The sequence below is a fragment of the Vibrio sp. 10N.239.312.C11 genome (assembly GCF_041466065.1).
GTDB lineage: Bacteria > Pseudomonadota > Gammaproteobacteria > Enterobacterales > Vibrionaceae > Vibrio > Vibrio tasmaniensis_A.
On record NZ_JBFSRZ010000018.1, the window covers coordinates 1 to 85379 of the forward strand.

Below are 85379 nucleotides of genomic sequence, written 5' to 3' on the forward strand. Positions count from 1 at the left end.
AGATACGAGATACGAGATACGAGATACGAGATACGAGATACGAGATACGAGATATAACGATAGTTGGGGAATTTAAAAAGGTTTGTGGGTTAAAACAAAAGGAAGAAAAAAAATATCGTGGTATAGCCGGGGGGACTATACCACGGGTGCCAATGACACCTTCGCTTGCTGCCGGAGTGATATGGCTAGCCACATCACCTCTGGAATAAAATTAAAGAGAAAGAGTTTCTCTTCGATGGAGTAACTATACGGGTAGCGACTTGTTTTGCTTATAAAATTAACGACAGATGACTGTGAGAAAACCGACATTATTATAAGTTGTTGATTATTAGTGTTTTACTGTTTTTTGGTTGACGCGTACTAGTGAGGTAGTCCCCACTAATTGTTGAAAGTAACGTTTTTGACGTAAACGTTTTTAACGAAATTTACGAGAGTGTATTTTCGAAAACATTGATTTCACACAATAGAATTGTGGGTATGTGCGTGTATTATGTCGGTAATAACAATCTTTCTCATTATCAATCTCGAACTGGGTACTTATGAAACTCTCACAACTAGAGCAAGGAAAAGCGGCTTCTATTGTTGCACTTACAGGTTTAACACCAGACGTTAGAAAAAAACTAATGGTTATGGGCATGTTGCCAAAAACCGAGGTGACACTTATCCGTCGTGCACCTATGGGTGATCCGCTTCAAGTTGAAGTGAGAGGTGTTTCTATAGCCATTCGTGAAAGCATTGCAGAACAAATCGAGGTTATCTAAATGGATTATCAAGTTCTTACTGTTGGTAACCCTAATAGTGGTAAAACAACATTATTTAACGCATTAACTGGCGCAAAACAGCACGTTGGTAACTGGGTTGGTGTGACCGTAGAAAAGAAAACCGGTTTATATTCGCACGCTGGTGATCAATTCCAGTTAACGGATTTACCAGGCATTTATGCACTAGACAGTGGTAATGATGCAAACAGTATCGATGAGTCTATTGCATCACGCGCCGTGCTTACTCACCCCGCGGACGTGATCATCAATGTTGTTGATGCTAGCTGTTTGGAAAGAAGCTTATACATGACATTACAATTGCGAGAGTTGGGTCGCCCAATGATCGTTGTATTGAACAAAATGGATGTATTAAAGCGTGAGCGTCAGGTGATTAATCTTAAGGCTCTAGAAAAAGAGCTAGGTTGCCCGGTTCTAAGCTTGTCAGCAAACGATAAAGGACAAGTGGTTCGTTTTAAAGAGCGTTTGCATAAGCTTCTGGTTCAAGGTGTGAGTCTTGATCCTATCTCGATTGATTACGATGCCGCGTTAGAAGCTCTTATTCCTTCTGTTGAGTCACAATTTGATGATGCTGACGTATCTCACCGAGCGCTAGCGATTCGTGCTTTAGAAAATGATTACTTGGTATTGAATGGTTTGGCCCCACAAACTCGCACTCAAATTGATAGTGTGCGTCTTGGTGCCGATTTCGATATTGATCTTGCTGTTGCTGACGCTAAATACACTTTCTTACATGAACTTTGTAAACGAGTTCGTCGCAGCGAAGGCAAACTGAGCCGTAATTTCACAGAGAAAGCCGATCAATTCATTTTGAATAAATGGGTCGGGATTCCTTTCTTCTTCGTCATCATGTACCTAATGTTTATGTTCTCTATCAATATTGGTAGCGCGTTTATCGACTTCTTCGATATTGGTGTTGGCGCAATATTAGTTGATGGCGGACATCACTTATTAGATGGTCACTTACCGATTTGGCTAGTCACCGTTCTTGCTGATGGTATTGGTGGTGGTATCCAAACGGTTGCGACCTTTATTCCGGTGATTGCCGCGCTTTACTTATTCTTAGCGGTACTAGAAAGTTCAGGCTACATGGCCCGCGCTGCATTTGTACTGGATAAAGTGATGCAGAAGATTGGCTTACCGGGCAAAGCATTTGTACCACTTGTTCTGGGTTTTGGCTGTAACGTACCTTCTATCATGGCAACTCGTACTCTTGACCAAGAGCGCGAACGTAAACTCGCCGCATCAATGGCACCCTTTATGTCATGTGGTGCTCGTCTACCTGTATACGCACTGTTTGCTGCTGCATTCTTTCCTGGTGCTGGACAAAACGTTGTGTTCGCTCTGTACATCATGGGTATTCTGGCTTCTGTATTTACGGGCTTGTTCCTTAAAAATACTATCTATCCTGGTAGCAGCGATAGCTTGGTTATGGAAATGCCGGATTACGAATTGCCGACCGTGCAAAACGTGATGCTGAAAACTTGGCAGAAGCTGAAACGTTTCGTGCTTGGCGCAGGTAAAACCATTGTAATGGTTGTGGCAATTCTGAGTTTCTTGAATTCATTAGGTATGGACGGCAGTTTTGGTAACGAAGACAGTGAAAGTTCTGTGCTATCTAAAGCGGCTCAAGTTGTAACTCCAGTGTTCCAACCGATTGGTATTACTGAAGAGAACTGGCCTGCAACGGTTGGTATCATTACCGGTATTTTTGCGAAAGAAGCCGTGGTTGGTACGCTAAATAGCTTATACACCACACCTTCTGATGAAGAAGCGGCTGAGTTTGATCTAGCGGCAAGTTTAGAAGAAGCCGTAATGACCATTCCTGAAAACCTTGCTGGTTTGAGCTATTCCGATCCATTAGGCATTGAAGTTGGTGACTTGTCTGACTCTAGTTCTGTGGCTGCTGATCAAGAGGTTGATACTTCGATCTTTGGTAACTTGAAAGATAAGTTTGTATCAGGCCACGCTGCGTTTGCTTACTTAATCCTAATCTTGCTTTACACACCTTGTGTGGCAGCGATGGGTGCTTATGTTCGTGAATTTGGTCAGACGTTTGCCCGCTTCATCGCAGTTTGGACAATGGCACTTGGTTACTTCGGTGCGACCTTCTATTACCAAGCAGCAAACTTCGCTGTACACCCAGTAAGTAGTGCTGTGTGGATGGTGGCAATTGCTGGTGGTTTTGTGGTGACGTATCGCATCTTCAAGAAAATCGGCAGTAAGCAAAAAGCACTTGAGGTGCAAGTAGTATGATTTTAACTGAACTTCATCGATACATTGATAACGAAGGTGTTGCTGCTCGTAGTGAGCTTGCATCTAAGTTTGGGGTAAGTGAAGACGGTATCGATGCGATGCTGGGAGTGTGGGTCAAGAAAGGCAAGATATCTCGCTTGGTCGACACCAATAAGCATGGTCACACAACACGTATTCGCTACACCATCAGCAAACAAGATGGTTTGTCACTGAATGTGATGATGTAGTTCAGGTCTTCATACTCTCGTTGAAAGCGACGATATTAGACAATAAAAAAGCCGCTCACCTATTTTAGGTGAGCGGTTTTTTGTTATGTGTCTTTTCTGAACTGTCTTGTTTTAAAGCTCAATGAGACTAACTCAAATTACGCTTTCTTGAAGATAGAACTCAGCGACAAAACGTTCTGGATACGAGTATGGATTGCAGCTTGTTCTTCTTCCGTACGCTGCTCACCTTTGGTATTTCCCCATACCGGGCCTGGCCATGCGATGTCATCTTTGAAACGTGCAATATGGTGAATGTGCAGTTGTGGCACCATGTTACCTAGCGCGCCTAGGTTTAATTTGTCTGGTTGGAATGTCGCTTCTAATGCTTGGCTTACCGCTTGAGACTCAAGTAAGAACTGCTGTTGTTCTTTCATTGGTAGATGGTGCAACTCTTTTAGGTTGGCGCGTTTGGGTACCAAGATAACCCAAGGCACTGCACCGTCTTTGCTTAGCAGCGCCAAGCTTAGTGGAAATTCGCCGATAAGCGTGGTGTCTTTTGCTAACTGTGGGTGAAGTTCAAAGCTCATTATTATTATCCATTTCGATTTCTTGAAGTCATACCAATCACAGTAAGTAAATGATCAGAAATAGCGCAGGAAAAAGGTTTGAGAACAAGGCAGATTCTTTTGATAAGTAGTTACTCTACAATCAAAAATTCTAACGCAGTTATCGAGCGTTTTAACCAGCTAGGATGATTAGTTATTTACTACGATTGGTATCAGTATACGTTAGATAAAACAAAAGGTTGATGCTCTCACATCAACCTTTGTATTTATTCATTGTAACCCGAAGGGAATTACATGCGCTCTAGAGTTTCAATACCTAGAAGCGACAGACCTTGCTTGATAGTCTTAGCTGTCAGTGCAGCAAGCTTCAGGCGGCTCTGTTTAACGGTTTCATCTTCAGCCACAAGGATAGGGCACGCTTCGTAGAAGCTAGAGAATTGACCAGCAAGTTCGAACAGGTAGCTACACATGATGTGCGGTTGACCTTCACGAGCAACAGACTGTACCGCTTCTTCAAATTGTAGAAGTTTCGCGATAAGGGCTTTCTCTTTCTCTTCAGTGATTTTGATTTCACCTTCAAGAGAGTCCATAGAAATGCCTGCTTTAGCAAAGATTGAAGCGACACGAGTGTATGCGTACTGCATGTACGGTGCTGTGTTGCCTTCAAATGCCAGCATGTTTTCCCAGTCGAACACGTAATCAGTGGTACGGTGCTTAGAAAGGTCTGCGTATTTAACAGCCGCCATTGCAACTGTGTTCGCGATGGTTTTCTTCTCGTCTTCTGCTAGCTCAGGGTTTTTAGATTCAATCAGCTGAGTTGCACGTACTTCTGCTTCGTCCAGAAGGTCAGCAAGACGCACTGTACCGCCAGCACGAGTTTTAAATGGCTTGCCATCTTTACCTAGCATCATGCCGAACGCGTGGTGCTCAAGAGATACAGACTCAGGAACATAACCCGCTTTACGAACGATAGTCCAAGCTTGCATTAGATGTTGGTGCTGACGAGAGTCGATGAAGTAAAGTACGCGGTCTGCGCCCAGTTCTTCAAAACGGTATTTAGCACATGCAATATCGGTGGTGGTGTACAGGAAGCCACCGTCACGTTTTTGCACGATAACGCCCATAGGGTCGCCATCTTTGTTTTTGTATTCGTCTAGGAATACAACTTGTGCGCCGTCAGACTCTTTTGCTAGACCTTGTGTTTGTAGGTCAGAAACGATGTTTGAAAGCATATGGTTGTACATACTTTCACCCATCACATCATCACGTGTCAGTGATACGTTCAGGCGATCGTAGTTACGTTGGTTTTGAACCATGGTTACGTCAACCAGCTTTTTCCACATTTCAGCACAGTATGCGTCGCCACCTTGCAGTTTCACTACGTAGCCACGAGCTTTCACAGCGAATTCTTCGTCTTCGTCGTAAAGCTTTTTAGATTCACGGTAGAACTGCTCAAGATCTGACAGTTCCATTGAAACTTCACCAGTTTCAGCTTGGATGCGCTCAAGGTTTGCGATAAGCATACCGAATTGAGTACCCCAGTCACCAATGTGGTTAGCACGGATAACTTTGTGACCTAAGAACTCAAGTGTACGAACAACAGCATCACCGATGATCGTTGAACGTAAGTGGCCTACGTGCATTTCTTTTGCAACGTTTGGAGCTGAGTAGTCAGCAACAATCGTTTGTGCTTCTGCGGCTGAAACACCAAGGCGAGAGTCAGCAAGCGCTGCGTCTGCTTGTTGTGCCAGGAACGTTTCATCTAGGAAGATGTTTAGGAAACCTGGACCTGCGATTTCAACTTTAGAAGCGATACCGTCTAGGTTTAGAACGTCCAATACTTTTTGAGCAAATTCTCGAGGGTTAGTGCCTAGTCGTTTAGCAACACCCATAATGCCGTTTGCTTGGTAGTCACCAAATTGTGGTTTTGCAGATTGACGGACAGCCGCAGGAGAGCCTGCAGGTGCGCCAGCGGCTTCTAGAGCCTGAGATACTTTGTCATTAATCAGTGCTTGGATATTCACACGCGTTTCCTTCAATTCAAGGATGAATAAGAGTAGCCGTTATTTCGTGGGCATTAAATTTGGCTAATTATGCTTCTAGTTAACGATTTAATGCTGAAATGAACAACAGACTCTGTTTAAGTTCACAAAAATGGCGTTAATCATACCAATTTTGTGGGCTTTCTTATAGGTCGAATTGATAGAAAATTAACATTTCCTGAGGGGTTTTTGACAATCAACTTTGACCAAGCCAAGTTTGTCTATTTAGGAAAGTAAGACACGGTACTTTTTGAGTGTTTTTTGTCAAAGCAGCGCTTGTTGCTGGAAGTAAAACTGATACCATGCTGCCATTATTTGGAGAACATAGACAATGACGATGAGCCTGAAGCAAGCTGAACTAGAACCACAACAAATGATTGCACGCCTTGATACGTTTATGACGAAAATTGAGAACCTCGGAAATGTGCTGGGTTTGGATTTAAGCTTTGCTCAAGCGGATCATATTGCATTAAGAATCAATGAAACTGAGCTTGCGAAATTAGCACATCAAGCATGGTCTGAATACGGCTCTACGATTTCAGAAGCGATGATCAATGGTCGTCCCATTGTGGTGTTGGCTTTCGATAAACCATTGCAAAGCCTTGGTTGGAAGATTGAATGTTTAGAGCTTCCATACCCAGCTGAAGGCAAGGTTTACCCGAGCCAAGATTGGGAGCATGTAGAATTTGTGATTCCGTCTCACGCTCAAACGGCTGATGAGTACTTAGCGGATCTTAAAGAGACTTATCCACAGTTCGCTGCTAAGTTTGAAAATTTGGCAGATCAAGGCATTAAGATAAAACTCTCTAGCCCGAAAGGTGAGGGGGAACGTTTGAATAATCCAACGGTTGCATTCAAGCATCAAGGGATTTGCATTAAGCTGCATCCACACTCTTTGAAGAAGATTGTTGAGTCAGAACAGGCCTAATTTGATTCGAGAGTGGCTGGGAATAGATTCCTGATCTCGCCTAGGCTCGTCGGAATGACGGGGTGTTTGCCAGGTCTATCTTTAGTGCTGACAGTCTGAGTGTTCGAGGGCGCATGTTAGAGCCTATAGTTATAAGATTCATCACCGAGTTCGTCATTCCCGTAGTCGGAAATCTCATAAAGCTATTCAGATCATCAGATACAAAAAACGCGCAATGGATTAACCCTATTGCGTGTTTTTTATTGGGTTTTAACTGGAAGTCTTACCGGAAATCGAACCTCCGACCTACAAAATCACGGTCTTGTTGCCGTAAACAAACACATGATCGTTGATCACTTTGTTTAAAGCCTTGCTCAACACGTTCTTCTCTACGTCACGACCCGCTTGTGCCATGTCTTTTGCGCTGAAGTTGTGATCCACTGGGATAACATCTTGCTTGATGATTGGACCTTCATCGAGATCGTTTGTCACAAAGTGCGCCGTTGCACCAATGATCTTCACACCGCGCTCGTAAGCTTGCTGGTATGGCTTAGCACCAATGAATGCTGGCAAGAAACTGTGGTGAATGTTGATGATTTTGTGGTTGTACTTCTCAACAAACCCCGGCGTCAGCACTCGCATGTATTTAGCAAGCACTAGATAGTCCGCCTCATACTGGTCAATGACTTCAAGCATCTTCTTCTCATGTTCTTCACGGTTTAATCCTTCGTGAGAAACATGGTGGTAAGGGATATCAAAACGCTCGGTTAGGCTTTGTAGTGTATCGTAGTTACCAACTACTGCCGCAATATCAACATCTAAACTGCCATCGAAGTTCTTCATCAGAATATCGCCAAGGCAGTGTGCTTCTTTAGTTACCAGAATCACAACACGCTTACGAGATGAATCAACCAGCTTACGTTTTGTGTTTTCTGGCAGGGCTTGGTCTAAATCGGCGAGTAAGGTTTCGTCATTGAAGTAGCCCTCTAGCTCGGTGCGCATAAAGAAGTGGCCACTTGTGTTATCAACGAACTCATTATTGTGAATAATATTGAGTTGGTGCTTATAACAAATGTTGGTGATCTTTGAGATGAGGCCAGGGGCGTCAGTACAATGTGTTAATAAAGTTTTTCTTTCCATTTGCATCTTACTTCCATGAATGTTGCACTTATTATATGAAATCGGGATTCTTCAAAATTTAACGCAGGCCGTCGAACGGTGAACTGAGCCGCAGTATCACCGTTATAATTAATCTATTATCAAGTTGGTTTCAACAAATTCTGCTGCTCATTTATCGCATCGATAAATTGTTTTATATAGAAATATCAGTTTTTCGATAGAAAAAAAGGCAGAAGCTTCATTTTTCAAGTTTTGACCGTAGTACGCATTTGAACTTCAACCGAGGCATTGACGCTTTGGCCAAAAATAGAGGTGATACTTATGGATAAAGAGTTACTAGCAAAAAAACTGTACTGCAAACGAGTGAATTCATTAGCGGGAAGTACAGAGTTAGATGGTAATGTTCTAGATGAAATGTGGGAAAGTAAAACCTCACCAACCGATGCAGTGAAAGCCATGCAGCATTGCGATAATCATTTTGAAGGCGCCCCTTGGTTGTCGCGTTATCTCAGCCGAAAATAATAACGATTCTTTGATTTTTATTTCTTCAATTCTTACCTTCTAGGTAGCTTAACCCAAACCAAACACCTCCGGTGCGAAGTCATTCTTGATTCGCGCCGGCTCACTAAACCTGCCATAATTCGCCTTCTATTTTTCTAAACTTCGTACTCTATGATATCTAAAACGTTTTCTGCTGATGGTGCTTTGGGTAAAGCGATCCCTGGGTTCCAACCTCGACAAGCTCAGCTAGACATGGCTGAAGCGGTTTCACAGGCTATTGAACAACAGAGCCAATTGGTCGTTGAAGCGGGAACGGGAACAGGTAAGACGTTTGCTTATCTAGTGCCAGCACTGCTGAGTGGTAAGAAAACGATCATCAGTACGGGGTCTAAAAACCTTCAAGAACAGCTGTTTCACCGAGATTTACCATTGATGGTCGATGCGCTTGGTTTTTATGGTCAGGTTGCGTTACTCAAAGGCCGTTCAAACTATTTGTGCTTGGACAGGCTCAGTCGTCAAATGATCGAGAGCCATGGCACTCACACCGATCCAACGCTGTTAGCTCAGTTGGTGAAAGTGCGCAGTTGGTCGTCAGCGACTCAAACTGGCGATTTAGGTGACTGTGATGATATTGCTGAAGATAGCCCGGTCATTCCAACCATTACCTCGACTAACGACAACTGCTTAGGCAAAGAGTGCCCAAGCTACACCGATTGCTTTGTGCTGAAGGCGCGTAAAAAAGCGATGGATTCTGATGTTGTTGTAGTGAACCACCACTTGTTTCTCGCGGATTTAGCGATCAAAGAAACCGGGTTTGGTGAGCTGATACCTGAAGCCGATGTGTTTATCTTCGATGAAGCGCACCAACTTCCCGATATCGCTAGCCAATACTTCGGACAATCGGTTTCCAGCCGACAGATCCAAGAGCTAGCCAAGGACATTGAAATTGCTTACCGAACTGAAGCCAAAGACATGCGCCAACTGCAGAAAGTAGGGGATAGGCTCGTTCAATCGTCAGCCGATCTACGCATTGTGCTTGGCGATACGGGCTTTCGCGGTAACTGGCGTGAAGCATTGAAGTCAGAGTCGATTGCGAGAGAGTTAGTTCGCTTACAAGATGCGTTGCAATTGGCCGTTGATGTATTGAAATTAGCATTGGGTCGAAGCCAGTTGTTAGACACGGCTTTCGAGCGTGCAACCATGATTAAGTCGCGTATCGAACGTGTATGTGACGTGTCGATTACTGGTTATTCGTATTGGTATGACACCACGCCACGACACTTTGCTTTGCACATCACGCCACTCTCAGTCGCCGACAAATTCCATGAGCAGATTGAGCTAAAACCGGGTGCTTGGGTGTTTACCTCTGCAACTTTGGCCGTGTCGGACGATTTCGACCATTTCACCTCACGGCTTGGGTTAAAACCGTCAGCACAGTTTTCACTACCGAGCCCGTTTGATTACCCAAATCAGGCGCGTTTGTGTGTGCCTCGCTATCTACCAGAACCGAATAGCCCGGGCTTAGCGGACAAGCTAGTAAGAATGCTGACCCCTGTGATTGAGCAAAACCAAGGTCGCTGTTTCTTTTTGTGTACTTCACATAGCATGATGAAAGAGTTGGGGGAGCGATTCCGTGAAACGCTCTCGGTTCCAGTTCTGCTGCAAGGTGAGACAAGTAAGCAAAAAACCTTAGCCGAATTCATGGAATTAGGTAACGCATTGCTGGTGGCTACTGGCGCTTTCTGGGAGGGGATAGATGTTAGGGGCGACGCATTAAGCTGTGTTATCATCGATAAATTGCCCTTTACAGCCCCTGATGACCCTTTACTTAAGGCTCGAATCGAGGACTGTAAGTTAAAAGGGGGTGATCCTTTTGCACAGGTACAGTTGCCAGACGCCGTGATTACCTTGAAACAAGGTGTCGGCCGATTAATACGTGATAAACGTGACAATGGCGCTTTAATTATTTGCGATAACCGCTTGGTGACCCGCGATTACGGTGGTGTGTTTTTGGCGAGTTTACCGCCTATCCCACGTACCCGTGACTTAGGGATCATTAAAGAATTCTTAGCTAAAGACCATTCAACCGCTGCTGAGTAATTAGCATTGTTGATCTTAGCCATTATTTTTAGATTAGATAACGAATATTTGAGACACAAATGAGCGCGAAAATTCTTGCAGTAGATACCGCAACTGAAAACTGTTCAGTTGCACTAGTAATTGGTGACCAGGTGTTCGCACGTAGCGAAGAGGCACCTCGAGACCATACGAAAAAAATTCTACCTATGGTTGATGAAGTACTGAAAGAAGCGAATGTTGCTTTAACCGATATCGACGCGATCGCGTTTGGCCAAGGCCCGGGCAGTTTCACGGGTGTACGTATTGGCATTGGTATTGCTCAAGGCTTAGCTTTTGGTGCTGATTTGCCGATGATCGGTGTGTCTACACTGGCAGCGATGGCGCAAGGCAGCTACCGTAAATTTGGCGAAACTCATGTTGCAACAGCAATTGATGCTCGCATGAGTGAAGTTTACTGGGCTCGTTACAGCCGTGAAGATAATGGTCGTTGGACTGCGGTCGATGCGGAATGTGTGACGCCTCCAGGTGAGTTGGCTGAACAGCTTGAAGCGGACTCCAACACATGGGCGAAAGTAGGCACAGGTTGGGAAGCATATGCAGAGCACATGGGCACACTAGCGATCAACACCAAAGTGTGTGAAGTGCTATTCCCAGAAGCTCAAGACATGGCGTTCCTTGCTCAATTTGCTTATGCTGAAGGCAAAGCGGTTGCAGCTGAAGAGTCTGAGCCGGTTTACCTACGTGATAAAGTGACTTGGAAAAAACTGCCTGGTCGCGAGTAAATACGTATTATTTTGGCTCTGCAGTTTATTTTGTAGAGCCGTTATTAAAATCAGGTAATAAATTCTTTAAGCATGGTTTCAATCAACGGCTTACCTCCTTCTTCGATAGGCAATACATCTAAAACCAATCGAACCAACAAAAAGAATGAGGTAAAAAAAGGCGATGCAAAGACCTCTGTTGGTCAGCCAACAAAGGTCGCGAATGCTGTCTCGCATTCTATTCGCCAGGTCAAAGAGTCTGAGATTCACAAGGCTCAGGTTCAATATGATCTTCCAGAAGGGCGCGGACGACGTGCGATGGAGGAGTATATGGATGTGATGAATCAAGCTAAAAAAGAGGAACTTGCGAAGCTAATTGGGGTCGATATTTATATCTAGCTTTGTGTTTTCATTTATCCTGCTCTAAGGAGCTGCATTATGTATTCTCTCATATCTAAATCTCGCTTATTTTTCCTTGTCGCTTTCTCTACGATGGTGATGGGGTGCTCCTCTTTACCTAAAGAACTTAATGCAAACTCAGAACAGGTGGTAACTGACTACCAAGAGTGGGTAAACACACTACCGGATGCCGGTGATGTTCGTTTGGGTGGCGTGATTGCTAAAGTCACTAATCTGAAAGATAAAACGCGTGTTGAAGTGGTGAACTTACCTATCTCTAGTAGTGGTAAGCCTGATATTGATGCCGAACCAAAAGGACGTTTTGTTGGTTACATTGACGGCTATGTTGAACCATTGAGCTTTGCTGAGGGTCGTTTAGTTACTTTAGTTGGTACATCAAATAGCACTGAAGACGGTATGGTTGGTGAATACCCTTACACTTTCCCAGTCATGAATGTCTACAATCAACGTTTATGGCAGATCACTGAAAGAGTGGTCATTAATGACTTTGCGCCAACTTACTACTCTTGCCGCAGTTTACATTGTCGCAGCTTTCAAACCATGCCTAAGTCAGGGCGTGTGATTCAAGATGTGCAATAGTCGAACCTTAACTCGACATACCCAATGACAGGGACACCATACTATCAATGATTGAACAGTCATATTCCCTTGCGAGCGGGACACTTGCAACACAACAGATTGGCAACCCACAAACGACCGTAACGACGGTCGTTTTTATTCATGGCTGGCTAGACAATTCCGCAAGTTTTACTCAGGTCATGCAGCAAGTCTCTAAGCTTTCTCCAGATACTCACTTGGTTGCGATCGATCTTTTTGGGCACGGTTTCTCGTCGCATAAGTCGGGGAGTTACTACCCATTTCACGACTATATTGATGATTTACACCAGCTAGTGACCAAATTATCGCCAAACAGACTGGTGCTGGTAGGACATTCACTTGGTGCATTGATAGCAAGTTGCTATAGTGCCGCCTTTCCTGAAAATGTGTCAGGATTAATTCAAATTGAAGGTCACGGACCTCTTTCTGAAGCTCCCCACGAAACAGTCTCTCGCTTGAGGGATGGGGTACTTAGTCGTCTTCGACAGCGAAGAAAGCCTTCACGTCCTCTGGCAAGTCTTGAGGATGCTATTAAGCTGAGAGCTCACGCCAACCAAATTAATGCTGAATTAATCGCTCCTATTGTTGAGCGAGGTATTGTCGAGTTTGAGAACTCTTGGCAATGGCGATGCGACCCTAATCTAAAATGTGACTCGTTATATCGAATGTCACAGGCGCACGCTGAAGCGATTATGGCGGCTATTGAATGCTCTCAATTAATAATCCTAGGGAATGATGGATTCCGACATTTGCAGCATAATCGCTACAAATCAGCGCATAGTCCTCTGAATATAGAGACGATTCCTGGCGGACATCATTGTCATTTAGAGAGCCCAGAGCTAGTTTCAGAGCTAATTCTTGGTGTAGTTAACAAAATTTAAACAAGTGTTTGAGCCTTTTAGTGCTCATGCACTAAAGCTGTGCTGTAATACCGCAATGATAAAAAGCGGCGAAGCAGTCGTCAGCTGATAAACGAGGAGTAACATCGTGGATAAACCTTGGCTTTCACGTTATCCAAGTGACGTACCAGAAACGATCAACCCAGATCAGTACCAATCTCTCATTGAAATGTTTGAACAGTCGGTACAGAAGTTCGCCGACCAACCTGCATTCGAGAACATGGGATCGATTATGACATTCCGTAAGCTTGAAGAGCGCAGTCGTGCTTTTGCTGCTTACTTGCAGAATGATCTAAAACTGAAGAAAGGCGATCGTGTCGCGCTGATGATGCCAAACTTGCTGCAATACCCAATTGCACTGTTTGGTGTACTGCGTGCAGGTATGATTGCTGTGAACGTCAACCCACTGTACACGCCTCGCGAACTTGAACACCAACTGAATGACTCTGGTGCAAAGGCGATTGTTATCGTTTCTAACTTTGCGAGCACACTGGAGAAAGTCGTTGATAAAACTCCGGTTAAACACGTTGTACTCACTAGCCTTGGGCAAATGTTGCCACGAGCGAAAGGTACGATTGTCGACTTCGTAGTGAAATACGTGAAAGGGATGGTGCCTAAGTACGATCTACCGGGTGCCATTTCATTCAGAAAGGCACTTTACAAAGGCCGTCGTCTTCAATATGTGAAGCCGTTTATGGCGGGTGATGACATCGCATTCCTACAGTACACAGGTGGTACAACGGGTGTAGCGAAGGGCGCAATTCTAACGCACCGCAATATGATTGCGAACGTACTTCAAGCGAAAGGGGCATACAGCCCTGTGCTACAAGAAGGCCGTGAATTGGTGGTAACGGCATTGCCGCTTTACCATGTATTTGCATTGACAGTGAACTGCTTACTGTTTGTTGAGATGGGTGGTCGTAACCTTTTGATTACTAACCCTCGTGACATTCCTGGCTTTATTAAAGAATTACAAAAAGTTCCGTTTACCGCGATTACTGGCGTAAACACCTTGTTCAATGCGCTAGTGAATAACGAAGATTTCCACGAGTTGGATTTCAGTAACATGCGTCTGTCTGTTGGCGGAGGTATGGCGGTTCAGCGCGCTGTTGCTGAGCAATGGAAGAAAGCGACAGGTGTCCACCTACTTGAAGGCTATGGTTTAACTGAATGTGCTCCTTTGGTCACAGGTAACCCATACGATCTGAAAGACTACACCGGTGCAATCGGCCTACCAGTACCATCAACAGAAGTTCGTATTGTTGATGATGAAGGTAAAGTGGTTGGCAATGACCAAGTGGGTGAATTGCAGGTTCGTGGTCCTCAAGTGATGCAAGGCTACTGGCAACGTCCAGAAGCGACCAAAGAAGTGATCGACCAAGACGGTTGGCTATCGACAGGTGACATCGTTAAGTTTGATGACGAAGGCTTGTTGTACATCGTAGACCGTAAGAAAGACATGATTCTTGTGTCTGGCTTCAACGTTTACCCGAACGAGATTGAAGATGTTGTGGCTCTGCATGGCAAAGTGTTAGAAGTTGCGGCTATTGGTCAACCTCATGAAGTGTCAGGTGAGTTAGTTAAGATTTACGTTGTGAAACGTGACCCTAGCCTAACCAAAGAAGACATTATCGCGCACTGTCGTGAACACCTAACAGGTTACAAGATCCCTAAATTGATTGAGTTCCGTGAAGAACTACCAAAAACCAATGTAGGCAAAATCTTGCGCCGAGTGCTTCGTGAAGAAAACGACGCAGAGCTTGCCAAACGCGAAAGCGAGTAATGGTCGGGTTTGCGAGAAATTAGCCCTCGAAACCATTCAGGCGCTTAATCTAAGCGAGCGCTGAAAAATGGTGTTAGAATGCCGACAGTTAATGTCGGCATTTTTGTATTCGGCGATCAAAGTAAAATCAGTGAGAGTTTTTGTGGATTATCAAATCATTACCCAAGTGAAAGACCTTGAGCGAGTTTGCCAACAAGCACGTGAAGCCGATGTTGTTATGCTTGATACAGAGTTCGTTCGTACAAGAACCTATTACCCTCAATTAGGCTTAATTCAGTTATTTGATGGTGAAACGCTGTCACTGATTGATCCTATTGCTCTTGATGAAATGACACCGTTTGTTGGGCTATTGAAAGACACGTCAGTACTGAAAGTATTACATGCGTGTGGCGAAGATCTAGAAGTGTTCCAGAATGCATTTGGTTGTACGCCAACGCCAATGGTTGATACGCAGATCATGGCAGCCTTCTTAGGACATGGTCTTTCAACTGGCTTTGCAGCTCTCGTTTCAGAGTTTGTAGGCGTTGACCTAGATAAGAGTGAATCTCGCACCGACTGGCTAGCGCGTCCTCTTTCTCAAAAGCAACTCGACTACGCAGCAGCAGACGTTCACTACTTGATGCCAATGTACAACAAGCTTCTAGAAAAAGTGATGGAAGCGGGCTGGTGGGAAGCGGCGCAGCAAGAGTCTGATTTACAAGTGGCTAAGCGCATCCGTAAAGCAAACCCAGACAACGCTTACCTTGATATTAAAGGCGCGTGGCAGCTAAAACCTCAACAGCTAGCTATTTTAAGACCGCTAGCAACTTGGCGTTTAAAAGAAGCGATTAAGCGTGACTTAGCGCTGAACTTTGTCTTTAAAGAACAAGACCTATGGGCCGTAGCTCGTTTCGCGATGAAAGATCCGAAGCATATGGAGCAGGAAGGTTTTGATTACCGTTCTGTACGTCGCCATGGTGCGAAGATTAGCTCAATCGTGAAATTGGCTGAGCATACACCGGAAGAAGAGTACCCAGCGCCAGTAGAACGTCTAATGGACTACCCAGGTTACAAGCAACTCTTCAAAGTGCTGAAAGATGAAGTGAAAATAGCATCGCAACACAGTGGTTTAGCGACTGAGTTTTTAGCGTCGAAGAAGCAACTTAACCAAGTGTTAAGCTGGATTTGGAAGTACGATCGTAATCCTGAAAAGCTGCCAGATGTTATGCAAGGTTGGCGTTTAGGTGTGGTTGGCGAGAAGCTAAATAAAGCGATCAAATAACCAACGACTGCAATGACATTTCGATGATTCAAAGAAAAGCGACCTAATTAAGGTCGCTTTTTTATTTGGTAAAATTTAGCTAGCTACTCGGCACTTAAGCCATTCTTTGCGTCGGCTTCCAGCGTGCTAGTTCCGGATCAAGCTTGATACCTTGTGAGGTCAGCAGGTTAACACGAGCTAAGTAAGCTGCACCGTGCATCAGATGCTTAGCAAGATCAACGGCATTACGCTGCTGGTAATCATCTAGATAGCTGTCTTTTGCCCATGCGTTGAATGCGCCAAGTGCAGGACCTGCCCATACTTGGTAATCCATCTCACGGCCTTGTTCACCTGTGTTTGACCAACGACTTGAAAGACCTAAGTACCAACGGAAAATCAACGCCATTTTACGTTTCGGGTTACCTTCAGCACGCTCGATCTGTTTAGGATCGCGCTCGTTAAAGTGCGCCACAGTCCCCGCCCAAATGTCATCCAGTGTTGAACGGAATACTTGCTTCTCAAGCTTCAGACGCTCTTCTACTGGAATCGCTTCAATTGAGTCGTAGCGAGTGTAAAGTTCATACAACTTGTTCGCACGCATTGGGAATAAAGTGCCGCGCTTAACCACTTGCAGTTTCACGCCCATTTCGAACATGTCTGCTGCCGGAGCCATAGTCACGTCAGCCATTTCAGTTGTCGAAAGCAGCTTACGTGTGTGTTCGCTCGCGCCAGCCTCAACACACGCTTGGTTGATTGAACCGGTAACAATGTAAGCAGCACCCATGTTAAACGTCGCTAGAGCCGCGTCAGGCGTGCCTACGCCACCACCACAACCGACACGTAGCGGAGTTTTGAATTGGTACTGTGCTTGGGTTTGTTCTTTCAGTGCAAGAATCGTTGGCAGCAGGGTAACCAGTGGACGGTTATCGGTATGACCACCAGAATCGGCTTCTGCGGTAATGTCATCAGCCATAGGAACCAGCTGTGCCAGTTCCATCTGTTCTGCTGTGATTCGACCTTCATCAACCAAAGCTTGCAGCATTTTAACTGGAGCTGGTTGCATGAACTTACTTGCAACTTCAGTACGGCTTACCTTAGCAATAACCTTGTTGCCAATCTGAATCTCACCTTGTGCATCGCGGCTAAGGCCCGCGGCACGGTAGTGAACGATCTGCGGTGTTAGGCCTAAGAAGGCAGAAGCCTCAACCGTTTTCACTTTGTGTTTCAAAAATAGCTCTACACTGCCGCGCTCTAGAGCGGGTTCGCTTGGGCTGTGAATCAGGTTAAACGCATAAGGACCGTTTGGCAGTGCTGCTTGAATACGGTTGATCGCTTGCTCAACGCGAGACGGGATTAAGCCCGCCGCGCCAAATGAACAAAGAATGCCAGCTTGGCCAAGCGCAATCACTAACTCTTCAGATGAAATGCCGTTTGCCATTGCGCCCGCATAGTAAGCGTATTTCACGCCGTGACAGCGACGAAAATCTTCGTCGCCTAGGCTTTGTGTACCAAGTGCAGGAGCAAAGGCGCTAACAGGTTGGCTGTTCGCTGAGCTTGCTGAATCGCCCGATGCAATCTCTGCTTGTTGGCTAACACCTAACCCTTTTTCTGGGTGGTTCACGACGTAACAAGCAAGGCTTAAGTCTTTCAATATTGTCGACATTGCTGCGTTATCAAAGCGAGTTGTGCTCTCTTCGATCTGCCAAGGCCACGGAGATAGCTTTTCGTTATTGATTGTAGTTTGAGTTGTCATACTAAATTCTTTCCTAGTTCTCTGTCAGGCTTATGCTTCTTCGATACAAATCGCGATGTCTTTTACTTCGTAAATACGTAGACCATCTTTGCTCAGGTTTGCGTCGCCAACGATGATGCGTTTGCCGTCTTCGTCTTTGATTGCAGTGATGTGTACATCCAGTGACATCTGTTTGTTCAGAGGGTTAATCTGACCACGGTATTTCCATTTCACTTCAGATTGGATTTGACCAAACTTAGGATTGCGGAAGCCAGCACCAAGATCTTTATTTAGCGCATAGGTTTGCATCAGTTCGATGATCGCTTCGACACCTAGAGAACCTGGCATTACCGGATCTTGATGGAAGTGGAACTGGAAGAACCAATCGCTTGGGTCAATCGTACGCTCAGCGTATAGGTAACCCAGACCGTCTTTACCACCATCGCTAGTGATCTGCACCGTATCGATAAAGTTCAAACGACCGCCAGCCAGTTGGTAGTGCTCTTGCACTTCACCAGTAGCAGAAACAGGTGCATTGAAGTAACGAGTCGTTTTGTCTAGTAGGTTGATGTTTACATCCGGCGTGCGGTTGTTATCAACGTGCCAAGGGTGAGTCACTTTACCGTTGTCCAAACCCAGTTGATCTTTCAGTGCTGCGCCTTTGAAGTAACCAAATACCGCTGTACCTTGGTAGAAAGGCACGCCGTCAGTGCTTAGTTCGAAGCTGAAGCTCTGTACGATGTTGGTGCCCATCATTACGGTTGAAAGCAGACGAGAATCGTTGGTGATCGTTTTGCCACGCAAGTCGACGTTACGCAGCATTTTGCCGCTGCCATCTAGGTTACGGAAAAACAGTTCTTCACCTGGGAAGCCCAGTGTTGTGCCCATGTAGCCTGAGATAAAGCCGTTTGGTTGCAGTGAAATCTCCATCAATACCGAGTAAGGCATTAGGGTCTGGTGGCTGTTTTCATCAAAGTACCATGCATTCTCTGGCACTTCGTATTCTGCGATACATGATGAAGGCTTCTTGAAGTCGCCACGCTTACCGTCGATCTCAACAACACGAGTAGTTAGCTGTAGGTCGCCACACGGAGTACGTGGTGGAATCATTCCACGGTAGATAGAGAAATCAGGACCGAAACATTTCTCGATATCGCCAGTCGCGAATTCGAACATGTGATAAGGCGTGAATGGAACCGTATCGGGTGTGCGGTTCGGGTAATCAGGAGTTACCGGAGCTTCAACGTGTTGAAGAGGAACTACACCTTTGTTAGGCGCCGTTTCTAGGTCTTCAATTTGAGCCATGAGTGGCGCATTTGCTGAAGCTTGTTGGTTCACTGCTGGCGTATGGCCCAAGCTTTTATGGTCCAAGCTTTCGATAACAGGGGTCGCGACAGCTGTTTCTAAAGAAGGCAGGTAACGAGTACATTCGTCGTCTTCTTTGATCATCACACCCAAGTTTTGGAAATCAACGATCACTTTGCCGTTGAGCAAAATATCGATGTTAGCTTTTGCGTATGGGCGAGGGCTTAGACCAATCTCAGTCACTTCCATGCGGTACGTCAGCTCTGCCGATTGTGGTAGCACCTGTCCACGACAACGTACTTGTTGAGGCGCATTTTCAAGCGGTTGGAAACGACCATTTTGAACAAGCGTGTGCATGCCAAGGTGCATCATGAAGAACTGAAGCAGTTGACCACAACCTTCTGCCATCAAAGAGCCAGCCATTACTGAGTCATCTTTGAAGTGACAAGGAAAGTACCAGTGCTCAGGCTCTAGCTGTTTATGGCCTTCAATCAGACCAAGTCCCCATGTGCCGCCTTGCGGTTCAACACGGCTGACCTTTTCGATCATCATGAACTTCTCTGAGCTGAAGCATAGAGAAGGCTGGTGGCGATCAGATTGGTGAGTCGGGCCAAAACATTCTGCGATGTTTGCAGTCAGTAGGTGGCGCAGTTCTTGGTGGTTGAACTGGGTTTTAGGGCAGTGCAACATTGGGTCGAAGCGTTGCTTAGTTGCAAGCTTACGAGCCTTGATTTCATCTTCAGTGTGAATCACACCTTTGCCGTCTGCTAGCTCTTCATCAGTGAAGAAGCCCGCACAGCCGTTATCCATTTTCAGGATCATCTTGTCGCCAACGAAACATTCGTACGAGAAGAAGAACAGTAGCGTGTCGCCATTGCGAGCAAAGTTGTTGATTGAGATATCGTAACGCAGCGTATCGCCACCACGAGGCAAGTCACCAAGGAAGGTCAACGTACAATCAAGCAGGCGATAAACACGCTCGCCTTTGTTTTCGAAATCAATGCCTAGGTAGCTGATCAGCATTAGGTCACACTGACCAGACTCTACCGCTACAGCCCAAGGAATCTGACCATCGACAAGATACGGCGCATCAACGGGGATGTCGTATTCTGTGGTCATGGTGCTTGGCTTGTACTCGTTGACTGTCGCGTTGAGCTTAGTCACACGAGATACCAATAGGTAATCGGTGGTTGGTAAACGAACGCGGCGCGAGTAGCTATCGATGATCGCGTAGTCAGGGCCAAATACATTGGCGATATCGCCTTCTGCGTATTCAACCAGATCATCGTAATCCCAGATACATGGTTTACGGATAGGTTTTACTGGTGCTGGCGTCGCAAGTACATTGACTGGTGTTGACTGAACCTGAGTCGGTTGAGCTTGAACAGGCTGAGCTGACGTTTGTTGACCACTCGTTTGTTGAGAAAGGGCATTGTTCTCTAAACTTGAGCTATCTAAACCAGATGTGACTGCGTTTAGCTGTGCTTTTAATAGCGCATCAGCCATTTGCATGCCTTGGGCTCGAGTGTGCAGGAATGCTTTGTGTACTTGCTGAGCTGCTTGCTGATTTTGAGCAAAAGCTTGGTTGTATGGTGTTACAGACGGCTGTGATGCTGCATCCGTATTAGCGTCGATATTCGATACGCCATTTTTAGCGGATAGGACATGAGTCATATTGCTGTGGTTACCTGTTAGCTGACTGTGGCGCGTTGGCGCCAGAGTAGGGGATACTGATGTAGGAGTTTTGATGACTGGCTCTATCGCGTTTTGCGCTAATGCATTCTTCTCTAACTCTTTTTGTGCAAGGGCTGCTTGAATGCTTGCTGTCGTTGGAACCGACGCCACTCTTGCTGCTTGTTTACCAGAAGCTTTCTGTTGAATCGTTGCCAAGTTGGTCACTGGGGTTTGGGCAATATGTTGATAGATATCACGACCACCAAGAGTCACTTGCTTAACTAATTGACGTTTAGCATCGCTCGCCAGTTCATTGCTTAAACGAACGGAAAGTGATTGAGATTCAACACTCGATTGGCTTAGTAGCAGCTGTGAACATTGTCCTTCGCTGATGTTGGCAACAATCGCGCTCTTAGAACTGACATTCGGATTCAGAGGTGCAAGGTTCAGGTTGAGCAGACCGTGTAGCAGGCTTGCCATACCAGAAGCAGCAGAGCAATGACCCACACGTTGACTTGCTTGAGTAGTCTTTGTGTTCCCTAAACTTAGAGACGAAAACTGATGAGATGAAGATTCTGGTGCATGGTTAAGCTCAAGCAGAGAAACATCGTTCGAGCTGATACCGACTTGAGTCAGTAACTCATCAACAACGGCGTTGTTATTCTCGCTTGAACCAAAAGCCAATGCGTTGATGCTGCCGTAAGCCGCATCTTGGTTGCTCGCTACTTGGTTTTCTTCAACAAGAACAATCGCACCTGCACCTTCACCGACATTCCAACTGCCATCTTGCAGCTGTCCGAATTTTGGAGCTAGCGTCACTGGGCTTACGCTGTTCTTCAGAATCACATGTTCTGCACTGCCGCTTAGGTCGACGGCTGCAATCACAACGGCATCCATCGATTCTTGTGACATCAAGTTTTGTGCAACATCAATACAACGAGCAACCGACTGTTCAGCAGCTGAAATCGTAAAGGCAGGGCCATTAAAGTCCCACAATGAAGAGATACGCGAAGCCATGATGTTACCGATGAAACTGGTGTATTGGTTCAGCTTGGCTGCGTCCATCACACTGTCCATCGCGATGGTTTCTAGCGCTTGGTATTCGTCTTGTGTTAGCTCAATACCCATGTTGGCAAAGCTGTCAGCCAATTGGCTATGCAGGTTTACCCGTCCACGGAATTGGTGCATCTCAAGCTCAGTTTCCATCGCGACTAAAACCGCAACCTTTTGGCCAGCAACAAGCTTGGCATCTTTGATGGCTTCGTCTGCAACTTTCATCAGTAGCAACTGCTGAGAGATCAAACGGTCATCTTCATTTGGCGGTACTTTGAAGCGAAGGAAATCGAGATCGAATTGATCGATGTACGCGCCATTTGGAATACCGTGTAAACCGAACTGATTCAGTAGCTCTGGGTGTTGGTCTAAGCCTTTCCAGCGTTTCTTAGGCAAAGCAATGAAAGCATCGTTGTTGGTCTCAATCGCAGTGCTTAATGCATTGATGCTTTGCAGAGAACCGAAGTGAGACGCTAGGCCAGTAATGCTTAAATTAGGCGTTTGTAGGCTTGGAGAAACCGATTCTTGAATCTGATTTGCATGACTTTTGTCTGAATACGCTTCAAGTAGTAAGTGAGCGTTACAACCACCAAAACCAAATACGGACACACCCGCGCAGCGCTCTGAGTTACCCTCTTTACTTGGCCAAGGTTGCACTTGTGTTGGTAGCGTCTGTGAGCCAAATAAACCTTCTGGCGACGATAGTGGCTTGTCCAAGTTAATACTTGGCGGAAGCACGCCTTCTTTCATCGCGAAGATCATCTTCATGATTCCTGGCATACCTGCTGCCGTCAGTAAGTGACCGAGGTTTGACTTCGCAGAGCCAATCAATGGCGGGTTAGAGCCATTCAATTTCTCAGTAAAGAAACGCTCCATTGAGGTTAACTCAACCTTGTCACCTAATGGTGTGCCAGTTGCGTGACACTCAATCACTTCGATGCTGTCTGGGGTTAGGTTTGATGCCTCGTAAGCACGCTCAAAGGCTTGTACTTGTCCTTTGCTATTTGGACTTAATACAAACTGACCGCGACCATCATTCGACAAGCCAATGCCGCTGACAATTGCGTAGATGTTGTCGCCATCACGCTCTGCATCAGCTAAGCGTTTTAGTACTAACACACCAGCGCCTTCGCCAGCAAACAAGCCTTTACTGTTGCTATCAAACGGAACCGAAACACCGTGGTCTGGGTAAGCGTGAAAAATAGAAAAACCCATGTTGATGAAGAATGGGTCAGCACCGGATACCGCGCCTGCCAACATCATGTCGGCTTTGCCTGTATTCAAGTAATCACACGCTAACTTCAATGAATACACTGAACTTGCACATGCCGCATCTAGGCTAAGTTGCACGTTGCCTAAACCCAATGCATCTGCCACTAACTTAGAGGCGTTATGTGCAGCTGCACCATTGATAGGATTGAGGTCTTGCGCGGTTTCATTGGTTGGTAGCAGTGAAAATTGGTCATTAGCCAATTTATCTTTAAGTGCTTTTTCGACCACCGAGTGATACATCGGCAGAAACAAATCGTTTGAACGTGTCGTTGGGAACGAAAGGGCACCCATGATCACGCCTGTGCGCTCTAAAACATCGGCATTTAAATCAACGCCTGCGTCGTCTAAAGCCTTGCGACTGGTGTCCAAAGCCCAAAGGAAACTCTGGTCGACGCCTTTGAATGACTCGGCTGTTAAACGGTAGCCATTGCTATCGAAATTGAAGTTTTCGATGTAGCCGCCTTTATCACAGTAAAAGCGGTCTGACTCACCTTGCACACCCTGATAGCTTTCAGGTTTAGCACCTAACTTTTCAGCGCTTAATGTGGTTCGAGAATCTTTTTTATCCAGCAAGTTTTGCCAAAAGTCTTTTGGCGTATCAGCTTCTGGGTATTGGTTAGCAATACCGACAATCGCGATCTTATTGCACTTCACTTGCTGTTTGTTCTGAGCCTGATTCGATTGAGAACTCATACTAGCTCTCCTTGATGATTCACTGCGCTGCCTTGAGACACATCACTTAATTGCTTCGTGGTGATCTGTTGTTCTAGCCCTTGAATAAGAGGCTCGACAGACAGTGGAATTTGATGAGTAATGAGCTGACCAATGCATTTGATGAGCGTGACAACATCGTCACCGCCTTTGGCATTGGAAGCGATTGTGTAGTATTGGTCGGCTACGTCGTCGCTACGATTGATCTTGTCGATCAATGTGCTGGTTTGACGATCGGCACCTACTTCGACAAACAGACGCGCACCTTGTTGACGCGCACTCTGGATCAACGCGGTGAAATCTAACGTTGAACAGAAGGTGTCGGCAATCGAAAGGGCGATACTATCGCTGTCGATATTGATTGGTGCGCCAGTCGGTAGACCTGCTGCGCTGATAAAGCGGATATGCTTTGGCAACTCGTCGAACAGTGGTTGCGTGTAAAACTCACGCACTTGGCTATGTTGGCTCAATGCTGGTGTGGTGTGCATTGCAGTAACACGATTCGCGGCAATGCCACGTTTACCCAGTTTTTTGAGCAATGCACGACATGTGCTTTCACAACCTGCCAGTACACAAGTGTCACCTTGGATGATAGCGAGATAAGCGCGCGGGAACTCTGGTAACAGAGCCTCAATCGCTTGTGCATCACTGCGAACCACAAAGCTATTCCATTGGATGCTTTCGTCGCTGTTTAGCTGCCAATCTTGACGCACCGCTGTCAGTTCACCAGAAATAGCCGTGGTGAAAATAGGGCTAGTTTGAGTCATCTCAATCAGCGCATGTGGGTTCTTCCAAACATTTAAGCTAGCCCACATGGAAGCTTCACCCTTGGAGTAACCCAAGGCGAAATCTGGCTGCACTTTGAATTCATCACATAGCAGTTGTGTTAACAGATAACTACTGCCGACACCTGCAATTGCCAATTCACTGAGCGACATTTCTTGCGCATCGTCAGCATAGGTTTTTTCAGCCTGTAGCATCTCTTTCAAGTTACCTTCGCGCTCTAAGCGGGCAAATAACTGTGGGAAATGGTGGTGAAATTCGCGCAACATACCGGGATAAACCGTGCCAACACCAGGGTAAACAAATGCAACACCACCTTTGCTTTGAGGCTTCGGTGAGAAACAACTGCCCGCAGGCGTTTTGTAGTGGCTATTGTCAGCCATTACTTTTGGCAACGCATTTTCTACCGCTGTGATCTCTTGCAATGCAGCATCAATTGAAGCCGCCTGAATCACGATGTTCGCGCCAAGGTCAACATTGTGTTGAACGCTTTGGAAGTGACTTAGGTTTGAATGCATCAAGGTGGCGATAGCAAGTTTGCTGTCTGCCGATTCATTAACGCATTTAAGCTCTGCTCTTAGTGAGGCTAGCTGAGAAACCAATTCGGCTTGTTCGTTGCCTGAAACCACAAACATCAAACGCTCGCTCGATAGCAAGGGCTTTGGTTCTTGCAAACCGGTCGCTTGAGTCAATATCAGGCTGGTGGCTTTTTGGCTATCTTCACTGAAAGTTAACGCAGCAACACGTGCTTTGTTCGGCTCAGTGAACCAATAGTGGCTCGGTAATGGATAGCTCGGCAATGAACGGCTCGATATCGCATTAACCATATTCAACAATTCATCAAACTGCTGCGAAGCAGAGAGTCCAGAATATTGTTGTTGATGGCTTAAATCTGTCGCGGGGCGGCGTGCAATATCCAGAGCAAGCTGAGCGCTATCTTCGATAGTTGCATCTGCAAAACTCGCGAGATAAGCGTGTGGGTGAATCTTGTTTTGAGCAGCGGTCAGTGCACTCAACATCACCAATGATGGAGCGAGAGAATCCAAACAAAGCTTAACAGCACTACCTTGATTGACTGCCTCAATCGCTTGAGTAAGCGCTTGATTAAAACTGCCATCAACCACAACAGTCATCATCTCAGGAAGCGAAGGTGATAAGTCGGCAGAAAGCTCAGCTGCGTTTGCTGGCTGAGCTAAAAGAGCGATGCGCAATGGCATCGCTTTATTAGTAGGAACAGTCACTATGACAATTGCTCCTTTTCTGCGTTTTTAGTCGCCTCTTTCTTTGATACTGCTGAGCTAGACTTCGGCAAAAATGCGTCGTTTAAGCTCTTGCTGATGGTGACTTTTGCACCTTTCATTACCGCACTTAAACGACCATCTTGGTGGTAAAGCGAGATATCAGCTTGCAGCGAACGAGCCGTGCTTTTTATCACGCTCAGCTCTAGCAAACCTTGGTCACCATTGCGCATCGGTGCGTAGCAAACAAACTCACCGATTGCAGACGGTAAACTTGCCGCGCCGTATTTCAATCGAGCCCATACCAACATGGCTTGCAACAGATAATCTTCGGCAAATGGCTGGCTATCGCCAAAGCCTTGCTTAGGAATAAATGCTCCACAGTCGCTGTTTTCAATCTGAGGCAACTGGCATTGAGCCAATAAACCTAAGTCGTCAAAGCGTTCGACTGAGGTAATACCTTGCAGTCTTGGTCCGTGAAACAGAGTGCCATCACTGTATAGAGCTTGTGCCGTTGTTACAGGTGCTGAAGTGTTGGCCTCAAAGCGTTTTACTGACGCTTGTTGAACATCTTCAGACACTTGCACAGAGGCAACTTGCAACTGAGCTTGATACTGTGGTCGCCCTTGGCAACTGATCACTGCTTTTAGCTGCTCTTTTGATTTAGCATCAGAAGAAAGAACCAGTTTTAGCTCTTGCACTTCATCAGTATCAAAAATCACACCCTTAAGCAGTTTGTAGTTGTGAACGCTAACGTTCACCCCTAACAGTTGCTCTGCCACTTCACGCATCCATTGGATAGCACACACTGTCGGTAACACTGGGTTACCGGCAATGCAGTGATCTTGAATGAAAGGCAAAGCCTTAGGATCAAGACGACGTGTCACAGTGATGCTTGTATTCAGCGGACTCTTTGCAAGATGCACAGACTCCGCATTAAGCTTTTTTACAGCAGCTTCCTTGTTGTCAGAACCTTGCATGCTCGTACCAACCAGCAGTTGAATGCCAGTTTCGTTCAGTAGTTGAGAACTAAACAGCTCTGCACCTGCCTGAAGAGGAATTACGTACACGCCGCGCTCTGTGAACATACGTTTCAGTGCTGCGTTGACCATGCCACCGTCCCACGGTCCCCAGTTGAAGCTCATCACTTTCGCTTGAGGGTTACGCGCAGATAGTTGTAGAGCCGCTTTGTTTAGGATCTCGTTAGACATCGAGTAATCACTTTGGCCAGTGTTTCCGTAGAAACCCGCCGCCGAAGAGAACATCGCAATCAGTTTTAGCTTGCTGCTATCAAGACCACCAAGAACCGCTTCTAGCCCGCCCACTTTCGTGCCGTAAACCATGTTCAGCTCATCAAGTGTTTTGTCTTGAATGTGTTTGTCAGCCAGTACACCTGCACCGTGGATAAGACCCGTGATGCCGTCGAAGTTCGCCAGTGTTTTCGCTACAGACTCATGGTTCGACACATCTAGGCTTAGGTACTCAGCGCTCGCGCCAATCTCGTTGAAAGCGGCAAGTGCTGCGTTGATTTCAAGGCTGCTCAATACAGGTTTCAGCAAAGCATCAACTTTCTTCGGCGTTGGTTTGTCACCTGTTGCTTGTAGGTGAGCGATAGCCGCTGGTTTTAGCTCTTTCTCTTGCTTGCCTTGTGCCCACTGAGGTAGCTCAGCTGAAGTAATATGCTTACTACGACCTGCAAGAATGAAGTGAGACTTACATTGCTTAGCAAGCGTCAGTGCACATTCAAACGTCACGCCTTTAGCGCCACCCGTTACCAGAACTTTGTCGCTCTTGGTTAGTTGAGCACCTGTGTTTTTGGTTTGAGCAGCACCTGGTGTTGCCGCAATCAATGTTGCACGACCCGATTCACCGTTTTCTGCATGGCTAAGGCCGATTTCAACCGTGTTGGTATCGATATCGAACAGTTCACCTGTGATAGCTTCAGCTAAGTGACGAGCATCAATAGAAGCGTCAGCATCCAATGCGCGGCAGAACACGTTTGACCATTTATGGCTCAGTGTCTTAGTGAGACCAGACAACGCGGCTTGGTTGAGTTCTGCATTCGCTAATTGCTTAGTATCTAGGTAACCAAAGCCACCATCGATACGGCTTAGCGTGAAGAACACACTACGACCAGAAACGGTATTCAGCTGACCATTTAGGTGCTTCGCGAATAAGAACGCTGTGGTTAGTGAAGCTCTTGAGTCTGCATTCAAGTTAACCGCTTGCTCGTTGCTTTGTTTAGCATCAACGATAGCTTGTAAATGAATGAAGCCAGCAATCACTTTGTTCGACGTTTTAAGGTCTGCTTCGATGTCGTTAATCACAGCTGTCACACCAGCATCATCAACGCTGTTGAGTGTGTAGCTTGCGATTTCACTGTTTAAAGGTGACGCGGCAGAAAGAGCACTACGCACTACAGCAACTTGAATGCCGTTAGCGGTCAACTTCTCTGCTAGAACACCAGCGTTGTGACCATCATCTGTAATCACGACACAAGCGTCTTTTGAGAAACAATCGACGAGTTTATCTGCCGCTGGTAGCTTTTTTAGCGCTACCTCATTGTGTGGAGGAAGTTCCGCTGTCGCTGTTTCTGCGATAGGCGTTACTGATTCAGCTTTTGGAGTCGCTACGGGTGCAGCCGCGGATAGCTTGCTTTGCATGTAGGTAACGATTTCACCAAGCGTACGACACTCAGCTAGGTCTTCAGGGTTTAGTTCTGGCAGCGTTGGTAACTGGTCTTGAACTGTACCTAGGATCTCAACGCGTTTGATAGAGTCGATACCAAGGTCTGCTTCCATGTCCATCGCTAGGTCGAGCATTTCTGCTGGGTAACCTGTTTTGTCGGCAACCACTTCCATCATTGTTGATTGAACATGAGCAGGATTTAGGTCATTGCTCGTGCTTTCTACAGTTGCTGCAGCGACTTCTGTACTAGGAGTCGCAGTAGCGCCTAGCTTGCTGTTCATGTAGTCAACGATTTCGCCAAGAGTACGACACTCAGCTAGATCTTCAGGGTTCAGCTCTGGCAATGTTGGTAGCTGGTCTTGAACTGTTCCAAGGATCTCAACACGTTTGATTGAGTCGATGCCAAGGTCTGCTTCCATGTCCATTGCTAGATCAAGCATTTCTGTTGGGTAGCCCGTTTTATCAGCCACTACGCTCAGCATTGTGCTTTGAACTTGCTCCGCGTTTAAACCATTTGATACTGCTTGCGTTGGTGCAGATACTTGAGCTGCTACTGGAGCAGAAGCCGGAAGCTTGCTGTTCATGTAGTCAACAATTTCACCTAGAGTGCGACACTCAGCGAGATCTTCAGGGTTTAGCTCTGGAAGAGTCGGTAGCTCGTCCTGAACCGTACCTAGAATTTCAACACGCTTGATTGAATCGATACCAAGGTCAGCTTCCATGTCCATTGCTAGATGTTGCCGGAGCAACCATTGGTGCCTGTGAAGACACTGGAGCAGAAGCTGGAAGCTTGCTGTTCATGTAGTCAACGATTTCGCCAAGAGTACGACACTCAGCCAAGTCTTCAGGGTTTAGCTCTGGAAGAGTAGGCAGTTCATCTTGAACCGTACCAAGAATCTCAACACGCTTGATTGAATCGATACCAAGGTCAGCTTCCATATCCATTTCTAGATCAAGCATTTCCGTTGGGTAACCTGTCTTCTCAGCAACCACTTCTAGCATGGTTTGTTGAACGACTTTCGCATCAAGACCGTTAGCGGCTTGAACAGGAGCGGCTGCGCTTGGCTGTGCTGCCACAGGCGCTGATGCTGGCATCTTGCTGTTCATGTAGGTAACGATTTCACCAAGAGTACGACACTCAGCTAAATCTTCAGGGTTCAGCTCAGGTAGGTTCGGCATTTCGTCTTGAACGGTACCAAGAATCTCTACGCGTTTGATTGAGTCGATACCAAGGTCTGCTTCCATGTCCATTTCTAGATCAAGCATTTCCGTTGGGTAACCCGTTTTCTCAGCGACCACTTCTAGCATCACTTTTTCAGCATCTGCTGATTGCACTGCTACTGGTGCAGCCAGAGGAGCTGGTTGTGCTTTAACTGGCACAGGCTGAGCTGCAACAGGCGCTGCCGCTTGAGCCGCTACTTGTGGTGCAGGAGCTGCTTTCTGTACAGGCGTAACTTGAACAGACTGAGCTTGAACTGGCACGGCTTGTACAGGAGTCGCTTGTACTTGAGCTACAGGCTGTTGGACGATAGCTGCTGGAGTAGCTGGAGATTGAATCGCTGGCTGAGCATTTACTGGCGCAACGAAAGTTGGTTGTGCTGTTTGTACTGAACCTTGCGTCAGCATATTAAGTGCTGAGTTGTTGCTGTGCGCTTGCATTTCTAGGTAATGAGCGTGAGCTTTTAGCGTTTCAGCTTGGTGCTGGTGGAACATTTCCATAGAACGTTGCAGGTTCTCAGGAATTGCTACGCCTGCTGTTGCCATTTTCGCTTGCTCAGACATTAGGGTGTTGAACGTGTCACCGTATTGCTGAGGAATCGCCAAGAATTGCTGATGTACTTCTGCTGCTTGTTGTTGAGCATTGAAGAACGACTGCAATGAAGACTCATCTACCGTTACTTGAGCTGTTGGCTGACTAGTCGCTGGGGCTGTTTGAACTACTTGAGGCTGCTGAGCTGTTGTTGCTACTTGTGCGCTTGGTGCTGGAGCAGCTGACTGTTGTACATTTGAAGCTTGAGGAGCAGCCACAGGTACTTCAACGATTTCTGTTTTAATCACTTCTTTTTCCACGATTTTCTCGACTTCAACTTTCACTTCAACAATCTCAGTCTTTTCGGTGACGTTGCCCGAAGCCAATGATTGATCCATTTTCTTACGAGTAGCAGGGCTGATGTAGTTGGTTGCATTCAGCTTGATGTTCATTGGTGATGCCTTTGCAGGTTCAGCAATGTCAGCTTGGTAAGGGTCAATGTTGTCTAATGAAACACCTGCCACACACAGTTGAACCGCAGCTAAACGAAGCTGTTGGTCACTGTCACCTTTAGGGCTTGGGTTGATGCTGATTGCGTAAAGCTCTTCGTTCTTATCAGCCAATGTTTTTTCAACCAGCTTTTGAAGAATGTTTTTCGGACCGAACTCAACGAATACGCGCGCGCCTGCTTCATACATCGCTTCAATTTGCTCACTGAAACGAACCGATTGCAGCATATGTTGCTTGAACGCTTTCTTGATCGCTTTAGCGTCTTTGCTGTGCAGTTTGCCCGTTGCGTTTGAGTAAAGCGGCAGCGTTGGAGCGCTGAATGAAGCTTTATCAATTGCAGCAGCAAATGGTTTTTGAGCGTGAGCAACAAGCGGTGTGTGGAAAGCACCAGATACTGGAAGAGCAATTGCTTTGAAGCCTTGTTCAGTGAGCGCTTGTGCTGCTTGTTGAACCGTCGCAGTTGGTCCTGCAATAACCAGTTGAGTCGGAGCGTTGTAGTTGGCAATGCTCACGCCTTCGAATTGGCTGATGCAGCTTTCAACGGCTGGAAGCTTGTCTGCGTCTAAGATGACCGCGAACATAGTACCGCTGTCGCCTTGTTCAGGTGTCGCTGCCATCGCATCGCCACGAGCGAAAGCTAGCTGGTAGTAATCGTCTTGCGAGATAACACCCGATGCACATAGTGCGCTTAGTTCACCAAAGCTGTGGCCTGCGACCATGTCGGCTTTGAAGCCAGCTTGAGTCATGATGTCGAACTGACCCATAGACACAGTGCCAATTGCACTTTGCGCATTGGCCGTGTTGGTTAACACCGCTTCTTGAGCTTTGGTTGCTTCTGGTGTGAAGGTTGGAATTGGGAACAGAATTTGGGACAGAGCCGTCTTCTTGTGCTGACCAAATACTTGATCCGCTTGAGCAAGCTGTTGGCGCATCTCTGGGTAATGACAAGCAAGCTCGCGACCCATGTTTAGGTATTGCGAACCTTGACCTGCAAATAGCGCTGCCACTTTACCTGCACCGTTTTCAGCAATCAGTGCTGACTCACGGTAGCTAGTACCGTTTGGCATCTGCCAATGTGTTTTGGTTTGGCTCTCAAGCATAGAAACCGCTTGAGTCAGTTGCGCTTGAAGGTCTGCTTGGTCAGTGACAACTAAACCAAGACGAGCGTGCTTAGCGTTAACTTCGCGTAGAGCGTGTTGCTCAGCAAGCGCTTCTAATTTGAACGCAGCATCAGTAACTTGAGTCGAAACCTGCTTCAATTCATTGATCAATGCTTGACGAGATTCTGCGCTGAATAACAGAGTTTGCGGTACTTGGCGTTGACGGTATTTGTCACCGCGAGTGTGTTCTGGCGTGTACTCTTCCAATACAACGTGGAAGTTAGTACCACCAAAACCGAATGAGCTGATACCTGCACGGCGTGGTGTACCGTCGACACGTTTCATCCAAGGACGCGTTTGTGTGTTTAGGTAGAACGGTGAGTTCTCGATATCCAACTTAGGATTCGGAGCCGATACGTTAATCGTTGGCGGCAGTACTTTGTGGTGCAGTGCTAATGCAGCTTTGATTAAACCTGCAGTACCCGCGGTTGATTTAGTGTGACCAATTTGAGATTTCACAGAGCCTAACGCAATGTGTTGCTTCTCTTCGTTGTTCTCACTGAATACCGAGTTTAAGCCTCCAAATTCAGCAACATCACCCGCTGCAGTACCTGTACCGTGCGCTTCTAAAAGGCCAAGTGTGTGCGGTGCGAAACCAGCATCATCGTAAGCACGTTTTAGTGCTTTTGCTTGTCCTTCAGGGCGAGGTGCGTAAATACTCTTGAACTTACCGTCCGAAGAAGAACCCACACCTTTAATCACAGAGTAGATTCTGTCGCCGTCGCGCTCTGCATCTTCAAGACGCTTAAGAGCAACCATACCGATGCCTTCACCAATCATCATGCCTTTTGAGTCGATGTCGAAAGGTTGAATGGTTTCATTGGTGGTAAACGCAGGTGTTTTAGAGAAGCTCATGTACATGGTTGGTGAGTTATCAGTACACACACCACCTGTGATCATCATTTCACTGCGGCCTTCAACCAGCTCACTTAGAGCCATACGCATTGCGGCTAGAGAGCCTGCACACGCAGCATCTACTACACAGTTGATGCCACCAAGGTCAAAGCGGTTAGCAATACGACCTGAAATTACGTTACCCAATGAACCAGGGAATGAGTTCTCTTCCCAGTGGATGTATTGGTCTTGGAATTTTTTGATCAACATTTCGCTGTCGTCGTCGCTGATACCACTGCTCTTGAAGACTTTTTTCAAAACAGGGTATTGAAGACGAGCATTTAGGCTTTGAGCGATCTTTTGACCACCACCAACACCGAGCGTGATACCGATCTTATCGCGATCGTAGCCTTCAGGCAGCTTGGCATCTTCAAGTACTTCTTTTGCAACGATCAGAGAAAGCAGCTGTGAAGTGTCTGTCAGTTCTAGGATATTTGGCGGAAGACCGAACTCCATAGGGTTGAAGTCTACTTCTGGGATGAAACCACCGCGCTTACAGTAAGACTTGTCTGGCGTCGTACGATCTGAATCGTAGTAATCTTCTGGACGCCAGTGCGTATCTGGTACTTCAGTAATCGCATCGATCTTTTCGCTGATAAGGTCCCAAAATTTATTTAGGTAGCGAGAGTTTGCAAACATGCTCGCCATACCAACGATAGCGACAGGCATATCTTTAAGGCGTTTATTCAGTCGAGAATCGTCGACTGATTCCGGTGTATTTGTCTCGGGTTGGCTCATTATGAGTCTCCACTAGAAATCACAGAAAGTGATGTCGTGTTTTGAGGCTGCGCTTTTAAAGCTATAGAAAGAAAATCTGAAACAGACTTAGGGAAGCGCAGCTGAAAATTCAGGTTGCTGAGTGGCGGCAACCAGATAGAAATTAGTTTTTCGAAGTGCGTTGACTTACGAGTGTGGGGGAGGTGTTTCATGCGCGACGGTGGCATTCAAATGTTGAGGCGATGTCCATTAAAATCCTGTTCAAAGTCTGACTAAACGACAAGTCGGTATCCGCAAAGAAAACGTGTGAATTTGTTTAATGGTTGAGCAGGCTACCCGAGGTGAGTGGTCGATACAATGCTCCCAGAGGCCACTATGATCTGTTCAGACCAGATGAATTTGGCATGGTTTTAATTTTTGTATTTTTAATTTAATTAACTTATTGATAATTAACGGTTATGGGTTGTTTTCTAGTGTTTTTACTCTACATATTGACTTGGTGAGATCTATGTCATGTTTTTGTAAGTAACATTTAATGGATGCCTCTTGTGTAAGGCTAAGTGTGATCTGTGTTTTAATTTGTTATTATTTGAAAAATTAGTTTTAAGTCCTCATGTGAAGGGGGTTTCCCTCCCGTATTCTCTAGGTTCCACTTAATTTATAGGTGAGTTAAATTTGTTCGATTGGGTTGTTCCAATCGTGTTTTGAAGAGTGATTTATAGAAGTGAGTTCGAGTTAAATGAAAACTCCCGTTGTTGATTTGTGGCTATGTTCTCTGAGTAATTTAAATGACCAGCCAAACAATGTATCGCAGCTCAAAAAGAGACTGACAGCCGATGAGATTGCCAAAGTTGAGCGTTATCGAATGCCCTCATCTCAGATTCAAGCTTTGTATGTCCGAAATTATCTGAGAAAGGTGCTGTCTAGCTATTCTGATTTGATGCCTGAAGCGTGGCGCTTTGAATATGGTGAGAAAGGGAAGCCAAGATTAATTGAGAAACAACAAATAGAAACCGGCCTGAATTTCAATATCAGTCATAGCAAAGAACATTTGTTAATCGCAGTTTGTCATAGAGAAGGGAAGTCACTTCAATTAGGCGTCGATATCGAACATGCCAGAAGCTCGACCAATATCGACTCGATCATGAAGCACTACTTTTCAGATAAAGAATTGGCGGATTTACTTGAGCTCAGCAAAGAAGAACAAAGAGAGCGCTTTTTCGATCTGTGGGCGCTGAAGGAGTCGTATATCAAAGCGACGGGCAAGGGGCTAGCCACATCGTTGCGAAGCTTTTCGTTCGATTTCTCCAATCTGACGGAGCAAACATTGCCACTTCACGCTTCGGATTTTCAACCAAACTTGCAGGATGAAATTAGATTGCATGGTGAAATCAGCATATACAGTGGAGTTGGGTTGGATGTTACTGAGAAAACCGAGAGTTCTACAGATTGGCAATGTTGCTTGGGTCGATTAGATGACCAGTATCGTTTCGCCGTGACTCTTGGTGGTAATTTGTTACCGATGCAGATAGAGATGAGAACCTTTTCATCGTCTCATCTCTTTTAAGCGAGTTTGGTGAGGTGAAGTTAGCTCGTTTCGCCAAGCATCGCTTTTAATACTTCAGCAGGCACGGGCTGCAGTTGCTTGTCTTTGTCTAAACAGACCATTTCGATATCACCAATCACTGCGGGTTTGGTTGCATCTTTACGCCACACTTCCTGTCGCCATAGCGTTTTGTATTTGCCATCGAGTTCAAAAGAGGTTCGGATGTCGCAGATCTCAGCGAACTCAACCCCATCTTGAAAAGTCATGTTGGCTTTATATACCGCAAAACCTAATCCATGTTCATTCCACAATGTTGCCAGTTTATCGCTACCCAAGACATGTTCGCGTGCACGCTCAAAGTACTTTAGAAAGTTAGGGTGATAAACCACACCTGAGTGATCGGTATCTTCATAGTAAATTTGTACTGGGTGATGGTAGATCTGGCTCATTGATATCAACTCTTATTAAGTAGCGTTGTAGTAAATCTGACTAAGTTGTGCAGCACTCTACAGGATAGGTAGAAATTACTTCAAGGCATCATCGTGAATGGGGCTTTTGGTCAGACCTCATTCATCACTAATACATTGGTCAGCTTCCACCCATTTACAAATATTCTATGTGTCACTTTCCACCCATTGATTTTTGCAGCGAGTTAGTGACTGCTGCAGGCAGATATCATGAAGCCTTGTGGTTAAAGGGTTGTTAATGATTTGTGTCAATGTGGCGCGCTAATTGCCTTAGTGAAAGCACGCAGTTCCCATTGAAGGGCTGCTTTGTTTACTAAGGAGAATAATAATGTTTAAGCCTCTTACCCTGCTGTCTGTATCTGCTCTGGCGCTCACAAGTTTTAATGCTGCTGCAAACTGTGACCCAGGTGAAATCGTGATTAAATTCAGTCATGTAACCAATACCGATAAGCACCCGAAAGGCATTGCCGCTTCTTTACTGGAAGAGCGAGTAAACACGGAAATGAATGGCAAAGCTTGTATGCAAGTTTTCCCTAATTCAACACTCTACGATGATAATAAAGTACTGGAAGCCCTGTTAAATGGTGATGTTCAAATGGCGGCTCCTTCGCTGTCTAAATTTGAGAAGTTCACTAAGAAATACCGCATTTTTGACCTTCCTTTCCTATTTGAAGACGTAGAAGCTGTTGACCGTTTCCAAAACTCAGAGTCTGGTGAAAAGCTGAAGAACGCGATGAAGCGTCGTGGCCTTCAAGGACTAGCGTTTTGGCACAATGGCATGAAACAGATGTCAGCAAACAAACCTCTTATCAATCCTGAAGACGCGGAAGGTTTGAAATTCCGTGTTCAAGCATCAGACGTATTGGTTGCTCAGTTTGAACAGCTAGGTGCTAACCCACAGAAGATGTCTTTCAAAGAAGTATACGGTGGCCTACAAACTAAGGTTATCGATGGCCAAGAGAACACATGGTCAAACATTTACGGTAAGAAGTTCTTTGAAGTACAAGACGGCGTGACAGAAACTAACCACGGTATCCTTGATTACCTGGTAGTAACGTCGAACGACTTCTGGAAAGACCTACCTGAAGATGTACGTACGCAACTTGGCACAATCGTTCAAGAAGTGTCTGAGACTCGTAACGCAGAATCTTCAAAAGTTAACCTAGCGAACAAAAACAACATCATCGAAGCGGGTGGTGAGGTTCGTACGCTTACGCCTGAACAGCGTGAAGCATGGGTAACTGCGCTTCAACCAGTATGGAAGAAGTTTGAAAAAGACATCGGTTCAGATCTTATCGATGCAGCGTTAGCTTCAAACCAATAACACCGCTAAGGGAGTGGCGTGCATTTCGCCACTCCTTATTAAAATAACTATAAGCGGAGTCAATTATGGATAATCCTCAAATGGAACAGCCAAATTCTAGCGAATCAGCACTGGAAACCTCTTTTTTTTCCAAAGTCGGAAGAGTTACCGATGTGATTGAAGAGTCATTAATCGCATTTTTCCTTGGCGCAATGACGCTACTTACTTTTGCCAATGTGGTATTTCGATACGCATTCAATGGCAATATCTTATGGGCACTAGAACTGACGGTGTTCATGTTCGCTTGGATGGTGTTAGTGGGCGCATCTTATGGCGTTAAAAAACACTTCCACATTGGTGTTGATGTGATCATCAACCTTGCCCCAGAAAAGCTACGCAAAGTGTATGCGTTAATCGCCGTCACAAGCTGCCTAGCATTCTCAATCTTACTTCTTATAGGTTCTTGGAATTACTGGTACCCGTTCGCGACTGAGCGCGCTTGGTACGAGACCGATGATATTCCAATGCCAGAGATGCTTCAGTTCCTTGCCGACTGGATGAATGAAGGCGAGCGATACGAGAAACTGCCACGTTTTATTCCTTACATGGCACTGCCTATTGGTATGGCAATGCTGACGTTCCGTTTTGCCCAAGTTGCTTACCAAGTAGTCACAGGCAAGCTTGACCGCATGATTGCGGGGCATGAAGCCGAAGAAGAGCTGGATGCATTGAAAGCTGATGTGTTAGCGGGTTCTGATGAAGACGCGACAGCGGTATTGGATTCGACTAAGCAAAACAAGGCGAACGAGTCGGGTACAAAATCTAACGGTAAGGAAGATTAATCATGGCAATGTTATTTCTATTTTTAATGGTAATTGCTTTCATGTTGGTCGGTGTACCAATTGCGATTTCCCTCGGTTTATCAAGCGTCATATTCTTATTGATGCATTCAGATGCTTCTTTGGCATCCGTTGCACAAACGCTGTTTAATGCATTTGCAGGCCACTACACTCTCTTAGCGATTCCTTTCTTTATCTTGGCCTCTAGCTTCATGTCCACAGGTGGTGTGGCGAAACGTATTATCCGTTTTGCTATTGCAATGGTGGGTTGGTTCCGCGGCGGTTTAGCAATGGCATCGGTTGTGGCGTGTATGATGTTCGCAGCGTTATCTGGGTCGTCTCCAGCAACGGTAGTGGCAATCGGTAGTATTGTTATCGCGGGTATGATCAAAAACGGCTACACGAAAGAGTTCGCGGCAGGGGTTATCTGTAACGCGGGTACGTTGGGTATCTTGATTCCACCATCCATCGTTATGGTAGTTTACGCGGCGGCGACGGATGTATCTGTCGGTCGTATGTTCTTAGGCGGCGTGATTCCTGGCCTGTTGGCGGGTGTGATGTTGATGATAGCTATCTACATTGCAGCACGTATTAAGAAAATTCCTGCACAGCCATTTGTGGGCTGGGGTGAGATGTTCGCAGCCGCGAAGGATGCGAGCTGGGGCTTGTTGCTGATTGTTATCATTTTAGGTGGTATCTACGGCGGTATCTTTACTCCGACAGAAGCGGCGGCTGTTGCAGCGGTTTATGCGTTCTTCATTGCCAACTTTATCTATAAAGATATGGGGCCGTTTGCGGACAAGAAAAATACAAAGCCTGCTTTGGTGAAAGTGTTCCAAACGTTTTTCCATAAAGACACCAAAGACACGCTCTATGATGCGGGTAAGCTGACCATCATGTTGCTGTTTATCATTGCCAATGCTCTGATCCTTAAGCATGTACTGACAGAAGAGCGCATTCCTCAGATGATCACGGAGTCCATGTTGTCTGCAGGTTTAGGGCCGATCACCTTCTTGATTGTGGTGAACGTTCTACTCTTGATTGGTGGGCAGTTCATGGAGCCATCAGGCTTGCTGATCATCGTTGCGCCGTTGGTATTCCCAATTGCAATTGCACTCGGTATCGACCCTATTCACCTAGGTATCATGATGGTTGTGAACATGGAGATAGGGATGATAACACCGCCTGTGGGGCTCAACTTGTTTGTGACCGCAGGGGTTGCCAAGATGTCGATGATGAACGTAGTAAAAGCCGCACTGCCATGGGTTGGCGTGATGTTCTTATTCCTGATTATCGTAACTTACGTACCTTGGGTATCAACATGGTTACCGACTACCTTGATGGGGCCGGAGATCATCACGAAATAGAGAGTGAAATCATAGCGAAGTGATGGGGAGGGCTAAACCTCCTCATCAATGATTTTTCCATATCGAGAGCCAGAATCAATCGGCTCATACAGCGCTCTTTTTGCCTCTAACTCTGGAGTGTCTAAGTTGACATGATTGTCAGTGTAAAAAATACCGTCAATTTCAAACGTATCGGTGATCGAGGGAACTTTAGTTTTCTCACCCACAATGACCTCCTTACTACCTTGGTTGCATAGCATCCTGTTGTGAAATAAGTATAGGTGATCTTGCTCCCAAATTTAATTTAGTTTTCGCTCTGTCGGTATGACTCTTTAACTAGTTGGTGTTTTTGCATTTTATCGTAGAGGGTTTTTCGTGGAAGTTGCAGTCTATCCATAGTCTCTTTTATGCTGCCATTACACTCAATAAGTGCTTGTTTTAACGTGTTTTTCTCAAAGTCAGACACCAGTTCTGCCAAAGACAGTTCTTGAGTGACTTGATTGGTGTTGTCTGATAAGTGAGAAAGCTTACCTAAAAGTACAAACCGCTCAGCTGTATTACGCAATTCTCGTACATTTCCCGGCCAATCATGAGCTAAAAGCGCGTGCAGCTCCTTTTGTGGAAGTGCTGGTGCTGTCTTGCCATAACGTGCAGCAGCGACCAGTAAGAAGTGGTGGAAGAGTGCTGGGATATCTTCTTGACGGCTTCTTAACGGCGGTAAATCCAAGGTGACAACGTTGAGTCGGTAGTAGAGGTCTTGGCGGAAAACGCCTTCTTCAGCCGCCTTCTTTAGGTCGACTTTGGTTGCGGCGATTACTCGAATATCGAGAGGCACTAAACCGTTTGAGCCAACCCTTTCAATAACGCGCTCTTGTAAGACGCGCAACAGGCGAATTTGTGCCTGCATCGGCATGGACTCAATTTCATCTAAGAATAGAGTTCCGCCTTGAGCAAATTCAAATTTGCCCACTCGCTTGCTTTCTGCGCCAGTGAACGCACCTTTCTCATGACCATACAGTTCACTCTCTATCAGGTTTTCAGGTACCGCACCGCAATTGACGGCGACGAAGTTTTGTTCTCGCCGGCTGCTTTGTTCATGTAGAGAGCGTGCGACCAACTCTTTGCCTGTGCCAGTTTCACCAAAGAGTAAAATGTCAGCGTTAGTATCTGCCACATGAGTGATGATAGAACGCAGGTCGGTCATTGATTGCGTGTCACCAATGATTCTCGGCCCAAGCGCTTTACTGGCCTTTAAAGAGCGCTTCAATTCAAGATTCTCGAGTGTGAGTTGACGTTTTTCTATTGCTCGTTTGGTGGTTTCGATTAGACGTTCATTGGCGAACGGCTTTTCGATGAAGTCATAGGCGCCATTTTGGATCGCTTGTACAGCCATCGAAATATCGCCGTGACCAGTAATCATAATCACGGGGATCTCTTTGTCTTTGTGCATCACGGTGTTGAGCAGATCATGCCCGGAAAGGCCCGGTAGACAGATATCAGTGATGATGACGTGAGGTAAGCCGTTCTCTTGAATCGCGAGCAGAGCAGACTCCGCATCGGGAAAGAATTCGGCATCAATATCGGCGAGCTCAAAGCTCTGTTCAATAGCCATTCTCAGATCGGATTCATCATCAATGAAATAGACGTGACACATAGTTATTCCTTTAATCTTTTATTTTTATTGTTGGTGAAGGTGTACTGGTTTGCTTAGCGACTAATCTGATTCTTTTGTTGGAACTATGGGTAACTCGATACTAAATCGAGCACCACCTTGTGGGCTGTGATCGGTAACTAGCTTGCCATTTATTCCGCTGATTATTTGTTGAGAAATCGATAGCCCAAGTCCAAGTCCATTTTTCTTGGTAGTATGGAAGGGTTCAAAAAAATTTCCGTTAGAAGGGGAGGTGAAGCCTGGGCCATTGTCATCGACATGAATCAGCAAGGTCTTGGCTTGTTGATGGTCGGGCTTCCTAATCTCTAACAGAATAGCTAATTGTTTGTCGTCTTGTTGTTCCATCGCCTGAATCGCGTTAGTCAGCAAATTAATGATCACTTGTTCCAATTGAATGGCGTTGGCGAGCACGCAAGCATCAAAGGTTTCAGGAAGTTCGTTGACCTTTACTCGTTCACTCTTGAGTTGTGGTTTCATCAGTTCTTTTGACGAGTGCAATACTGGCAGTATCTGTAACGTGTGCAGCTCTTCCGCAGTGGATTTCTTTGCAAAGGAACGAAGCTGGTGGCTTATCTTAGCCATACGGTCAGTGAGCGCCGAGATTCGCGATAGGTTGTCATCGACACGCTCGGTTTTTTCTTTGGCAAGAAACAGTCGGCCGTTGTCGGCATAACTGCGAATCGCAGCAAGCGGGTTATTCAGTTCATGGCTGATGCTTGCTGACATTTGCCCCAACACTGCCAGTTTGGCGGCTTGGATGAGTTCGTCTTGTGTCTGCCTCAGTACATGTTCAGTTTCGATTCGGTGCTTAATCTCGACATGTAACTCTGATGTTCGTTCAAGCACTTGAAATTCTAGCTTTTGCTTGGCTTCGGATTGCAGTCTGTCTATCTGAGCTCGTCTTTGTTGTCGATGGTGATTGAGTTGCATCGTTAGATAAATAATCGCAAAAATAAGGCTCAAAACCACAAGGTAAGCAACCAAGTCCCACCAAACTAAGTGGGTCGGAGAAAATACTCGTATGGTGAGTTTTGGCTCGGCTAGGAAGCGTGAGGAGTTAAAGAACTGCTCTTGGACAAGTTTGTGGGGAGACTCAATATTGCTAGTAGCACTCTCTAAGTCACCGGAGAAGTGCAGGCTTTCTATTTTTGTATCGAGATACTGCCTGCTTTCTTGAATTCGAGTGTGTTGTTCTTCGCTTAATGGTTGAAGGCTTTTGAACAGCCACTCAGGATTACTCGACATAAATACGATCTGGTCTTTATCGTCAGCAACAAAAAAACTCTGTTTGCCTTTCCAACTTGCTTCAATCAGCGATAAATCCATCTTTACGACAATGACGCCAATAATCTCGGCGGCATAGGCGACGGGGTAAGAATAATAATAGCCTCGTTTCCCAGAGGTTGAACCTAGCGCAAAATATTGATTTTCATTGCCAAGAATCGCTTCTTGAAAGTAGGGACGGAAAGCGAAATTTCGCCGAATAAAAGAACGCGGTAGATTCCAGTTACTGGCTGCTATGGTGGTGCCAATGCTATCTAACAGATAGGTGTCCGATGCTTGAATCACCGAGTTTACGTGTTCTAGGTAGCGATTGGTGAGTTCGATTTGCGCAGAGTTACTTGGAGAGTGAAGAGCATCGACCAACTCTTTGTCTTTTGAAAGCAGCTCGGGAATGTGCGCGAACTTGTCGAGTTGGCTTGAAATATGAACCGAAAATCGGTCTAGCTTAGATTGATGATCATTTAACAAACTTTCATGGCTTGTGTTCCACACCCAATGACCGCCGAACACCATTAGTAAACTGTATGTGGCCATTAATAGTATTGGGATTCTCAAAGCTTGAAACATGAAGGCTCTCCGCTCATTTCTTTGGTAAATAATCAAGCCTGTCTTCTCTCGTTTATGGTAGCAAATAGCGGTAGTGTTTGCTGAAAGTAGACAGTCGCCAGATGGATGTAGGTTAAGGGTTTGTAACGGGGATTGTTGAAAAAGTTATCGACTCTGAGGGGTAAAACAAGAGCAAGATCTCTTTTTAAGGTTTTTAGCAAAAAAAGCCCTCGATTCCCTTGAAAAAGTCGCTATTGTCCCCATTTCTGTTGTGCTAAGTGATGATTTGATCGTTTTTGTATCATTTAGTTGGACGAATTTAGAGCATTCATCATCATGCAGAGGTGAACGGCTCGACAGAGATTAAACAGATCGCTAGAATGTCGCGTCTAAAATTTCTGTCCTGAGGCTAATCGGAGATACCTTTCTTGTTTTCGAAAACAAGCTTTATTGCGTTTTAATCGACGCGTGAAGAACGAAGATATCGCTGATTAGTCTGGTGTTTGGTTGAATAATCAATTCAGACATCAATGCTCGATTTTAAATTAGGTGTTCGGATAGAGCACTACACAAGGATGCAGCCAACAACGTCGGCTTTTGAATTAAAGCTAAGTTACGGCTCATATGCTCAGATTACTGAGCCAGTTTTGAGGTTTATATAATGCAAGTTACTGTTGAAACGCTAGAAGGCCTAGAGCGCCGTCTTAATATTACTGTTCCTGCTGCTAACATCGAAGATGCAGTTACAGCTGAACTACGCAACATCGCGAAAAACCGTCGTTTCGATGGCTTCCGTAAAGGCAAAGTGCCAATGAAGATGGTTGCTAAAATGTACGGCAAAGCAGTACGTCAAGACGTGATGGGCGAAGTAATGCAACGTCACTTCATCGAAGCGATCGTTAAAGAGAAAATCAACCCAGCTGGCGCACCTACTTTCGCACCAGTTGAAAACAACGAAGGCGCTGACCTAGTATTCAACGCAACTTTTGAAGTTTACCCAGAAGTTGAGCTGAAAGGTCTAGAAAACATCACTGTTGAGAAACCAGCAGTAGAAGTTAAAGAAGCTGACGTTGAAGAGATGATCGAAACTCTACGTAAGCAACAAGCGACTTGGACTGAAGTTGAAGCTGCTGCTGACGCTGGTTCTCGTGCAACTATCGACTTCGTTGGTTCTATCGACGGTGAAGAGTTTGAAGGCGGCAAAGCTGAGAACTTCCCACTAGAGATGGGCGCTGGTCGCATGATCCCTGGTTTTGAAGACGGTATCGTTGGTAAAACAGCAGGTATGGAATTCGAAATCGAAGTAAACTTCCCAGAAGATTACCACGCTGAAAACCTAAAAGGTAAAGCTGCTAAGTTCTCTATCAAGCTGAACAAAGTTGAAGCTCGTGAGCTTCCAGAACTAAACGAAGAATTCGTTTCTAAGTTCGGCGCAGCTGAAGGCGTTGAAGGCCTTAAAGCTGAAGTTCGTAAGAACATGGAGCGTGAGCTTAAGCAAGCAGTTAAGAACCGCATCAAAGAGCAAGCAATCGACGGTCTAGTTAACGAAAACAACATCGACGTACCTTCTGCTCTAATCGATCAAGAGATCGGTGTTCTACGTCAACAAGCTGCTCAACGTTTCGGTGGTAACACTGAAGCTGCTGACCAACTTCCACGTGAGCTGTTCGAAGAGCAAGCTAAACGTCGCGTAGTTGTAGGTCTTCTTCTTGGTGAAGTAATCAAGACTGAAGAGCTAAAAGCTGATGACGAGAAAGTTAAAGCTATCATCGAAGAGATGGCTACAGCATACGAAGATCCAACAGAAGTTATTGCTTACTACGAGCAAAACGAGCAAATGATGAACAACATGCGCAATGTTGCTCTAGAAGAGCAAGCTATTGATGCAATCATCGCTAAAGCTCAAGTTTCTGATAAAGAAGTTAGCTTCAACGAGCTAATGAATCAGCAACCTGCTTAATATAGTAATATCTGACGTAGAAGGTTGACGTACGGTCAACAATTCTGCTAACAATGGTCCGTATGATTTAATCATTCGGGCCATTTATTTTAGGGACATAAGAATATGAGCTACCAAGAAAAAAATACAATGCCATCGATTATGGACGCACTAGTTCCTATGGTGGTTGAACAGACTTCCCGTGGTGAACGTTCTTACGATATTTATTCTCGTCTATTAAAAGAACGTATCATTTTCTTAACAGGTCAAGTGGAAGACCACATGGCAAATCTTGTCGTGGCTCAACTGCTTTTCTTGGAATCAGAAAACCCAGACAAAGATATCTATCTTTACATCAACTCACCTGGCGGTAGCGTAACAGCGGGCATGTCTATCTATGACACAATGCAGTTCATCAAGCCAAACGTGAGCACAGTATGTATGGGTCAAGCTTGTTCTATGGGTGCATTCTTACTAGCGGGTGGTACTCCGGGTAAGCGTCACGTGCTTCCAAACTCACGTGTAATGATTCACCAGCCACTTGGCGGCTTCCAAGGCCAAGCGTCTGATATTCAAATTCACGCGCAAGAGATCCTAACGATCAAGCAAAAGCTAAACAAACTATTGGCAGAGCACACAGGTCAGCCTCTAGAGGTTGTTGAGCGTGATACAGATCGTGACAATTTCATGTCTGCTGATCAGGCTGTAGAATACGGTTTGGTGGATTCAGTTCTTAATCACCGCGGTCAATAATTGCAGGGCAATTGTTTAACGCAAAGTGATTCAAATTGATATACACTCAAACATAGAGAGTAAAGGCTAAGAGGTTAGCGAATGACAGATAAAAGCAAAGAGGGTGGTAGCGGTAAATTGCTTTACTGCTCTTTCTGTGGCAAAAGCCAGCACGAAGTTCGCAAGTTAATCGCAGGTCCTTCTGTTTACATTTGTGATGAATGTGTCGATCTTTGTAACGACATTATTCGTGAAGAAATTAAAGATGTTCTTCCAAAGAAAGAATCGGAATCGCTGCCAACGCCGCGTGAGATTCGTGAGCATCTTGACGACTATGTAATCGGTCAAGAATACGCGAAAAAAGTGCTAGCAGTTGCAGTATATAACCACTACAAGCGTTTACGTAATGGTGATACGACGGCTGAAGGCGTAGAGCTAGGTAAGAGTAACATTCTTCTTATCGGTCCTACTGGTAGTGGTAAAACCCTACTGGCTGAAACACTGGCTCGTTTCCTAGACGTTCCTTTCACAATGGCAGATGCAACAACACTAACCGAAGCGGGTTATGTGGGCGAAGATGTTGAAAACATCATCCAGAAGTTGCTTCAGAAATGTGATTACGACGTAGCGAAAGCGGAACGCGGCATTGTTTACATCGATGAAATCGATAAGATTTCTCGTAAAGCTGAAAACCCATCGATCACGCGTGACGTGTCTGGTGAAGGTGTACAGCAAGCTCTATTAAAACTTGTTGAAGGTACAGTGGCTTCAGTTCCACCTCAAGGTGGTCGTAAGCATCCACAGCAAGAGTTCTTGCAAGTGGACACGTCTAAGATCCTATTTATCTGTGGTGGTGCGTTTGCCGGCCTAGATAAAGTGATTGAGCAACGTGTAGAAACAGGTTCAGGTATCGGCTTTGGCGCAGAAGTGCGTTCAAAAGACGAAACCAAAACTATCGGTGAACTGTTCACTCAAGTAGAACCTGAAGATCTAGTGAAGTATGGTTTGATTCCAGAATTCATTGGTCGTCTACCTGTTACAACAACACTGACAGAGCTTGATGAAGAAGCGCTAATCCAAATCCTTTGTGAGCCAAAGAATGCACTGACAAAACAGTACGCTGCATTATTTGAACTTGAGGATACAGAGTTAGAATTCCGTGAAGACGCCCTACGCGCAATTGCGAAGAAAGCAATGAACCGTAAAACGGGTGCTCGTGGTCTACGCTCTATCTTGGAAGGTGTTCTACTAGAAACTATGTACGAACTGCCATCTTCAACTGATGTAAGCAAGGTTGTGATTGATGAGTCGGTAATTAATGGTGAGTCAGAACCACTATTGATTTACAGTAACTCAGATAACCAAGCAGCTGTTGCAGAGTAGGTCTTTTTAAGACTACACACTCAAATTGAAAAAGGAGGTAAGCAATTACCTCCTTTTTTTTATTCTTCCATTGAATCCAGTCGTTTAAGCCCCATATACTGCTTTATAAGTTAAAGCGGAAGAGAGAAATATATGAACTTGGAACGTTCCGAGCGTATCGAAATCCCCGTGCTACCTCTACGTGATGTAGTGGTTTACCCACACATGGTTATTCCATTGTTTGTTGGTCGTGAAAAATCGATTACTTGCCTTGAATCGGCAATGGAAGCTAACAAACAAGTACTACTTGTAGCGCAGAAAGAAGCGGACACTGATGAGCCTTCAATCGACGACCTATTTAACGTAGGTACAGTCGCTACTATTCTTCAGTTGCTAAAGCTGCCAGATGGTACCGTAAAAGTACTTGTCGAAGGTCAGCAGCGTGCAAAAATTCACCAGTTCAAAGAGAGTGAGTTTTTCTTAGCGGATGCCGAATACGTTGTAACCTCAGAACTTGACGAAAAAGAACAAGAAGTGGTTGTTCGCAGTGCGATCAATCAATTCGAAGGCTTTATTAAGCTGAACAAAAAGATTCCACCAGAGGTTCTAACCTCGCTGAACGGTATTGATGAGGCTGCTCGCCTTGCTGATACGATTGCTGCGCACATGCCACTTAAACTGGTAGATAAGCAGCACGTTCTAGAAATTTCAGATGTGACGGAACGCCTGGAATTCTTGATGGGCCAAATGGAGTCAGAAATTGATATCCTGCAAGTTGAAAAACGCATCCGTGGCCGCGTTAAGAAACAGATGGAAAAGTCTCAGCGTGAGTACTATCTGAATGAGCAAATGAAAGCGATTCAGAAAGAACTGGGCGAGATGGACGACGCGCCTGATGAATTCGAGACTCTGAAGAAGAAGATCGAAGATTCTAAGATGCCTCAAGAAGCTCGTGAAAAAACTGAGCAAGAACTGCAAAAACTGAAAATGATGTCGCCAATGTCTGCTGAAGCAACAGTAGTACGTAGTTACATTGATTGGATGGTAGGCGTTCCTTGGGCTAAGCGTTCAAAAGTTAAAAAGAATTTAGCGAAAGCGGAAGAGATCTTAAACGAAGATCACTACGGCTTAGAACGTGTTAAAGAACGTATTCTCGAATACTTGGCAGTACAAAACCGTATCAACAAACTAAAAGGTCCAATCCTTTGTCTTGTTGGTCCTCCTGGTGTTGGTAAAACTTCACTAGGCCGTTCGATTGCCGCGGCAACGGGTCGTAAGTACACACGTATGGCGCTAGGCGGCGTTCGTGATGAAGCTGAGATTCGTGGTCACCGTCGTACGTACATCGGTTCACTTCCGGGTAAATTAATCCAGAAGATGTCTAAAGTTGGTGTTAAGAACCCACTGTTCCTATTAGATGAAATCGATAAGATGTCTTCTGATATGCGTGGCGACCCATCTTCTGCGCTTCTAGAAGTACTAGACCCTGAGCAAAACAACGCATTTAACGATCACTACCTAGAAGTCGATTACGATTTATCAGATGTGATGTTTGTTGCAACGTCTAACTCGATGGATATTCCGGGCCCACTATTGGACCGTATGGAAGTGATTCGCCTGTCGGGTTACACAGAAGATGAAAAGCTGAACATTGCTAAGAGCCACCTATTGGACAAGCAAGTTCAACGCAATGGTCTTAAGCCTCATGAGATTGAGATTGAAGACTCTGCAATCATCGGCATCATTCGTTACTACACGCGTGAAGCGGGTGTGCGTAGCCTAGAGCGTGAAATCTCTAAGATCTGTCGTAAAGCAGTGAAGAATATCTTGTTAGACAGCAGCCTTAAATCTGTAACGGTTAACATTGATAACCTGAAAGAGTACTTAGGTGTGCAACGTCATGACTTCGGTAAAGCGGATGAAAGCAACCGTATCGGCCAAGTAACTGGCTTAGCATGGACGCAAGTAGGTGGCGATCTACTGACCATCGAAACTGAATCAATGCCAGGTAAAGGTAAGCTAACGCAAACCGGTTCACTAGGCGATGTGATGAAAGAGTCGATTCAAGCGGCAATGACAGTGGTTCGCTCTCGTGCTGAAAATCTGGGTATTAACACCGATTTCTACGAGAAACGTGACATTCATGTTCACGTACCGGAAGGTGCAACGCCAAAAGATGGTCCGAGTGCGGGTATCGCAATGTGTACTGCATTGGTCTCTAGCTTAACGGGTAACCCTGTAAAAGCAGAGGTTGGTATGACCGGTGAAATTACCCTTCGTGGTGAAGTTTTACCTATCGGTGGCTTGAAAGAAAAGCTGCTTGCAGCGCACCGCGGTGGCATTAAAACGGTCTTGATTCCTAAAGACAATGAACGTGATTTGGAAGAGATTCCAGACAACGTAATCGCTGACTTGAAAGTGATTCCGGTTCAATGGATTGATGAAGTACTGAAAGTCGCACTAGAACGAGATCCGTCAGGGGTCGAGTTCGACGTGAAAAAATAGTGATGCATAGCAAAAATAAGTAAAGAATTACGCTGATAGACCCGAAAAGGCTTGTCAGCGTTTTTTTTGGACGCTAAGTTATTCGACTAAAGCGGCAGCCCTTTTGTAATAAGGCTTGCGGCTAAATTAAAACCAAAATGGAACGTACAGTCATCGATAAGTAGTCACAGATGACACATAGGGGAAAAACAGTGAATAAAACACAACTAGTAGAATCAATCGCAGAAAACGCAGACATCTCTAAAGCTTCAGCTGGTCGCGCTCTAGACGCTTTCATCGAAGCAGTTGGCACAACGCTACAATCAGGCGACCAAGTTGCACTTGTTGGCTTTGGTACTTTCAGTGTTCGTACTCGTGCTGCTCGTACAGGTCGTAACCCAAAAACTGGTGAAGAGATCCAAATCGCAGAAGCTAAAGTACCTGGCTTCAAAGCGGGTAAAGCACTTAAAGACGCATGTAACTAATTTTTGTTGCTGAAACCTCAAGTTTTTGTGAGGAGAAGGCAGTAATATGCGTTTACTGTTTGAACAATGATGTTTCATTTTCAAACAGTATATGTGCAAAGCACATTGAACTTATTTAAATTATGCGCATCCTACTGATGCGCATTTCTTTTTCTGATAATATCGCGTGAATAGATTTTTATTTTGAAGCCAATGCTTCATATCCGGAGAGCACTTAAATTATGATGGATCGATTACGCGAAGGCGTGAATAGCATCGCGGTAAAAATTATCCTTGGGTTGATTATCCTGTCATTCGTATTCGCAGGTGTAGGCAGCTACATCACCGGTGGCGGTAACAACGCAGCAGCTAAAGTTGGCAACACAGAAATTGCTCGTGGTGAGTTCGAACAAGCTTACCAAAACGAACGTAATCGCATGCAATCTCAACTTGGCGATTACTTCGCTCAAATGCTTGCAGACCCTGCATACGTGGAGTCTTTCCGTAAGTCAGTACTTGATCGCATGATCAACGATGTTCTACTTGAGCAGCAAGCAGAATCTCTAGGCCTACGAATCAGTGATTCTCAAATCCGTACCATGATTCTAGAAATGCCTCAGTTCCAAACTGCAGGTCAATTCGACCAAGAAGTTTACCAATCAGCACTGCGTCGTGCAGGTTTCAGCGCAGAAAGCTTCGCAGAATACATGCGTCGTGACCTAATGCGTAACCAGCTTGTCACTGCGCTTCAAGGCAGTGAATTTGTTCTTCAAGGCGAAATTGATATTCAGAGCAAGCTTATTGCTCAAACTCGTGACATTCGCACAGTGACACTGTCTGTTGCTGACCTAGCGAAAAATATCGAGTTAACTGACGAGCAAATCGAACAGTACTACCAAGAGAACCCTGCGGCTTACACTCGTCCAGAGCAGGCTAAGGTGTCTTACATCGAACTTTCTGCTGAAGCACTTAAATCGCAACTTGAAGTTAGCGATGAGGAAGCACAGAAATACTACCAAGAGCATCTAGACAAGTACTCTACTGAAGAGCAACGTAAAGTTAGCCACATCCTAGTTCAAGGCGATGACGAAGCGAAAGCTCAGTCTATCCTAGACGAACTAAATGCAGGCGCTGATTTTGCTACGCTAGCAGAAGAGAAATCTGACGACTTCGGTAGTGCAGACGTTGGCGGTGACCTAGGTTGGATTGAACGTGATGTTATGGACCCAGCATTCGAAGACGCGGCTTTCGCTCTTGTGAATATTGGCGATACAACTGGCCTAGTTAAATCTGATTTTGGCTACCACATCATCAAGCTAGACGAAGTAAAAGCATCTCAAGCTCAGCCTTACACTGAAGTAGCGGCAGAGATTAAGACAGAGCTTCTAGACCAACACGCCGTTGATCAGTTCTACGAGCAACAAACTGAACTTGAAAAAGTAGCGTTTGAATTCCCAGATTCTCTAGACGACTCTGCTGAAGCTATCAACGCGAAGATCACGACGACTGATTTCATCTCTCAAGCTGACGCTCCAGAAGTTCTGATGACGCCTGCAGTAATGCAAGCTATCTTGAGCCCTGAAGTGAAAGAAGACGGTTTGAACTCTGAAGTTATCGAAGTGGCTCCTGAGCACGTTATTGTTGTACGTGTAGAAGAGACTCGCGACGAAACAGTTCTTCCTTTAGCAGAAGTGAAAGATCAAGTTGTAGCTGCATTGTCTGCTGTAAAAGCAGAGCAACAAGCGGTAGAGCTAGGTGTTTCTCTAGTAAACGAACTTAAGCAAGGTAATGAAGCGGTACTGGCGGATAACAGCCTTGAGTTTACTGAACTTGAAACCATTGACCGTAATTCTCCATTAGCTGCATCTGTATTCGCTCTAGTGAAACCAGAAGCCGGCCAAGCTGTGTTCGGTCAATCTAAAGATCAAGACGGTAACATCGTTGTTGTTGAGCTTTCTAAAGTAACGGCTGAAATCAACCCTGCTTACAGCACACAACTTGGTGCACAGTTAGAGCGCGTTGGTAATCAACAAGACCTTACTAATGTACTAAACGTACTGCGTAAAAATGCAGACGTTGAATACTACATCGTTGGTCAAGCTCAATAAGCTTTGAATTTACTCGGTAGTCTTCTGCCGAGTAATGCAACTTGAGAATACAACTTGAAAGTAGTGCAGCAACTCGGTTTGCGAGCCAGCTAACAAGTTGATGAAAATTAGATGTATAACAAAGCGGGTCATTTCGGTGACCCGCTTTATTTTTATCTGGCGTTTGTTTTATGTGCAGCGGCAAATGCATAAGTTACGTTTTTTGTTCAAAGGAACGGTTTATGCGCACGATATATTCAACATTACTTCTCTCATTTCTTATGACCCTGAGCTCCCCGGCGCTTTCTAATAGCCCCACTAAAGCTGAGCTTTACGATGGCATTGAAATTACGGTAAACATCAATACAGCGACAGCTGAAGAGCTGTCAGCGCTATTGGTTGGTGTTGGGGATAAGAAAGCTCAAGAGATCGTCGATTACAGGGATCAAAACGGGGCATTTACGACTGCTGATGATTTGGTGAGTGTGAAAGGGATAGGTGAAGCCACGGTTAAAAAGAACCGCGAAAGAATTCAACTTTAATCCGTTTGTCTACTTGTTAGAAATGAAGCGATAGATATGAAGCCTCCGGCCAGTGCACCTGCTAGGTGGGCTTCAATCGCGACACGAGCATTAATTAGTTCGCCAGTTGTGCTAGAAGGGCCAACAAGCTGCTCCCAAGCGATTTTAGCGATTAATCCCAACACTAACAGCCAACTTGATATCCTACCGTTTAAAGCTTCACTGAGCGCGAATAAGCCAAATAACCCATGCAAAGAGCCTGATAGGCCAACATAGATCTGAATACTCGAAAACAACAGGGCGATCCCAGTCACTAAACTAATCACAAGCAGAGCAAGAACAAGCTGTTTTTTACTCGGTTGAAACAGATAGCTGATGATCCATAAGCCTGCTAGATTCATCAGAAGGTGCGAGTAGTTGGTATGTGAAAAATTTCCTGTTAGGATCCGCCACCATTGCCCCTCGGCAATCGCATTGCTATCCCATACGACCCAAGCTTGTATTGGCTCAAATTGGAATAAGACGCATAAAAGTGAAGTGAAAATTAAAACAGGGTACACATTAAATCCATGTCTCGTTATTGCCCCCAATGCAGCAAGGCTTTGAAAGCTTGTATTTGTCAGTGGGTTACACCACTCGAATCGAATGTTGAGCTTATCATTCTTCAGCACCCATCAGAAGAGCATCGCCCGATGGGTACTGCGCGTATCCTCTCGTTATCCCTAAATAACAGCGTGACGCTTGTCGGTGAAGATTTTTCAGACAACGAACAATTGAACGCATTGCTGGCCAATGAACATTACCAACATGTGATTTTATACCCAAGCGAAAATTCTGTTTCAGTTGAATCTGCGACATGCCCAAGCAAGAAGCTGCGTGTGATTTTATTGGATGGGACGTGGAAGAAGGCGTTCAAGATGTGGCAGGTGTCGAGTAACTTGCATGCGCTGAGCACAGTTCACTTACCGAAAGATCTCAAGGGTAATTATCGAATCCGGAAAGCGCCCAGTGAAAACAGCCTTTCTACCGTCGAAGCTGGCTATCATTTGCTTAGCTTGCTAGAGAGTGATGGCGACTTTAGCCCTTTGCTAACGGCATTTGACCAAATGATTCAGTTTCAAATCAATCAAATGCCGCCGGGTGTGTTTGAGAAAAACTACTTAGATTAAGCCGATTCACTGGTACGAGTCAGGAATTAAAACTCGGTATGAGCTGAGAACAATTGCTGATGCATTTTCTGCGCAAGGTCATCAGTCATTGATGAGATGTAATCGGCTATCACGCGCATCTTTATTGATTCATCTTGATGCTGTAGCCATTGCTTCTTGATGGGCAGTGGCAGCAAGCGTTCAGGATCAGCGCTGAACGCTTCAAACATGTCCATGATAATCTGCTGGCCTTTGTATTCGATCACTTGAACCTGTGGCACTTGAATCACGAACTCGCTGACAAAGTGTTTTAGTTTGTCGAGTGTAGCGTCCATGCTCGGTTCAAGCACGGCATTGTAAGCCAACAGCACATTCTCAAAGCTAGCATCCACTCGTTCAATCGAAATACTGGTCAACAGAGCGTTGACTATCCCACCAATCGCATCCTTTCGACGATACTGCTCACCAGAGAAAAGCATCTCTGTGATTGAATCTAGGTGTTCACAAACCCAAGGGTCGGCCATCTCTTTAAGTTGAGGGTAAGCCGACTCGACCCATTGAGATTTGGTGACAGAGCCAAGCACAATCGCATCTTCTAAATCGTGCACGCCATACGCGATGTCATCAGCCAGCTCCATGATTGAACAATCAAGTGACTTATATTTGGTCTTATTGTGCTCAAGTGGCTCTGTATGCGTTTTTCTTTTCTGTTTTAGAAGCTGTTGGTCGCTGCTTGAAAGCGGCTCCATTACCCAGTTAAAAAGCTCTTCATCATGATCGTAGATGCCTTTTGCTGGCATCCAATCTTTGGCTCGGAGCTGTCGTTGATGCTTAACAGGCTCAGACTGTAATTTAGCTTGAACCTCACTCAGCAGAGAAGGGTACTTAATCAGACCTAACAAAGTGCGTCGAGATAGGTTCATCCCGTGATGTTCAGTGTAAGGTTCTAGCTGCGTGACAATGCGAAATGTTTGAGCATTGCCCTCAAAGCCACCATGATCGCGCATCATATAGTTCAACGCGACTTCGCCACCATGCCCATAAGGTGGGTGGCCAATGTCGTGAGCAAGACACAATGAATCAATCAAACTGTCTGAAGGCAACAAATCTCGAAACTCGGGCTGCTTTTTTTTCAGCTGGGCAACGATACCGGTACCTAGCTGAGCGGCTTCTAGCGAATGGGTAAGGCGAGTTCGGTGGAAATCGTTTACCGCGGTGCCATGAACTTGGGTTTTTGCTTGGAGGCGGCGAAAAGCGGCAGAGTGAAGCACCCGCGCACGATCGCGTTGATACGGGCTACGGTGGTCATCACGCCTTATTTTATGTTCATCGTCATTTCGATGTTGCCATTCTTGTTCGAGTTCAAATGGTGGTTCGAGTGGAGAATTCAAAATAGCACCTATCAAATTGATTTATTTATCTAATTACACTCAACTTATACCCAGCTAGCTTATCTCGTCTAGTGATAATTCAAAGCTCGGCGCAAACGTGGTGAGAAAGTAGTCCATTTCCGGGCTTTTGCGTTGTTCGAGTGTCTCTTCCAGTCGGCGCTTGGCTTGCTCGTATTCATGATTGCCCGCACTGAGCTCTTCCAAGCATTTCAGGTAAGCGCAGATAGTGTCGGCTTGCTTAACGATGCTTTGCTCTTCTTTTTTTGCTGTTCCAGATATCAAAAACGGGGAGAAGTCGTCTCGGAACTCTTCTGGCAGCATTGAAAGCAGTCTTTGCTCTGCTGCCGCTTCTATCTTCTTATACTCTTGGGCGATGTCTGGATTGTAGTATTTAACTGGCGTCGGCAAATCACCTGTTAGCACTTCACTGGTATCGTGGTACATGCCAAGCAGAGCAATGTGTTCTGGGTTGAGTTTGCCATCAAACTTCTTGTTTTTGATAAGCGCCAAGGCGTGGGCGACGAAAGCGACCTGTAGGCTATGCTCTGAAATGTTCTCGCTTGAGACTGAGCGCATCAAAGGCCAGCGTTGGATAAGCTTCATACGGGCAAGATGGGCAAAGAAATGGCTTTGTTTCATAAGAGTCCTTTTAGTACCAATCGTAGTAAATAACTGGTCATCCTAGCTTGTTAAAAAACTCGATAACTTTGTTAGAATTTTTGATTGTAGAATAACTACTTATCAAAGCTGCTTGTCGAAAAGAGCTGCCTTGTTCTCAAGTTTTTTCCCTGCGCTATTTCTGAACACTTACTTACTGTGATTGGTATAAGCAATGCTCCACTCGTATCTTGTGTTTGCACAGGGACACGAGACAGCGGATACAAAAAAGGCTTCCAAACAGGAGCCTTTTAAGCATAGAAGTGAATGAATACAAGTTAAAGTCTTTTAAAACAGCAAATTGTAGTCATCTTTCTTTGTGCTAATTAACCTTCGACGAGGTCGTCTTGGCTGTAAGTCTGTAAGAAGCGCTCTAGGCGACCAATCGCGATTTCTAGATCTTCGATGTGCGGTAGAGTCACGATGCGGAAGTGATCCGGTTTCGGCCAGTTGAAGCCAGTACCTTGAACCAATAACACTTTCTCTTGCTTAAGGAAGTCGAGTACGAATTTCTGATCGTCTTTGATGTTGTACATCTTGGTGTCGATCTTAGGGAACAGGTACATCGCGCCTTTTGGTTTCACACAAGAAACGCCAGGGATCTTGTTGATCAGTTCCCATGCACGGTCACGTTGCTCAAGCAGTCGACCACCAGGAAGAATCAGTTCGTTGATACTCTGATAACCACCCAGTGCCGTTTGGATGGCGTGCTGCATTGGTACGTTGGCACACAAACGCATCGAGGCGAGCATTTCTAGCCCTTCGACATAGCCTTTCGCTATGTGTTTAGGGCCGGTTAAGAACATCCAGCCACCACGGAAACCACACACGCGGTAAGCCTTAGACAGACCATTGAATGTCACCATGAGAACATCTTCAGCCAGCGTTGCAACTGAAGTATGTACTGCACCGTCGTAAAGTACTTTGTCGTAGATTTCATCAGCGAAGATGATCAAACCGTGCTCACGAGCAATCTCAACAACTTGTAATAGGAAATCACGGCTGTATACCGCGCCCGTTGGGTTGTTCGGATTGATAAGAACGATGCCGCGAGTCTTTGGTGAGATCTTCGCACGCATGTCGTCTAGATCTGGATACCAATCAGCATCTTCATCACACATGTAGTGAACCGGCGTGCCGCCAGAAAGCGCAACAGACGCTGTCCATAATGGGTAGTCCGGAGCGGGAACTAAGATTTCATCACCATTATCCAGTAGCGCCTGCATAGACATAACGATAAGCTCTGATGCGCCGTTACCAATGTAAACGTCTTCTACATCAAGGTTACGGAGGCCTTTTTTCTGGTAGTGCTGAACAACCGCTTTACGAGCTGAATAGATGCCTTTTGAGTCGCAGTAACCTTGAGATGTCGGTAGGTTACGGATTACATCAACAAGGATTTCATCAGGGGCGTCAAAACCAAATGGGGCGGGGTTACCGATATTAAGCTTCAGTATTTTATGCCCTTCTTCTTCCATGCGCTTAGCATGTTTGAGTACAGGCCCCCTGATTTCGTAGCATACGCTGTTGAGTTTTGACGACATCCCGATATTTTGCATTGCCGATTTCCTGAAATTAATTTAAATACTTTATTAAAGTACCGCAAAACGGGGTTTGATAGAATAAAAATCTGATGAATGTCGAATTTCAGTGTCACGTTTGGTCTTTTTGTTGTCACTCTTTTCTAAATTTTAATTAATCGCTTTCTTTGTTATTGGCTAAGATGAATAAAGAGGTTGGATCGCTTAGAATCACAGGAATGTTCAAAAGATATAGTACATTCTTGATCTAAGTGGGTACTGCCCATAAAGTATCAAACTAATATAATAATAATTTAGATGTGAACGAGGTCGATTTGTCACATTTCCAGCAAACTATCTCCGCTTTGATTGAGCGAGTACAAAATGCCCAAGCAAGTGAAGTTCGTTGTGTTGAAGTTCTAACGCAAAAACCATCGTTTGCATTTATAGAATGGCTTCATGCTCAACCGCTCTTTCCAAAGTTCTACTGGCAGTCACGCGACACTCGTGAAGAAGTGGTCGCGCTCGGTCAACTGCATACTTTCTCCGATCCTGCTCCCGCGTATGCCATTCTTGGTGAAGACCAACGAATTTGGGGTGGACGTTCATTTGACGGACATACCGCAAAGAACCGCCGTTGCATGGAATCGTTTTTCTTCCTTCCTCAGGTTGAACTGATCCGCTTTGACAAGACTTGGTCGTTAGCCGTCAATTTATCTCCTGATCGCGTTGCTTCTATTAATGCTCTAAATAAGCTTTCTGTCGAAGCGGCGATATTGGCCCCTTTGTCGGCGCATATTGAGCAGATTAACCACGTTCCAGAACGAGAGCAGTGGGGCAACCTTGTCGATAAAGTGCTGAAAGGCATTAGCGACGAAGAGTACAAAAAAGTCGTTTTAGCGCGTAAAACCACATTGCAACTCGATGCGCCAATCTGCGCGGCTCAGTTGCTTAAGGCCAGCTACCTGCAAAACCATCACAGCTTTCACTTTATGTTGGTATTGGATTCCAAACACAGCTTTATCGGCTCAACGCCAGAGCGTTTGTACAGTCGATATGGCACTGAGCTTGATACTGAAGCGCTTGCTGGAACCATTGGTCGCGGAGAAAACGCGACAGAAGATATGGAGTTAGCCAACTGGCTTTCTCAAGACAGTAAAAACCTCAATGAAAACCAGTATGTGGTCGACGACATTATTGAGCGTCTCACTCCTCATTCTCAAACGGTACACGTTGAAAAAGAGGCGCGACTTGTGCGTTTGCGTAAGGTGCAACATCTTAAACGTAATATCCATGCTCAGCTCAATAACGGCGTCAATGGTGTCCAGTTGCTTGCTGCCTTACAGCCGACTGCTGCGGTAGCGGGTTTACCGCGCAAAGAAGCGATGGATTTCATACTTGAACATGAACCGTTTGCGAGAGGTTGGTATGCAGGCTCTGTTGGCTATATTAGCCATCAACGCGCTGAATTCTGTGTCGCGATTCGAAGTGCCTTGATTGTAAACGATCAAGTACAGCTGTTTGCGGGTGCCGGGATCGTGCCGGGATCGGTTGCTGAACATGAGTGGCAAGAGTTGAATAAGAAAATGTCGACTCTGCTTAGCTTAATTTCAGATCACCCACCATTGGGTGTAGCGTCATGAACCACGACCAAGCCGTATTAAATAGAGTTTGGAGTCACACATTACTTGAAGAGCTAGCCCGCAACGGTGTTGAACATGTATGTGTCGCACCGGGCTCTCGCTCAACACCATTAACTCTCGAAGCGGAAGCTAATCCCAAGTTAACCTTACACACGCACTTTGATGAGCGTGGTCTTGGATTCTTAGCTTTAGGTTTAGCTAAAGCCAGTGATAAGCCAGTTGCGGTGATTGTGACATCAGGAACCGCTGTGGCGAATTTGCTTCCTGCGACGGCTGAATCTGGGCTGACACGAGAGAAGCTGATCTTGCTGACCTCTGATAGACCCATCGAATTGGTCGACTGTGGTGCCAATCAAGCGATTCAGCAACAGGGTATCTTTTCTTCCCATGTTGAAAGTGCTTTAAACTTACCAAGCCCTAGTACACAAGTTTCTCTGAATTGGTTACTGACATCGGTTGATCACGCCCTAGTGAAACAACGCAATGTTGGTGGTGCGATTCATATCAACTGTCCGTTCCCAGAACCTCTATATTCTGCGAATTGTGCGGAAATGTATGCGGAATACACATCCAGTGTCGCTGGGTGGAAATCGGGAACAGGTTGTTACAGCCAAACGTTTTTACCTAATCAAGTGAACACACAACCCATCGCTCCAGGTGAGTATTTTGGGCGTAAGGGTGTGGTTATTCTCGGTTCGCTAGATATTGAACAAGCAACAAAAGCCAAGCAGTTTGCCACCGCATTAGGCTGGCCAGTTTTTTGCGATCCTCAATCAGGTGTTACAAGTGATTGGAAACATTATGACCTGTGGATGCAGAGTGACGTAGCTAAAGCGCAACTCAACCAATGTGATTTCATCCTTCAGTTCGGTGAGCGCATTGTTTCTAAGCGCCTTAATCATTGGATAAAGTCGCAAGCTTCATCATTCAGCTCATCACAATACATTGTTGTGTCACCAGAGACGCACCGTATCAACCAAGATCATCTGCCTCAAACCCATATCGTTGCTGATATCGAGTCGTGGGTGTCAGAGCAGCATTTACCCACCTTGTTAGGTCAACATGCAGGTTGGGCAGCACCTTTGGTCGAAATCGCGAATACGGTTCAACAATTGGCATTAGCGCAAATATCCAATAATGACCAACTGACCGAGTTGAGCGTTGCAGTAGATTTGTCGACTAGACTTAAAGACAGAGAGCTATTTGTGGGAAATAGCTTGATGGTAAGGCTGGTGGATATGCTGTCATCAATATCTGCGAATCAAGTTTACAGTAATCGGGGCGCATCGGGCATTGATGGCTTGGTAGCAACGGCTGCGGGCGTGGTAAAAGCTAACCAGAACCCCTTGATAATGTTGATTGGCGATACCTCTTTGCTTTACGACCTCAATTCACTGGCTCTGCTTACTCACAATGTAACGCCGATGGTGATTGTTGTGACCAACAATGATGGCGGTGCGATCTTTGACTTGTTGCCTGTTCCTGAGCAACAAAAACAATCTCTATATCAAATGCCCCATGGTTTCGGTTTTGAACATGCCGCTGCGCAATTCCAGCTTGGTTATGCGGCGCCAGAAACTTTGAATTGCTATCAAACGATTGTCGAACAACATTTCGAACAAGGTCAGGGTACCTTGCTCGTTGAAGTTAAGACGCCTCCCGAACAAGCGTCTACTTTGCTGAAACAATTCAGTTCAATGCTCACCGAGGCATTAGCCTAAGGACTTTACATGCTTTACTCCAATTATTACCCAGCTGTACAAGAATCTTCTGACAAACCTTTGCTTGTTTTTCTACATGGTTTACTCGGAAGCGGGGATGATTGGAGCGCATGTCATCCATATCTAGAGGATTTTCCTCGTCTTTGCATAGATTTGCCCGGGCACGGACAAAGTCGCTTTATCGATCCGGTAGGCTTTGATCATTGCTGCAAGAAAATCGTTCAGTGCATCACTTCTCAACTTGCTCTCAACGATCTTCCTGCGGATTACCCTATCGTGGTGATTGGCTACTCTATGGGTGGCAGGCTTGCCATGTATGGGGTGACAAGCCCTTGCTTCGAAACACTCAATCTTGAGAAAGTCATTATTGAAGGTGGCAACTTTGGTCTGGAGTGTGATGAAGAACGAGCACAAAGGTTAGTACATGATACGCAATGGGCTGTCCGTTTTGCGCAGCAGTCGATTGAAGATGTTTTAGACGATTGGTATCAACAAAGCGTCTTTTCTTCACTAAATCATGAGCAAAGACAAACTTTGGTCATAAAGCGTAGTGGTAACCTTGGAGTATCCGTAGCAAATATGTTGTTATCTACTTCGTTAGCTAAGCAACCGGATTTACGTGCCACATTGAAATCTCATGAGCATCAATTGCATTATGTGTGTGGTGAAAAAGATCGTAAATTCATGGAACTAGCTGAGAATAGTGGCTTTGAATATAGTCAGGTTGATTACGCTGGTCATAATGTTCATTTTGAGCAACCAGAGTTGTTTTCCAACCTGATCATCCAATGTATCGCCAGTCGCCGCTAAACTGACTGAGCGGTTCTCTCGTATCAAGCACTACCAAAAGCAGAGCAACACCGTCACGACTATTCGTTAGTCGTGGTCTCTAATAGAACAATGGGAATCACCATGGCTAAAACAGTAGGCATCACAGAAGAAGAACTTTACGCAGCAGTTAACTGGCGCGATGAAAGCAGTCAATTTGAAGATATTCAGTACCACAAGTCTGACGACGGTATTGCGAAAATCACGATTGCTCGTCCTCAAGTCCACAATGCGTTCCGTCCACAAACCGTAAAAGAGATGATCAATGCATTGGCTGATGCTCGTTATGACGAGAAGGTTGGCGTAATCATTTTGACGGGTCTTGGTGAGAAGGCGTTCTGTTCTGGTGGTGACCAAAGTATCCGTGGTGACTACGGCGGTTATCAAGATGATTCAGGTACACATCATCTGAACGTGCTTGATTTCCAACGTCAAATTCGTACTTGTCCAAAACCGGTTATCGCAGCGGTATCGGGCTGGGCAGTCGGTGGCGGTCATGTTCTTCACATGATGGCAGACTTGACCATTGCAGCTGAAAACGCTCAGTTCGGTCAGACGGGTCCTAAAGTAGGTTCATTCGATGGCGGTTGGGGTGCTTCTTACATGGCTCGTATCGTTGGTCAAAAGAAAGCGCGTGAAATCTGGTTCTTGTGTCGTTTCTACGATGCCCAAGAAGCATTGGACATGGGGCTAGTAAACACTGTAGTACCTGTTGCCGACCTAGAAAAAGAAACGGTTCGTTGGTGTCGTGAAGTTCTTCAACACAGCCCAATGGCACTGCGTTGCTTGAAAGCCGCACTAAACGCAGACTGTGACGGCCAAGCAGGCCTTCAAGAGTTGGCGGGTAACGCAACCATGATGTTCTACATGACAGAAGAAGGCCAAGAAGGCCGAAACGCATTCAACGAGAAACGTCGACCTGATTTCGACAAATTTCCGCGTAACCCATAGTCTTTCTCTTCTTTAAAATGAGTCGCTAATAGCGGCTCGTTTTGTTTTGATGTTCCCCGTTTTTTAGGAAACTTTATGAACTCAGTGAATTCTCAGCGTCACGCTAAACTCTACCGTTATCAATTACCTATGGATAGTGGTGTAATTCTTCGTGACAATAAGTTGAACGAACGCGTTGGCTATATCATCCAACTTGAGTGTGATGGTAAAACTGGTTTTGGCGAAGTTGCGCCTTTGCCAGGTTTTAGCCAAGAAGATGCTGAACAAGCTGGCATTCAGCTGCAACACGAATTAGAGCTTTGGAGTCACAATAACCCTCAAACGCCTTTTGATGAGTTATATCCTTCTGTTGCGTTCGGTTTTTCGATGGCGATAATGGAATTACGAGGCGAACTCAATGCGGAAGGTAACTACCAAGCAGCACCGTTATGTACAGGCGATCCAGATGAATTGATCCCTGTGCTGAATGAGATGCAAGGCGAGAAGGTTGCCAAGGTAAAAGTTGGTCTTTATGAAGCGATTCGTGATGGCATGCTGGTCAGCTTATTCCTTGAGTCGATCCCTGATTTGACCCTAAGGCTTGATGCCAACCGCGCGTGGAAACCAGAAAAAGCCAAGCAGTTCATTAAATACATTTCGCCGTCACTGCGTCAGCGTATTAGCTTTATTGAAGAGCCTTGTCAGAAGCCAGAAGACAGCTTAGCTTTTGCTATTGACCACGGTGTTGCGATTGCATGGGACGAAACATTGCAAGAAGCGGTGCGAAGCCCAGAATTTGATCTTAGCGACCTTACTGGTGTTAAAGCGGTCGTGCTCAAGCCAACTCTTATTGGTTCTGTAGAGCGTTGTGTGGCAATCATTGAGCGTGCGGAGCAGCTTGGTATTAAACCTGTACTAAGCTCAAGCATAGAGTCTAGCCTTGGCTTAACTCAGATTGCTCGATTGGCACAACAGTACTTGCCTAATGAAGTTCCAGGGCTTGATACGATTGGTTTGTATCAGCAACAGCTAGAAGTCTCTTGGCCGGGTTGTCAGCTTCCAGTTTCAACGCTTGAACAACAGCAATTGATTTGGTCTTCTTAGGCTGATCGTTCGATTAGCTTAGACCGTTCTCAATCTATAACTTGGTTATCTTATGATGCGCCCACAATCTAATCCTCACCCGCTCTGGGTACAGTGGGCGCAGCAGAACCCACATCAAGCAGCGTTAGTGATTCCTAACCGCGCTTACACTTGGCAGCAAGTGTCTGTGCTGGTGAGTGAGTACCAACAACAGCTATCTCATCAAGGTCTATCTGAAGGTGATGTACTGACGATTGTTGGTAAGAACCAAGCTGAAGTGATTCCTGCTTATCTTGCCGCACTCAATTTGGGTGTTATTTGCGCTTTCACCATGCCTCAGCCTAGCTTACGCCTGAAGCAAAAGCTCGATTCCTTATGTCAAGCAGGTCAACAAAGCTACCTTTGGCTTTTGGACAGTAGCGGGATAGAGCAATCAGAGACTGTCGATTTGAATACTCAGTTGGTGACCTTGTCTTGCTTAGATGAAGTGAAGGTCGATGGTGATGATAATAGGATAACGACATCTCAAGACTCCAACTTCAATCCGCAAAATCTAGCAAGCATCATATTCACTTCTGGCTCTACTGGAAACCCAAAAGCGGTGGCTCACACGTTACAGCAACACTTATGTTCAGCTCAGGGTTTACTAGACGTTTTCAACTTTGAACAAGCTGACACTTGGTTGCTTAGCTTACCGATGTACCATGTGTCGGGATTGGCGATTATCCATCGTTGGTTGGCGGCTGGTGGCTGCATCAAAATAGGGCCAGGCCAACTTGAAACAGACATTGAAGGTTGCAGCCATGCCTCTTTAGTGGCTACTCAACTACATAGGCTACTAAAGAGTAAGCAAGCACTTACTTTAACTCATGTACTTTTGGGTGGTAGCCATATTCCAGAAGCTCTTGGGCTTGAAGCTCAACAAATGGGTATCGAAACATGGCTTGGCTACGGCATGACAGAAGCGGCTTCAACAGTGACTGCGAAGCCCGTTGATTCTAGTAATACTGCAGGTTTTGTCCTTAACCAACGCCAGTTGAAAATTGAAGATCAACGTATCTTTATTGGCGGCAATACGCTTGCTTCTGGTTATTACTATCAGGGCGAGTTAACGCTATTAGTTGATAAGAACGGCTGGTTCGATAGCAAAGATCTTGGTGAGTGGGTTGGTGAACAAGTGTCGATTATTGGTCGCGCCGACAATCAGTTTATTTCTGGTGGTGAGAACATTCATTGCGAAGAGATTGAGCGAGCACTCAACCAATTGTCTGAGGTTAACCAGTCTTTTATTGTTCCTATTGAAGACGATGAGTTCGGATTCCGGCCTGTCGCTATTGTGGATTGTGCTGATTTGCCAACCAAAGAGTGGTTTGCTGAGCAATTGAATGGCCGTCTTGAGCGGTTCAAATTTCCTGTTGAGTATTATCGAATGCCTAAGCAAGAACAGCAGGGTATTAAGGTTTCACGCGCTGGATTGGCATCTTGGTTGTCTCAGCATAGGAGTTAAAGGTAAGCGCTTACCTCGACGTTATTTGCGAAGTTGTTAGGTGACTAAGTTGTCAGGCGGTTAGTTAATTTAGCAATTAGATAGTTCAAAACAGAATTTATTATCTTTATAACCATCCATCATAATAAGCTCTATAAATAACGGATTATAGAATAAGGTCTTATTATGAAAGTTGCCCTCATCATTGCGGTTTTACTGCAGATAGGCCAAGCGCTCGTTTCGTCAGGACTGACTCGTTCATTGGCTGAACTCACTGCATTTGTGCTGGTTGTGGTACTTGTTTTAATTAAAAGAGAGAGCAAAAAGAGTGATAAGCCCCTGTTTGATTTGTGATTGTTGCAATAAAGAAAATCTTTACTACAAACGATATTTTCACTAAAAACGATAGGGGCAAAGCCCATTAGAGCTTTGCCTTTTTATTTTGTCATTCGCTAATCTGTTTGTCTGCTTAACAAGTTAACCAATCTACAGCGCTTCTTTACGTATTAGATGCATCAGGTAAGCGTTAACCACGCTAATGAGCCTGTCGAAATCATCGTCCACATTGTAATACCAAACATCAATGGCTTCGGCCCAGCAGCTTTAAGCTTCTCAACTGAAATACCGCAACCAATCAAGAATAGACACACCACCAATGCACGCTTAGACACATCAAAGATACCTTGATAGACCATCTCAAATTGTGGCAATAAGTCACTAACAGCAATAGCAGCGCAATAGAAGAAAATGAAGTAAGGAATCGTAATCTTCTTTTGATCGTTCTTGAAGATCATTGCGCTGACTAACGCGATTGGGATAATCCAAAGTGCGCGAGCGAGCTTCAATGTGGTTGCTGTGGTCAGTGCTTCTTCGCCATATGCTGATGCTGCGCCGACTACAGAGGAGGTATCATGAATCGCGATGGCTGCCCATGTTCCGAAAGTTTGTTGGCTTAACTCTAGTGCATGGCCAATCATTGGGAACAAGAAAAGGGCGACCGAGTTCAACACAAATACAGTGGCTAACGCCAAGCCAATCTGTTCATCATCAGCTTTGATGGCCGGTGCTACGGCGGCAATGGCGCTACCACCACAAATTGCGGTACCAGAAGAGATAAGGTAACCCGTGGTGCGATCTAATCCCATGCGTTTTGCCAAGAACCAACCAATGACCAAGGTACCAATAATCGTCGTGACAATGAGGCCAATACCATCGCCTGTGACCGCTAATGCTTTCTCAAACTGAATGCCAAAGCCTAAGCCGACAATCGAGTAGGCCAGTAGCTTCTTTGTGAGTTTGCCTACTTCTAGATGGTAAGGGACTAAACCTAAGCTCGCAAGAAGGAAACCGATCACGAGGGCCGTCGGTGAACTCACCCATGGGGTTAAGCAAAACAGAGCAGCAAGATAAAATGGAACAGACTTTTTTAGATTCATTATATTTAATTCGTCGCGTCTAGTATTGGCAGCGTAGTGGAAGACTATACGCTTAACGCAATGGTAAGTAAGTCTAAATGAATTGAACAAACGTTAAGTAAAACTAAACGTTTGTTCAGCTGATATGAATAAAGGCTTGGTTATTTAGCGTAGTGAGCCGCGAAGATCAGAGACTGACTGTCGAAGCGTGTCGCATGAAGCTTCCTTGGCTAGCATAGGTTCGGCAGCTTCTATCTCTAACTTGGCCCTGAAACGGGTGGGTAGTCCCTTGAAAGCTTGACCTTTATAACGACTGAAGTAACTGCCCCATAACCCTTTAAGTGCCATTGGAATCACAGGTACAGGAGATCGTTTGATAATCAGCTCCATGCCACGCATGAATTCGGCTACTTCGCCATCAGCGGTTAGCTTGCCTTCAGGGAAAATACACACGATGTGCCCTTCATCTAGGGCACGTTCAACTTCTTTGAAAGCGTTTCTAATCGAGTTTCGGTTGGTTGCGGAGATTGGAATAACTCCTGCTTTTTTTAAGAATCGACGTAGTGGAGGCAGCTTGGCGTAATCCTCTTCCATCACAAACCGAATCAAGCGAGGGCAAACCGCACTCAGAAGCAGTGCATCCATATAACTCACATGGTTGCAAACGATCAGTGCGCCGCCATTCTCTGGAAGATGGTGTAAGTTCTTGTGCTTAACTCGGTACATGGTGTGAGTGACCACCCATGTAAAGAAACGGAAAGCGTAGATAGGCACCTGATAAAACAGGTACAGCATAACCAAAGTATTCCCTATCGCGAGCAACACAAACAGCTGTGGAATAGAAAGATCGAGAACACTCAGGCAAACAATACCCAAAACGGCGCTTCCCACCATGAATAGTGAATTGTAAATGTTGAGCCCGGCAATCACTTGAGCGCGTTCATCTGGTTTCGCTCGTAACTGCATCAGAGAATACAGAGGAACAATGAAGATACCGCCAGAGACACCTAAGAGCAGAAGATAAGCAAACAGCGGCCACAGCTCTGAATACGTCACGAATTGATGGAAAGAAGTAAATTCAGGCAAGGACTCAGGAATGGATATCGCCATCAATAGCCCAAAAATCGACATACCTAGGCTACCCATTGGTACGATGCCGATTTCAATTCTGTGATTTGACAACTTATCACAAGCCAAAGAACCTATCGCAATACCGACCGAGAAAAGAGCTAACAAAAAGGCAACCGAGCTTTCAGTGCCGTTCAAGTGGAGCTTTGTGAAGTTTGGAAACTGAGTTAGGTAAGCAGCGCCAAGGAACCAGAACCAGCTGATAGACATCAGTGCTTGAAACGTTGGGCGATCTTTTTTTGCAATCGCCAGTGTCGCGCGGGTTAGCTTTACTGGCTGCCACTTCACTTTCAGATCTGGTGCGTTACTTGGCGCTTGTGGAATAAAGCAGCTTGATACATAGCCAAGCACGGCGAAAGAAACAATACATACCGCAGCAATGAGCTTCGCGCTTTCTTCAGATGCAATAATACCGGCACCAAGAGTACCAATAAGGATGGCTAAGAATGTGCCGGTTTCGACTAAAGCGTTGCCGGATACCAGCTCTTTTGTTTCTAACTGTTGTGGAAGCAGTGCGTATTTCACCGGGCCAAAGAAGGCACTTTGCGTTCCCATTAGGAACAGAAGTAGGAGTAGTATCCCGTAGCTTTCGTAGATAAACCCGATCGCGCCCAGTGACATGATCGCCACTTCAAGGAGCTTAACTTTACGTATAAACCAAGATTTTTCGTATTTGTCAGCCAGTACACCAGCCAAAGCAGAAAACAGGAAGAAGGGCAGAATAAAAAGACCAGCGGCCAAATTAATGAATAGATTGCTGGAAATAGGCAGCGTATCTACGCTTGCGAAAGCAACAAACAGTAACAGAACATTTTTGAATATGTTGTCATTAAAGGCGCCTAGAAATTGAGTAATAAAGTAGGGTAGGAACCTTTTTTGAGTTAACAGCGAAGATTGGCTGCTGTTGTTCATTGTCTTTCCTTGAATGATTACCAGTTGGTTAAGTAGTTTGAGATTAGGTTATTGATCAACTCTTTACCATCGATAGGTTCAGAGGCGAAAAATTTATCATCAACGCTAAGTAGAGTAATTCCATGTACTCCAGACCATAATACACGGCTGGCTTTAATGACTTCGCTTTCTGTGTGTTCAGGCGCAATAGCTACCAGCAATTGCTCTAACATACCTGTCATTCTATCAATACGGTTCGATTGCCATTCAGGAAGGTTTTCACCATTCATGTTGTGCTCAAAGATAAGCTGCCAACGGTGAGGGTGTTTTTGTGCAAAATCGTGATAGCAGTATGCAAGATTGAAAAGAGCCTGTTGAGGGTTGCTCGATTGTTCAACCGCAGAAGCAGATTGGGACGACAGTTCATCTAATGTTTGAGCAACAACGTGTAAAAGGAGTAGGTTGTAGTTACCAAATACATTCACCAAGGTGCTAGGGACATAACCAATCATATTGGCAATTTTACGTAGACTTAGCTCGTGATAAGAGTGCTCTTCTAAGAAGTCGGTTACCGTCTTTAAGGTTAATTGCACTAATTGTTCGCGAGTATGATCGTTTCGTCTTGCCATGAGTACTTTCTATTAAATGAACATCGTTCAATATTTTAATGCTGCCCCAGAGTGCCGTCAATCCCTTCGCTAGTTTAGTAATCAATTAATAGCCGCAATATTATGATACATGTGTAAACGTCGTGAATATTTCATTGTTCTTTGTTAACGAGTATGATTAAGGTGTCGAAAGATAAAAAAACCTATAAAGGATAATAATGAAACGATTTTTCTCACTAGTCGCGATCCTGTTGGTAACAGTCGCGGTGACGCCAATCGCGGAAGCGAAAAAGTTTGGTGGTGGTAAGTCATTTGGCAAAAGCTTTAAAACGGCTCCAGCACCAAAACAACAAAACACAAATTCGATCCGACAAGATCAAACGGGCAAGAAAACAGCAGCAGCTAACTCTAGCAAGAAAGGCCTTATGGGCGGTCTGCTAGGTGGTTTACTTGCTGGTGGTCTTTTAGCTGCATTCTTTGGTGGCGCATTTGAAGGTATCCAGTTCATGGATATTTTAATCATGGGTCTGATTGCTTTCCTAGCATTTAAATTCCTACGCGGAATGTTGGGCGCGAAGCAGGGCTCAATGAATCAGCAGAATGCACGTGGCCAACAGCCAGCATTCGGCGGCATGGGTCAGAACAAGTTTGAACAACCTAAGCAACAACCAAATGTTCATAACTTCGAGCAAGCACAGCCTCAATCACAACCTCATTCGCAAAATAGCGCTGGTGGTTTCGGTTTTGGTGCACAAAGCGATGTTCCACATAACTACCCACCAGGTTTTGATCAAGCGGCATTCATCAACGGTTCTCGTGAGCACTACCGTACACTGCAAGGTGCATGGAATCACAACGAGCTAAATACGATTGAAGAATACGTATCTCCAAGCCTATTTGAAGACCTAAAAGCTGAGCGTAACAAGCTAGACGGTGATCAGCACACAGACGTAATGTACGTTGATGCTGAAATCGTTCGCGCAGATCACGATGGTAGTAAAGCACAGCTAAGCCTTCAGTTTAGCGGTCGCTACCGTGACACCGCAGACGGCATTGAAGAAGATATCACTGATATCTGGCACTTAGAGCGTGACCTAACGACTCAAAATGCACCTTGGTTAATTGTTGGTATTCAAGGTTAATTCCAGGATTTAACTAAACATCAATAGGATGTAGTTATTCGGAATGACACCAAATAATATAAAGCCCCTGCTGAGAAATCATCAGGGGCTTTTTTGCGTCTAATGATATGTATCTATAAGTCGCAGCAGGGAAATTGGCTTTGAGCTTTTTTTGGGTGGGGGGAAGGGGTTTAGATTCAAGGAACAATGCCAATATGACTAACACGTGGTGAGCCGACAAAGAACATGAGTAGCGGAAATGTGTCATCACGACAAATATTAAGAGATGTATCTTGCTCAAAGGTTGGATTAACCTAGAGCTAACTAATTGATTCTATTTGGATGTGATGAGTAATGACCAAGTTCTTTGAACCCGTATTGGAGCCTGAAATTACTTTGCAGCAGAAACAGAGAATGGCGAATGAATGCCAAGAACATGTATCGACCAATTGCTTAGGCTGCGCTGCTTATCTGGCTTGTCAGCGTCATGCAGAAGTATGGGAACACTGATGTTTGAATGGGCTAGATCGCTTAGCCTTTCTTGGGTTGTAACGGGTTAGTGTTTAGGAAGTTGAGGACCGTGTTTAGAAAGATAGGTTCGGCAAGATACGTTTAGAAAGATATAAAGCTCAGAAACGAAAAAAGCCAACTCAATGAGTTGGCTTTTCGATTTTCCAATTAAGGAGAATATGGTGGAGGGAGACGGATTCGAACCATCGAAGGCAGTGCCGGCAGATTTACAGTCTGCTCCCTTTGGCCACTCGGGAACCCCTCCAGGGTGTGTCTTACTTTTCACAAAGTAAGCCTAAATTGATGTTTTCCCATAAGCCCATCAATCAGGTTGTTCTCTTAACTCTCGAAAGAGGTAAGAAGAATATGGTGGAGGGAGACGGATTCGAACCATCGAAGGCAGTGCCGGCAGATTTACAGTCTGCTCCCTTTGGCCACTCGGGAACCCCTCCAGGGTGTTTTTCCTAACTCATAATGGATAGGCTAAAGAGATGTTTTTCCCAACGCATCTCTCAAGTGCGGAGCGCATCATAGCAAACACGTTAAACCTGTAAAGGGTTTTTCTTATGGTTTTGTGTTAAATGCTGCCTTTTTGGGCAAAGATGGCGAAAAGTACGCATATTGCTCGTGAAGTGAACATCTGTATTAAGATTTACGTACTGATAGGTAACACCTTGAGGTAATTAGCTTTATGTATCGTGTTTGGTTCGTGTCATTCGTCATGAAACGTCAATTGAATTTAACTTAGATTTACACTTCTTGACGTTACAGCATTCATCAGTTGATAGAATACGGTTAATTTCATTTATAGATAATAATACCAATCGTAGTAAATAATTGGTCACCCTAGCTTGTTAAAACGCTCGATAACTGCGTTAAGATTTTTGATTGTAGAATAACTACTTATCGAAAACCTCTGCCTTGTTCTCAAGTCTTTTCCTTGCGCTATTTCTGACCACTTACCTACTGTGTTTGGTATAAACCTTACTTGCAGACCATTATTATGAAGCATAAAATTGTTTTAACCCTGCTTAGCTTGTCTATCATTATGGCGTCTCCAGCCGCACTAGCTAAACGTATGGGCCCTAGCACGGTCACTGTTGTTACCGAGCAAGTTGATATTCACCAAGTTAGCCAGTCTCTTTCTTTGGTCGGTAAGTTAGAAGCCGAGCAATCTGTAATGATCACTTCTGAAGTGGCTGGCAGAGTGAACTCTATTAACATCAAAGCCAATCAAGATGTCACCAAAGGGCAGATGTTGGTTCAACTCGATGACGACAAAGCAAAAGCAGCAGTTGCAGAAGCACAAGCATATTTAAAAGATGAAAAGCGTAAGCTTGCGGAATTTCAACGACTAGTGAAACGTAACGCGATCACTCAAACTGAAATTGACGCTCAGAAAACTAACGTAGAGATCGCTAATGCTCGCCTAGCTGCCGCTAACGCCAACCTGAAAGATCTACATATCAGTGCTCCTTTCTCTGGTACGGTCGGTTTTATCGACTTTAGCCGCGGCAAAATGGTGACATCGGGTACAGAGCTCGTGACGTTAGATGACTTGTCTGTGATGCAGTTAGATCTTCAGATTCCTGAGCGCTACCTTTCTAAACTGTCTAAAGGTATGACAGTAACGGCTCGCACCAGTGCGTGGGGCGATACTCAGTTCACGGGTACTGTGGTGGGGATTGATTCTCGTATTAACGCGGAAACTTTGAACCTTCGAGTTCGAATCCACTTCGATAACAACAATGATTACCTAAAACCGGGCATGTTAGTGGCGGCTGATATGGACTTCCCACCAGTAGAAGCCCCAATCATTCCAGTTCAAGCGCTTGAGTATTCAGGCACTAAGCGTTTCGTTTATGTTATTGGCGAAGATAACAAAGCGACTCGTACCGAAGTATTCCTCGGGGCTCGTCTTGATAACGAAGTCGTGATCGAAAAAGGTATCGAGATTGGTCAGAAGATCGTAGTGCAAGGTATCGTGAACATGCGTGACGGTGTTTTGGTTCAAGAACTTGCCGTTAATCGCCCTGCTAAACTTGACGGCGATACAGCTAATCTTGATGGCAACAAAGCTAAACTTGATGAAAATACAGCAGCACAAGAAGGCGCTAACTAATGTTGTTATCTGATGTTTCTGTGAAGAGACCAGTAGCGGCTGTTGTATTGAGCCTGCTTTTGGTTGTGTTTGGTATTGTCTCTTTCAATAAGCTCGCAGTTCGTGAAATGCCCGATATTGAAAGCCCGATGGTATCGATCAGTACTCGTTATGAAGGTGCATCTGCCACCATCATTGAAAGCCAAATTACCTCCAACCTTGAAGACCAGTTATCCGGCATCAGTGGTATCGATGAAATCGAATCTACGACACGAAACGGATCGTCACGAATCACCATCACCTTTGAACTTGGTTATGACCTCAATACCGGTGTCAGTGATGTGCGTGATGCGGTAGCGCGTGCTCAGCGTTCGTTGCCAGATGAAGCCGATGACCCGATTGTTTACAAAAACAATGGTAGTGGTGAAGCGTCGGTTTACATCAATTTAAGCTCAACTGAGATGGATCGAACGCAGTTAACCGACTACACCGAACGTGTGTTGATTGACCGCTTTAGTTTGATCTCTGGTGTGAGCTCGGTGGATATTTCTGGCGGTTTGTACAAAGTCATGTACGTGAAGCTGAAACCCGCGTTAATGGCGGGTCGTGGTGTTACCGCCTCTGATATTACACAAGCCCTACGTAACGAGAACATTGAAAGCCCGGGTGGCGAAGTGCGTAACGATGCGATTGTGATGTCGGTTCGTACTGCTCGTTCATATACTGAAGCCAAAGATTTCGAATACCTAGTGGTGAAACGTGCCTCTGATAACACACCTATCTACTTGAAAGATGTGGCGGATGTTTACATTGGCGCAGAAAACGAGAACTCGACTTTTAAGAGTGACGGCGTTGTTAACGTCAGTATGGGCATTGTGCCTCAGTCTGATGCCAACCCACTTGAGGTGGCTGACTTAGTCCATAAAGAAGTCGAAGCGATTCAAAAGTTCTTGCCTGACGGAACTCGCTTGGCTGTCGACTATGACTCCACTGTCTTTATCGACCGTTCGATCTCAGAGGTTTACAGCACACTCTTTATTACGGGTGGTTTGGTTATCCTCGTGCTTTACGTCTTCATTGGCCAAGCGCGTGCAACGCTGATTCCAGCCGTGACGGTTCCTGTGTCGCTAATCTCGTCGTTTATTGCAGCGTACTACTTTGGCTTCTCTATCAACCTCATCACCTTGATGGCACTTATCCTGTCTATCGGTTTGGTGGTCGATGATGCGATTGTGGTGGTTGAGAATATTTTCCACCACATTGAACGTGGTGAATCACCATTGCTTGCGGCTTATAAAGGGACACGTGAAGTAGGCTTTGCGGTAATCGCAACCACGCTAGTACTGGTCATGGTGTTCCTACCAATCTCGTTTATGGACGGTATGGTAGGCCTTCTTTTTACTGAGTTCTCGGTACTTTTGGCGATGTCGGTGATCTTCTCATCTGTCATAGCATTAACCTTGACGCCGGTTCTGGGCAGCAAGATCTTAAAGGCGAACGTGAAACCTAATCGCTTCAATCAATTTGTTGAACGTGTGTTTGGTAAGTTAGAAGCTGGATACAAATCGGTATTGCGCCGTGCTCTAAACTGGCGTTGGGCAGCTCCAATCATCATTATTGCGTGTATGGGCGGTAGTTATAGTTTGATGCAACAAGTGCCGTCGCAACTGACGCCAAAAGAAGACCGTGGTGTTATCTTTGCGTTTGTTCGTGGTGCCGATGCAACTAGTTACAACCGTATGTCTGCCAACATGGACATCGTTGAAGAACGCCTAATGCCGCTGCTTGGTCAAGGATTCTTGAAGTCATTCAGCATTCAATCGCCAGCGTTTGGTGGTAATGCGGGCGACCAAACGGGCTTCGTTATCATGATCCTGGAAGATTGGGATGAACGTGAAGAGACAGCACAACAAGCCTTGGGCGAGGTACGTAAGTCTTTAGCGGGTATTCCTGATGTACGTGTGTTCCCGTTCATGCCAGGCTTCCGTGGTGGTTCGAGTGAGCCTGTGCAATTTGTACTGGGTGGCTCTGATTACTCTGAGCTTCAGAAATGGGGCGAACTGTTAAAGCAAGCCGCTGAAGACTCTCCAATGATGGAAGGTGCGGACATCGATTACTCTGAGAAAACGCCAGAGTTATTGGTTACCGTAGACAAGCAGCGTGCAGCTGAGCTGGGTGTGAGCGTATCGGATATTTCGGACACGTTAGAAATCATGCTGGGCGGCCGCAGTGAAACCACCTTCGTTGACCGTGGTGAAGAGTATGACGTGTATCTGCGTGGTGATGAAAACAGCTTTAACAACGCCAACGATTTAAGCCAAATCTACATGCGAACTCAATCTGGTGAGCTAGTCACGCTTGATACGCTGACACATATTGAAGAAGTGGCATCATCGATTCGTTTGTCGCACTACAACAAGCAGAAATCAGTCACCATCAAAGCGAACCTAATGGAAGGCTACACGCTGGGCGATGCTTTGGATTTCCTTGATGAACAAGCGATTGAGCAGCTACCGGGTGATATTTCAGTAAGCTACTCAGGCGAGTCTAAAGATTTTAAAGAAAACCAATCGAGTATCTTAGTGGTGTTCGCGCTAGCGATGTTGGTCGCGTACTTGGTATTGGCTGCGCAATTTGAAAGCTTCATCAACCCTCTGGTGGTGATGTTCACCGTACCTATGGGTATCTTTGGTGGCTTCTTAGGCTTGGTGTTGATGAGTCAAGGGCTCAACGTTTACAGCCAGATCGGTATGATCATGTTGATCGGTATGGTGACCAAAAACGGTATCTTGATCGTCGAATTTGCTAACCAACTTCGAGATCGTGGTATTGAATTTGAAAAGGCGATTATTGATGCTTCAGCTCGACGTCTACGCCCAATTTTAATGACGGCGTTCACGACATTAGCTGGTGCAATCCCATTGATTACCTCAACGGGCGCTGGCTATGAAAGCCGAGTGGCAGTAGGTACGGTTATCTTCTTCGGTATGGGCTTCGCGACACTGGTAACTCTGTTTGTAATCCCTGCGATGTACCGACTGATTTCCGGCTCAACACGCTCTCCGGGTCACGTGGAAGCGGAGCTTAATAAAGAACTCAGCCATGATAACGTGGGAAGAAGCAGTCACGGTTAATGAACACGCACGGCTAATGAACACGTACGCTTAATGAGCACGGAATAGTGTAACAATATTGAAAAGCCTGCGTTTGCTCCTAGCGAATTGCAGGCTTTTTTTGTATAACACACAGAGCTCAATGAATTAGTACAATAAATCGAATAAAGGAAAGTAAAGTGGCTGAATTTAAATACAAAGATCTTTCTCAAGAAGAACAAGACAAGCTGGATGCAGCAACCTTTCGTCGCCTGTTAGCACACCTAGACAACAACAAAGATGTCCAAAACATCGACCTGATGATCTTGGCGGGCTTTTGCCGTAACTGTTTCAGTAAGTGGTACAAAGCAGAAGCTGAACAACAAGGTTTAGATTTTGATATCGATGATGCTCGTGAGCGCGTATATGGCATGACTTACGATGAGTGGAAACAAAACCATCAACCAAAAGCGACGCCTGAACAACTCGCGGCATTTGAAGCGAAGCAGAAGCCAGAGTAATTTGTTCTCGTTAGTGATTGATTAACAGAACAAACAAAAAAGAGCCCATCAAGGGCTCTTTTTAATTTTGGCGTCGGTGCTTACTCTGTGGTTAAGCCAACTCACCTGTTTGCGAGAAAGCTTCCAATTTCGCTGCGTAAGGTTGCAGGTCACCAATGTTGTTATTTACCCACTCGTCATTGAAGTAAGTGTCTAGGTAACGCTCGCCGCTGTCACATAGCAAAGTCACAATAGAACCTGTTTCGCCACGTGCTTTCATTTCACTGGCTAACTGAAGCACACCGTACATGTTAGTACCGGTTGATGCGCCAACCTTACGGCCAAGAATATCAGACAACCAATGTGTGGTTGCGATGCTTGCTGCGTCAGGAATTTTACGCATTTCGTCAACCACACCAGGAATGAAGCTTGGCTCTGCGCGTGGGCGACCAATGCCTTCAATCTTGCTGAATGTATTGCCTTTCACGTTCGCATTGCCTGTTTGGAAGTATTCGTGGAATACCGAGTTCTCAGGGTCGACAACACAAAGCTTAGTTTCATGCTGTTGGTAGCGAATGAAGCGGCCGATAGTTGCTGAAGTGCCGCCAGTACCTGGGCTCATTACTACCCACGCTGGAACAGGGTGATCTTCCATCTGCATTTGATTGAAAATGGAGTTCGCGATGTTGTTGTTACCACGCCAGTCGGTTGCGCGCTCAGCGTAGGTAAATTGGTCCATGTAATGGCCATTAAGTTCAGTCGCTAAACGGCGAGACTCATCGTAAATTTCATCTGAGCGGTCAACAAGATGCGCTTGGCCGCCGTAGAATTCAATCTGCTCAATCTTCTTCTTCGCTGTGCATTTCGGCATTACCGCAATAAACGGCAGGCCAAGTAGGCGAGCGAAGTACGCTTCAGATACTGCAGTACTGCCTGATGACGATTCAATGATTGTTGTTTCTGGGCCAACCCAACCGTTACAGATAGCGTATAAGAACAGAGAACGCGCTAAGCGGTGCTTTAAAGAGCCTGTAGGGTGTGTGCTTTCATCTTTAAGGTAAACATCAATGCCTTCGATACTTGGTAGATCGAGCTTGATAAGGTGCGTATCCGCTGAGCGTTGGTAGTCCGCTTCAATTTTACGAATCGCGTTGTTAATCCATTGATGGTCAGTGCACATAAGCGTTCTCCTGATCGAGTGTAGGAATTCTTTGTAATTGGTATGCTTCCAATTTAGCTAGAATTTGAGAGAAAAACTTTGCCATATTTGCTTTGTTTTGCTTAAATTGTAGAAAATTATTCTCTTTAAATTCGATTTGGTGAAAGTGTGATAGATGCCGTAGATAAAAAAATATTAAGGCTGTTACAAGAAGACAGCACATTGTCATTGAACGACATTTCAGAAGCGGTCAACCTCACCACAACACCTTGTTGGAAAAGGCTTAAACGCCTCGAAGAAAACGGCATTATTGAAAAAAAAGTGGCGTTATTGAATCCTGAAAAGCTCGAACTTGCTTTTACAGCGTTCGTATTGGTGAAAACCAGTGATCATTCTCATGAGTGGTATGGTCGTTTTGTAAACACCGTATCGGAATTTCCAGAAGTGATGGAGTTTTATCGCATGGCTGGCGAATATGATTATATGATGAAGGTTCAGGTGAAAGACATGAAGTGCTTTGATGATTTCTACAAGCGCTTGGTGAATAGCATTGATGGTATCTCTAATGTGACCTCGACGTTTGCGATGGAGCCATTGAAGTACACAACGGCATTGCCTCTATAAGCTGCACCTAGCTAAACGTTAACTATCGTTTCAGTTTAGATATATTCTCAGTTTAGATCTCGCCTCTGCGATAAAGAAAAGGAATATTCATGTTTGCAAAAGTATCTACTGCTATCCAATTGGTGCTGGCCGTTGCCATTTTTTATTTGGGTTACACCATCTATTCGTTTACCAATAAAGTCGGTGAAATCGTTGATACTTATCCGCAGGTGATCGAAGATTTATCCGGTCTTACCAAAGGGCTAAAAGTAGAAGAGATGTTAGCGTTTGCTGAACATGTTAATGAGCTTGCTCCTCAGGTGTTAGATACCGTTGAAGACGTCAGAAAGACCGTCGAAAAAGTGAATCAAACCGTTTCATCGGTCGATAATAAAATCCCTGCGATATTAGATGAAGTTAAACATGTCCGAACGGAAGTCGGGCAGGTAAGAACCGATGTCATCCCGCCAACATTGACCGAATTAAAACGATACCGTGTTGATGTGATGCCACCGATGCTCGCTGAAAGTAAATCCTACCGCGAACAAACTATCCCCACTGTTGTTGCTGAATCTGAAATGCTACGAGCGGAAGTACCGGGTATTTTGGAACAAGCGAATTTGCTGGCAGATAAAAGTAAAGAGTTAGCTCAGGGCGCCGCAGAGGGCGCAGTGAAAGGCGTGGTGTTATCGCCATTTAATCTACTGCGAGACGCTGGTGATGGAATTAAAACTCGAGTACAAGGTGAATTCGAACCCTTGCTAGAGGCTGAATAGAGATTACGGACTGTTACGTGACAGCTTGTCGTTAGCATCATTAAAAAGAGAGGCTAGGTATTAAACCTAGCCTCTCTTTTTGTTTTCTCGTACATATTTGGGGCTTGTGAAAAGCGTTTATTCGCTATTTAGTAAAACGCATCACACCTTCTTGAACGGCAGTCGCTACTAGCTCACCTTTCTGATTAAAGATCTCGCCGCGCACTAGGCCACGAGTGTTCGCTGCCGTTGGGCTTTCAATCGCATAAAGCAGCCATTCATCCATCTTGAATGGGCGGTGGAACCAGATTGAGTGGTCAATCGTTGCCACTTGGAAGTTGGGTGTCATGATCGAAACTTCGTGAGGGTGAAGCGCCGTCACCAAGAACCCCCAATCCGATGCGTAAGCAAGCAGGTATTGGTGAATCAATTGGTTGTCTGGCATCGCGCCATTTGCTCTCACCCAAAGGTATTGTTTTGGGTCGGCTTTCTTAGGGTTAAGCGGGTTCACTATTGTTACCGGGCGCATCTCAATTGGCTTTTCGCCACAGAAAGTCTTACGCAGTTTCTCAGGCAAAAATTCAGCAATGTGGCTTGCTAACTCAGTTTCTGATGCAAAGTTCTCTGGCCCTGGGATGTTTGGCATTTCATTCTGGTGTTCAAAGCCGGGTGCGTCACCATGATAAGAAGCCGTAAGATAGAAAATAGGGCGGCCATTTTGAATCGCTTTCACGCGGCGTGTACTAAAGCTGCGTCCATCTCTTAGGTTCTCAACATCGTAAATAATGGGTTTTTCAGGGTCGCCGGGAAATAGAAAGTAACTGTGGAACGAGTGAACACTGCGGTCGTCTTGAACCGTATAACGAGCAGCAGAAAGCGCTTGCCCTAATACTTGACCGCCGTATACCTGTGGCAGACCTAGGTTCTCACTTTGCCCGCGGAACAGGCCTTCCTCTAGTTTCTCTAGCTGAAGTAAATTGAGTAATTCATTTAAAGGTTGACTCATCGCCAGCATGCCTCTTGGTAAAATAGGTGTCAGATTATGGTGTTAATCATTCAGCTTAGTCAGATATCTGTCAATAAATCATAGGGTTTCGAGACAGAATATGAAAGCTCTCTTATAATTGGTGAGTAGATTTGCCGAGTCCGGCAAACATGTTGAGAGAAATTGAATATGAAAAAGGCTCTAATTCTTATTACGTCTTTAGTATCGTTTGGCCTACTTGTGGGTTGCCAAGCAACATCAGAAACCAGTGCTTCTCAGGAAGTGGTTGCAGAGAACACTCAAGTGATTTCAGGAACAGTAAGCTATCGTGAAAGAATTGCATTGCCAGAGAATGCAGTAGTGACTGTTACGCTAGAAGACATCTCACTGGCTGACGCACCATCGACCGTTATCGCGACTCAAGAGTTCACCACTGACGGTAAGCAAGTACCGTTCGCATTCGAGCTGAGCTACGACAACAACAAGATTAAAGCTAACCACCGTTACAACATGCGCGCAACGATTCACGTTGACGGCAAATTACGTTTCACTACTGACACCATTAAGTCAGTGATTACTGACGTAGAAAACACGCAACAAGCAGACCTACGTTTGGTTGGTGTCCGTTAATTCGAAATCGATGCCACTGTTAAGGCATCTTGATTAAGCTTAATTTAGTCAGTTGAATAGACGATTAGTGGCAGCTCTAGGGCTGCCATTTGTATATTCTGAGTTTAACTTTTCCCGCGTCACTCACTTCAATCCCTTCTTCTTGCAAATGCTTTTTCTGACGATCAAAGGAATCCCCTTTCAAAGAGATCTCACCTTTACTATTGATCACCCGATACCAAGGCAGTTTGCTTCCTTCTGGTAGGTTACCCAGCGCTTTACCCACATGGCGCGCATAACCCGGAAATCCTGAAAAACGTGCGATGTCTCCATAAGTTGTTACTTTCCCATATGGAATTTGGTGAATCACAGCAAAGATTTGGGGCAAAAATTGGTCCATACTAAATGTTCCTAGTTCATAAATACCAATCACAGTAAGTAAGTGTTCAAAAATAGCGCAGGGAAAAAGCTTGAGAACAAGACTGCTCTTTTTGATAAGAAGTTTCGATAAATAGTTATTCTACAATCAAAAAATCTAACGAGGTTATCGAGGCTTTTAACAAGCTAGGGTGACCAGTTAATTACTACGATTGGTATGGTACCACGGATCGGTAGAAGGAGAGGGCTATGGTATTTTCAACGTTTCAGTTCTTGATCACCACATTATTAGCGGTTGTTTGCGCGAGAGCAATCAGTTTAAGTGAGGGAGATATCCCAGTACTTGCAATGGTCATTCCTGCATTATGGATTCTACCGCAGGGCGGTATCGCAGGTTTAGCTTTGCTTGCTGCCATGACCACTTACGGTCTAACCCTTCCTTTGCAACCCATCACGCTCTCTGTCAGTGTATGGGTGTTATTCCCACTATTGATGGTGGTCTTTTCAAAACGCAGCAGTTTGTCGGTCGTGATTATTTCTGGCTTGATCGTCGCAACGCTACAAGTCGGGATCATGGTGACGCAATCCGCAGGAAAGCTTGATGGCGTTCCGTGGGTTACTACGCTGCAAACCTTGTCGATCATCGTGATTTGGTGGGCGGCAAATCATCTTAAGCCAGCCAGTCGACACAGCTGGTGGTCATTAGGCTTAATACTTCCATTATGGATGGCCGATTTACCTTATGCCGCTTTGGTGGCTTTGTGCGTCACGGGTATCATGGCATCGATGGAAACATTGACGCGCTTGAAAACTTTCCGTTGGAATAAGCTGTTGTGTTGGACATTGCCAACAGTCGGTTTTGCGGCTTTGGTGATAACCCCAAGTATCGAAGTGCCTAGTCCCGTTTTTGTGGTGTGGTTATGTTTGTTGGGCACCGCTTGGATGACAGACTACATCCTTCGCACCGAAGATAATGAAGACATCGATATTTAGCTCTTCTGTAACCAAACCTTCCAACTGCCGGTAAATGGCGAATTTACCTGCGATTTGCGAATGGGTTGAATAAAGGATAAGCACTTAGAACGCAATTGTTCAAAAATAGGGTGGAAGGGCTTGCAATGGTTGCTGCGATGCTTAATAATCCAATCACTCTTTGAGGCAAGCCTCTTAGAAAAAGAATCTATGGAGGCTCTGGTCCTCCCGCAACACTAACTTGTGAACTCGGTCAGGCCTGGAAGGGAGCAGCCGCAGCAGGCGACGTGTGTGCCGGGATGTGGCTGGGGCTTCCACCCTTCTACTGCTTTATCCTTACTTATCAAATGATTACCCTACAAATATAGCTCAGAAAGCCAATTGGTACTAAATAGTGGTACTAAACATGCGCTATCTTACTCAACGTTCTTCTTCAGGTATTTGGTACTTCCGTTATCAAATTCCCGCCCGATTTCGATCTTTTTTCCCAAATGGGCGTGAAATAAAGAAATCGCTATCCACTCGTTCACTCAATACTGCTAGATTAAAAGCATCTAAAATGCAGCAGGTACTTTGGGAGAGATTGGAGTTGTTAGACAAACACGGTTTTGATGATAGACGACAGGTGAGTGGTTCTAGTGCCATCGCGTTCAAGCTGCCGCCCTTGGACGACACCTACATGTCGGAGTACCTACAGGCCACTAAGCGACAAACACTTTCTAAACTAACAACCTATATTCAGTTACTTGAACGTACCCCTAATCTACTTCGTGCGCAGAAGCAGCGTATCGCTCTGCGTAAAGATGACAGCAGCATTCCCTCTATCGATGTTATTGAGTCCATATGGCAACGTGACGCTAGCCCTTTACAAGTTGCAGACGACATAGCTTCTTTGTATGACTTCCCATCCAAATTGGACACACTGCACTGCCGAGAAGACAAGAAGAATATTTGCATTGCAATGTGCCAATTCACTCGAGACTTTCAGCAATGTCTTGATTCGTTAAATCTTGGTGGGGCTAAGTCCGTCCTTAAGGCAATCCAAGAGTACGAGTCAGGTACTTCCCAGCCCTGGCCTGATGACTTCAGCATTGATGATTGTTGGTCGAGCCAAGAACCAGTACCCGAAAAGCTTGATCAGCCTATCCAGTCAGAAGAACGAGTGGAGGTTCAAATTCAACCTAGTGTTAAATCAAAGGTTGTTGTCGATATTGAAACGGTGATCGAAGGCTACCAACTCGAAAAAACAAACTTGAATAAGGGGCAAAAGGAAGCGAAAGCGGTTTTGACTTCCTGTCGCCTTGTCCATGAACTGCTAGGCTCTCCTGACATGTCTAACGTCAGCCGAGATGATGTTAATCGAATCATTCCACAGCTTAAATTGTTTCCTAAAAATGCTAGGGGCACCGCAAACAAAAAGCACTTTGATGGATTAAGTGCCGATGAAATTATCGATAAAAACAAAGACCTAGGCCTGCCAGTCCGTAAGGAAGACCAAGCGTTGAGAGACATCGAGCGGGCTTCAACACTGTATCGGTGGGCTGCTCTTCATCAGAAGATCGAGTACAACCCATTTGAGGGGCTTAGCAAGTCAAAGTCCAAGACAAAAAAGGGGCGCACACCTGATAATATTCATGGTGACAAAGATAAAAAGGATCCGTTTACGGTTGAAGACCTCAAAGAAATCTTCTCGCATCCGGTGTATACCAAAGGAAAGCTTGGCCGAAATACGAGGCAAAATATACGCTTAAGCTATCAGTATTGGATCATGCTGATTGTAATGGTGACGGGTGCTCGACCGAATGAAATTTGCCAACTGAGAGTTAAAGACGTCAGAGAGATAGATGAGGTGTTGTGCTTTGTCATACAGGAAGAAGATGACGATCAAAGCATAAAGAATGACAGTGCTGCTCGTTATATCCCTGTCCCTGATGTCTTATTCAAACTCGGGTTTCAAGTCTATATAGATTCTGTAAGCAGTGGCAGAATGCTGTTCCCAGACCTTACGTACACTGAAAGCTCTGGCTACTACGGCAAAGTGGAAGATTGGTTCGATAATCACTTTTCAACGCCGATGAAGCTCAAAGAACAGAATAAGTCACTCTATAGCTTACGACACTCGTTTATTTTTGATTATCAAAAGCGCGGTAAAAACTGCATGGCGCTCAAGCAGCTTGTTGGGCACAAGAATGGCAATATTACAGATGATACCTATGGTGGCCGTATCTCTCATAGGCAGTTAAAAGACAAGATCGAAGAATACGATGTCAGTGAGATTTTGAAGGGTGTTTTGCCTTTTGAGCTTGGTAGTTACTAGCCACGCTTTCTAATTGCCACCTCGTGCCTTAGCAGGGCAGAGGAGGTGGTTTTTGGATGGTAAATATAGGTAGAGGTCTCGTCTAGCACATTCTTGGACAGAGTGATTTATGCTCTTTGCTAAATTAGCAAAACATACATTAACCCAAGTATTAAAGAGTTCGATTGGCAAAAGGCAAGACCCTAATGAACTTTTCTGTATTTAACCAAACCACCGTAAACACACAACCCAACGATGGAGTGAAAAATGCCATGCGTTGGGAATCAGTCTTAATCGTTTGTTATGCTTCCCTTTCGAGTTCCTCATGAAACCTGCGCCAAAGAGGCTTTAGTTGACGCTTGATCGTCTTACTCTGCATTGTACTAGCAGCCCGCAAACCATACGTAACAAAGTTTCTGCCGCCTAAATGAGTGTAGCGACTATATAGTTTACGCTTGTACAATCCTTTTTCAGGCAAGCCTTTAGCGGCACGAACCGCATTGTACTTATCCATGGTTTTCTTAGCTAAACGAATACCTCTTTTCATTTTTTCTGAGTATCGAGCTAATGAAGAAGAACGGATATACACGTTCTCACCGTCAAACATAAAACCTAGGTATTGAAGCATTTGATCAGCAACTAAGATGCCACCTTGAGAACTGAAAGTTCTCAGCTCAGTTTTCTTAGGGTTAATTGAAACCTTTAGTTGTTTAACTTGCTCTTGCGCATAGCCAGCGACTTTGTCTCTTAAAGGAGCTGGAACAATGAAAAGCATATCATCACAATAGCGATAGTATTTACCACCATGAATGTCCATGTACCGTTTCATCTCTGCATCAAACTCAAGCATATATATGTTTGATAACAAGGCGCTGATGGGTGAACCTTGAGGTATACCGAACGGGTCTGGATTGGTTTTTATGAGCTTCTTCTTCCTGACAACATTCCGAAATTCTTGAGCAGTGCAGACTCTATTTCTACCGTTTTTAGGATTATTTGGTGAAATACCAAATTCTTTATATAACTCAACTTTATTTACTTTCGAGAACTTCGTAATAGATTTAAAGACATTAAAATGGTCTGACGGCAGCTTTTTCTCGCCTAGTAAACTCGCCCAACTTTGTTTGAGTAAATCATGGTCTAAAGTGTCAAAGAATTTAGAGAAGTCGAGTGCAACTGCACTACATTCACCCATAATTTTAATTTGTTCAAAGGCTTCAAAGGAAAAATCAATATTACTTTTACCTAGCCCTCTAAAAGCGAGAATACTCTCGGTCAAACCCGCCGATTTCAACTTAGCTTCATATTTTTTACTTAGAACGTTGGCATAAAATGCATAGATATGGCTATCCACGTGCGAAGAATAAGCAATTGGACGCTCTTTTACAGCTACATCGATTTTTCGAGTATCTTTGTTTTTGCTTATTTTCTTAGACTCTACCGCATAATTTATTAGCGGAAAGAAAGCATGCTTGGAAACCAAAATAGGATTAGTTACGAGGTTTTTAGCTTTATTGAAGCTAACTGGTAGGTCGAAATGCAGGTAACTACGACTTCGATAGGCTTTGTTGCGTAATTCAATGGAACTAAATCAAGAACCTACGATCTGATCAGC

General features: G+C 45.2%; 64 protein-coding genes, 2 tRNA genes, 1 other RNA gene and 2 pseudogenes. 44 read left to right on the forward strand and 25 right to left on the reverse strand.

Annotated elements, in window-relative coordinates:
• Positions 1–2: 2 nt before the first annotated feature.
• The 4 genes from AB6D07_RS09975 (at position 3) to AB6D07_RS09990 (ending at position 3262) form a co-directional block, all read left to right on the forward strand.
• A complete protein-coding gene (locus AB6D07_RS09975; protein WP_372140714.1) occupies positions 3–209 on the forward strand; it encodes a hypothetical protein in 207 nt (68 codons plus the stop codon).
• Positions 210–539: 330 nt separating this feature from the next.
• Positions 540–761: a FeoA family protein gene (locus AB6D07_RS09980; RefSeq protein ID WP_004734203.1), complete on the forward strand. Its 222-nt coding sequence runs from the start codon at positions 540–542 to the stop codon at positions 759–761.
• Positions 762–3035, forward strand: coding sequence for a Fe(2+) transporter permease subunit FeoB (feoB, locus tag AB6D07_RS09985; RefSeq protein ID WP_017103229.1), 2274 nt, complete (start codon positions 762–764; stop codon positions 3033–3035).
• Positions 3032–3262 (forward strand): FeoC-like transcriptional regulator, encoded by a 231-nt coding sequence (locus AB6D07_RS09990; protein ID WP_017103228.1) that lies wholly within the window; start codon positions 3032–3034, stop codon positions 3260–3262. The genes feoB and AB6D07_RS09990 overlap by 4 nt, the downstream gene beginning before the upstream one ends.
• A gap of 137 nt (positions 3263–3399) precedes the next feature.
• On the opposite strand, the gene AB6D07_RS09995 is transcribed toward AB6D07_RS09990, so the two are convergent.
• Both AB6D07_RS09995 and argS read right to left on the reverse strand, forming a co-directional pair.
• Positions 3400–3828, reverse strand: coding sequence for an HIT domain-containing protein (locus tag AB6D07_RS09995; protein WP_017103227.1), 429 nt, complete (start codon positions 3826–3828; stop codon positions 3400–3402).
• A gap of 269 nt (positions 3829–4097) precedes the next feature.
• On the reverse strand, positions 4098–5831 hold the full coding sequence (gene argS, locus AB6D07_RS10000; protein ID WP_009847308.1) for an arginine--tRNA ligase: 1734 nt from the start codon (positions 5829–5831) through the stop codon (positions 4098–4100).
• A 349-nt stretch (positions 5832–6180) separates the two neighbouring features.
• Between argS and AB6D07_RS10005 the strand changes: the two genes are divergently transcribed.
• Positions 6181–6777: a VOC family protein gene (locus AB6D07_RS10005; RefSeq protein ID WP_017103226.1), complete on the forward strand. Its 597-nt coding sequence runs from the start codon at positions 6181–6183 to the stop codon at positions 6775–6777.
• 285 nt (positions 6778–7062) lie between these two features.
• On the opposite strand, the gene purU is transcribed toward AB6D07_RS10005, so the two are convergent.
• On the reverse strand, positions 7063–7896 hold the full coding sequence (gene purU, locus AB6D07_RS10010) for a formyltetrahydrofolate deformylase (RefSeq protein WP_012604522.1): 834 nt from the start codon (positions 7894–7896) through the stop codon (positions 7063–7065).
• Positions 7897–8196: 300 nt separating this feature from the next.
• On the opposite strand from purU, the gene AB6D07_RS10015 reads away from it, so the two are divergent.
• From AB6D07_RS10015 to rnd, 8 genes are all read left to right on the forward strand, one after another.
• Positions 8197–8397, forward strand: a complete 201-nt coding sequence (locus AB6D07_RS10015; RefSeq protein ID WP_029222965.1) for a hypothetical protein — start codon at positions 8197–8199, stop codon at positions 8395–8397.
• A 150-nt stretch (positions 8398–8547) separates the two neighbouring features.
• Complete coding sequence (locus tag AB6D07_RS10020; RefSeq protein ID WP_017101291.1) at positions 8548–10476, forward strand: ATP-dependent DNA helicase; 1929 nt, start codon at positions 8548–8550, stop codon at positions 10474–10476.
• Between the two features lie 59 nt (positions 10477–10535).
• Positions 10536–11237 carry a tRNA (adenosine(37)-N6)-threonylcarbamoyltransferase complex dimerization subunit type 1 TsaB gene (gene tsaB / locus AB6D07_RS10025; RefSeq protein WP_017103224.1) on the forward strand — a complete coding sequence of 234 codons (702 nt, stop codon included), beginning with the start codon at positions 10536–10538 and terminating at the stop codon, positions 11235–11237.
• Positions 11238–11309: 72 nt separating this feature from the next.
• Complete coding sequence (locus AB6D07_RS10030) at positions 11310–11615, forward strand: hypothetical protein (RefSeq protein WP_017074520.1); 306 nt, start codon at positions 11310–11312, stop codon at positions 11613–11615.
• Positions 11616–11654: 39 nt separating this feature from the next.
• Positions 11655–12215, forward strand: a complete 561-nt coding sequence (locus AB6D07_RS10035) for a Slp family lipoprotein (RefSeq protein WP_009847301.1) — start codon at positions 11655–11657, stop codon at positions 12213–12215.
• A gap of 47 nt (positions 12216–12262) precedes the next feature.
• Entirely contained in the window at positions 12263–13114 is an 852-nt protein-coding gene (locus tag AB6D07_RS10040) for an alpha/beta fold hydrolase (RefSeq protein ID WP_017103223.1), read from the forward strand.
• 106 nt (positions 13115–13220) lie between these two features.
• Positions 13221–14915, forward strand: a complete 1695-nt coding sequence (gene fadD, locus AB6D07_RS10045) for a long-chain-fatty-acid--CoA ligase FadD (RefSeq protein ID WP_017096200.1) — start codon at positions 13221–13223, stop codon at positions 14913–14915.
• Positions 14916–15057: 142 nt separating this feature from the next.
• A complete protein-coding gene (rnd, locus tag AB6D07_RS10050; RefSeq protein ID WP_032500701.1) occupies positions 15058–16176 on the forward strand; it encodes a ribonuclease D in 1119 nt (372 codons plus the stop codon).
• Between the two features lie 94 nt (positions 16177–16270).
• Here rnd and pfaD read toward each other — a convergent pair whose 3' ends face one another.
• From pfaD to AB6D07_RS10075, 5 genes and pseudogenes are all read right to left on the reverse strand, one after another.
• Positions 16271–17908 carry an eicosapentaenoate synthase subunit PfaD gene (gene pfaD, locus AB6D07_RS10055; protein ID WP_009847297.1) on the reverse strand — a complete coding sequence of 546 codons (1638 nt, stop codon included), beginning with the start codon at positions 17906–17908 and terminating at the stop codon, positions 16271–16273.
• Between the two features lie 30 nt (positions 17909–17938).
• Entirely contained in the window at positions 17939–23884 is a 5946-nt protein-coding gene (locus AB6D07_RS10060; protein ID WP_017103221.1) for a beta-ketoacyl synthase N-terminal-like domain-containing protein, read from the reverse strand.
• On the reverse strand, positions 23881–25926 hold the full coding sequence (locus AB6D07_RS10065; protein WP_017103220.1) for a PfaB family protein: 2046 nt from the start codon (positions 25924–25926) through the stop codon (positions 23881–23883). Before AB6D07_RS10065 ends, AB6D07_RS10060 begins: the two co-directional genes overlap by 4 nt.
• Positions 25926–33663, reverse strand: a pseudogene (locus AB6D07_RS10070) (beta-ketoacyl synthase N-terminal-like domain-containing protein). Before AB6D07_RS10070 ends, AB6D07_RS10065 begins: the two are co-directional and overlap by 1 nt.
• A complete protein-coding gene (locus AB6D07_RS10075; protein WP_081324588.1) occupies positions 33663–33854 on the reverse strand; it encodes a hypothetical protein in 192 nt (63 codons plus the stop codon). Before AB6D07_RS10075 ends, AB6D07_RS10070 begins: the two are co-directional and overlap by 1 nt.
• Before the next feature lie 527 nt (positions 33855–34381).
• On the opposite strand from AB6D07_RS10075, the gene AB6D07_RS10080 reads away from it, so the two are divergent.
• Positions 34382–35209, forward strand: coding sequence for a 4'-phosphopantetheinyl transferase superfamily protein (locus AB6D07_RS10080; protein WP_017103219.1), 828 nt, complete (start codon positions 34382–34384; stop codon positions 35207–35209).
• 20 nt (positions 35210–35229) lie between these two features.
• On the opposite strand, the gene AB6D07_RS10085 is transcribed toward AB6D07_RS10080, so the two are convergent.
• A complete protein-coding gene (locus AB6D07_RS10085; RefSeq protein WP_009847292.1) occupies positions 35230–35637 on the reverse strand; it encodes a thioesterase family protein in 408 nt (135 codons plus the stop codon).
• A gap of 346 nt (positions 35638–35983) precedes the next feature.
• On the opposite strand from AB6D07_RS10085, the gene AB6D07_RS10090 reads away from it, so the two are divergent.
• From AB6D07_RS10090 to AB6D07_RS10100, 3 genes are all read left to right on the forward strand, one after another.
• Positions 35984–36979, forward strand: a complete 996-nt coding sequence (locus AB6D07_RS10090; protein WP_012604509.1) for a TRAP transporter substrate-binding protein — start codon at positions 35984–35986, stop codon at positions 36977–36979.
• A gap of 65 nt (positions 36980–37044) precedes the next feature.
• Positions 37045–37800: a TRAP transporter small permease gene (locus AB6D07_RS10095; RefSeq protein WP_009847290.1), complete on the forward strand. Its 756-nt coding sequence runs from the start codon at positions 37045–37047 to the stop codon at positions 37798–37800.
• Between the two features lie 2 nt (positions 37801–37802).
• Positions 37803–39164: a TRAP transporter large permease gene (locus AB6D07_RS10100; RefSeq protein WP_004736074.1), complete on the forward strand. Its 1362-nt coding sequence runs from the start codon at positions 37803–37805 to the stop codon at positions 39162–39164.
• Between the two features lie 32 nt (positions 39165–39196).
• Here AB6D07_RS10100 and AB6D07_RS10105 read toward each other — a convergent pair whose 3' ends face one another.
• From AB6D07_RS10105 to AB6D07_RS10115, 3 genes are all read right to left on the reverse strand, one after another.
• Entirely contained in the window at positions 39197–39370 is a 174-nt protein-coding gene (locus tag AB6D07_RS10105; RefSeq protein ID WP_017101579.1) for a hypothetical protein, read from the reverse strand.
• A gap of 77 nt (positions 39371–39447) precedes the next feature.
• Positions 39448–40797 carry a sigma-54 dependent transcriptional regulator gene (locus AB6D07_RS10110; RefSeq protein ID WP_017103218.1) on the reverse strand — a complete coding sequence of 450 codons (1350 nt, stop codon included), beginning with the start codon at positions 40795–40797 and terminating at the stop codon, positions 39448–39450.
• 60 nt (positions 40798–40857) lie between these two features.
• Positions 40858–42666 (reverse strand): ATP-binding protein, encoded by a 1809-nt coding sequence (locus AB6D07_RS10115; RefSeq protein WP_017103217.1) that lies wholly within the window; start codon positions 42664–42666, stop codon positions 40858–40860.
• 163 nt (positions 42667–42829) lie between these two features.
• Between AB6D07_RS10115 and AB6D07_RS10120 the strand changes: the two are divergent.
• From AB6D07_RS10120 to AB6D07_RS10155, 8 genes and pseudogenes are all read left to right on the forward strand, one after another.
• A pseudogene (locus AB6D07_RS10120) lies at positions 42830–43012 on the forward strand (hypothetical protein); the annotation flags it as partial.
• A gap of 294 nt (positions 43013–43306) precedes the next feature.
• A complete protein-coding gene (gene tig, locus AB6D07_RS10125; protein ID WP_004736079.1) occupies positions 43307–44605 on the forward strand; it encodes a trigger factor in 1299 nt (432 codons plus the stop codon).
• Between the two features lie 105 nt (positions 44606–44710).
• Positions 44711–45337 (forward strand): ATP-dependent Clp endopeptidase proteolytic subunit ClpP, encoded by a 627-nt coding sequence (clpP, locus tag AB6D07_RS10130; protein ID WP_004736080.1) that lies wholly within the window; start codon positions 44711–44713, stop codon positions 45335–45337.
• 81 nt (positions 45338–45418) lie between these two features.
• Positions 45419–46699, forward strand: a complete 1281-nt coding sequence (gene clpX / locus AB6D07_RS10135; protein WP_009847283.1) for an ATP-dependent protease ATP-binding subunit ClpX — start codon at positions 45419–45421, stop codon at positions 46697–46699.
• 132 nt (positions 46700–46831) lie between these two features.
• Positions 46832–49183: an endopeptidase La gene (gene lon / locus AB6D07_RS10140; RefSeq protein WP_017103216.1), complete on the forward strand. Its 2352-nt coding sequence runs from the start codon at positions 46832–46834 to the stop codon at positions 49181–49183.
• Positions 49184–49353: 170 nt separating this feature from the next.
• Positions 49354–49647, forward strand: a complete 294-nt coding sequence (locus AB6D07_RS10145) for an HU family DNA-binding protein (protein ID WP_012604504.1) — start codon at positions 49354–49356, stop codon at positions 49645–49647.
• 221 nt (positions 49648–49868) lie between these two features.
• Positions 49869–51734 (forward strand): peptidylprolyl isomerase, encoded by a 1866-nt coding sequence (gene ppiD, locus AB6D07_RS10150; RefSeq protein ID WP_017103215.1) that lies wholly within the window; start codon positions 49869–49871, stop codon positions 51732–51734.
• Between the two features lie 221 nt (positions 51735–51955).
• Entirely contained in the window at positions 51956–52255 is a 300-nt protein-coding gene (locus AB6D07_RS10155; protein ID WP_017103214.1) for a ComEA family DNA-binding protein, read from the forward strand.
• Here the strand turns inward: AB6D07_RS10155 and rrtA are convergent.
• Positions 52252–52794, reverse strand: a complete 543-nt coding sequence (gene rrtA / locus AB6D07_RS10160; RefSeq protein ID WP_029222964.1) for a rhombosortase — start codon at positions 52792–52794, stop codon at positions 52252–52254. The two genes, AB6D07_RS10155 and rrtA, sit on opposite strands and share 4 nt — an antisense overlap.
• A gap of 9 nt (positions 52795–52803) precedes the next feature.
• Here rrtA and AB6D07_RS10165 point away from each other — a divergent pair, with 9 nt between their 5' ends.
• On the forward strand, positions 52804–53403 hold the full coding sequence (locus AB6D07_RS10165) for a tRNA-uridine aminocarboxypropyltransferase (RefSeq protein WP_017103212.1): 600 nt from the start codon (positions 52804–52806) through the stop codon (positions 53401–53403).
• Between the two features lie 26 nt (positions 53404–53429).
• Here the strand turns inward: AB6D07_RS10165 and AB6D07_RS10170 are convergent, their stop codons facing one another.
• From AB6D07_RS10170 to AB6D07_RS10180, 3 genes are all read right to left on the reverse strand, one after another.
• Entirely contained in the window at positions 53430–54773 is a 1344-nt protein-coding gene (locus AB6D07_RS10170; RefSeq protein WP_017103211.1) for an anti-phage deoxyguanosine triphosphatase, read from the reverse strand.
• Positions 54774–54827: 54 nt separating this feature from the next.
• Positions 54828–55412, reverse strand: coding sequence for a 5'-deoxynucleotidase (gene yfbR / locus AB6D07_RS10175; RefSeq protein ID WP_017103210.1), 585 nt, complete (start codon positions 55410–55412; stop codon positions 54828–54830).
• 344 nt (positions 55413–55756) lie between these two features.
• The gene (locus tag AB6D07_RS10180) at positions 55757–56989 is read right to left on the reverse strand and encodes a pyridoxal phosphate-dependent aminotransferase (protein WP_017098783.1); all 1233 of its coding nucleotides are present in this window, start codon (positions 56987–56989) and stop codon (positions 55757–55759) included.
• Positions 56990–57285: 296 nt separating this feature from the next.
• Between AB6D07_RS10180 and AB6D07_RS10185 the strand changes: the two genes are divergently transcribed.
• The 7 genes from AB6D07_RS10185 (at position 57286) to AB6D07_RS10215 (ending at position 64995) form a co-directional block, all read left to right on the forward strand.
• Positions 57286–58593 carry an isochorismate synthase MenF gene (locus AB6D07_RS10185; RefSeq protein ID WP_029222962.1) on the forward strand — a complete coding sequence of 436 codons (1308 nt, stop codon included), beginning with the start codon at positions 57286–57288 and terminating at the stop codon, positions 58591–58593.
• Entirely contained in the window at positions 58590–60314 is a 1725-nt protein-coding gene (menD, locus tag AB6D07_RS10190) for a 2-succinyl-5-enolpyruvyl-6-hydroxy-3-cyclohexene-1-carboxylic-acid synthase (RefSeq protein ID WP_017103208.1), read from the forward strand. Before AB6D07_RS10185 ends, menD begins: the two co-directional genes overlap by 4 nt.
• A 9-nt stretch (positions 60315–60323) precedes the next feature.
• Positions 60324–61124, forward strand: coding sequence for a 2-succinyl-6-hydroxy-2,4-cyclohexadiene-1-carboxylate synthase (menH, locus tag AB6D07_RS10195; protein WP_017103207.1), 801 nt, complete (start codon positions 60324–60326; stop codon positions 61122–61124).
• 102 nt (positions 61125–61226) lie between these two features.
• Complete coding sequence (gene menB, locus AB6D07_RS10200; RefSeq protein ID WP_010439547.1) at positions 61227–62093, forward strand: 1,4-dihydroxy-2-naphthoyl-CoA synthase; 867 nt, start codon at positions 61227–61229, stop codon at positions 62091–62093.
• A gap of 75 nt (positions 62094–62168) precedes the next feature.
• Positions 62169–63176, forward strand: coding sequence for an o-succinylbenzoate synthase (gene menC, locus AB6D07_RS10205; RefSeq protein ID WP_017103206.1), 1008 nt, complete (start codon positions 62169–62171; stop codon positions 63174–63176).
• 52 nt (positions 63177–63228) lie between these two features.
• A complete protein-coding gene (gene menE, locus AB6D07_RS10210; protein WP_017103205.1) occupies positions 63229–64662 on the forward strand; it encodes an o-succinylbenzoate--CoA ligase in 1434 nt (477 codons plus the stop codon).
• A gap of 165 nt (positions 64663–64827) precedes the next feature.
• Entirely contained in the window at positions 64828–64995 is a 168-nt protein-coding gene (locus AB6D07_RS10215) for a hypothetical protein (protein WP_372091522.1), read from the forward strand.
• 161 nt (positions 64996–65156) lie between these two features.
• Here AB6D07_RS10215 and AB6D07_RS10220 read toward each other — a convergent pair whose 3' ends face one another.
• The 3 genes from AB6D07_RS10220 to AB6D07_RS10230 all read right to left on the reverse strand — a co-directional run bounded on the left by AB6D07_RS10220 (position 65157) and on the right by AB6D07_RS10230 (position 68704).
• A complete protein-coding gene (locus AB6D07_RS10220) occupies positions 65157–66077 on the reverse strand; it encodes a YeiH family protein (RefSeq protein ID WP_029222961.1) in 921 nt (306 codons plus the stop codon).
• Positions 66078–66221: 144 nt separating this feature from the next.
• The gene (locus AB6D07_RS10225; RefSeq protein ID WP_017103203.1) at positions 66222–68096 is read right to left on the reverse strand and encodes an MFS transporter; all 1875 of its coding nucleotides are present in this window, start codon (positions 68094–68096) and stop codon (positions 66222–66224) included.
• A gap of 17 nt (positions 68097–68113) precedes the next feature.
• Positions 68114–68704: a TetR/AcrR family transcriptional regulator gene (locus tag AB6D07_RS10230; protein ID WP_012604487.1), complete on the reverse strand. Its 591-nt coding sequence runs from the start codon at positions 68702–68704 to the stop codon at positions 68114–68116.
• Between the two features lie 197 nt (positions 68705–68901).
• On the opposite strand from AB6D07_RS10230, the gene AB6D07_RS10235 reads away from it, so the two are divergent.
• Together AB6D07_RS10235 and AB6D07_RS10240 are read left to right on the forward strand one after the other, a co-directional pair.
• Positions 68902–69825, forward strand: coding sequence for a Tim44 domain-containing protein (locus tag AB6D07_RS10235; protein WP_009847262.1), 924 nt, complete (start codon positions 68902–68904; stop codon positions 69823–69825).
• 333 nt (positions 69826–70158) lie between these two features.
• On the forward strand, positions 70159–70314 hold the full coding sequence (locus AB6D07_RS10240; RefSeq protein ID WP_167855787.1) for a hypothetical protein: 156 nt from the start codon (positions 70159–70161) through the stop codon (positions 70312–70314).
• A gap of 180 nt (positions 70315–70494) precedes the next feature.
• Here AB6D07_RS10240 and AB6D07_RS10245 read toward each other — a convergent pair.
• Positions 70495–70579 (reverse strand) — tRNA-Tyr (locus AB6D07_RS10245).
• A 102-nt stretch (positions 70580–70681) separates the two neighbouring features.
• Positions 70682–70766: transfer RNA gene (locus AB6D07_RS10250), tRNA-Tyr, on the reverse strand.
• Between the two features lie 551 nt (positions 70767–71317).
• Here AB6D07_RS10250 and AB6D07_RS10255 point away from each other — a divergent pair.
• The 3 genes from AB6D07_RS10255 (at position 71318) to AB6D07_RS10265 (ending at position 76028) form a co-directional block, all read left to right on the forward strand.
• Entirely contained in the window at positions 71318–72436 is a 1119-nt protein-coding gene (locus AB6D07_RS10255) for an efflux RND transporter periplasmic adaptor subunit (RefSeq protein WP_372091521.1), read from the forward strand.
• Positions 72436–75549, forward strand: a complete 3114-nt coding sequence (vexH, locus tag AB6D07_RS10260) for a vibriobactin export RND transporter permease subunit VexH (RefSeq protein ID WP_372091519.1) — start codon at positions 72436–72438, stop codon at positions 75547–75549. The genes AB6D07_RS10255 and vexH overlap by 1 nt, the downstream gene beginning before the upstream one ends.
• A 158-nt stretch (positions 75550–75707) precedes the next feature.
• Positions 75708–76028, forward strand: a complete 321-nt coding sequence (locus AB6D07_RS10265) for a DUF1244 domain-containing protein (protein ID WP_017103199.1) — start codon at positions 75708–75710, stop codon at positions 76026–76028.
• Positions 76029–76119: 91 nt separating this feature from the next.
• Here AB6D07_RS10265 and AB6D07_RS10270 read toward each other — a convergent pair whose 3' ends face one another.
• Positions 76120–77187, reverse strand: a complete 1068-nt coding sequence (locus AB6D07_RS10270) for a PLP-dependent cysteine synthase family protein (RefSeq protein WP_017103198.1) — start codon at positions 77185–77187, stop codon at positions 76120–76122.
• 147 nt (positions 77188–77334) lie between these two features.
• Here AB6D07_RS10270 and AB6D07_RS10275 point away from each other — a divergent pair, with 147 nt between their 5' ends.
• Complete coding sequence (locus AB6D07_RS10275; protein ID WP_009847256.1) at positions 77335–77790, forward strand: Lrp/AsnC family transcriptional regulator; 456 nt, start codon at positions 77335–77337, stop codon at positions 77788–77790.
• A gap of 89 nt (positions 77791–77879) precedes the next feature.
• Positions 77880–78545: a hypothetical protein gene (locus tag AB6D07_RS10280; RefSeq protein WP_017103197.1), complete on the forward strand. Its 666-nt coding sequence runs from the start codon at positions 77880–77882 to the stop codon at positions 78543–78545.
• Positions 78546–78669: 124 nt separating this feature from the next.
• On the opposite strand, the gene tesB is transcribed toward AB6D07_RS10280, so the two are convergent.
• Entirely contained in the window at positions 78670–79530 is an 861-nt protein-coding gene (gene tesB / locus AB6D07_RS10285; RefSeq protein WP_012604483.1) for an acyl-CoA thioesterase II, read from the reverse strand.
• 168 nt (positions 79531–79698) lie between these two features.
• Here tesB and AB6D07_RS10290 point away from each other — a divergent pair, with 168 nt between their 5' ends.
• Entirely contained in the window at positions 79699–80139 is a 441-nt protein-coding gene (locus AB6D07_RS10290; protein ID WP_009847253.1) for a YbaY family lipoprotein, read from the forward strand.
• 76 nt (positions 80140–80215) lie between these two features.
• Here AB6D07_RS10290 and AB6D07_RS10295 read toward each other — a convergent pair whose 3' ends face one another.
• A complete protein-coding gene (locus tag AB6D07_RS10295; protein ID WP_009847252.1) occupies positions 80216–80518 on the reverse strand; it encodes an MGMT family protein in 303 nt (100 codons plus the stop codon).
• A gap of 227 nt (positions 80519–80745) precedes the next feature.
• Here AB6D07_RS10295 and AB6D07_RS10300 point away from each other — a divergent pair, with 227 nt between their 5' ends.
• The 3 genes from AB6D07_RS10300 to AB6D07_RS10310 all read left to right on the forward strand — a co-directional run bounded on the left by AB6D07_RS10300 (position 80746) and on the right by AB6D07_RS10310 (position 83785).
• Positions 80746–81489: a hypothetical protein gene (locus tag AB6D07_RS10300; protein ID WP_009847251.1), complete on the forward strand. Its 744-nt coding sequence runs from the start codon at positions 80746–80748 to the stop codon at positions 81487–81489.
• 196 nt (positions 81490–81685) lie between these two features.
• Positions 81686–81782: signal recognition particle sRNA small type (gene ffs, locus AB6D07_RS10305), an RNA gene on the forward strand.
• 92 nt (positions 81783–81874) lie between these two features.
• Positions 81875–83785, forward strand: coding sequence for a site-specific integrase (locus AB6D07_RS10310; RefSeq protein WP_081324618.1), 1911 nt, complete (start codon positions 81875–81877; stop codon positions 83783–83785).
• A 280-nt stretch (positions 83786–84065) separates the two neighbouring features.
• On the opposite strand, the gene drt2 is transcribed toward AB6D07_RS10310, so the two are convergent.
• The gene (gene drt2, locus AB6D07_RS10315) at positions 84066–85346 is read right to left on the reverse strand and encodes an antiviral reverse transcriptase Drt2 (protein WP_372140715.1); all 1281 of its coding nucleotides are present in this window, start codon (positions 85344–85346) and stop codon (positions 84066–84068) included.
• Between the last annotated feature and the right edge of the window lie 33 nt (positions 85347–85379).

Bases quoted from the DNA above. Each gene is read 5' to 3' on its own strand.
- tesB (WP_012604483.1), bottom strand. From the start codon at position 79,530: ATGAGTCAACCTTTAAATGAATTACTCAATTTACTTCAGCTAGAGAAA.
- menD (WP_017103208.1), top strand. From the start codon at position 58,590: ATGAACCACGACCAAGCCGTATTAAATAGAGTTTGGAGTCACACATTA.
- AB6D07_RS10165 (WP_017103212.1), top strand. From the start codon at position 52,804: ATGTCTCGTTATTGCCCCCAATGCAGCAAGGCTTTGAAAGCTTGTATT.
- AB6D07_RS10030 (WP_017074520.1), top strand. From the start codon at position 11,310: ATGGTTTCAATCAACGGCTTACCTCCTTCTTCGATAGGCAATACATCT.
- AB6D07_RS10090 (WP_012604509.1), top strand. From the start codon at position 35,984: ATGTTTAAGCCTCTTACCCTGCTGTCTGTATCTGCTCTGGCGCTCACA.
- AB6D07_RS09995 (WP_017103227.1), bottom strand. From the start codon at position 3,828: ATGAGCTTTGAACTTCACCCACAGTTAGCAAAAGACACCACGCTTATC.
- AB6D07_RS10100 (WP_004736074.1), top strand. From the start codon at position 37,803: ATGGCAATGTTATTTCTATTTTTAATGGTAATTGCTTTCATGTTGGTC.
- AB6D07_RS10110 (WP_017103218.1), bottom strand. From the start codon at position 40,797: ATGTGTCACGTCTATTTCATTGATGATGAATCCGATCTGAGAATGGCT.
- clpX (WP_009847283.1), top strand. From the start codon at position 45,419: ATGACAGATAAAAGCAAAGAGGGTGGTAGCGGTAAATTGCTTTACTGC.
- AB6D07_RS10235 (WP_009847262.1), top strand. From the start codon at position 68,902: ATGAAACGATTTTTCTCACTAGTCGCGATCCTGTTGGTAACAGTCGCG.
- menH (WP_017103207.1), top strand. From the start codon at position 60,324: ATGCTTTACTCCAATTATTACCCAGCTGTACAAGAATCTTCTGACAAA.
- tsaB (WP_017103224.1), top strand. From the start codon at position 10,536: ATGAGCGCGAAAATTCTTGCAGTAGATACCGCAACTGAAAACTGTTCA.
- AB6D07_RS10005 (WP_017103226.1), top strand. From the start codon at position 6,181: ATGACGATGAGCCTGAAGCAAGCTGAACTAGAACCACAACAAATGATT.
- AB6D07_RS10270 (WP_017103198.1), bottom strand. From the start codon at position 77,187: ATGTGCACTGACCATCAATGGATTAACAACGCGATTCGTAAAATTGAA.
- AB6D07_RS10115 (WP_017103217.1), bottom strand. From the start codon at position 42,666: ATGTTTCAAGCTTTGAGAATCCCAATACTATTAATGGCCACATACAGT.
- AB6D07_RS10220 (WP_029222961.1), bottom strand. From the start codon at position 66,077: ATGAATCTAAAAAAGTCTGTTCCATTTTATCTTGCTGCTCTGTTTTGC.
- AB6D07_RS10060 (WP_017103221.1), bottom strand. From the start codon at position 23,884: ATGAGTTCTCAATCGAATCAGGCTCAGAACAAACAGCAAGTGAAGTGC.
- AB6D07_RS10225 (WP_017103203.1), bottom strand. From the start codon at position 68,096: ATGAACAACAGCAGCCAATCTTCGCTGTTAACTCAAAAAAGGTTCCTA.
- AB6D07_RS10145 (WP_012604504.1), top strand. From the start codon at position 49,354: ATGACACATAGGGGAAAAACAGTGAATAAAACACAACTAGTAGAATCA.
- AB6D07_RS10155 (WP_017103214.1), top strand. From the start codon at position 51,956: ATGCGCACGATATATTCAACATTACTTCTCTCATTTCTTATGACCCTG.
- AB6D07_RS09990 (WP_017103228.1), top strand. From the start codon at position 3,032: ATGATTTTAACTGAACTTCATCGATACATTGATAACGAAGGTGTTGCT.
- AB6D07_RS10290 (WP_009847253.1), top strand. From the start codon at position 79,699: ATGAAAAAGGCTCTAATTCTTATTACGTCTTTAGTATCGTTTGGCCTA.
- AB6D07_RS10085 (WP_009847292.1), bottom strand. From the start codon at position 35,637: ATGAGCCAGATCTACCATCACCCAGTACAAATTTACTATGAAGATACC.
- AB6D07_RS09980 (WP_004734203.1), top strand. From the start codon at position 540: ATGAAACTCTCACAACTAGAGCAAGGAAAAGCGGCTTCTATTGTTGCA.
- AB6D07_RS10280 (WP_017103197.1), top strand. From the start codon at position 77,880: ATGTTTGCAAAAGTATCTACTGCTATCCAATTGGTGCTGGCCGTTGCC.
- AB6D07_RS10230 (WP_012604487.1), bottom strand. From the start codon at position 68,704: ATGGCAAGACGAAACGATCATACTCGCGAACAATTAGTGCAATTAACC.
- AB6D07_RS10300 (WP_009847251.1), top strand. From the start codon at position 80,746: ATGGTATTTTCAACGTTTCAGTTCTTGATCACCACATTATTAGCGGTT.
- vexH (WP_372091519.1), top strand. From the start codon at position 72,436: ATGTTGTTATCTGATGTTTCTGTGAAGAGACCAGTAGCGGCTGTTGTA.
- AB6D07_RS10255 (WP_372091521.1), top strand. From the start codon at position 71,318: ATGAAGCATAAAATTGTTTTAACCCTGCTTAGCTTGTCTATCATTATG.
- AB6D07_RS10035 (WP_009847301.1), top strand. From the start codon at position 11,655: ATGTATTCTCTCATATCTAAATCTCGCTTATTTTTCCTTGTCGCTTTC.
- AB6D07_RS10310 (WP_081324618.1), top strand. From the start codon at position 81,875: ATGCGCTATCTTACTCAACGTTCTTCTTCAGGTATTTGGTACTTCCGT.
- AB6D07_RS10040 (WP_017103223.1), top strand. From the start codon at position 12,263: ATGATTGAACAGTCATATTCCCTTGCGAGCGGGACACTTGCAACACAA.
- yfbR (WP_017103210.1), bottom strand. From the start codon at position 55,412: ATGAAACAAAGCCATTTCTTTGCCCATCTTGCCCGTATGAAGCTTATC.
- pfaD (WP_009847297.1), bottom strand. From the start codon at position 17,908: ATGACAACTCAAACTACAATCAATAACGAAAAGCTATCTCCGTGGCCT.
- AB6D07_RS10295 (WP_009847252.1), bottom strand. From the start codon at position 80,518: ATGGACCAATTTTTGCCCCAAATCTTTGCTGTGATTCACCAAATTCCA.
- ppiD (WP_017103215.1), top strand. From the start codon at position 49,869: ATGATGGATCGATTACGCGAAGGCGTGAATAGCATCGCGGTAAAAATT.
- AB6D07_RS10215 (WP_372091522.1), top strand. From the start codon at position 64,828: ATGAAAGTTGCCCTCATCATTGCGGTTTTACTGCAGATAGGCCAAGCG.
- clpP (WP_004736080.1), top strand. From the start codon at position 44,711: ATGAGCTACCAAGAAAAAAATACAATGCCATCGATTATGGACGCACTA.
- tig (WP_004736079.1), top strand. From the start codon at position 43,307: ATGCAAGTTACTGTTGAAACGCTAGAAGGCCTAGAGCGCCGTCTTAAT.
- menC (WP_017103206.1), top strand. From the start codon at position 62,169: ATGAACTCAGTGAATTCTCAGCGTCACGCTAAACTCTACCGTTATCAA.
- AB6D07_RS10080 (WP_017103219.1), top strand. From the start codon at position 34,382: ATGAAAACTCCCGTTGTTGATTTGTGGCTATGTTCTCTGAGTAATTTA.
- AB6D07_RS10095 (WP_009847290.1), top strand. From the start codon at position 37,045: ATGGATAATCCTCAAATGGAACAGCCAAATTCTAGCGAATCAGCACTG.
- menE (WP_017103205.1), top strand. From the start codon at position 63,229: ATGATGCGCCCACAATCTAATCCTCACCCGCTCTGGGTACAGTGGGCG.
- AB6D07_RS10075 (WP_081324588.1), bottom strand. From the start codon at position 33,854: ATGAAACACCTCCCCCACACTCGTAAGTCAACGCACTTCGAAAAACTA.
- feoB (WP_017103229.1), top strand. From the start codon at position 762: ATGGATTATCAAGTTCTTACTGTTGGTAACCCTAATAGTGGTAAAACA.
- lon (WP_017103216.1), top strand. From the start codon at position 46,832: ATGAACTTGGAACGTTCCGAGCGTATCGAAATCCCCGTGCTACCTCTA.
- AB6D07_RS10020 (WP_017101291.1), top strand. From the start codon at position 8,548: ATGATATCTAAAACGTTTTCTGCTGATGGTGCTTTGGGTAAAGCGATC.
- menB (WP_010439547.1), top strand. From the start codon at position 61,227: ATGGCTAAAACAGTAGGCATCACAGAAGAAGAACTTTACGCAGCAGTT.
- AB6D07_RS10180 (WP_017098783.1), bottom strand. From the start codon at position 56,989: ATGCAAAATATCGGGATGTCGTCAAAACTCAACAGCGTATGCTACGAA.
- AB6D07_RS10015 (WP_029222965.1), top strand. From the start codon at position 8,197: ATGGATAAAGAGTTACTAGCAAAAAAACTGTACTGCAAACGAGTGAAT.
- purU (WP_012604522.1), bottom strand. From the start codon at position 7,896: ATGGAAAGAAAAACTTTATTAACACATTGTACTGACGCCCCTGGCCTC.
- AB6D07_RS10240 (WP_167855787.1), top strand. From the start codon at position 70,159: ATGACCAAGTTCTTTGAACCCGTATTGGAGCCTGAAATTACTTTGCAG.